Origin of the sequence: Arthrobacter gallicola (assembly GCF_014836775.1) — a bacterium.
GTDB lineage: Bacteria > Actinomycetota > Actinomycetes > Actinomycetales > Micrococcaceae > Arthrobacter_B > Arthrobacter_B gallicola.
The window spans coordinates 57,672-170,678 of record NZ_JACSQD010000008.1; the positions used below are offsets into that span (position 1 = coordinate 57,672).

The following is a 113,007-nucleotide window of genomic DNA, read 5'->3' on the forward strand; positions in this document are numbered from 1 at the left end:
ATTATCGATGCGGTCCGTGAGGGACGGCTCACAGAAGACCAGGTCGACGACGCCGTGAAACGGGTCGTTGCCCTTACCTCCCTGGCCCGGGAAGCGACCGGTGACCTGCCGGTAGACCGGCATCACACGCTGGCCCGCACTGCAGCGGCAGAATCTATCGTGCTGCTCAAAAACGGCGGAGCACTGCCGCTGCGCAACGGGCAGCACATCGCAGTCATCGGCCCCTTTGCGGTATCTCCCCGGTTCCAGGGCGGCGGCAGTTCCCACATCAACGCCACCAGGACTGAATCGGCCCTGGAAGACCTTACGGCTCTCGCCGGCGAACGCAACGCCACCGTTGACTACGCACCCGGGTTTTCCCTTGAGGAACCGGACACTGGCCGGTTAAAGAACGAGGCGGAAGCCATGGCCCGGAGCGCAGACGTCGCCGTCGTCTTTGCGGGGCTCAGTGACCGGGAAGAATCTGAAGGTTTCGACCGGGAGGGGCTCGAGCTGCCTTCCAACCAGATCGACCTGATCCGTGCCGTTGCCGCAGCAGCGCCGAAAACAGTGGTCGTCCTGTCGAACGGCGGTGTCGTCTCCCTCGAAGGATGGCACGATGACGTCCACGCCGTCGTTGAGGGCTGGCTGCTGGGCCAGGCCAGCGGCGGGGCTATCGCCGACGTCCTTTTCGGCGTCGTCAACCCCTCCGGCCGTCTTGCCGAGACCATTCCACTGCGGCTGGAAGACAACCCGAGCTGGCTGAACTTCCCCGGAGAGCAGGGACACGTCCGTTACGGCGAAGGTGTGCTCGTCGGCTACCGCTACTACACCACGGCTGGTGTGCAGGTCCGTTACCCGTTCGGACATGGTCTCTCCTACACCACCTTCGAGACCTCGGATCTGGAGCTCGAGACGCTCTCCGAGGACACGGTGACCGTGCACGTGACCGTCACCAACACCGGAGACCGCGCAGGCAAACACGTGGTCCAGGTATATGTCGCCACCACAGCAGGTCCTGTCCGCCGGCCGGCCCGGGAGCTGCGGGCCTTCACCAAGGTCAGTCTTGAGGCCGGCGAAAGTAAGAGGGTGGCACTGAAACTGGACCGGCGGGCATTCGCCTACTGGGATATCCAGCTGAACCGTTGGGTGGTGCCGGCCGGGAACTACGCGGTGCAGGTCTGCTCCGATGCGTTCACCGTCCTGGCCGAGCAGGAAATAGCCCTTGCCGGGGACAGCATCATCCGTGAGCTGACCATGGACTCCACCGTCGGCGACTGGTTCGCGCACCCCGTCGTTGGCCCTCAGCTCGAGGCAGGGCTCGCCGCTTCTCTGACCGAAGAACAGGCACAGCAGGCCCAATCCAACTCCGACCACCTCAAGATGGTCGAGTCCATGCCCATGCAGCAATTCCTTGCATTCACCAACGGTGCTTTTCCGGCCGAAGTGCTGGAATCGCTGATGGAACTCAGCAAGAAGGAAGCGTAGCTGCCCCGTGACTCCGGGGGTCTAGGCCACCCACCGGGAACCAGCCCTCGACACTAGCCCCCGAGCGTCAGTTCCTCGCGCAAAATCCACAGGCCCTGGGGATCGTGTTCATACACACCGATCCGCTCGACCCGGAAACCTGCCTCGTAGCCGCTAAGCGAGGTCAGGGCCTCATCCATGCCGGCCTCACTGACGTCGTGGGCCACCGTGACGTGCGGATGATAGGGATAGGGGGTCTGGTGCTCAAGAGGACCGCGCTGGAGATCCCGGTGCAGGCGTGAGCACTCCTCGAATCCGTCCGTCACGTTCAAATACACAACGGGAGTCACCGGACGGAACGTGGACGTTCCGCGCAGCGTCACAGTGAAGGGACGGTGCGCTGCGGTCACCTGCCGGACATGGCGCAGCGCCGAGAGCCAGTCCGTCGCCGGGGTGGTTGTGACCAAAGTTATGTGCGCCGGGATCACGGAGGCCATGGGGTCCCCGAAGGACGCCCGTGCCCGCTTGAGGAAGGACGCCATGGGCTCCGGAACGGGTATAACGATCCCGACCTGACAGGGTGTTTCAGGCGTCCGGCCGTTCCCGGTGCGGGTGGCACCGGTTGAAATCTGCACCGTCGAGTTCGAGTAGCCCATGAAGTTTAGCGGGAGGTGGAACCCAGTGGGAGGAAACCGATCTTCTCGTACACATCGGCCAGTGTAGCCGACGCGGTTTCCCGCGCTTTCAGAGCGCCATGCGCAAGCAGCCGGTCCAGTTCCGCCGGATCGTCCAGCAGCTGCTGGGCGCGTTCCCGGATGGGGCGGATGTGCTCGGTGACAGCCTCGGCAAGGTCGACCTTCAGATGTCCGTACATCTTGCCTTCGTATTCCTTCACCAGCGTGTCGATGCTTCGTCCGGTGATGAGGGAATAGATGGAGAGCAGGTTGGACACTCCCGGCTTAGCCTCACGGTCAAACCGGATTTCGCTGCCGTCATCGGTGACAGCGGACTTGATCCGTTTGGCGATCACCTTGTCCGGGTCCAGCAGGTTGATCAGGCCCGCCGGCGAAGCCGCCGACTTGGACATCTTCGCAGCCGGATTCTGCAGATCGTAGATCTTGGCCGAGTCCTTCTGGATAAAGACTTCCGGAACCGCGAAGGTCTCCCCATAGCGGCTGTTGAACCGCTTGGCCAGGTCCCGGCTCAGCTCAATATGCTGACGCTGGTCTTCGCCGACCGGCACACCGTGGGGCTGGTAAAGCAGGATGTCAGCGACCTGAAGGATCGGATAGGTGAACAGGCCCACGGACGCGGCATCGGCGCCGAAGCGCTGCTGCTTGTCCTTGAACTGGGTCATCCGGGAGGCTTCGCCGAAACCGGTCAGGCAGTTCAGCACCCACGCCAGCTGCGCGTGTTCGGGCACCTGGGACTGGACGAACAGGGTTGCGCGGTCCGGGTCCACTCCCCCGGCAATGTACTGCGCTGCGGTGACCCGGGTTCGTTTGCGCAGATCCTCGGGGTCCTGCGGGACCGTAATGGCGTGCAGATCGGGAATAAAGAAGTAGGCGTCGTACTGCTCCTGCAGCCGGACCCAGTTCACCAGGGCGCCGAGGTAGTTGCCCAGGTGGAGGGAGTCTGCTGAGGGCTGCATGCCGGAGAGAATGCGCTGGCGGGCTGCCGGCGTGGAGGGTGTTTCAGTCATTTGTTCTCAAACCTTAGAACTGGTAGTCGACCACAACGGGGGCGTGGTCAGAGAAACGGGCATCGTAGGTGGCGGCGCGGTCGACGACGGCGTGAACGGCACGCTCAGCCAGGCCGGGAGTGGCCATGTGGTAATCAATGCGCCAACCGGCGTCGTTGTCGAAGGCCTGGCCTCGCCAGGACCACCAGGTGTACGGCCCGGCGACCTCGCCGGCAAGCTTCCGGGCGACGTCGACGTAGCCGATCTCCTCGCCGAGGAAACGGTCGAAGTAGGCGCGTTCCTCCGGCAGGAAGCCGGCGCGCTTGACGTTGCCCTTCCAGTTCTTGATGTCCAGGGTGGTGTGACCCACGTTCAGGTCGCCGACGATCAGCGCGTAATCGCTGGTGGCGGCCAGTACGGGAAGCCGCGCCGCCATCACATCCAGGAAGCGGTACTTATCCTCCTGTTTGGGGGTTCCGGCTTCGCCCGAGTGCACGTAGGCGCTGACCACCGTCAGCAGTTTCTCCTCGCCGTCCACCGGCACCTTGAAGTCTGCTTCCACCCAGCGTCCGGACGTCGCGAAGTACTCTTCGCCGATGTGTTCGCGCACGGCAACCGGCTCCTGCCGGGATGCGATGGCTACACCGGCGCGTCCCTTCGCTTCGGCTTCGGCATGCAGGATGTGCCAGTCGTCTCCGAGCAGCTCCCGGACGATCTTGTCCGGCGCACGCACCTCCTGCAGGCAGAGAATGTCGATGTCCCGTCCGGCCAGCCATTCGGCCATGCCGCGCTTGTAGGCGGCGCGGATGCCGTTGACGTTAACCGTCGCGATTCTCAGTGTTCCCAGTGCCGATGCGGGGCTGGGCTCCCCTGCAGATGCCATGCTCACGCCAATAACCATACCCCTCGGTAGCTTTCGGGTTCATCTCGGCGGGCATGCCCGCCAAGGGGCATGCTGCCTGCGCGGGTGATCCGCGGATCAGTCGACGAGCGTGCCCTCGACCGGCCCGCCGTCGTCCTTCTTCATCATTCCGCGGGCATTGTGCGCGGTGATTTCGATCGTCTCGATCGCCCGTTCCACCTGGCCCTCGTCGCTGCCGAGGTTCTCCCGGATCACCCTGGACTGCACCTGGATGATCTTGAAGCTGTGGTCCAGCTTCTGGTCGCGCATGGTGGTTGCCTCATCCATCACCTGGACGGACGGAGCCCCGCCCGCAGCCCGGTTGAGCGAGTCCTGGGCCTCGGCCAGCTTCACGCCGGCCTTCCGGGCAGCGCCACGGATACTGAAGACCACAAAGGCGAACAGGAGCAGCCATCCGAGGGAGATAATCACCACCAGCCAGCCAACGACGTCGTTCTCATTGGCGGCGAAGATCACGGCCACGATGAACACAAACACCATCAGAGTGGTGCCGATAGTGGCCATCTTGCGGCTGATTCCCCTGCCGGGGCTGGATACTGGCGGCGTTTTGCCGTGAGGGATGGACTGCATGAAACCATTCTCTCAAAAATTCGTGGAGATCGATTCCGCTTACCCCCACGGCGAAACCCGGAACCGGAAGGTGGCTTTGAGCCGACTGCCCCGGCTGGTGTTTGCCGCGAACGGGACACTGCTGGGAGGCTGGTGCGATGGAGATCAGGATAGTGACCGGCGACATCACCCGGCGGCCGGTGGACGCCATCGTCAACGCCGCCAATTCCTCCCTGCTCGGGGGCGGCGGGGTCGACGGCGCTATCCACCGGGCTGCCGGGCCTCAACTTCTGCAGGCCTGCCGTGCCCTGCGCGAAGGCAGCTACCGGGACGGGCTGGGTGTGGGCCAGGCCGTTGCCACCGAGGGTTTTGCCCTGCCGGCGCGCTGGGTCATCCATACCGTAGGGCCGAATGCGCACGCGGGCCAGACTGATCCCGGCCTGCTGGAAGCGGCGTTTCGCAACAGCCTGGACGTGGCCGTGTCCCTTGGAGCGGCCACGGTAGCGTTCCCGGCCATCAGCGCCGGTGTCTACGGGTGGGATGCCGGGACTGTGGCGGAGATTGCGGTGCGGACCGTCCGGAGTCATCCGGGCACCGGAGTCGACTCGGTCGAGTTCGTCCTGTTTAACAACGCCATGACCCGGATCTTCCGCTCCGCCGTGGACGCCGCGGGCTGATCTGCCGGGCCCGTTGGGTCCGCGGGCGTCAGCCGAACGGGTTCCAGGCGGCACCGGGGAAGAGTCCGGCCAGTCCGGCCCGCAGGATCAGGAAGCCGACAATTCCCACCACCCACAGCACGGCCTCCCCTGAGACCTTCGACAGCCAGGCACCGACCCGTTCCAGCGGCGAATCCAGCAGCCGGCCCAGCAGCAGCCTGCCACCGAGCAGGAGTCCGGCCGGCAGCAGCATCACCAGGCAGTACAGGCCCAAGGCTCCAGCCGACGCCTGCAGTTCAATGCCGGCACCGGTCAGCAGACCTACCGCCGCCAGATAGGGCAGCATGGTTGGCAGCTCAAGCAGTCCGGCGAGCAGGGCCAGGCCGAGCAGCCCGCCGCGGCTGTCCAGTGCCCTGCCGATCCGGTGCTGCCACCGCCGCTCGGTGACGGCGGAGCGCTCCGCTGCCGCCGCTTTTGCTCCCCGCGCCCCGGAATGTCCACCGCTGGTGGTGGTGGTTGAGCTTCCGGCAGCTGCATTGCTGCCCGCGGAACGCAGCGAGGCCTCTTTGGTCATGCCGAGTGAATCCTTGAATGACCAGATCAGCATGCCCGCTCCGGCCGCCACCATCACGGCCTGCACCGCCGGCAGCTCCAGCACGGAGCCGATGCTGCCGCTGCCCAGCGCATCGGCGATCCCCATGGCTCCGGAGAGCAGAACCAGCCCCACCAGGAAATAGAACACCCCGACTGCCCCCAGGTAGACAGCCACCTTCCCGGCGCTCCTGCGGGCACCGGGGCGCAGGAGCAGCCACACCGGAATAACAAGCGTCCCGATGCTGGTGCTGTCAATGAGCGCGAGAATGCCCAACTGGGCCATCAGTTCCAAGGTCATCTCCATACTCTTCTCCGGGGCGCGTCACCCGGCATCCGGCATCGGGAGGAGTGGGGCCTCATCCTTTCGTCTCAGGTTGGTGCGGCTTGCTTGGCCAGTGTGGGCCGGGCCTTCAGGATGGAGCTATGAACTCTTCTTCGGGCCGGATCCGACGCGAGGACGTGGTGCTGGCCCTGGGCTACGCGGCGCTGGCCTGGCTGCTTCAGTCGGTCAATATCACCGCGACCAGTGAACCGATGCTGCCCTGGCTTACTCCGTGGTGGCCGCTGCTTACTGTGGCCGGAGCCGGTGCGGTTGTTCTGCGCCGCAGCCGAACGGTACTGATGGTGCCGCTCAGTGCCGCTGCGGCCCTGGCCCTGGCGCTGGCCGGGAGCGCCGGCGGGTACTTCTTTGCCTTCGAAGCCGTCTTTTCCCTGGTGCTTTTTGGATCGGCCAAAGCGGCTAGGGCTGCCGAAATCACGGTGCTGGTCCTGAGCGCCGCCTCCGGAATCGCGGCGTGGGCCGTGGCGCGGAACCTTAGCGACGGCGTCGTCGCTGTCCTGTTCACTGCCATGATCCTGCTGCTTCCCGCGGAATGGGCAGGCAACCTGCGCAAGGCTGGCCAGCTGGCAGAAAGCGAAAGCGCCCGCGCGGTGGCAATCCGGCAGGCGGCCCGCGACCAGGCCAGCCTGGCTTCCCGGGAGCACGATCTGGCGCTGGCTGCCGAACGCCAGGACATGGCCCGTGAACTTCACGATGTCCTGTCCTCGCGCCTTTCAGCGATTGCGCTGCAGTCCGGTGCGGCACTGCAAAGTCCTGACAAGTTACTGGCGCGGGAAGTGCTATCCCACGTGCGGCGGGAAAGCGTGGAAGGATTGGCCGAGCTCAACGGCATGATCCGCATGCTCAGCACCGGCGAACCCCGCCCGCTTGCCGGGAACGCCGGCGATCTGAACGCGGTGGTGGAAGGGCACCGGGCGGCCGGGACAGCGATCGAATGGATCAACCGCCTGCCCGGCGGCGGTACCGGGCTGCCCGGCCCGGTGCAGGCCGCCCTCTTCCGGATCGTCACGGAAGCGCTGGTTAACGCCGGCCGCCATGCCCCGGGAGCGGCCGTCCGGATGACACTGGATCCCGTGCCCGGCGGCGTCCGGCTGGAAATTGACGACGACGGCGGTCCCGGAGTCCGCGCCGCTGCTTCCGAAACCAGCGGCGGCGTTTCCGCAGCTGAGAGTGACATTGGCACCGGAACCGGCGTCGCCAGCATGTTGGCCAGGGCCGAACAGCTGGGCGGACACGCATGGGCAGGGCCGCGCGGCAGCGGCTGGACGGTGGAGGCGGTCCTGCCGGATACTCTGCTGCCCAGTGCCGCGCCCGGCGAGCCAGCCCCGGGTAACCCGGCAGACAGCCGGCAGCTGTCCTTCCCGGCCGGCTCCGGGTCCGCAGTCTCCGGGGGTACCGGGGCATGAGCGCAGCTCTCAGGGTCCTGCTGGCGGACGATCACGCTGCGATCCGGCTGGGAATGCGGATGGTCATTGAGGTGGACCCGGGATTCGAAGTGGTCGGTGAGGCCGGCGACGGCGCCACGGCGGTCTCCATGGCCCGGGCGCTACAGCCCGACGTCGTCCTCATGGACCTGCGGATGCCGGTGATGGACGGGGTGGAAGCAACCGCTGCCATTACCGCGGGCGGGTTGGTGAAGGTGGTTGCCCTGACCACGTTCGACCATGACTCCTACCTCTTTGGTGTTCTGGCCGCCGGAGCTGCGGGGTTCCTGTTGAAGACCGCCGAGCCGGCAGAAATCACGACGGCGCTGCGCCGGGTCCACGAGGGCGGAACGGTGATTGCGCCCGAGGTTGCCGGCCGGCTGGTCGCGGCGGCTGTCAGCCGCGCAGCCGCCGGTGCAGCCGGTGCCGCCGGTGCTGCCGTGGCTCCGTATTCTGTGGAACTTACCGGCCGGGAGAGCGAAGTTCTGGACTGCCTGGGCGAGGGGCTGAGCAACGTCCGGATTGCCAGCCGCCTGGGGATTTCTGAGACGACGGTCAAAACGCATGTGTCCCATGTCCTGGCCAAGCTCGGCGTCGAGTCCAGGCTGCAGGCCGCGCTGGCGGCCCGGACCCGGGCACTCTAGCGGCCGGTGCGGTCTATTTCTGGAACAGGGCTTCCAGCCGCCGGGTGGTGACCACCAGCCCAAAGGCGATCATCACCACGAAGTACAGCAGGTGTCCGGCGGTATCAAGCCCCAAAGCCCCGGCGTTGATCTGCCGCAGCATCTCCACACCGTGCCACAGCGGCAGTGCCTGGATCAGCGTCGCGATACCCTGCGGGTAGACGCTCAGCGGATAGAACGTGGCGGAGAACAGGAACATCGGCAGCATAACGAAGCTGACCCAGTCCAGCTGCTGGAAGGTCTTCATGTAGCTGGTGATGGCCATGCCAATCGAGGCGAAGCCGAAGGCGATCACCACCGCCGCCGGAATCATCAGCAGCGACGCCGGAGACGTCACCAGTCCCATGGCGGCCATGACCGCTGTGAAGCCGGTGGCATACATCCCGCCGCGCAGCAGGGCCAGGAGGATCTCGCCCAGGGCCACGTCCACCGGGCCAAGGGATGTGGCGAGCATGCCTTCGTACAAACGGGCGAAGTTGAGCTTGAAGAACACGTTCATGGTGGAGTCGTAAATGGCTCCGTTCATGGCCGAGACGGCGAGCAATGCCGGTGCGATGTACGCCGCGTAGCTGATCTGCTCTCCACCGGGTCCCGCCACCGTTCCGATGAGGGATCCCAGGCCGATGCCCATGGCCAGCAGGTACAGCACGGGTTCAACGAACCCGCTGATCATGATGGACCAGTTGGTGCCCCACGTGGCTTTGAGCCCGCGGGCGAAGACGGCCCGGATGTTCCGGCCGTACAGGGAACCCAGGAAACGCTGCCTTGGCTGCGGCATGGCCGCTGTGCTCTGGCGCGCGGCCTCCCTTTTCTGCTCGGCCACGGTGTCCTCCGGGCTCCCGGTGTGGCGTGCGGCGTTCATTTTCCCAGCGGCGCTCATTTTCCCAGCCTCCGGGTGAAGTTGCGCCGGGTCAGCAGCCAGCCGCCGACGGCCAGGAGCAGCAGGTACGCCACATGGACAACGGTCAGGATTGCAGGTTCTGCCAGTCCGTAGCTGACCATTCGGCCCAGCTCGGAGGCATGCCACAGCGGCGAAACCCAGCCGATCCAGCGGATCACCAGCGGCAGGGTGTCCAGGGGGAAGAAGGTTCCGGAGAACAGGAACAGCGGCATCACAATGAAGCGCTGCACCATGGCGAATTGGCCCCGGTCTTCGGTGATCGAGGCGCTGTAGGCCATCAGCGGCAATCCGAAGGCCAGCCCGCCCACAATCGCTGTCAGCACCATCAGCCAGGCCGTCGCGGGGTTTCCCACCGCTCCGAAGAGCAGCAGGAAGCCGAAGTAGGCGCCGCAGGTAATGAGCAGCCGGACCCCCAGGCCCGGGACGTGCCCGTCCACCAGCTGTGCACTGCTGAGCGGAGACGCGTTGGGGCCGTAGTAGGTCCGCTGCCACTTGAATCCGGACATCACCGTGTAGGTGTTCTCTTCGCTGGACACCATGATCGCCGCCGTGGCGAGCAGGGCCGGACCCACGAACAGCAGGTAGGACACCGAGCTGCCGTTGCCGGCGTCGAACGCTGCATTGGTCCCGGTATCAACCAGGGAGGCCAGCCCCACTCCCATGCCGAAGAGGTAGACCAGCGGAGTCCCGACCGCGGTGACGAGCACGGTCCAGCCATAACCGCGCATCCGGCGCAGCCAGTGTTCGGCGTAGTAGACGGCGCCGTACCTCCGGGCACGGCGCGCTGTTTCTTCGGGTGTCAGGGGTGAGCGCAGCCCCAGCACCGCGTGGGTCTGCTGCTCAGTCAACGAGGCTCCTGCCCGTCAGCCGAAGGAAGACGTCCTCCAGGGAGGAGCGGCGGACCAGCGAGGTGAGGGGATGCAGCCCGCGCGCGCCGACTGCCTCCAGCGCATGCTCGCCGTTCTCCGCGTAGATCAGGACGCGGTCCGGCAGTGTCTCGATCCGCTCGCCGATTCCGTTCAGTTCCGCTGCGACGGTGGTGTTGCGCTCGGAGCCGAACCGCAGTTCCACCACTTCCCGGGAGGAATACTCCCGGATCAGTGCCGCCGGGGACCCTTCGGCCATGATGGCGCCCTTGTCCACCACGATCAGGCGGTCGCACAGCTGCTCGGCTTCATCCATGTAATGGGTGGTGAGGATCAGGGTGACGCCGGCTTCCTTGAGTCGGAACAGGCGGTCCCACAGAATATGCCGGGCCTGTGGATCCAGCCCGGTGGTTGGCTCATCCAGCAGCAGGATCTTGGGATCGTTGATCAGGGAGCGGGCGATGGTGAGGCGGCGTTTCATTCCGCCGGAGAGGTCGTCAACGCGGGCCTTGGCTTTGTCGGTCAGCTGGGCGAATTCCAGCAGTTCGTCCGCCTTGGGCTGCAGGTAGCTTTTGGGCAGGCCGAAATAGCGGCCGTAGGCCAGGAGGTTGTCCCGCACCCTCAGCTCTTCGTCCAGGTTGTCCTGCTGGGGCACCACGCCCAGGTGCGCCCGCACTTCCGGGCCGTTGCGGTCCGGGTCCAGCCCCATGATCCGCAGTTCCCCCGAGGTGCGTTTGGAGACACCGCCGATCATCTTCATGGTGGTGGATTTGCCCGCACCGTTCGGCCCGAGCAGCCCGAAGGACTCCCCCGCGGGAACGTCGAAGCTGATGCCGTTGACGGCGGTGAAATCCCCGTAGGATTTCGCCAGGTTCGCGGCGGTGATGACGGGTCCCTGGAAGGCCTTTTGGGCGGACGGGGCGGAGACTGTGATCTGCGGCACCCGGCAATCATAGTGCAGGCACCTCAAGGACCGGTGCAGGCCGGCCGGAGAACGGCGAAGGCCCGCCCGCCTGATGGCGGACGGGCCTGGGCACGGGTGCCGGCGGCTTATTCCGCCAGGATTCCGGCCTGGCGTTCAGCGGCTTCCACCACGTTGGCCAGGAGCATGGCCCGGGTCATCGGACCAACCCCGCCCGGGTTCGGTGAGATCCAGGACGCAACGGAGGCAGCGTCCTTTTCCACGTCGCCCATCAGCGTTGTTTTACCGGTTTCCGGGTCGGTGACGCGGGTGACGCCCACATCCAGGACAATCGCCCCGGGCTTCAGCTCGGCGGCCTTGATCATGCCGGGGAACCCTGCCGCGGCCACAACGACATCGGCTTCCCGCAGCAGTTCGGGGAGGTTCACCGTGCCCGTGTGGGCGAGCGTGACCGTCGCATTGATCGGACGGCGGGTCAGCAGCAGTCCCAGCGGGCGGCCAACCGTGACGCCGCGGCCCACAACCAGCACGTTCTTGCCGTTGAGGCTGATGCCGTTCCGGACCAGCAGCTGCACAATGCCGTGCGGTGTGCAGGGCAGCGGCGAGGTCATCGCATCAGAGACGTTGAGCACCAGGCGTCCGAGGTTCACCGGATGCAGGCCGTCTGCGTCCTTTTCGGGCGCGATCCGCTCGAGGATCCGGTTGGTGTCAATGTGCTTGGGCAGGGGCAGCTGCACAATGTAGCCGGTGGTCGCCGGATCGGCATTCAGCTCGTCGATGACCTTTTCCAGGTCTTCCTGGCTGATGTCCTCCGGCAGGTCCCGCCGGATGGAGTTGATGCCCACCTGGGCGCAGTCCTTGTGCTTGCCGCCCACGTAGGAGTGGCTGGCCGGATCGTCTCCCACCAGCACGGTTCCGAGTCCGGGTGTGATGCCGTGCTCGTCCACCAGGACCTGGATCCGTTTGGCCAGTTCCTCCTTGATTTCCCGGGCTGCCTTCAGGCCGTCGAGGCGCTGTGCGGTTTCCGGCATCTCTTCGGGTGCCTCAACGTTGCCTACCATGTTCGTTCCCTGTTCCATGCTCACCATTCTTCCTGTCCGGAGTACAGCGGGAAGTTCTCGGCCAGGACCGAGACGCGGCGGCGCAGGTCCTCAGCGTCGGGGGACGGCTTCAGCGCTGCGGCGATGATCTCCGCGACCTCGGTGAACTCCTTCGCGCCGAAACCGCGGGTGGCCAGGGCAGGGGTTCCGATGCGGAGGCCGGAGGTGACCATGGGCGGGCGGGGATCAAACGGAATGGAGTTACGGTTCACGGTGATACCGACCGAGTGCAGCAGGTCTTCGGCCTGCTTGCCGTCCAGCACCGAGTTGCGCAGGTCCACCAGAATCAGGTGCACGTCGGTGCCGCCGGTCAGGACGGAAACGCCGTGTTCGGCCACATCCGGAGCGGTCAGCCGGTCTGCGATGATCCGGGCGCCTTCCAGGACGCGTTCCTGGCGTTCGCGGAACTCCTCGGAGCCGGCCACCTTGAAGGCGACGGCCTTGGCCGCAATAACGTGCATCAGCGGTCCGCCCTGCTGGCCCGGGAACACGCTGGAGTTGAGCTTCTTGCCGAATTCCTCCTTGGCCAGAATCATGCCGGAGCGCGGACCTGCCAGGGTCTTGTGGACAGTGGAGGTGACGACGTCGGAGTACGGAACCGGGCTCGGGTGCAGGCCCGCGGCCACCAGACCGGCGAAGTGAGCCATGTCCGTCCACAGGTAAGCTCCGACCTCATCCGCGATGGAGCGGAACGCAGCGAAGTCCAGCTGACGCGGGTACGCTGACCAGCCGGCGATGATGACCTGCGGACGTTCCGCCAGGGCCTGCTCGCGGACCTTGTCCATGTCCACGCGGTACGTGTTCTCATCCACCCCGTAGGCTGCAACTTCGTAGAGCTTCCCGGAGAAGTTCAGCTTCATGCCGTGGGTCAGGTGACCGCCGTGGGCCAGGTTCAGGCCCATAATCTTGTCCCCCGGCTTGATCAGCGCGGCGAGGGCAGCGGCGTTGGCCTGGGCTCCCGAGTGCGGCTGAACGTTGGCGAACTCAGCACCGAAGAGTGCCTTGACCCGTTCGATAGCCAGGTTCTCGGCGACGTCGACCTGTTCGCAGCCGCCGTAGTAGCGGCGGCCCGGGTAGCCCTCAGCGTATTTGTTGGTCAGAACCGATCCCTGCGCTTCGAGGACGGCGCGCGGCGCGAAGTTCTCTGACGCGATCATTTCCAGCGTGTTCCGCTGGCGGGAGAGTTCACCCTCGAGGACGGCGGCGATCTCGGGATCTACCTCCGAGAGGGGTGCGTTGGTGACGGGCTGGGTGGAAAGTTTCACGTGGATCTCCTGGGAAAGATGGCTATAGGTCAGGCTACCTGCCGGGCGCTCCCGATTTCCGGGCATGACAGACAGATGACTACGTGACCCCGGCCCAGGCGTGCGATCCGTGGTTTGGCCTTGCTTGTGCCGCTTCCTGGTGGTTACCCACCCAACGCCAGTCGCGACGAAACCATATTACCGCGCAGCTGGCCCCTCACCGGGCGCCCGGGCCGGTCCGGGGGCCGGCGAGGTGAGGTCTTCCCAGCGGAAATCGGTGACGCCGCCGGATTCCCAGTCCGTCCGCAGGCGCCCGTAGGTGACAGATGCAATCCGCCGCCCGTCATCCAGCGGCCAGTCTTCGCGGAGGTGGGACTCCTTAACGAATCCGGAGCGCAGCAGCGTTTTGCGCATGGCAATGTTGTCCTCCCGGGTTTTCCCCGCGAGGCGGCGCAGATGGGGGTAGTCCGTAAAGACTCTTCCGGTGAGCGCCTGCAGCACCGGAACTCCCTTGCCTTCGCCCCGGTGCTGCTCGACCAGCCGCAGGTCAAAAACAGCACAGTCGCTTTCGAGGTCCTCCAGGATCACCAGGCCCAGGCGCTGGTTTTCGCCAAAGACCCAGAAAGTGCGCACGCCGTCGGAATCGAACCGGCCTTCAAGCAGCAACCGGCGGACCAGGTCTTCGGACGGCTCGGTGATGAGATGGTAAGGAAAGCGGTTGGTGGTCAGGAACCGGACCAGCTCTTCCTCATCCTTGTCCGACAGCGGGGCGAAAGTAACGTCCATTCACCCAGCGTAGGCCAGGCCCTCCCGGGCGGTAACCTAGTCAGGGTGACCGTAAATGCTTCCGCCGGACTGCCGGCAACCGACTCAGCCGCCAATTCCCGACCTGCTTCCTACACGCTGACGCTGTCCTGTCCGGACCGTCCGGGAATCGTGCATGCCGTTTCCGGGGCCCTGGCGGCCGCAGCGGGAAACATTACCGAATCACAGCAGTACGGCAGTCCGGACACCGGATCCTTCTTTATGCGGGTGGATTTCACCGCACCGGGCTCCTACGAGGAAACACGCGCTCCCCTGGAACCGGTAGCGGAAGCCTTTGGCATGGAGTGGGAGCTGCACCGTGCGGGGGTTCCGGTCCGGACCCTGATCATGGCGTCCAAGGACGGGCACTGCCTCAATGACCTGTTGTTCCAGCAGCGGGCCGGCAACCTGCCGATCGAGATTCCGGCAATCGTCTCGAATCACAAGGACCTGGCTGGCCTGGCGGAGTTCTACGGTGTGCCGTTCCACCACATCCCGGTCACCGCGGACACCAAAGCGGCCGCCGAAGACCAGCTCCGCTCCCTGATGCAGGACCTGGACATTGAACTGGTTGTCCTGGCCCGCTACATGCAGATCCTCAGCAATGAGCTGTGCAGCGACCTGTCCGGGCGTGCCATCAACATCCACCATTCCTTCCTGCCCTCCTTCAAGGGTGCGCGTCCCTATCACCAGGCCCACACCCGCGGTGTGAAGCTGATCGGCGCGACGGCGCACTATGTCACCGCGGACCTTGACGAAGGGCCGATCATTGAGCAGGAAGTCATCCGGGTGGATCACTCCCGCACCGCTGCCCGCCTTGCTGCGCTGGGCGCGGGAGTCGAGGGACGGACCCTGGTCAAAGCCGTCCAGTGGCATGCCGAGCACCGGGTCCTGCTCGACGGCGGACGCACTATCGTCTTCAACTAGGGTTCAGCCGGCCCGCCGGCGGCCCGTTACAGTTGTCGCATGGCTCACATAGTTACCCTCCGCGGAAAAACACCCGTCACTGATTCCAGCGTGTTCCTGGCTCCAACGGCGTCGCTGATTGGCGACGTCGAACTCGGCGCGGGTGCCAGCGCCTTCTACGGCGTGTGTGTCCGGGGCGACTCCAACTCGATCCGGGTCGGGGCGGGAACGAATCTGCAGGACAACGTGGTGCTGCATGCCGATCCGGGTTTTCCCACGACTGTCGGTGAGCGGGTCAGCGTTGGACACAACGCCGTCGTCCACGGCTGCACCGTCGAAGATGACTGTCTGATTGGCATGAGTGCCACCATCATGAACGGAGCCGTGATCGGCGCCGGTTCGCTGGTGGCTGCCGGGGCAGTGGTCCTCGAGGGCACCCAGGTTCCGCCGCGCTCCCTCGTGGCCGGTGTGCCTGCCAAGGTCCGGCGTGCGCTCACCGATGAGGAGTTCGCCTCGGTTCAGCGCAATGCCGAACATTATCTGGAGACGGCTGCCGCCCACCGGGAAGCCGTGCAGACACTCTAAACCTCGCCCATCGGCGAAATTGTTTCCTAAAGGACCCTTGCTAAAGACTTCTTTATCAAGAATGCTTTAGCAATGTCACCGGAACAATCTGGCTCCTCAGCCCCACTGCCGCCCGAAGGTGTCACTTATCGTGGCCCATCCAGCGAGCAGGTCATTAGTGATCCCATTCGGATTCGTGCACTTGCCCACCCCGTCCGCTTGGAACTCCTCGACTATCTGGACGACGCAGGGCAAGCCACCGCGACGGAATGCGCAGCGGCGACCGGTGAGTCCGTCGCGAGCTGCTCCTACCATCTGCGCATGCTGGCTAAACATGGATACATCGAGCAGGCTGACCAGCAAGGGCGGGAAAAACCGTGGAAGGTCGTTTCACACGGCCGATCTTCCGTCATCGACCGGAATGCGCCGGGGTCCGTGCACGCTGTGTCTGCGATGGCGAGTATGTTCGTCCATCGTCAGCTGGACCGCGTTCAGTCGTGGCTGCAGCGTGCTTCTGAACTGCCGGTGGAAGACATCGATGTCTCCACCATTACGAGCTCACGGTTCTATGCGACCCATGAGGAGATCCGCCAGTTCCGGGAAGAGGTCTGGGAACTAGCCCGTCGTTTCGACGGACGGCGGAACCATCCGGAGCTGTGGCCGGAAGGGTCGGTGCCCGTACAGCTCTTCGCCGTGGTCAATATTGACCCGGACCAGCCGGTGCACGAAGCCAATCGGGAAGCGGGCTGAGGTGGCAGCCGGAAGTACGGGCTCAGAGCACCCGGTACCCGCTCCTAGCCCGACGGCGGCCAAGGCACTGGGACCGGAAGCAAACGGCATCGGCACAAACCGCGACGCGTTGAGGGTCCCAGCCTTCCGCGGTCTCACCCTGGCCTGGGTATTCACCAACTTCGGCAACTCGGCTCTCTTCCTGACGGCGGCCATCTGGGTCAAGCAGCTCACCGGAAGCGATGCGGCAGCTGGACTTGTGTTCGTGGCACTCGGCCTCCCGGCGCTCCTGGCGCCCCTGATAGGTCAGCTTGCAGACCGGTTCCGGCGAAAACCACTGCTGGTAATCAACAACTTCTGCTCGGCAACCGTTGTACTGGTTCTTCTTTTCGTCCAGACATCCGCCCACCTCTGGCTGGTCTACGTCGTCATTTTCACCTACGCGACATCGAACTACGTGACTACTGCAGCCCAATCCGGCCTGCTGCGCGATATGCTTACTGACCGTCTTCTCGCACCAGCCAATGGGCTCCTGAGCAGCGTCAATCAGGGATTGCGGATTATTTCTCCGCTCATCGGTGCAGGCATGCTCAGCCTCTGGGGTATGCAGGCGGTAGTACTGCTGACCAGCCTCTGCTTTGTCGTGACGGCTCTGATCCTCATAACGCTAAAAGTTCAGGAATCCGACCCCGGTGCGGAAGCCGAAGATAATTTCTGGCAGAGCACAACGGCCGGCCTGCGTTTCCTGGCCCACCATCAGCTCCTGGCACCAGCCATGCTCTGCCTCAGCATCGCCATCGGCGCCACCGGCATCCTGAACGTCACTATTTTCGCTACCGTAGAGCAAGGCCTTGGCATGCCACCCGAATTCCTTAGCGTGCTGGTCAGCGTCCAAGGCGCCATGGCTATCGCCGGAGGGTTCACCGCCAGCATCCTCATCCGAAAATTCGGTATCCGCACCGTCATCATCCTCGGAGTGGCACTGCTCGCCGCCGCTGTCCTGGCATCTGCCATACCGTCCGTGCCTGTCGTCTTGACGGGTTCCGTCCTGACGGGACTCGGCGTCACATGGACAGTCATTGCTTTCATCACCCTGCGCCAAACCGAAAGTCCCGCCCGCCTGCAAGGGCGAACCTCAGCCGCAACCAGCATGCTCATAAACGTTCCCCAAGTCGGAGCCAACATGATCGCAGCGGCGCTGATCAGCTCGATCGATTACCGGGCCCTCATCATCACCACGAGCGTTGTCTGCCTGGCAGGAGCTCTTCCGCTCCTGCTGCGCCGCTCATCCGTGCAGACGCGGGGGGCCGGCGGCCCAGGCGGCGGACCCGGCCGGCATTGAGTAATCCGCAGGGACTGGGCAGCAGGTCCCGCGGACCATAAGGTAGTTCTATTGCCGAGACACTAGCTGGCCAAGCCACTGATTAAGCCACTGATTGAGAGCCGAGGACTATGAGCGCCCCGCAGTACATTCACACACCGCCGTGTGTCCTTCAAGGGGCGCCCAGCCCGGTCCAGGCCACCGGCCGCATCCTGAGATGGGGTGTCGTAGCCACCGGGCACATCGCCGGCCGGGTCACCGAGGACATCGCCCGCCTCGAGGATGCTGTCCTGCAGGCCGTCAGTTCGCGCTCTGAGGGAACGGCGGTGGACTTCGCAGACCGCTTCGGGTTCGCGGCCAGTTACTTCGACGACCCGGTCCGGGGGAAAGGCTACCGCCAGCTTTTCGATGATCCGGACGTCGACGTCGTCTACATTGCCTCTCCGCATGCCCAGCACTACGAGCTGACCCGGGAAGCGCTCGAAGCCGGCAAACACGTGCTCTGCGAAAAGTCGATCACGATCAACGCCGCCGAGCTGGCCGACCTGCTGGAGGTCGCCGCCCACAACGGGGTGTTCCTTATGGAAGCGGTCTGGACCCGGTTCCTCCCCTGCATCAACCGGCTGTGGGAAATTCTGTCCAGCGGCGAACTGGGCACCATCCACTGGGTGCAGGCCGATCTTGGTTTCCCGGCACCCTACGATCCGGCAAGCCGGTTGTGGGATCCGGCAGCCGGCGGAGGGGCACTCCTGGATCTCGCGGTCTATCCCCTGACGCTCGCCGTCGGGGCGCTGGGCTTCCCGCAGAGTGTGCGGGCCACTGGGTCCGTGAACCAGGACGGTGTAGACACCCAGAACGCCCTGACCCTGAATTACGCTTCCGGTGCCCACGCCCAGCTGACCTCATCCCTGCTGTCCTCCGGCCCCCGCACGGCGACGATCTCCGGGAGTGAGGGCTGGGTCCGCACCGGGGCGCCGCTGCACAACCCCGTGGAACTGCATATCCAGCAGCATCTGGGCGAGGCACGGATGGAACGTTTCCAGCAGGTGGGTAACGGCTACACCTACGAGCTCCGGGAAGTCACCCGCTGCATTCAGGAAGGGCTGCATGAGAGCCCCACCATGCCGTGGGCGGATTCGCTCAAGACCATGCAGCTCTTTGACGAGGTGCGGGCACAGCTGGGCGTTCATTACCCCAACGACGACGCCCTCCCGCCTGCGCTGCATACCCTGAGCAAGCTCCCCGGCTCCGCTTAGGTTCGGCTCCGGTCAGTCTCGACTCCGGTCAGTTTTCCCGCTGTAGTTTACTTCCCGCTGCGGTTTACGGGGGCTGGTTTCTTTGTGGGTGGGTGTTACCCGCCCAGTCCGCCAAGACCGCCGGAGAACTTACCGATCAGATCCTGCGGGTTGATTCCAAATTTGCTCAGGAGGCCCGAGTCCTTGTCCGTGTCCACCTGGTCCGGCAATTCGGACTCAGCCTGGCTGGCCTGTTCATTGCTGCCCTTGCTTTTCAGGAAGTCGATGATCTGCTGCTTTCCGATCTGCATCTTTGGCTCCTTACAGTGACGTGGCGGGAGGCCTCAAGAGGCCTCCCCTCTGCTCCCCTTCCACGAGGGTAGGCACACGAACCTGCCCCAGAACAGTCCCCGGACAAATCAAGCCAGACCCAGGCCCCGGCAGGCTATACAACATCCCGCAGCCGTGGTTTCCTTCATCCATGGGCGCAGAAGTCTCCTCCAAGTCCTTCAGCCGCGAACAGCGGACCCGCTACCGTGCCCGGCTGCTGGAAAACCTGGATACGTTTGCCGGCTTCCTCGGCACTGCTGACTTCGCTGATTCGGCAACCATCGGCGTCGAGCTTGAACTTAACCTGACCAATGACGACTTCACTCCCGCCCTGCGCAATGCCTCTGTCCTGGAACAGATTGCCGATCCGGCGTTCCAGACCGAGATGGGTGCCTTCAACATCGAGATGAACCATCCCGCGCTTTCCATCCGGGGCGCGGGGCTGAGAGACCTGGAGGAGAGCCTTCGGCGCCAGCTGAACCGGGCCGACGAGCTGGCAGCGAAGGCCGAAGCAAACATCCTGATGGTGGGCATCCTCCCCACCCTGACTCCCTCCGTGCTCGACGGAGATGCCTGGATCAGCTCCGGGGTGCGGTACGCGGCCTTGAACACCTCGGTCCTGCAGGCCAGGGGCGAGGACGTTCATCTGTCCCTCGCCGGAGTGGAAACGCTGTCCCTCTATGCCGCGAACATCGCTCCAGAGGCTGCCTGTACGTCGCTGCAGCTGCATCTGGAAGTCAGCCCTGCTGACTTCGCTCCCGCCTGGAATGCGGCTCAGCTCATTGCCGGTCCGCAGGTAGCCCTGGCCGCAAACTCCCCCGTTTTTATGGAGCGGGTTCTGTGGCAGGAAACGCGTATTGAACTGTTCAAGCAAGCCATCGATACCCGGCCGCCGGAAATGCGGAATCAAGGTGTCCGGCCGAGGGTCTGGTTCGGTGAACGCTGGATCACCTCCATGTTCGATCTTTTTGAGGAGAACGTCCGCTATTTCCCGGCCCTGCTGCCAGAGGTTTCCAGTTCGGGTTCCGGATCCACCTCATCAGGTGCCCCGCTGCTGCCGGAACTTCGTCTGCACAACGGCACTGTCTACCGCTGGAACCGGCCCATCTACGATCCCGGCACCCACACCCCGAACCTGCGGCTGGAAAACCGCGCCCTGCCTGCCGGGCCCACGGTCCTGGATGTCACCGCCAACGCCGCGTTCTTCTACGGCCTGCTTCACACCCTGCGCACGGCTGACCGTCCATTGTGGACCCGGATGGCATTCAAAACGGCCACGGATAATTTTCTGGCATGTTCCCGCCTGGGTCTGGATGCATCGGTCTACTGGCCGGGTATCGGTGATATTCCGGTGGCGGAGCTCGTGGTCCGGCATCTGGTCCCCCTGGCAGCGGAGGGATTGCAGGAACTTGGTGTGGATGAAGCCTGCATCGCCCGGTACCTCGGCGTCATCGGGGAACGGGCGCGCAGTGAACAGAACGGTGCCTCCTGGCAGATCGCACTGCTGGGAAAACTGGAGGCCGCGGGTTTCAGCAGGCCCGCAGCGCTCTCCGAGATGACCAGACAGTACTGGCACCATATGCACAGCAATGAGCCGGTGCATCTGTGGCCGCTCGACTAGGCAGAGAAACGGTGCATCTGTGGCCGCTGACCAGGGCAGGGATGCAACCTGGGTTCTGCCACGGAGGGCATGCACCTGGACGGAACGAAAGTTGGAAAAACCGGAGCAGTTTTCGACGTGATGGCTGGCACTCTCCAAGTGAGAGTGCTAATCTAATTTCATCTTGAGCGAGGTTGGCTCAAGTTTGAACCCTTCATTTTTTCATTCTGGTTTTTCATTTCTGTCAGTGACGCACACAACCGCCCGCACCGGCGGGACGGTGAAAAGGAGTTGATGAGAATGGCGATGAAATTCGATCCCTTCCGCGAACTGGACCGTGTGGCAGGAGCCCTGCTGGACCCGCGGCAGAGGCTGCGCCTGATGCCGATTGACCTCTACCGCGAGGGCGACCACTACATCATGAACGCAGACCTGCCGGGCATCGATCCGGGATCTGTTGATGTGGACGTTGACGGCCAGCTCCTGACCATCCGTGCCGAACGCACCATCCAGGCCCCCGAAGGCGCCACGTGGCTGACCCGGGAGCGCGAGTCCGGCAGCTTCCTGCGGCAGCTGAACCTCGGCCAGGGCATTGATATCGACGGAATTTCCGCCAAGTACGAGAACGGCGTGCTGAGCGTCTTCATCCCCGTCAGTGAACGGGCTAAGCCGCGGAAGATCGAAGTCTCCGCCCCTTCTACGGGCGGCGGAAACATCATCCAGGGCGAGTCGACTTCCGCGCCGGCCAGTTCCTCAGCGGGCACCGGTTCCGGGTCGGGCACTTCCGGCTCTTCCGGCACTTCCCAGGGATTTTCCGAGGGCGCCGGCATCTAGCTGACAGCGCTTAAACAAAAAGGCAGCCCCGGTCCAACCGGACCGGGGCTGCCTTTTTGTTTAGTACGTAATACCGGGTTCTAGCCCAGGCGCACCTTGAGGTTCTCATCCAGGGCGGCGAGGAACTCTTCGGTGGTCAGGTAGGACTGCTCGGGACCAACCAGCATTGCCAGGTCCTTGGTCATCTTGCCGGATTCGACCGTCTTGATGACAACGTCTTCAAGGGTTTCGGCGAAGTTGATGACCTCGGGGGTGTTGTCCAGCTTGCCGCGGTGCATCAGGCCACGGGTCCACGCGAAGATCGAAGCGATCGGGTTGGTGGAGGTGGGCTTGCCCTGCTGGTGCTGGCGGTAGTGACGGGTCACGGTGCCGTGTGCAGCTTCGGCCTCGACGGTCTTGCCGTCAGGGGTCATCAGCACGGAGGTCATGAGGCCCAGCGAGCCGAAGCCCTGCGCCACGGTGTCGGACTGGACGTCGCCGTCGTAATTCTTGCAGGCCCAGACGTAGCCGCCTTCCCACTTCATCGCGGAGGCAACCATGTCATCGATCAGGCGGTGCTCGTAGGTGAGGCCGGCTGCTTCGAACTGGTCCTTGAACTCGGCGTCGAAGACTTCCTGGAACAGGTCCTTGAACTGGCCGTCGTAGGCCTTCAGGATCGTGTTCTTGGTGGAGAGGTACACCGGGTAGTTGCGCTGCAGGCCGTAGGCGAAGGATGCACGGGCGAAGTCCTTGATGGACTCGTTGAAGTTGTACATGCCCATGGCCACACCGCCCTCTTCGGGGTAGGTGACAACCTGGGTCTTGATCTCTTCGCCGCCGTCAGCCGGGGTGAAGGTCAGGGTCAGGGTGCCGGCACCGGGAACCTTGAAGTTGGTGGCCTTGTACTGGTCGCCGTGGGCGTGGCGGCCAATGATGATCGGCTTGTTCCAGCCCGGGACCAGGCGCGGGATGTTGGAAATGATGATCGGCTCGCGGAAAACGACGCCGCCGAGGATGTTGCGGATGGTTCCGTTGGGGGAAACCCACATCTTCTTCAGGCCGAATTCTTCAACGCGTGCCTCATCCGGAGTGATGGTGGCGCACTTGACGCCCACACCGTGTTCCTTGATGGCGTTGGCGGCGTCGATGGTGACCTGGTCGTCCGTGGCGTCACGGTTCTGGATCGACAGATCGTAGTACTTGAGGTCCACGTCGAGGTACGGGTTGATCAGGCGGTCCTTGATGAACTGCCAGATGATCCGTGTCATCTCGTCGCCGTCGAGCTCTACGACAGAGCCCACAACCTTGATTTTGTCAGCCACACGGTCTCCTTGTGGAATGGGGGTCCGGACATGGCTTTTGACATGCGGGGACCCGGCTTTTTGGGTCTGGTTTCTGTGTCCAACTATGCCACAGCGCCGTTTGGGCCCATAAACAGCGGGGGCGCGCGCGGTAACACGCACCCCCGCTGTCCGGCACAGCCGGAAGGGTTTAGTGGAAGAAGTGGCGCGAGCCGGTGAAGTACATGGTCACACCGGCAGCGTTCGCAGCGGCGATGACCTCTTCATCACGGACGGAACCGCCCGGCTGGACGACGGCGCGGACACCGGCGTTCAGCAGGATTTCCAGCCCGTCCGCGAACGGGAAGAATGCGTCGGAGGCTGCCACGGCTCCGCGGGCGCGCTCGTCGTCCGCACCGGCCAGCGTGTTGGCGCGCTCAACGGCCAGCTTGCAGGAGTCCACCCGGTTGACCTGGCCCATGCCGACGCCGACGGAAGCGCCGTCGCGGGCCAGCAGGATCGCGTTGGACTTGGCGGCACGGACTGCGGTCCAGGCGAAAACCAGGTCCGCCAGCGTCTTTTCGTCCGCAGCTTCACCGGCGGCCAGCGTCCAGTTGGCGGGGTTGTCGCCTTCGGCTTCCACGGTGTCGGGCTGCTGCATCAGCACACCGCCGGAGACCTGGCGGAACTCCACCGGGTTGCGGCCGTAGCCGTCGGGCAGCGTCAGCAGGCGGATGTTCTTTTTGCGGGTCAGGATTTCCACGGCTTCGGGCTCGAAGTCCGGGGCGATGACCACCTCGGTGAAGATGTCCTTCACGGTCTCGGCCATTCCGGCGGTGACGGTGCGGTTGGCGGCGATCACTCCACCGTAGGCGGAGACCGGATCGCAGGCATGCGCCTTCAGGTGGGCGTTGGCGATCGGGTCCGCGGCGCCGGGCGAAGCCACTGCCACACCGCAGGGGTTGGCATGCTTGACGACGGCGACGGCCGGCTCATCGAAGTCGAACGCGGCGCGCAGGGCGGCATCGGCGTCGACGTAGTTGTTGTAGGACATCGCCTTGCCGTGCAGCTGATCTGCCTGGGCAACGCCGGGCATCGAGTCCTGGTCGGCGTAAAGGGCGGCCGCCTGGTGAGGGTTTTCGCCGTAGCGCAGGACCTCCGAACGCTCCAGTGCCATGCCGGTGTACGCCGGCCAGGTGGCTCCTTCTTCGGAACCGTCGCCGAACTGCGCGGAAGTCCACTTGGCTACTGCCGTGTCATACGCGGCGGTGTGGGCGAACGCCTCAGCGGCCAGCCGGCGTCGTTCATTCAGGTCAAAACCGCCTTCAGCGGCGGCCGTGGTGACGGCTGCGTACTTGGCCGGGTCGACGACGACGGCGACCGAGGGGTGGTTCTTCGCCGCGGCACGGACCATGGAGGGTCCGCCGATGTCGATCTGCTCCACAACATCATCCTGGGCTGCGCCGGACTTGACCGTTTCCACGAACGGGTACAGGTTGACCACGACGAGGTCGAAGGCTTCGATGCCGAGTTCCTCGAGCTGGTCACGGTGGTCCTGGCGGCGGCGGTCGGCGAGGATACCGGCGTGCACGCGCGGGTGCAGGGTCTTGACCCGGCCGTCCAGGCATTCGGCAAAGCCGGTGACCTCTGCGACCTCGGTGACAGGTACGCCGGCTGCAGCGATCTGCTTGGCGGTGGAGCCGGTGGAGACGATGCTGACGCCGGCAGCGGAGAGGCCCTGGGCCAGTTCCGTCAGTCCGGTCTTGTCATAAACCGAGATCAAAGCCCGGCGGATGGGGACACGGTCGAGGGGGGTGTGTTTCACGGAAGGCACTCCAGGTGACGTGGTTTCGGCAGATCGAGCCGCGACCGCCGCGTTTGCGGCCGGGCGGGCACGGGACCAGTTTATGCTCCGTGCGGCGGCGGCCGCCGATCCCGGGTAACAGTCTCCCGGTCTGCGGACTCATTCGAACCGATATCCTTCCTGTGGTGCCATCGCAGATGTCCGGGAGCCTGCCTTCCGGACCGCGGCACGGCAGCAGAAACCACTATCCATGGGCAGGAATCAGGGGCTTAGATGAAGCGGCGCATCAGGATCTTCTCGGTGCTGTCGTGGCTCGTTGCAATGCTGCTCCTTGGCGTGCTTCTCCTGCCCGCCCCCTACGCTGCCTTCTCCACCGCCGCTGCAGCCGTGGGCTGGCAGACAACTCCCCTGGCTCCGCAGCCGCGGCCGTGGGAATCCGGAACCAACGATCCCGTGGTGGATGCGGAGACCTCAGACGGCAGTTACCGATGGTCAGGATCAGACAGTGCACAGCTGAAACTCCCGGACAGTCTTTTGGCCCAGGCCGGCAACGGGGAACCGCTGCCGGCTCTGGTGACAGGAACCTCCGAGGGCCTTCTGCGGCTGGTTCGCCTGCTGGAGGCCTCTTCCGGCGCCACGTACCCCAGCACGATCCTCACCGCAGAGGAGCCGGAGGACGGCCAGACGGCGGGAGCCAGTCCGGAGCCTGCCTTCGTCCTGCTGAACGTCAAGGACAACCGGTTCTACGTCGAGGCCTCCGGCAAATGGACGGTGGAAGTGGAAGTCCCGCGGCTGCAGAATGCGGCCGGCGGAAGCGCGCAGGGCAACGGGTCCGGGATCTTCCGCTACGACGGCGCTGCCGCTTCCGGGCGGTTCGACACCGCCGGCCGCAGCGACCCGCTGCTGTATGTCCTGGCGCACTCCGCTGCCGGGATCGATTTCCTGGGTGTCCCTGACGCGGAGGGGCGGCTGGCCTGGGATGCGGAAGGACCCATCTGGTTTCAGGTCTACGCGACCGGCCCCTGGACTTTCCAGGCCGACCCGACTTTCCCCGCCAACCCGGCTGTCCCGGCCAATCCGACGGACTCCTGATCCGACGGCTCGATTCAACGCCGGGCCCTCCGGGCCCCGGGCTAAAGTAGTGGTGTAGGGGGACAGATGACATTTAGTGAGAATTTTGAGCAGGCCCTGAAGGCCCGTGTTCCTGTGATTTATGTGCAGACGCACGAGGAACACCGGCTGCAGGCGGAAATCATGCGCATCGCCGAAACGCAGCGCACTCCGCGCACAGTCTGGACCTGGAACGCCTCGGCCGGGCTCACCCGCCCGGATGGCAGCAGCCGCGGCGGAACATCGGCACCCGGCCGCGCCCTGGAGGAGGCCCTTGGCACCCAGGAAGCCGCCATTTATCTCTTCTGTGACCTGCATGCTTTTTTCGGCACCGACCAGCGCCCGGCCGACGCCGAGGTGGTCCGGCGGGTCCGCGATGTCGCCGCCGGTTTCCGCACCGGTGAACACCCCCGTGTGCTGGTTGTCACCGGGCCGGTGCTGCGGATCCCGCCCGAGCTGGAGAAGACGCTCACCATCGTCGATTTCCCGCTGCCGGGACGCGCCGAGCTCGCGGCCATGCTGGACGCCATGATCGCGCAGAACGGCGGTCCCATTACGGTTGACCTCAGCCCCGCGGACCATGAAGGCATTGTCCAGGCCGCTCTGGGACTGACCATGGCCGAGGCCGAAAATGCGTTCGCGCGGGCCATGGTCAATGACGGCAGGCTCTGTGCCGGGGACATCCAGACTGTGCTGGAGGAAAAGCGGCAGGCGGTGCGCAAGTCCGGTGTGCTGGACTACGTTGACGCCGGCATCGACCTGGATAAGGTCGGCGGGCTTAACAATCTCAAGAGCTGGCTCTCCCGGCGCCGTGGTTCCTGGCTGGAAGAGGCAGCGGCCTTCGGTTTGCCTGCGCCGCGCGGTGCCCTCATCACGGGGGTCCCCGGATGTGGCAAGTCCCTGACAGCGAAGGCGACGGCGGCTTCCTGGGGGCTGCCGCTGCTGCGCTTCGACATTGGCCGGGTCTTCGCCGGGCTGGTGGGCTCCAGCGAGCAGAACATGCGCAGCGCCCTGGCCACCGCCGAGGCAATCTCCCCCTGTGTGCTGTGGATTGACGAGATCGAGAAAGGTTTCGCCGGCACCTCCTCCGACGGTGACTCCGGAACTGCCGCACGCGTCTTCGCGGCCTTCCTCACCTGGATGCAGGAGAAAAGACATCCGGTGTTCGTGGTGGCCACGGCCAACAACATCGACCGGCTACCGCCAGAGTTCCTGCGCAAGGGCCGGTTCGATGAGATCTTCTTTGTGGACCTTCCCACCGAAGCTGAACGCGAGGCCATCTGGCGGCTGCAGCTTCAAGCCCGGGCCACACGCGCCAACGGGCTGGACGCCGTCGCAGCTGCCCCTCTCGCCCTGGCGCCCCTGATCACCGCCAGCCAGGGCTACTCCGGTGCCGAAATCGAGCAGGCCGTGGTCGCCGCCCTCTACGACGCGTTCGCCGAACACCGCCCGGTCACGGTCCCGGACCTGGAGCGGGCCGTGCTGAACATGATTCCGCTTTCAGTCACCCAGGCGGAGGAGATCAGCCACATCCGCTCCTGGGCACGGCTGCGCGCCGTGGGCGCCACGGCCAGCACCGACCTCGACGACGCGGCGGCACACGGCGTGTCCCTTCCGGTTTCCCCAACTCCTCAGGGACAACCGGTGCCGGACCGCGGCGGACGAACCGTCGATTTCTAAGACCTTTTTTGCTGGTAGCCTGCCTGAAATTCAGGGCAGCTTTCCCCTTTCGCCGGACTTTGCAAGGAGCCAACCGTGGACAACAAGCAGTTGATCGTCAGCGTCCGGCCAGATGGCAGCGTTTTTGCTGATACCCGCAACATTTACGGCGATGAGTGCCTGGACTACATCACTCTCCTCGAGGACCTTCTGGACGCCACAACCGAGTCCAGCAGCTACACCGAGGACCACACCCGCACACCGGTCGACACCGCTGTAGAGGCGCGCAATGAGCATTCGGCTTCCTGACCCGGGGCTTGGGCCCGGGAACGCTTTGTGCGTTGATATCCCGCTTGGTGCAGGCGCGCCGCACAACTCCTCCGCTCCCCCGGCCGTTCCCGCCGGCGTCCTGCGTTATGCCCGTTTCCTCCCCGCCACAGAAGCAGAGGGACCGGGCAAACGGGCTGCACTGTGGTTGCAGGGCTGCTCCATCCGCTGCCCCGGCTGCTTTAATCCCCACCTGTGGAGCAGCCGCGGAGGCAAAGAAGCGGAGACCGCGCGCCAGGCCCAGCTGTTTGTGGAACAGGCGCTTCAGGCCGGGGCGGAGGGCGTGACCCTGCTGGGCGGTGAGCCGTTCGAGCAGGCGGCCGCCGCCGTCGTCGCCTCAGCATTCCAGCAGGCGGGCCTGGGCGTGATGACTTTTACCGGGTACACCTATCCTGACCTGCAGCGCTGGGCACAGGACCGGCCCGATATCTCGGCGCTCCTGGAGGCCACCGATCTGCTTGCGGATGGACCGTACCTTGCCGACCGGCCGGAACGGATCCGCCCCTGGATCGGCTCCACGAACCAGGGCCTGCGGGCCCTCACCGGACGGTACCGGGGCCGGATTCCCGGTGCGGACCACAACCCGGCTGCTTCGCAGGCCCTCCCCGGGGACGGCGTCGACCGGCTGGAAATCCGGGTTGCCCCGGACGGGACGGTCGCCGTCAACGGCTGGGCCGAAACGGCAGCATTGGAGCACCTTCTCGACGGATTGAACCGTCCGGTTCCCGCCCGCAAACCATCCCCAACCGTGCCTTCGGGCGCTGCTGTGAAAGAGGCACCATGAGCGTATCCCTGTTGCTGATTCCTGCGGCTATGGCCGCCCTGCCGGCGGCGTTGTCAGCTGCGGCTGCAGCCGTGGAGAAGGTTGTAAACCCCGCCGATGACACAGCGCATTTCCGGGTGCAGACCCGGATGAAGGACCTTGGCCTGCTGCAGCTGGCCATCAACGATACCGGCGGAACCGTCCGGATGGCCGGTCCTGATCGCATTTCGGCGGCGTGGCAGGAGGACGAGGCCGTTTTCACCCGGGGCGGCGACGGCGTCTGGGCTGTTCACTTCGACGGTCCCGAAGCGAGCCTGGAGCAGGCTGGAACGGTCCTCCGGGAGCTCGATGCTGCGTACGCCCGGCGGGTGCAGGCGGCGGTGGTCCAGCGCCTGAAGGAACGGGCCGGCGGCGCGAATCTCCAGCTGCAGTCCGAGACAGTGGAGGAAGACAGCAGTGTCACCCTGGTTCTGAACGTCCGCGCCTGACATGTCTGCACCGGTTATGTCTGCCGCACCGGCGGATTCGGTCCCCGGCTACCCGGGCTACGGCTGGATGCTGCGGCGCAGTCTCTGGATCCTGGCGCCGATCCTCTCCATGGGCCTGCTCACGGGACCGGTGCTGCTGCTGCTCGGCTGGCGGGCCAAGGCCTCGAACTTGCTCTGGCCCGGTGCCGTCTACACCGGAGCCGCTGCGGTTTCCTTCCTGATGAATGAGGACGCTGGGCCTATCCTGCGGACACTCATCTGGATCCTTGGGACCATGCACTGCCTGATCATGACGCCGGCCTGGCTGCGTGAGAGCTGGTGGGCGGCCCCAGTGCCTGCACCCCGGAAAACCCGGACCGAGTCCGCGCGTGTGTCCGATCAGGGGGCCGGGACACCTCCGGCATCTGGACTCGCGGGGCCACCCGGGAGCCCGGCGGATCTCCTGCTGTCCGACCCCGGAATCCAGGCAGCGGCGTATTACGCCGGGGCTTCGCGTGACGGTGGTTCTGGAGGTGCCGGATCTGGTGCTGGATCTGCCGGAGCGCCGCACCCGGGTGCCGCCGTCGGCGCTCTGCTGCTGAATGTTAACGCCGCATCGGAACGGGATTTACGGCAGTTGCCGGGGATCGGGCGTCAGCGCGCCGCCCAGACGGTCCGCCTGCGTATGCAGGAGGGGCCCTTCCTATCGCTTGAGGATTATGGACAGCGGCTTAATCTTGGACCTCAGGTAACCGACCGGCTGCGCGGCCGGGTACGCTTCGGCGACGGACCCGGCCGGTCCTCGGCCAGCGGATTCGGGCGAAAGGTCGACTACTGATGAGCGCTGCCAGTGCCCGCGAATCCGAGCAGCCCACCCCCGCGTGGAAGATCCGAAACAGCCTTTGGGTGTTTATGTGCGTGGGTACCTTCGGGCTGGCGGCACCGTGGATCATCCTTTATGTAGCTGTTGCTTCCCGGCGCCCGGCATGGATGGCCTTCGGCGCAGGGCTGGCTGCTGCCTCCATTACCTCCATGGTGTGGCTGAGCGGTGCTGCCATCTGGCAGCGGGAAGCTTCCGACTGGCTGCTTATGGCCGTCTGGCTGGGCGGGAGCGCCTTCGCGGCAGGAGCCAACCGGGAATACCTGCGGATCAAATGGGCCGCCCGCAAGGATGTGAATGCTGCCTTCCCCGCTTCCGCGTCGGCTCCGGCCCGGCGTACCAGGGGTGGATCCGCTAAGACCTCCCGCACCGGCACCCCGGCGGGCCGGCAACGGGGTAAGACCCAGGGCTTCGGCAGAGTGAGCACCGAAGCAGCCGCGCACCAGAGTGGACCGGGTCCAGACGGCGCAAGCACGCCGCCTAGGAGCCGCCAGCATGCGCCACAGCCTCAGGCAGGTACCCCTGCGGCGGCCAAACGCGGCGCGTGGCAGGGGGCAAGCAGCGTCCAGGACTCTGTCCCTGGCCCCGGTCCCGGCCCGGCACACAGCCAGACACCACGTGCCCCGGGCGGCCTTGGACCCGTAGCTGCACCTAACGCCGCCCCCGGCTCCGCGCTCAATCGGGAACTGCTGGCGGCCGGGGCAGGTCCTGAACTGGAGCCGGTGGAAGTCAACGGTGCCTCTGCGGAGGCGTTCGCCGCGCTGCCTGGTTTCGACGCCGAGCTGGCGGCCCGTGCGGTGAGTCTGCGGCAGGGCCGACCCTATGTGTCTGTCGAGCAATTTGCCGAAAGACTGGCGCTCCAGCCCCATGTTTTCCTGCGCATCCGGAACCGTCTGTCCTGCCGGGTTGCTTCCGTCCAGCCAGGACTAGGGCGCCGGGTCGATTACTGAGGCGGCCGCCCGAGCCACCCTCCCGGGCCGCATCCCACCTCCCCCAAAAACTCCACCAGGACTCTGCCCGACCGTGCGCCTGGCCCTTCGTCGACCCCTGCACCAGACCTGAGGCGAGCCGAAAAAAGTCATGCTATTTCCGGCGACGGGAGCGAACCTGGGAAATCCGTTGTATGGTTTTACGAGTTTCGACGAATTTGACTATAACTCCTTCCGGAAGGCCACCCATGACCACAACCCATACCCTCCCGGCGGGTGACGAGGTAGTCCAAAACCTGCCCTGGCGCTGGCGGGTCCAGGGCCGGATCTTCATCATCGGGGGCCTGGGGTTTATGTTCGATGCCTGGGACGTGACGCTGAACGGCGTCCTGATCCCCCTGCTCTCCAAGGAATGGGACCTGGTTCCCGCGCAGGCAGCCTGGATCGGAACCGCCAACCTGCTGGGCATGGCGATCGGCGCGTTCCTCTGGGGCTCTATCGCCGATGCGATCGGACGTAAGCGGGCGTTTACCGCCACACTTTTGATCTTCTCGATCTTCACGGTCCTGGGTGCGTTCGCACCCGATATTGCCTGGTTCTGCGTGTTCCGCTTCTTCGCCGGCATCGGCCTCGGCGGCTGTGTACCGGTGGACTATGCGCTGGTCGGCGAGTTCACCCCCAGGAAGCAGCGCGGCCGGGTACTAACCGCAATGGACGGGTGGTGGCCGGTGGGCGCTGCACTTTGCGGTGTCACCTCTGCGGTGATCATGGCAACCGTCGCGGACTGGCGCTGGACCATGCTGATCATGGTTGCGCCCGCACTGCTGGTCTTCTGGGTTCGCCGCTCAGTGCCGGAATCACCCCTCTTCCTCGTCCGCAAGGGGCGCACGGAAGAGGCCAAGGCAGTCATCAATGACCTTATCGAGCGCACCGGCGGCACCCAGACCGAATGGCGGCTTCCCAACCCCGAACCTGCACCAAAGTTCTCACTGAAGACCACGGGCAGCCAGCTGGTGGAACTCTGGCGCACCAATCCGAAGTCAACCGTGACGGCGTGGTCCCTGTTTGTGACCGTCCTGCTGGTCTACTACCTGGCCCTGCAGTGGATGCCGAAAATCCTGGTTGATGCCGGGTTCGCCGAATACAAGGCATTCCTGACGACGTCGGGCATGGCCGCCGTCGGCCTGCTGGGAGTGCTGGCAGCTGCCCTGCTGGTGGAACGGGTGGGCCGCAAGTGGCTGCTCGCAGTCACCGGCCCCGCCGCCGCGGCTTCCCTTGTGGTGGTCGCCCTGGTGGTGGACGTCCCGGCTGCCGCAACAACATGGCTGCTGATCTACGGGTTTGTTGTGCAGGTAGCCATACCGGTGCTGTACACCTACGTTTCCGAGCTGTACCCGACCCGGCTGCGGGCCAGCGGTTTCGGGTGGGCTTCAACGGCATCCCGGGTGGGTGCCGGGTTTGGTCCGCTGCTTTTTGTCTCGGTGCTGTGGCCGTATCTGGGCCTGCCGCTGTCCTTCGCCTTTGCCGGCGTGCTCGTCCTGGCCTCGGTCCTGTGGATGGCCCGCTTCTCGCCCGAGACCCGGGGAACGGCACTGGATTAGCGCTGGTTCCGGCCGGGGATATGTGTCCCCGGCCGGGCTCGCCGCTGGTCAGAAGGCGGTGGTCAGCGCTGAGGAATCGAAGGAATGCCCGCGGTGCTCAGCTGCCGCAGGGTTTCGATCAGGAGCCGGCGCTCCTGGACCTTGATCCGCTCGTGCAGCGACTCTTCAGTGTCGCCGTCGAGCACCTCTACCGCCGCCTGCGCGAGGATCGGGCCGGTGTCCACGCCGGCGTCGGCAATATGCACCGTGCAGCCGGAGACCTTCACACCGTAGGCCAGGGCGTCGCGGACCCCGTGTGCACCTGGGAAAGACGGCAGCAGCGCCGGGTGGGTGTTGATGTAGCGCCCGGCGAAGGTGTTGATGAAGTGCTCGTCCACAATCCGCATAAAGCCGGAGGACAGCACGACGTCGGGCGAATAGGACGCGACCTTCTCCGTCAGGGCGCGGTTCCAGTCGGCGCGGACGGTGTAGTCACGGAAGTTCACCACGAAGGTTTCATAACCTGCCGCGGCGGCGCGCTCGACGCCGTAGGTGTCCGGGCGGTCCGCCCCCACAGCGGCAATGTCAATGTCCAGGTCCCCCGCATCAATGGCGTCAAGGACGGATTGGAGGTTTGAGCCGGTGCCGGAGACCAGTACAACAATTCGCATGTGTCAACCTTAAGTCCAACCGTCGCCTAGGCTTAATCCATGAACAACGACGGCCCTCCACTTAACGCGCGACCGCCGTTTCCTCCGGCTACCCGCAAGCCCGAGCCGACCGAAGCGCAGATCAGGCAAGCCCGTTCCTTCCTGTGGGTGTTTATCGCTTTGCTCGCCGGCATGCTGATCAGTTCCGAGTTGCCGCTGCCGTGGAAGCTGCTTCCACTGGCGCTGGGCCTTGCCGCCCTGGTGGTTGGCATCATGGCGCTGGTCAAGATCATTCGCTGCGGAATGCATCGGATGCTCCGCGTGATTGTTTCCATGGGCCTGGCTGCCACCGCATTTATGACCCTGGGGCTGACCGCCATGGTGGCACTGTGGCCGATGACAGCCAAGTACGAAACCTGCATGCAGTCTGCCCTGACCGTTCAGGCCACGGAGGCCTGCGTGCAGGACTATATGACCTTCGGTGGAATGATCCCCGAACCCTGACCAGCGGGGCGCCGGCCTGACGCTCACCGCGGGCCGGTTACCGGTGCGGGTGCCGACGTCGGGCGGGTGCTTTCGTCTTGCAGGTGCGCTGCATTGCAGAGAAGGACTCGGGAAGGGTGTTTAGACGCGGTCGAGAATGTCGTCGGATGCAGCCGGACGGGGACGCTTTTCGTGTTCCAGCCAGGGACCGGCGGCATAGCCAATGACAGCGCCGACGGCGACTTCCGCAGCCACCCAGATTCCGGTCCAGAGCGGCTCCGGGCCGATCTCCGTGAAGCGCCCAATCCCAAGCGATCCACTGGATATCCACGCAGCCGCCATCGCAAAGAGTCCAGCGACGATTCCGATGATCCCGCCCAGCGCGATGGTCGAGACCGGGGCCGTAAACCAGCGGGCATGGATCTTGATGGCAAGCCACTCATCGAAATGGTTCTCGCCTTCCCGCAGGAACCACCAGCCCGCGAGGACTCCCGCGGCAACCGGGATCAGCAGCGCAGCGTAGGCGAATTCCATCTGCCCGCCGGGGAGCGCCGCCAGCACGGGAAGGGCCGGAAGAGGTCCAACGGTTGTTTCCAGAGGGCTGATTGTGCTGCCGGTGCCTAGGACGAATCCTGCACCGGAGGCCCAGGACAGGGTCCAGCCCACAAAGTTGGGGATCAGGCCCAGCTGGGCCACAGTGAGCACCACTCCGCCGATGATTCCGGCGTCGAGCCGTTCGTAGATGGCAACCATCTGCGCCCAGTTCAGTACGACCGCGGCGACGAGAAGGAGCGCTGATAGCCCCAGCGCCGCACTGATGCCTACAACTCCGGCACGCACTGCCGCCCAGAGATAGGAGCCTGCCCACCGGGAATGCTGGCTGGTCCGGGCGATCCAGTCGGTGAGGTCCACGCCTATCAGCCGTACCCAGGAACCGGCTTCCCGCCGTGCGCCGATGATCAGCCCCAGGCCGGCCGGTATGAGCGGCACCAGGCCACCGGCAACCAGCGAGATGCTCACGTCCTCATTCCCGGAGAAATAAGCTGCAGCCGTTCCAACCAACGCGTACGTTCCAAGTGCGCCCAGCAGTGCCTGCCATAACTGATCGGTGTAGGACGCACGGGCCAGACGGCGTCCCGCGCGCCAGGCGAGGAAGAACGGGATCAGCGTCAGACCAAGCGGGATGAGGGAGAGGAGTCCGCCCGTCTCTTCCGGTCCAACGGTGCCTGCCGGGAACGTCAGGGACAGCGGCACGCCGTGAAGAAGCAGCCAGGCCTGGCCACTCAGGCGGGCGAGGGACGCGTAGTCGCGGTCTGAGAACCCGTTGGCGGCCCAGACTCCTGTCAGCGGCAGGATGACCACCAGGGTAGACAGCACTGCGGCCTGCCCCAGCTCGAACATTCCCTGCAGCCACAGTGGCATGGGTACCACACCCGGCTTCTTCGGGCGTTTAAAGAGTTTCATCGCCTTCTATCGTGCCATTGGGGACCATGCCCGCCCTTCAGGTACGGGGTGTGAGTCGGCGCATAGTGCCCAGCTCAGTAGTGCCGAGGGCAGCTGCCACTGACATTCGAAGGCGGCATCCGGTCTCCGGTCGGTTATGCGTAAAGGTCGAACAATCCCTTGGCCATGGCCGCTGCGGCCCCAATGAAGGCGATAACAATGACACCAAACCGGACATGTTCGTCGCTGATGTGTTTCTGGAGCTGTTCACCCGCATAGATACCGGCCACAATCAGGACGCCGATCAGGATCCACGCCAGGGTGCTGAACGGAGGCATCTGCCCCGGGGCCACTATGAGCTTGACGCCGAGGGTGACGATTCCCATGGTCACGAAAAACGGCTGCAGCGTCGCGGCGAAGGGGCGCTGCGGCCACCGGGCAAGTACCGCGTAAGCGCTGACTGCCGGACCGCCCACACCGGCCACGGCATTCGTAACGCCGGAGGCGAATCCAGCAATCGCCTTGGCCCTGTTACCGGTCACCACCACGGAGTTCCGTGCCAAAACCAATGAAGCCCCAAGTGCAACCAGCACAATTCCGCCCACAATGACGGCCATCGGTGCCGCCGGCAGGTAAACGGCTGCAATTGAGGCAGGAATCGTGCCGATAATCGCCGCCACCGAAAGCCAGCGGTACATACTCCAGTCCACCTCTTTCCAGACCCGGAACATGATCAGAAGGGACGAAATCAATCCGCAGACGTTCACCATCAGGACGCCGCCATGGGCTCCAAGGATGATGACCAGGAAAGGGGAAATGAGCAATGCGAAGCCGAGACCGGCGATTCGCTGGGCCACCGCGCCGATAAAGATCGAGGTCAGCACCACAATGAGGAGTCCGGTAGTCACGCCAAACACACTACGCTGGGCCTATGGTTTCTCCTGCTTCGGCACTCCGGACGGCTGACTGGCGCAGACGCATGTTCGACATATATGACCAGGTTCGACGCGCAGCTGCGGACGATTCGCCGTCGGCGGCCCATGCTTTATGGCGTCACGAACGGGACATAATGTTCGGCACCCACGCCGCCTCGCCCCTGGACGAGGCGGCGAAGGCTCGTTTCACTGGGCTCGCCGTCGCACCCTATGATCCTGCGTTGCGTTTTGAGACGGTGATTGACGACGACGGCGCCGGCCAGCGCCTGGAGGCCGCCACCGGTACGGATGGGACGGTATATTTCGAGCGGCTGGGCACCGTCAGGGTTCCCGGCGTCGGCCGCCTGGCCCTGTGGCGGCTGGCCACGTACGGCGGCGGGCTCTTCCTGCCGGTCCGCGATGCCCTCGCCGGCAAGGACGGCGGGACCTACGGCGGAGGCCGGTATCTGCTCGACACCATTAAGGGCGCGCACCTCGGGTCCGGAGCCGGTGATTCGCTCATCCTGGACTTCAACTTCCTCTATAACCCCTCGTGCGCGTATGACGAGCGCTGGGCGTGTCCCCTGCCCGGACCGGATAACCGGGTGGATGTCCCGCTGATGGCGGGTGAGCTGTATGCCGAGTACTGACCAGGTGGCGTTTGCCGTTGGGCCGGCGAGGGACATCGACACCGCCGCACTGGCTTCGCTGGCTGCCCTGACCTTTCCGCTGGCCTGCCCTCCCGCCGTGACGGAGGAAGAAGCAGCCGAGTTCGCCGGGCGGACCCTGTCCGAGGACGCGTTCGCAGGTTTTGTCGCCGATCCTGCCCGCCGGGTCTTGGTGGCACGGTCTGATCCCGGCCTGGTCGGCTACGCTCTGCTGGTCCTGGAGCCTCCGGCCGATCCGCTGATCGGCGCAGCCTTGGAGGATCTCCCCCAGCCGACGGCGGAAGTCTCCAAGTTCTACACCCATCCGGCGGCCCACGGGCGGGGTGTGGCGTCCGGGTTGATGACTGCTGCACTCGATACCGCGGCGGAAGCTGGAGCGCGCACGGTGTGGCTCGGTGTGAACGGTATGAACCTGCGGGCGCAGGCCTTCTACCGGAAGTCAGGGTTCTGCGTCGTGGGCCGCAAACAGTTCCCGCTGGGACGGCACCTTTTCGACGATCTGGTGTTCGCCCGTTCCCTCACTTTGGAGGGTTGATGTATGCAGACCTTCCTTCCCTATGAGGACTTTGCACGCAGCGCCCGGGTCCTGGATTCGCCGCGGCTGGGCAAGCAGCGCGTTGAGACCCTGCAGATCCTGCGGGCCCTTGTGGTCCCCGACTACGGGTGGCAGAGCCATCCTGCAACACGCATGTGGATGGGATTTGTCCCGGCGCTGACTGCCTACGGACTGGCCATGACCAACGAGTGGGTGGCCCGCGGATTTGCCGACACTGTCCGGGAGCAGCTGCTGGAGTTCGCACCGGAGGCAGCGTCCGGCGTCGTCCCCCGTCCACCGTGGCTTGGCAGCGAGGCTTTTCACGAGGGGCACCGCTCAAATCTACTGGTGAAGGATCCGGAGTTCTACGCGGAGCTGTTTCCCGGGACGCCTGCCGGGCTGCCGTACGTCTGGCCGGAGCCGAAGGTTCCGACCGCTCCCGCCGACCCGGCTGATCCGTGGTTGTGGATTGCCCGTCCGGTCCGGGACCCTGACGGACCGGTCATCGAGCTGCCCATGCTCTCGGCCCGCGGAACTCCGATCACCGGAAAGAAGGGCCGCCAGTTGGAGCGGTTCCTGGATGTGATGAACGACGGCGATGCCGTTGCGCTGCTGGGGCCGGACCGTTCCCGGCTGGAACTGGGCGAGGTTGGCCCGGTTACTTTGACGAATGACACTGCCCGGCGGAACGTCCGATTGACCGGCGCGGCCCTGGAACGATCGGCGTTCGCCTATCCGGCGCTCCTGCAGGACCCGCGGGTGCTGTTCACGGTGCCGGTTCCGGAGGTCGGCGAGAACTAGGGCTACCACCCGACAGCCTCGGCGGTGTCTACGAACCATCCATCGCCCGTATAGGTCCCTTCAATGATGAGACGGAAGGCGTTCAGGTCCCCGGCGGTGACCCCGGTGGACTGGCCGGCACTATCCCGGTGGATGATCACGCGTTGACGGGCTGTCACGATGGCTTGGCGTCGGTTTTCCGGTGTCAGGACGAATGCTGACTCCGTGTTTTCCACGTCGACATATCCACCCTCCAACCAGCCGCCCTCCGCATAGTTACTGGGAATGTCCTCATAGAAGTTCACGCAGACCTTGCAGTTGGGACCGCTAATGGCCCTGATCGGTTCCACGTCACCGGTTTCGTACCCGTAGTTGATCAAATCGAACCAGTACTCAACGAACGACAGGAAACCTTCTACGGTTTCCTGTTTAGCCACCTCGGGAAGTACCGGGAGCACCACGTTGGCAGCCGGACCATCTCCCGATGCCTGACTGTAGGACGGTGTGGGCGCCGGGAGCGCAGCCGGCGAGTCGGACTCTTGGGACGCTTCGGTGGAGCCGCTCGCCGCGGGACGCGAAGCGGACGTGTCCCCGCTTTGGCCAGCTGTGCCGGCCGCAGCCGAGCAGCCGCCTATGAAGATCAGCATCAACGCAAGCACCAAGCTTTGTCCCGCTCGTTGGCCCACCCGTGCTGACTCTTTTTCTTCGCCCACCGTCGTCCCCTTTTATCCGCATCCAGCGATCCGCGATCTGTGTTCCGCTGATGCTACGGGCCATGAGGGAGTGGTTCGACGTTATCCACATGCGTAGTTCCGGTCGATCGGTGAGGGATCAGAGCTGACCATCTGGCAGGTTCAGTGCGACGCGGCCGCCGCCAGGACCCCGTCCGGGGCACGCGTTCTCCGGCGAGTTCAGCAGCCGACACCCGCCGGATTAACCAGGCAGTCATCAGCAACGTTCCGGGACTCCGAACGCCACACGCTAAGCAGCTGAGCCGGCGATGTGACCTGGGCCCGGCCATCGATCGGAACCATCGGGCCGCCGTTGACCGAGTATTCGCCGGAGAAGAACGTCGTCACTGTTACCGGAAAGTCTCCGGTGGACTGGTACGCGTGGCTTGTTGCTGTCTGTTCACCCCAGCGGGATTCCGGCAGCGGACCTCCGGGAACCCTGGCCGGACCGTAAGCCGTTCCGTCCCCGTAGTCGAACGTGTACTCCGTGGGACTGGCGACAATGCGGATCGACTGGCCCAGCAGGCTCATTTCGAAAACCTGCTCCCCCGCTTCGACATACACGTTCGTGTGCGCGCCGATGAGGGTGTGTGGACTGGGCTGCACTGACAGTTGTCCTGGGGCGATCGGACTCTCCTGGAAAGCGGAGAGGACGGCTGCGCGGAGCCGTTCTTCGAAGGCTGAGGGGTCCTCGGAATATATGCAGGACGGCCCCCCTACTTTTTCCCATACAGGTTGAGGATCACCACGGAGCGCTCTTTCCCATTGAACCGCAAACCCATCCGGAGCAGCCTTGCAATCTGGAATAGAGGATAGGCAGGCCGTATCTCCGTTATTTTCATCAAAACAAAGACGCATATAAGCATATACGTACAGACCACCGGCTGAGGGGATTGGAACGCTCGTCCACATATCTGTTGTCGGATCTTGATAGTACTCCGATTGTCCTATAACGGAATCGTCGTTGAATTCAATGACTGTTTCCGGAGGAGCTGCCACAGCGGCAGTTTGACAAAATAAGAGCGACTGAAGTCCGATGATTAGGGCTGCGGAACGTATCAGTTTCCGATCGAGCGGTGTCATTGCCGCATCGTTTCCCCAAAATCGATCCGCCAACCCTCATCCACATAGGTCGCCTCAAGTATCTGTGGAAATGCCTGTCTCCCAGCGTCACCAGTATAATATATTTCACCTGCACTATTTCGGTAATTAGTTTCCTGCTGTCGAATGGAAGTTATAAGTTGACGTCGATCCTCGGCTGTCTTTACGAACTCTGATGTTATCGACAGGACCTCCAGGGATCCTCCCTCTAGCCAACCACCGTCAGAGTAGGCCTCCTCTACGCCTAAGAAAAAATGGTTGCAAATCTTGCAATCTGGACCACTGATCTCTCTGACGTACTCGGTTTGACCGGTTTCAAACCCATAATTCACGAGGTCATACCAATGCCTGGCGAAAGCGATCAGGCCTTCTTTGGACTCGATCTTCGCTTCCTCCGGCATGACCGGGAGCGGGACATTCTCCGCGGGACCCTCAGCTGACGCCGGCTTATATACGGCAGACGGAGACGGAGATGGACTCTGCGATTCCGACGGGGTCGCAGAGGGGCTCGCACTCGGAGTCTCAGCAGCATCCGCATCCGCCTCCCCCGACCCGGAACACCCAGACAGCAACAACGCACCCGCCACGGCAGCAGCAAGCCATCCGCCAGCAGATCGGCGGAACCGGGCACCCGCATCGGCATCAGCACCCGCAACACGACGGCGACGCTCAACGAGACTAAACATGTAAGACCCCCAGGTAAGCCATCAGGACCAGTGCGGTAGATGCTACTCAAACTGCCGCAAAGCATACTGACTTATCCACAGGGCGCCACCGAAATCACCCGCCCAAAAGCAGAAAGTCCGCCTGGCCGCCGGCGTCGTGCACCCGCAGGGACACCCCACCGGCGGAGTCATTTGCCAGGGCCGCAACTTCCTCCACGGACCAGTCGGTGCGGTATCGAAACTGCAGGTCAGCAGCCGCAACGGTATGGGTTGTCCAGTCTGGAGGTGCATTCTCCGGAGCGGCGTCCGGCGCCTGGGACACCGCGCAGGACGGCAGGCAAAGGCTGCCCATTATTCCCGCCGCAATCAGGGTGTTACGGTAGCTCACATCGGCTCCCGGAGGTTTCCGCGTGTTCAGCAACCATGCTACGCAGCCCCGGCAGTGCCACCCATAGCATTCCGCAGTTCTACGCACCCGTTCGGCCTCAACCGGCCCGGTGCATCTGCGGTTGCCCAGTACGCGTGCAGCGTCGCACACACCCACATTTACCTGCCTTGTGCCTGACCCTTTTTGGAGGCTCCCATTACCGATATCTCCGCCGAACACGACGTGTACTTTGGCACTCCTGAAGACGGGAGTGAGCCCGAAGACCTGCAGACCGCATCCCTGGCCGTCATCGAACGGGTGGAGCACCGCCCCAATGTCCAGAAGATCAAGGGCCGCCTGACCCTGATGGACACCGGACTCACCCCGCACCAGGCGATGGTGGAGGACCTGCTGTTCGTCCGCCGTGTGCTGGACGGCGCGGGGATCGACTACCTGCTGGTCCGCGGAAACGACCAGCGCCCGGTCATTGCGATCGACCTCCGGCTCCGCGAAGAGCTCCGCCGCGCACTCGTGGACGCCTGCCGGGATGAACCGTTCTACTCCCGCAGCGTGGACACCGAGAAGTCGCGCACCCTGCTGATCGCAGACGGAGAGCTCTCACCGCACCACAAAAACCGCATCATCAGATTGTTCCGCCCGCGCGGGACCAGCGGCACCAACCTGGTCTTCGGCCCGTCCGCCGGCGTGCAGGTGGAACTCTGGGAGCTCGGCGACACGGAAATCACGCTCCCGGTGGAGAACTCCCTGACCCGGCGCACCCTGCCCGCCTCCGAGGTAATCCGCGGCAGCGTGGACAAGCACGGTCTGACCTGGCCGACCATCGAGAACATGTTTGCCGACCATGCCACGGACATCCGCTTCGACGTGGACCTCGTTTTCTCCTGGGTGGACGGCAGCTCACCGGAATACCTGGCCCGCCGCGCCGCCCTGATGCAGGACGCCGTCGTCGGCGAGGGGGATGACCATGAAGCCCGCTACCGGCAGATCAATGAACTGAAATACGCGCTGCGCTCCGTGTACATGTTCGCGCCCTGGATCCGGCGCATTTTCATCGCCTCGGATTCCCCGCGTCCCGACTGGCTGGCCGACCACCCCTCGGTGACCTTCGTGCCGGCCGCAGAGCATTTCCGCGACCCGTCCGTGCTGCCGACCTTCAACTCACAGGCCGTGGAATCCCAGCTCCAGCACATCCCCGGGCTGTCCGAGCACTTCCTCTACTCCAATGACGACATGTTCTTCGGCCGTCCGGTGGGACCGGACCTGTTCTTCTCTCCGGGCGGCATCACCAAGTTCATCGAAGCGAACACCCGCATCGGGCTGGGCGCCAACGATCCCGAACGCAGCGGCTTCGAGAACGCAGCCCGGGTCAACCGGCACCTGCTCTGGGAGCGGTTCGGCCGCATCACCACCCGGCATCTGGAACACACGGCTGCACCGCTGCGCAAGAGCGTGCTGGTGGAGATGGAAGCCGTCTTCCCCGAAGAATTCGCGGCAACGGCGGCCAGCAGGTTCCGTGCGAAGGACAACATCTCCGTCACGAACTCGCTTTACCACTACTACGCACTGCTGACCGGTCGCGCTGTCACGCAGGAAACCGCCAAGGTGAAGTACGTGGACACCACCTCCTACCGTGGGCTCAAATCCATGGACCGGCTGCTGGAGAAACGCAACAAGGACCTCTTCTGCCTGAACGACGGATCCTTCCCCGAAGTATCCACCGAGGAACGCACCGCCCGGGTGACGGAATTCCTGGAGAAGTACTTCCCCATCAAGGCACCCTGGGAGAACTAGGACACACAGTACGACGGCGGCGGCTGGGCAGGTTCCCGGCCGCCGTTCCTGTGGGCAGGAAGCTCCGCCAGCCGGGCATGATGCAGGGTGTGCAGGATCGGTGGGCAGCGCGGATCAGCATCCCCGGCAAGCTAGGTCAGCATCCCGGGAAAAACTAGGTCAGGAAGCCGCGGAGCAGGCGGGCAGTTCCCTCCAGATGAACGGCAGCGGCGGCTTCAGCCGCATCGGCATCGCCCTTCAGGATGGCTCCGGCAAGTTCGCGGTGCTGGGCCTGCGAATGGTCCAGGTTCCTTTGCAGCAGCGGGATCCGGTCCAGCAGGTCGCTGGTCTGTGCCCGCACGTCGGCGACGGCAGCCACCAGGCGCGGCGAACCGGACAGCTCCGCGACCGCAATATGAAACCGGGCGTCCTTGGGGCGGAAAGTATCCGTGTTCGCCTCATCCACTTCGGCGAGCGCAGCCAGCAGATGGGATCTGGCTGCCGGTGTCAGGGTGGCCTGCGCCGCCAGCCTGGCCGCCGCCGGTTCAACGATGCTCCGGAACAGCAGCACGTCCTCGACATCCTCTGTCCCGCTGCCGAGCGTCTGCACGGCAGGTTCCGGGAGGACCGGAGCCGCGAACGTTCCGCCGTACCGGCCGCGCCGGGACTGCAGGTAGCCCGCTGCCTGGAGTTCCGCGAGCGCGTCTCGGAGGGTCGCCCTGGACACCCCCAGCTGCGCGGCCAGTTCCCGCTCAGGCGGCAAGCGGGTTCCGGCGGCGTAGATACCCAGCTTGAGCCCCTGGAGCAGCCGTTGGATGGTCTCTTCGAAGGCGTTGCCGCGCCGGACGGGCGGCGGCGCCAGCACCCCGGACTCGAACTGCAGCTGTTCCATCCCGCGAGTGTAGCCTCGCCGCCCTGCAATTGACTGGAAACGGGCCAATAAAAAGATTTCAACGGGCTATTGACGAGCACCCTGCCCGGACGTCAGACTAAGCCCCACCTTTCCATGGACTGAAATTAGTCCATTGCGCCGCGGCTGCCGCGGTGATGCTCTTTCCCTGCACGGCACCCGGCCCTCGAAGGAAAAACGGCATGGCTAAATCCCGGGTCGACTACACCAAGGTCGACGCAAGCTACATGAGCCACCGCCAGCTCAAGCGCGGTGCAGCAGGCTGGATCCTGCTCGCCGGCCTGGGCGTGGCCTACGTTATCTCCGGGGACTTCTCCGGCTGGAACCTCGGACTGGCCCAGGGCGGCTGGGGCGGGCTGCTGATCGCCTTTGTGCTGATGGGCATCATGTACACCTGCATGGTGTTCGGCCTGGCAGAACTCTCCTCCACCCTCCCGACGGCGGGAGCCGGCTACGGGTTTGCCCGCAGGGCACTCGGCCCCCTGGGCGGCTTTGCCACGGGAATGGCGGTACTGATCGAGTACGCTGTGGCCCCCGCAGCGATCGCCACCTTCATCGGCGGATACATCGAAGCTCTGGGCCTCTTTGGGCTGACCAACTCCTGGCCCGTTTACCTGGTCACCTATGCCATCTTCATCGGCATCCACATCCGCGGCGTGGGCGAAGCCCTGAAGCTGATGTTCGCCATCACCGCCATCGCGGTCCTGGCACTGGTTGCCACCGTCGTCGGACTGGTCCCCAAATTCGATGCCGCCAACCTCTTCGACATCGTCCCCTCCGACGCGGCCGGGGCCAGCTCCTTCCTGCCCATGGGCATCGCCGGAGCGCTGGCTGCGCTGGTCTACGGCATCTGGTTCTTCCTTGCCATCGAAGGCGTACCACTGGCGGCCGAGGAAACAGCGAACCCCAAGAAGGACATGCCCCGCGGCATCATCGCGGCGATGGCCATGCTTCTGGTCTTCGGCGCCCTGATGCTGGTCCTGGTCCCCGGGGCTGCCGGTGCCGAAGCCATGAGCACCTCCGACAACCCGCTGCCCGAAGCGCTGCGCATCGCCTACGGCGGGAACACGCTGCTGGCGGATTTCGTGAACTATGCCGGACTCGCCGGACTGGTGGCCAGCTTCTTCTCAATCGTCTATGCCTACTCCCGCCAGCTCTTCGCCCTGTCCCGGGCCGGTTATCTTCCCCGCTGGATGTCATTGACCACCCGCTGGCGCACCCCCTACGTGGCGCTGATCGTCCCGGGCACCATCGGCTTCCTGCTCGCGGCCCTGACCCGCGACGGCGGACTGCTGATCAACATCGCGGTCTTCGGCGCCACGGTCTCCTACGTGCTGCTGAACCTTTCGCACATCGTCCTGCGGCGCCGCGAGCCCAACCTGCCGCGTGGATACCGTACGCCGGGCGGGGCCGTGACCACCGGCGTCGCGCTGGTCCTGGCGGTGGTGGCGGTGATCGCCACCTTTGTGGTGGATGTCCTGGCTGCCTCCATCACCGCTGGCATTTTCGTCGCAGCCCTGGCCTACTTCTGGTTCTACAGCCGGCACCACCTGGTGGCCAGCGCACCGGAAGAAGAGTTCGCCCAGATCAGCGAAGCAGAAAAGGAAATCCGCTAGCACCGGCACTACAACCTCGGAGCGTGGACAGCATGGAGCAGCAATATCCCAACGGCCTGGGCCTCGACGAGCTGCGCGAACGCACGGCAGCCGGCAGCATCGACACGGTGATCGTCGCCATTACCGATCACCTCGGCCGGCTGCAAGGTAAACGCTGCGGCGCCAGGTCCTTCCTGGAGGACGTGTACCCGCACGGCGCAGAAGGCTGCAACTACCTGCTGGCCGTCGACGTGGACATGAACACCATCGAGGGGTATGCGTCCTCGTCCTGGGAGAACGGCTACGGGGACCTGGTGATGCGTCCGGACATGGATACGCTGCGCCTGGTGCCCTGGCTGCCCGGAACGGCGATTGTGCAGTGCGATGTCCTGCGGACCGACGGGTCAGCGCTGGCCCCCTCGCCCCGGCAGATCCTCCGCCGCCAGCTGGACCGGCTGCAGGAGCTGGGGTACCGCGCCTACATGGGCACCGAGCTGGAGTTCATCCTCTTCGACGACAGCTATTCGAGTGCCTGGGACACCGGGTACAGCGGTATGCAGGCCTCCAGCCGCTACAACGTTGACTACTCGCTGCTGGCCACTTCCCGGCTGGAACCGGTGCTGCGGGCGATCCGCACCGGGATGGAAGGCGCCGGCATGATCGTTGAATCGTCCAAGGGCGAGTGCAACTACGGCCAGCAGGAAGTCACCTTCCGGTTCGATGAGGCCCTGCGCACCTGCGACAACCACTCCTTCTACAAGACCGGTGCCAAGGAGATCGCGGATCAGCAGGGCAAAAGCCTCACGTTTATGTCGAAGTTTAATGAGCGCGAGGGCAATTCCTGCCATATCCACTTCAGCCTGCGGGACCTCGACGGCAACCCGGTGCTCCCTGGCGATGGAGAACACGGCTTCAGCCCGGTGATGGAACACTTCATCGCCGGACAGCTCGCTGCCCTGAAGGAACTCACCTACTTCCTGGCCCCGAACGTCAACTCCTACAAACGTTTTGTGGAGGGCAGCTTCGCTCCCACCGCCATCGCCTGGGGACTGGATAACCGCAGCTGCGCCCTCCGCGTCGTCGGGCACGGCAGCGGTCTCCGCACCGAAAACCGGGTGGGCGGCGGCGATCTGAACCCCTACCTCGCTGCCGCGGCGCTGATCGCCGCAGCCATCCACGGGCTGGAAAACCGGCTGCCGCTCGAACCGGTCACCGCCGGCAACGCCTACACCACCGGAGCCGACCGCCTCCCCACCACGCTCCGGGCCTCACGGGACCTGCTGGCCAGCAGCGAAATCGCCCGCAAGGCCTTCGGCGACGAGGTCCTCACCCACTACGTGCATGCGGCCGACGTCGAGCTGGCGGCTTTCGACGCGGCCGTCACCGATTGGGAGCGCAAGCGTGGTTTCGAGCGGCTCTGACCTCCCCGGCGGCGGGCGTACCCGCGCGGGCCGGCCGGATGCGGGCCGGCCGCTGATCGGGATCACAACCTACTATCAGCCGGCAGCCTGGGGTGTCTGGGAGGGCACCGCCGCCCTGATCCCCGGAACGTACGTTGAGGCCGTGACCGCGGCCGGCGGCAGCCCGGTCCTCCTGCCGCCGGTCGGCACCGAGACCTCCGTCCTCGATGCCCTGGACGGACTCGTGACGGCCGGGGGCCCCGATGTGGATCCAGCCCTCTACGGTCATAACGCCCATCCGCTCACGCTCAGCCAACCGCTGCGGGATGTCCATGATCTGGCGCTGACCAAGGCTGCGCTGGCCAAGGAGCTGCCCCTGCTGGCTGTCTGCCGCGGCGCGCAGATCCTGAACGTGGCACTGGGCGGAACACTGATCCAGCATTTGCCGGATGTCCGGCCCGAAGCGAACTATCAGCCCTCGCCGGGAGTATTCGGCGAGGTTCGTTTCAGCACCGCTCCGGACAGCATCATCGGCTCGCTGCTGGGTCCGGAGGCCAGCGCTCCCTGCTATCACCACCAGGGCATTGCAGAACTCGGACACGGGCTGCGGGTCACGGCACAGGCACCCGTTGGCACGGTGGAGGCGATCGAAGCAGCCGGCGGAGGCTGGGTCCTGGGGGTCCAGTTCCACCCGGAACAGAACCCCGCGGATCTGCGCCTGTTCGAAGGCCTCATCGCCGCGGCGTCCCGGATAGGTACCGGACGCAGCGGACCCGGGGTGCGCACCGAGCGGAATGCCTGCGCCTCACGCAGCGGAGCCGGAATCCACAGCGAGCGCAGTGCGCTCCGCCGGGAAACCGTGCGCCCGGACACCGGCGCCGCTGACCACAAAGGAGCCCGCTGATGAGCACCCCCATCCTCAACCCGGCCACGGGAGAGGCCATCACCGTCGTCGAGCCTTTGGGCCCGGCGGAGGTTGACGCGGCCATCGCTTTGGCAGCGCGCACCTTCGAGACATGGCGGCATACCGGTCCCTCGCAGCGTGCCGCACTGCTGCGCCGGTTCGCCGCCGCCGTCGACGCCGACCTGGAGAACCTTGCGGCGCTGGAAGTGGCCAACGCGGGGCATACCCTCAGCGATGCCCGCTGGGAAGCCGGCAACGTCCGGGATGTCCTCGCCTATTACGCCGGAGCGCCCGAACGGCACACCGGTGCCCAGATCCCGGTGGACGGCGGAGTAGACATCACCTTCCACGAACCGCTCGGCGTCACCGGGATCATTGTGCCCTGGAACTTTCCGATGCCAATCGCCGCCTGGGGGTTCGCGCCGGCACTGGCAGCGGGAAACACCGTGGTGCTCAAACCCGCGGAACTCACCCCGCTGACCGCGCTGCGTCTGGCTGAACTGGCCCTGGAAGCCGGGCTTCCGGAGGGAGTCCTGCAGGTACTGCCGGGCAAGGGACCAGTGATCGGCGAGCGCTTCATCGCCCACCCGGCTGTCCGCAAAGTCGTGTTCACCGGTTCCACGGAGGTGGGCCGGCAGATTATGGCCGGGTGCTCCGCGCAGCTGAAACGGGTCACCCTGGAGCTGGGCGGCAAGAGCGCAAACATCATTTTCGACGACGCCGATCTCGAGGCGGCAGCCGCTGCTGCACCCGGCGGGGCGTTCGACAACGCCGGGCAGGACTGCTGCGCCCGCTCGCGGGTCCTGGTCCAGGCCAACGTCTACGAACGGTTCCTGGAACTGCTCGAACCGCAGGTCACCGGACTTGCCGCCGGTGACCCGCGGCAGGCGGACACCGCCATGGGCCCGCTCATTTCCGCGGCACAGCGCGACCGGGTGGCCGGCTACGTGACCGCGGACGACGTCGTCTTCCAGGGCAGAGCACCGGACGGGCCGGGCTTCTGGTTCCCGCCAACGGTACTGGCCCCGGCCCCGGGAAGTCCGGCCCTGCGGGAGGAGATATTCGGTCCGGTGCTCGCCGTCGTCCCCTTCCGGGACGAAGCGGACGCCATCCGGATCGCCAACGACTCGGCCTACGGACTCTCCGGGTCCATCTGGACCAGTGACCTTGGCCGGGCCCTGCGCACCGCCCGCGGGGTGGAGGCCGGCAACCTGTCCGTCAATTCGCATTCCTCGGTGCGGTACTGGACCCCGTTCGGCGGTTTTAAACACTCGGGCCTGGGGCGGGAACTGGGCCCCGATGCACTGGACGCGTTTACCGAAACCAAGAACGTTTTCATCGCCACGGGCCGGTAGCGGCCCCCAAGGAAGGAACCCCATGCCAGACGTGGTCTCACAATCGCTCTCGCAGCGGCTCGCCGGCCGCACCGCCGTCGTCACCGGCGGGGGCAGCGGAATCGGGCTGGCCAGTGCCCGGCGGCTCGCCGCGGAGGGCGCGCACGTCGTCGTCGCGGACATTGACCCGGTTGCGGGCAAGGCTGCTGCCGACGACGTCGGCGGCCTCTTCGTCCCGGTGGACGTCACGGTCGAGGAGGAGGTCCGGCGGCTCTATGAGATCACCCGGGAAACCTACGGCCGCGTGGACATCGCGTTCAACAACGCCGGCATTTCTCCGCCGGAGGACGCCTCCATCCTGGCAACCGGCATCGACGCCTGGCGCAAGGTACAGGAGGTGAACCTGACATCCGTGTTCCACTGCTGCAAGTTCGCCCTCCCGCACATGCTGGCGCAGGGCAAGGGCTCCATCATCAATACCGCGTCCTTCGTCGCCGTGATGGGAGCGGCAACCTCGCAGATCTCCTACAGCGCCTCCAAGGGCGGGGTGCTGTCCATGAGCCGGGAACTGGGCGTGGAGTTTGCCCGCCAGGGCGTCCGCGTGAACGCCCTGTGCCCGGGACCGGTCAACACTCCCCTGCTGCGCGAGCTGTTCGCCGCGGACCCCGAACGGGCCGCACGCCGGCTGGTGCACGTCCCGCTCGGGCGGTTTGCGGAACCGGAAGAGCTCGCCGGCGCCGTCGCTTTCCTGGCCAGCGACGATTCTTCCTTCATTACGGCGTCCACCTTTATGGTCGACGGCGGCATTTCCGGAGCGTACGTCACCCCCGTCTAGCCCGGCTAAGCCCCAGCCAAATCCGTGCCGGGAGCCCGCCGGTGGCGGCTGTCCGCCACGCTTGGCACACTTGGGGCATGACTAGCGAAGAAAAGCCGCCCGTTGTCGAACTCACGGCTGAAGAATCCTGGAGGTTTGTCGAGAAAACCTTCCATGGCCGGCTCGCGCTGAGCGTGGGCAACCAGCCGGACATTTTCCCGGTGAACTATTTCGCGCACGACGGCGTGCTGCTCTTCCGGACTGCGCCCGGCACAAAACTGGCGGAGCTGACCGTCAACTCACAGGTCGCGTTCGAGGTGGACGGAATCTACAGCGATGAGGCATGGTCCGTTGTTATGCACGGCACCACCAGGGAACTGGAGCTGTCCGCTGAAATCGAGGCTGCCGAGCAGCTCCCCCTGCGCCCGTGGGTCCGGACCGAAAAGCACCATTATGTGGAGCTGACTCCGACGAGCATCTCCGGGCGGTTCTTCAATCTCGGTCCGGAACCCGGCCGGGACTGAGCACCGCTGCGCTCAGGCGTGGCTCATGCTCCGGGCGTCGAGGATGCGGACACCAGCCGCCTCGAGCCGGCGCCGGGTCTCCGTCTCGTCGACCCGCTCCCCCACGGTTTCCTGCTCCTCAAGGGGCACCACCGAGTGGACCACGGAATCCTCATACACGTGGATCATGTTGAACCCCTGCCCGGCGTCCTGTCCCCGGGTTCCCGGCGTCGCAAGATCCTGCGTGTAACAGGTCGCGGAGGCAACGGACACCGGTATGCCCGCGAAGGTGCTGAACGTGGAATAGTGCAGGTGGCCGGCGATGATGGCCCGGACGTCTGTTCCTTCAAGTGCCGCAGCCAGGGCGCGCTGGCCGCGAAGCTCTACGAGAACGCTAAGGTCCTGGACGCTGGGCACGGGCGGGTGGTGCAGCGCCAGAATGGTTCCCTCCGGCGTCGGAGCGGCCAGGACGGAGCGCAGCCAGGCCAGCTGGGTTCCGCTGAGTTCGCCGTGGTGGAACCCGGGGACCGTGGAATCCAGTGTGACGATGCGCAGACCATTGACGTCATACACCCGGTCCATGGGCGCCATGTCAGGTGCCTCGTCCAGCAGCCGCTCCTTGAAGGTGTCCCGGCGGTCGTGGTTGCCCATCACCCAGATCACCCGGGCCCCCATCCGCTCCGCGGCAGGTTCCACGATTGCCCGCAGGGAGTCATACGCAGCCGCCTCACCTTTATCGGTGAGGTCCCCGGTGAAAACTATCGCTTCGGGCCGGCGCTCCGCCGCCTCCAGCCTTTCGAAAAGGGACAGGAGCTTCGCCCGGCTGTCCACAGTCCCGTAGAGCGGGCCGGGACCGGCCAGCAGATGAGTATCACTGAGGTGAAGGATGAAGTGTCGCGGCCGGGGGTGTTCGGCCGGGAGGTAATCCATTGTTGACCTTCTAGTGTCGTCCGGTGGTCTCTAGTGTCGTCGGGGGATTCGTATGCTCGGTACCGGCTTAATCAAAGCAGAAATATAGTGATCGAGGTAACTTTACGGCGGTGTGTTCGCTCCGGCACCCAATGTGCATAGTCCGGCCACCTGTTGTTCAAGCCTGATTCAAGCAGCCCCCGCCCGGAACCCAGCCGGGGCTTCAGGTTTTTGTTCCATCCTCTGGTATCGGCCGGAGCCCGGCCGTAGGCTCGTGCGTGAACCCGCCGATACCGTAAGGAACCACCATGAAACTCAGCCATATTCCGCTGCGGCTCACCACCGGCGCCTACATCCTCAATTCCGGGCTGAACAAGCGCAACCTGGATGCTGATGCCGCAGCCGGGCTGCAGCACCTGGCCGGAAACGCCTTTCCCCAGGTCCTGGACCTGGAACCGGTGCGCTTCGGCAAGCTGCTCAGCGCGGCCGAGATCACGCTTGGGCTCTTCCTGCTGACACCGTTTGTGCCCAGCAGGCTGGCCGGCCTGGCGCTGGGAGTATTTTCCGGCGGAATGGTCACCATGTACCTGAAGACTCCTGATTTCACCGAGGACGACGGATTCCGGCCGAGCAGCGCCGGCGTTCCGTTCGCAAAGGACATCTGGCTGGCGGGCATCGCCGCGGCACTGATCCTGGACACCAAGAACAAGACCAAGGTCAAGGTTGTTAAGGTCCCCACCCCGGTGAAGACGGCTGCCGCAGCCGCCGTGGTGAAGGCCGCTAAGGATGCCAAGGACTCGCGCTCGCACTCCCATTCCAAGGACAAGGGCAAGGGCAAGGGCAAGTAGCTTCCGCCCCCGAGACACAGCGTCCCGGTACAGTGCGTCCCGTCATTAATCCGTCCCGCCATTAACCCGTCCGCCAAACCGCAACGTCCCGGAAACACAGCGGCGAAAACTAAGAAACATGCCGGTGGAAGACTTCCCACATGTTTCTTACGCCGTCAGACACGGAAAAACTCCTGCTGAGCGTTGCCGGACTGGTTGCCCGCGACCGCCGCGACCGCGGGGTGCGGCTCAATTACCCGGAAGCGGTTGCATTGCTCTCCTGCTGGGTGATGGAGCGCGCCCGTGAAGGCGGGCTGGTGGCGGATCTGATGAGCAAAGGGCGCAGCGTGCTGTCCCGCGCGGAAGTGATGGAGGGCGTTCCAGAGATGATTCCGGAGCTGCAGATCGAAGCCACGTTCCCGGACGGACGCAAGCTCGTCACCATCACGGACCCGATCTCATGACCGGGCCCCTGATCCCCGGTGAAATCCGGACTGCGCACGGCTCCCTGGAAATCAACGCGGGCCGCGAATCCCGGACGCTGGTGGTAGTGAACGACGGCGACCGGCCCATCCAGGTGGGCTCGCACTTCCACTTCGCGGACGTCAATTCCGCCCTGTCCTTCGACCGGGAAGCGTCGGCAGGCTACCGGCTGGGAGTTCCGGCCGGAACGGCTGTCCGTTTTGAGCCCGGCGCCTCCCGCGACGTGCTGCTGGTCAAACTCGCCGGCAGCGGGGCCGTCCCCGGGCTCCGGATCCGTCCTTCCGTGGAAGGAGCCTAAACATGCAGGTCAGCCGGCACGAATACGCCCACCTCTACGGACCCACCGTCGGAGACCAGATCCGGCTTGCGGACACCGACCTCTGGATCAGTCCGGAACAGGACTACACGTTCGGCGGGGACGAATCGGTCTTCGGCGGCGGCAAGAACATCCGGGAATCCATGGCCCAGTCCACCCGGTCCTCGGCCGGTGGAGCACCGGACCTGATCATCACCAACGTCGTAATCGTTGACCACTGGGGAATCGTCCGCGCCGACGTGGGGGTGAAGAATGGCCGGATCGCCGGGATCGGGAAGTCCGGCAACCCGGACATCATGGACGGGGTGGACCCTGCCCTGGTGATTGGTCCCGGCACCGAAGTGGTCGCCGGGGAGGGGAAGATCCTCACTGCCGGCGGGATCGATACACATGTGCATCTGCTCGGCAGCGACGCGCTGCGTGAGGCACTGGCCTCCGGCATCACCACGGTGGGCGGCGGCGGCACCGGACCCGCCGAGGGGTCCAAGGCCACCACCGCGACCCCGGGTCCCTGGAACCTGCAGGTGATGCACCGGGCCCTTGACACGCTGCCCCTGAATTTTCTGCTCTACGGCAAGGGCAACACCGTCAGCCAGGCCGCCCTGGCGGAACAGGCACTTGCCGGTGCTGCCGGATACAAGGTGCACGAGGACTGGGGATCCACTCCGGCGGCAATCGATGCCGCCCTCACGGCCGCGGACCGCTGGGGCGTTCAGGTGGCCCTGCACGCCGACTCGCTGAATGAGGCCGGGTACGTCCAGGACACCCTCGCGGCCATCAAGGGCCGCGGCATCCACATCTTCCACGCTGAAGGTGCCGGCGGCGGCCATGCCCCGGACATCATCACCGCAGCGGCGGCCGCCAACGTGCTGCCGGCGTCGACCAATCCCACCCTGCCGTTCACCGTCAACACGGTGGCCGAACATCTGGACATGCTGATGGTCTGCCATCATTTGAACCCGCGGATCCCCGAGGACCTGGCTTTCGCCGAATCCCGGATCCGGGCCAACACCATGATGGCCGAAGACGTGCTCCAGGACCTCGGAGCCATGTCCATCACCTCTTCGGATGCACAGGCCATGGGCCGGATCGGTGAAACCATCACCCGTACCTGGCAGGTGGCCCACGTAATGAAGAACTACATGGGTCCCTCCGACTCGGCGCTGCCGGCAGACAACGAACGCGTCCGGCGCTACATCGCCAAGTACACGATCTGCCCGGCCGTGGCACACGGCATCGACGCGGAAGTCGGTTCCATCGAGGTGGGCAAGCTGGCAGATCTGGTGCTGTGGAACCCGGCCTTCTTCGGCATCCGCCCGTCCATCGTGATCAAGGGCGGAGCAATCGTCGCGGGACAGATGGGGGACCCGAACGCTTCCCTGCCCACCCCGCAGCCGGTCTGGATGCGCGAGGCGCTCGCCGGAACCGCGTCCTCGGCACCGCACCTCTCGACGTCGTTCGTCGCCCCGGCGGCGCTCGAGGACGGCCTGGCAGAGCGGCTGGGACTGACCCGTTCCCTGACCGCGATCGGCTCCACCCGCGGCGTGACCAAGGCATCCCTGCCGAACAACACCGCCCTGCCGGACATCCAGGTGAGTCCGGAGACGTTCCTGGTCAGCATCGACGGCCAGGTCATCCAGCCGGCACCGGTCTCCGAGCTCCCCCTGACCCAGCGCTACACGCTGTTCTAGGCGGTGCATGATGTCTGATGCGGGTTCGGCCCTGGCCGGGTTTCTGCTGGCGGATTCCCGGCTGCCGTCCGGTGCCTACTCACACTCCGCCGGTCTGGAACCCGCCGTCCTCTGCGGTCTGGGGGTCGACGGCGTGTACCCCTATCTGGTCTCGCGGCTGTCCACCGTGGTGCGGATGGAAGCGTGCGCCGCCGTCCTGGCGTTCCGGACGGCACAGGCGCTCCGGCACCGTTTCCCGGCCGGGAGCCGGGGACAGGACGCCAGCACCGGTCCCGGCACCGACGCTTCGAGTGCACCCGGGACGGCAGCTGACATTCCCGGGTTCACCGAGCTGGAAGCGGCCCTCGACGCACGCACTCCATCTGCTGCCCAACGCGATGCTTCGCGCCGGCTCGGCCGCGGGATGCTGCGCCTGGCCGCCACGCTCAAAGCCGGGGATCCCGCCGTCGTGCTCCTGCAGCAGACCGTGCCAAAACCCACCCGGCCGGTGGCACTCGGGGTGACCGCTGCAGCCCTCGGGATGGCAGAGGGGCCGCTGGCCCGGCTCTGCTGCTACGACGACGCCCAGTCCGTGGTCGGCGCGGCACTGAAGCTGCTGCCGATCGATCCCATGACCGCGGCGGGCTGGATCCTCGCCGCCGAGAGCGAAATGGACGCCGTTGCCGAGGCGGCACTGGCCGCCCGCGGACTCGAAGACCTGCCAGCCCTCAGTGCTCCCTGGATGGAGCACTGGGCCGAGGACCACACCACTAGAACAAGGAGGCTGTTCGTTGCCTGAAAACACCACACCCCCGTCCACCCGCTCCCTGCGCCTGGGTGTTGCCGGGCCAGTTGGCACCGGTAAAAGCTCGCTGATCGCCACGGTGTGCCGCGCGATGTCCGGAGAACTGAACATCGGCGTGATCACCAATGACATTTATACGGATGAGGACGCCCGGTTCCTGCGCTCTGCCGGTGTCCTGCCGGCGGAACGGATCCGCGCAGTGGAAACCGGGGCCTGCCCGCACACCGCCATCCGTGACGACGTCACCACCAACCTCCTGGCCGTTGAGGACCTCGAAGCCGACTTCGCACCGCTGGACCTGGTCCTGGTGGAAAGCGGCGGCGACAACCTCACCGCCACCTTCTCCCCCGCGCTGGTGGACGCCCAGGTCTTTGTGCTCGACGTTGCCGGCGGCGGCGACGTGGCACGCAAGGGCGGACCCGGCATCGCCCGCGCGGACCTGTTGGTGATCAATAAGATCGACCTCGCCCCGCACGTTGACGTGGATGTGGACCAGATGGTGGCTGATGCCACCGCGGCACGGGAGGGCGGGCCGGTTCTGGCTCTGTCCCGTAAACGCCAGGAAACAATCGATGAGCTCAGCGCCTGGGTACGTTGGATGGTCGCCCAGCACCGGGCAGGTTCCCACACCCCGCAGGACCCCGGACCCATGGCGCCGCACTTCCACGCCGACGAGGACGGCGGTTTCATCCACAGCCATGATGAGGAGCCGGACGCTGTCCACCGTCACTGACCCTCTCCGCCGTGCCACGGACGGCAGCAGCCCCCGGCCCACCCGGATTGCCGTGGAGCGGGCAGGTTCCAGCGCCCGGTTTTCCGTGCTGGATCAGGGACTCTATCTGGCACCGCGGCCGGTGAGCGTCCCGCTTCGCCGGCCGGGCAACGGGAATCCGCACCTCCGCGTTGCCCTGATCGGGATCCATATGATGCTGCTGGGCGGCGATGACGTCCGGATTGAACTCACGATCGGTCCGGGGGTCACGCTCGAAGTGATCGAACCTGCCGGAATGGTGGCTTACGACGCCGAAGGGGTTGCCTCGCGCTGGTCGCTGGACGCTGTCCTGGGCGAAGGGGCCGCTCTGATCTGGGACAGTGCTCCCTTTGTGGCGGCCGGCGGTTCCAACGTCCTCCGCCAAACCCGCATGCGGCTGGGCACCGGATCCCGGGTGCTGCTGCGGGAGACCCTGGTGCTGGGCCGCTCGGGTGAGGCCGGGGGCGCGCTGCGCAGCGTGACCCGGCTGTCCGGACCGGACGGTGACGTCCTGTACGAGGACCTGGACCTTACGGGCGGCCGGTTGGCGGCCGTCGGTGTGTTGGGCACCTCAAAGGTCCTGGCCAGCGCGACGGCGGCCGGTTGGCGGCCGTTGCCGGAGCCGGGCCCGGGGCGGCAGGTACCGCTGGGGCAGGCGGTGGAGCCGGGGCAGCCGGGGCAGCCGGTGCAGCCGGAGGAACCGGGGCATCCGGGGCAGCCGGTGCCGGTGCCACAACCTGATGCGCGCCCCGACGGCGGTCCGGGTCGCGCCGGCCGGGGCAACGCTGGCCGGGGAACCGCCAGCCGGAGCAACATGAGCCCGTCAGTACACCGGTTTGATCTTGCGTCCAGCGGTGCCGTTTTACGCGCGCTGACTGATTCGGCCCATCAAGCCGACCGGCTGGTGCAGGCGGAGTACAGCCGTTGGAGGGACCTGCTTACGGCGTAGCGCCGCCCCGGGCCTGGGTGGTCTGCGTTCGGCCATCCGCCTCCGGATGCGTTTCTGGCCCGGGAGGCGTGTCGGGCCCCTGGGACGTCTCCGGCCCCGGAGCGGTGTCCATAGTCTCCGCAGCCGCCTCGGCCAGGCCGTCCAGCAGCGTCACCAGCGCGTCCGCGCCGGGAGCCGCCGGGTTTCTGCGTAGGGAAGTCCCGGTGCCAGCTGCGCTGCCGCCAGCCGTCCCTGCCCGTGGGCAGTGGCGTACAGGCCCGTCCTGGCGATGCGTTTGAGGTATCCGAGGACAGGGGCCAGCGCCACAATTGCAAGCAGGCGTCTGGCAGGTTTGTTTCGCCACAACATGGCGGGGAACCTAACTCCCGTGCTCCGGCTTGGCAACAGTGGAGGACCGGCTCCTGGCCGCGCAGTCAGCGGGTCAGCGGGTCAGCGGGTCAGCGGGTCAGCGCGGTTTTCCAATAGACCGCTGCGGCGGCCCAGGCGGTCAGGAAGATCCCGACGACGGCGAACCCGAAGTACTCCAGGTCCAGCCCGCCGATCCAGGCCACGGGACCGGTCTGGAGCCCCAGGAGCTCGGTGAACAGTCCGCCCAGGACTGCAGCGCCAACCAGGAACGCCACGGCCACCGAGACGGCAGTGATCACGAGGTTGTAGAAGACCTTCCGCTCCGGGGCGTCGTAGGCCCACTTATAGACCCTTGCCATCAGCACACCGTCCAGGGAATCGAAAAGCACCATGCCGGAGGTGAAAAGCAGCGGCAGGACCATCACCACATACCAGGGCAGCAGGACCACGGCGCCGCCGGCGACCACAAAGAGGCCGATGGTGGTCGCAGTATCCAGGCCGAGACCGAACAGGAAGCCGAGCGGGTACATTTTCCACGGCCGGTCCACGCGCCGGGCAACGGGCCCCAGCAGCCGGCTGATAAACCCGCGCTGCTCCAGCGCGGCCTCCAGCTCTTCTTCCTGGAAACTCCCCGACCGCAGCCGGCGGAAAACCCGCACGATTCCAGCCAGGGCAACCAGGTTGACCGCCCCGATCAGCAGCAGGAACGTCCCGGAAACCGCAGGACCCCAGATCCCGGAAACCTGCTTTAGCACCGAACCGTCCTCTGACAGCTGCCCGGCCAGCGCATTGACACCCGCGGCCAGCAGCGCCACCGCCCCCACCACGATCGTCGAGTGGCCGAGCGCGAACCAAAACCCGGTGGAGACCGGCCTCGCTGGGCCAACGGCGAGCCGGCGGGTGGTGTTGTCGATGGCGGCTATGTGGTCGGCGTCGAAGGCGTGCCGGACGCCCAGCAGGTAGGCAGTCACCGCCAGCCCGACGCCGAAGACTGCGCCGCCGTCGCCGGTCCGGTAGCTGTGCGGCAGGACCAGCAGCGCGAACCCGCCCCAGGCGAGCAGGTGCAGCATCCCTATGGTCAGGCCCATTCCCCACAGGCTCCTGCGGACAGACGTGGTGGGCAGAGTAAGCGCAGTTGGCATGGGAACCTCAAGGCGTTTGAACCGGCTGGGACAGAACCTGATCGTACGAACCTTGCATTGCGGGCACGTAAACGGGAGATCACCCCGTATTAACACCGCCGGATACAGCGCTGTCCCTGCTGCGCCCGGAAATATCACGGGTGCGGCAGGGACAGCGAACCGATCTGTGCTGAATGCGCGGAGAGTTAGGCAGCGACCGTTGCTTCCGCTGCGTCCTCCGCAGTGATCGGAGTGTTCTTCGGCGCCGAGGCGCGGACAAAACGCGGACCATCGGGACCATACGCATCGGCGGGTTCCGGGAACAGAGTCAGAACCAGCGGATAGAGCAGCGCGGCCAGACCGATCGAGACCGGAATACTGAGGTCCACACCCGCCGCGAAGTTCCCCAGCGGGCCGACGAACTGGCCCGGCAGGTTGACGAACATCAGGCCCGTGACTGCGGCAATTCCCCACACACTCATGGCCCGCCAGTTCCAGCCGTTATTGAACCAGTACCGGCCTCCCACCTGACGGCGGTTGAAGACCTGCAGCGAATCGGAGTCGTACCAGCCGCGGCGGGTCACAAAACCGACCATCATGATGATCATCCACGGGGCGGTGCACGTGACGATCAGCACGGCGAAGGTGGAGATGCTCTGGACGATGTTGAAGGCAAACCGGCCGACGAAAATGAAGATGATCGCCACGGTACCGATAAAGATGGTGGCTTGGACCCGGGAGAACCGGGTGAACACGGAGGAGAAGTCCAGGCCTGTTCCGTAGAGTGCGGTGGTGCCCGTGGACATACCGCCGATCAGTGCGAGCAGGCAGACCGGCAGGAAGTACCAGGCGGGGGCAATTTCCAGCAGGCCGCCGACATAGTCGGAGCCTTCGAGGAAGGCCGGGGCCTGAACGGCGATGATCGTTGCCGTGACCAGGCCGAAGAGGAACGGCACCAGCGTAGCCATCTGGGCCAGGAAGGCAGCTCCCAGGATCCGGATTTTGGGGGTCTCTGCCGGGATATACCGGGACCAGTCCCCCAGGAATGCGCCAAAGGACACCGGGTTGGACATAACGATCAGCGCTGCACCGATAAAGGAAGGCCAGTACAGGGCCGCAGTTTCAGCATCCGCGCCGGGTCCGAAGATCCCGGCGTAGGAGGGATCGAACGCTCCGGCGAACGCCACGATACCCAGCAGGAAAAGCGCGGAAGCGGCGACAACTGCGATTTTGTTGACCCACAGCATAAACCGGTAGCCGTAGATGCAGACGGTAAGGATAAGGATGGCGAAGACCGCGTAGGCAGCGCTCAGCGTGAAGACGTTGTTCGGCAGGCCAACCAACCGGTTGGCGCCGCCCACCAGCGCATCGCCGGAGCTCCAGACGGAGATCGAGAAGAAGGCGAAGGCTGTCAGCAGCGACAGGAAGGAACCGACGATGCGGCCGTGAACACCAAGGTGCGCGGAGGATGAGACCGCGTTGTTGGTTCCGTTGGTCGGACCGAAGACTGCCATCGGCGCCAGGACCAGTGCCCCGGCCACCAGGCCAAGGACCGTGGCGAGCAGAGCATCGCGGAAGGACAGGCCGAAGATAATGGGGAAGGAGCCCAGCACCACCGTGGCGAAGGTGTTGGCCCCGCCAAAGGAGAGACGGAATAGGTCCCGCGGCCGGGAAGTCCGGTCCGGGGCGGGAATCGGTTCAATGCCGTGTTGTTCCACCCGGGCGACCCGCGGAGTTACTGCACTCATTCCGCCTCATTAGCGCTGGCGGCGGGTGCCGGGGAGAGGTGCTCATGGACGGCCAGGACACTGCCGTCTGCTGTGCGGGCGAACACGATGGTTTCGCGTTCCCGGGTCTCTTCAGCGGCGCCGGGTGTGCCGGCTACGGTGTGCACGTCATGCGTGAAGATGGCGGACGGACCGGCGAGCTGGATCCGGACATTCGTGCTGATGCAGGACTCGATAGCCCAGCCTTCCGCGGTCCAGCTCTCCCAGAGCGCACGGTATTCGCCGCGTGATTCCAGCCGGGCCGGTTCTGTGTGAAACACGAACGTGGCGTCTTCGGCAAAGGCATCAAAGTAAGCCTCGGTGTCGGTGGCGGCAAACGCGGCCACCAGGCGCTGGGCGGCGGTTTGGACCTCATCGCGGGTCAGATCCATTCCTGGCCCTCCTTTTTGCTGTGTGCCCGGGACGGCGGGCAGGGTGTGGATCGCATCACTGCGATACGAGTGTGACTACTAAACATCAAAAATTGCATATTAGGCAACTCGGAGGTGTGAAACCAAACGCCGCCTCCGGAGTAAAACGAGCGGCAGCACAGGAGGAGCCTTCCGCAGGCACGGAAGGCTCCTCCTCTCACGCGGGCGAAAACCTACGGGATCAGTACCAGCCGGATCGGATTACCTTCCTTGGCATCCAGGGACTTCACGGCCTGCTCAGCCGCGGCCAGCGGGATCCGTGCACTCACTGACTTGGCGAAGTCCAGGCGCCCAAGCCGGGCCAGGGACACCAGCTGGGGCACGTGATGGGCCTCGGATCCGTAGTGGCCGCGGATCTGCTTGCGGGCGAAGGAAAACTCTGTGCTGTCGTGAATCGTCATCGGCTTGCCGCTGAGTCCCACAAGGACCAGCCGTCCGCGCTGTCCCAGGCAGTCGAGGGCCTGTGTCCTGACCGCATCGACGCCGGCGAAGTCCAGCGCGACGTCCAGTCCGCGCCCACCGGTGGCGGCCGCCATTGACTCGGCAAAGTTCCCTGCCATGGGGTCAAGGGCAAAATCGGCGCCGAAGGCCAGGGCCCGCTCACGGGCCTCCGGGAGGGGATCGACGGCGATAATCGGCGCGGCCCCGATCAGCCGCAGCAGCTGGACACCGTGTGCGCCCAGCCCGCCAATACCCCAGACGCCAACCGACTCGCCGGCGCGCACGTCTGCGGTCGAGGAAATGGCTCCCCACGGAGTGGATACGGCATCCGGGATGATCGATGCCTGATCGAACGGTATGAGATCGCCCAGCGGGACCAGCACGCCGGCAGGGACCACCACATACTCAGCCCAGCCGCCGTCGTAGTCCACACCCATCGTGAGAGTCACACCATTGTGCTCATACCCTGCCTGGACCACCACACGGTCCCCTGCCGCCACGGAGGTCACACCGGGCCCGGCAAGATCCACGGTCCCGGCCACCTCATGGCCGAGGGTAACTTCATCGCCCTGCAGGAACTTGGGGCGAAGCAGCCCCTGGATCAGGTGGACATCCGAGAGGCAGACACCCGCCGCACCCACCTTCACCCGGACGAAACCGGGGCCGGGATCCGGCACCGGTACTTCTTGCAGGGCGAACTTTCCGGTTTCGACATTCAGGCGTCCGGCGATCATCATCCGGGTAGTGCCGTTAGACATTGCAAACCTCTTATAACAGTGGAAACTGCGGCAGCGGCTGCGGCCGCAGAACCCCATTATCTGCCCGCGTAACAATCGCACCAAAAGACCCGGCGGCTGGTGCCAGGCCTGCCGGGTTCGCTGGGTTTGCTGGAGTACCGCCCGGGAGGGCGCGCCTGCTATTCACCCTCGACATACAGCCAGCGGCCTGCTTCACGGAGGAAACTGCTGCGTTCACGCTGGACTCCGGGCACGCCGCCCTCCCGATAGTGCGCCGCGAAGGTGACGATGCCGGTGGAGTCAAGGGGGCCGCCGGCGGAGGTGGAGAGGATGTCCAGACGACGCCAGATCCGGTCCGGATCCAGGTCCAGCCGTGCCGGACGGGTACTGGGATGCCAGGTACGGAGAAGGTAGCTGCTGTCCCCCGTGACAAAGGCGGAATACCGCGAACGCATCAGCGCTTCAGCCGTCGGAGCGGGGACGCTGCCTTGGTGGAACCGGTGGCAGCATTCGCCATAGGTCTCTCCGCTGAGGCAGGGGCAGCGGTCGGAGATGTTGAGCACCGGGAAAGTCATTGATTAAGTATGCGAGACTCCGGGTCCCACGCATAAACCGCCTAGGGCGGACTGATGGGCTGCGGCGGTGTTCCGGTGACCTGTCCGGGATGAAGCGGGGACCGGTTCTGGTCTGCAGCACCCACCCGGCCCGCTGCCAGAACGACGGCGACGGTAAGCACCGTCATGGCCAGGACGGCAAGCAAAGCCCTGCCGGTGATCACCGCTCGGCTGGGGGTCGCATGCAGAGTGCCGGCATATCCCTGGGCAGCACGCCGCGAACCATTGGTCCGCCGCCGCCCGCCGCTCCGCCGCCCGGCGGGCCTGGTGGCCGCCACCAAGCCGATCGAAGGCGGGGTCGGCGGGGCTGCCGGGGTGTGGACATCCGGGTGCCCCGGTCCGCCGCGCTCCGCGGGGTAGGCGGCATCCCGCTCCGCGCCCGGCACAGACGCCGCGGGTTCCGGCAGGTCCGGCGCCGCCGTGGCTGGCTCGGGAACCGCTGCCCCTGGTCCTGCTGGCCTGGTTCCAACTGGCCCAGCTCCGGCTGGTTCGATTTCTGCTGATCCAGGTGTCCAGCGTCCATCTGTGCCGGCTGTTCCGTTTGATCCCGGGACCGCTCCGGACACAATCGAAGCGGCGGCGTCCTGGGCAGGCCCGGGACGCCCCGTTTCGGTTGCCGGGCCCGGCACCGCGGATGCGCCGGCCCACCGAAAATCCAGCAGGGACGCGGAAACCTCCGCTGCCGTAGGCCGGTCAGCCGGGGTGCGTGCCGTCATGGCAGCCAGCAGCGACCGCCATTGCGGCCCCAGGGTTGCAGGAATCTCGGGGTCACGGCTCAAGCGTGCAACTGCAGCCTCAACGGCGCTGCCCCCAAATTCGATCCGTCCCGTAACGCTCTCCAGCAGAACCAGCCCCAGGGAGTAGATATCTGACGAGGCGCAGGCCGAACTTCCGGACGCCTGCTCAGGGCTGAGGTAGTTTGCGGTTCCCAGCGTTGCACCGGTTGCCGTGATCCGGGCGCCGTCCACCATCCGGGCGATGCCGAAGTCGGTGAGCTTAGCCCGGGGTGCCGTACCGGCGATAGCGGGGGGCAACAGAATGTTTGCCGGCTTTACGTCCCGGTGCACTACGCCGCGGGCATGAATATATGCCAGGGCGCCCGCCAGTTCCGCCCCGATATACGCAGCATCCGCGGCGGGGACAGGCTGGTCCCGCAGCCGCTTCCGGAGGTCCGGTCCGTCGATCAGCTCCATGACCAGGAAGGCACGCGGTTCACCGGCCGGTCCGTCGTCGCGGCCGGCGTCATCCTTGCCGGCATCAAACAGCGTGACCAGCCCGGGGTGGGTGAGGGAGGCCAGCAGGTGCATTTCGGTGTCCTGGCGCTCAACGTCGTCGGGATCCACAGCACTGGCCCGGAAGAGCTTCACCGCTATATCGCGGCCGAGGGATTCATCCTGCCCTCGATAGACCGTGGCCATGCCGCCGTGACCTATGGGTTCGGTGAGTCGATAACGGCCCGCAATCAGACGATTCAGGCCACCCGCTGCGCTGATTTCCATGCTGCAACCTTCTCTCGCCACTTAAGAGTAACGGGTGGTTTGCAGCACGTAGATGGGCTCCGGGCAACTATTTTTCAATTGGGTTTTTCCCTCGTGGAAGTCTCCCGAATGCGCTAAACTGCCCTGCCAAATTTGACTCCGGCAGGGCAGTAAGGCGGCATCCTTCCCCCGGTGTTGAACGCTGCCGGGGGAAGGTGGTTTCCTAGCCGCCGAAGACCGGAGCCAGCGCCTTCCAGGCCTGCTGAAGCCCCAGAATGATGAACAGCAGGGCGGTGATGCCAAGGGCAATATTGGTGTGCAGGCGGTTGGCGTACGCCTTGGGAATCCGCTTGCCGTTGAGCAGGCCCAGGAGGGTTACTGCGAGGAACGGCATAAACAGGGACCCAAGCACGCCGTAAGCCAGAATCAGGCCGATCGGCTGCCCCAGGGCGAACAGGATCATCGGCGGGAAGGTCAGCCAGAGGACGTAGAACTTGAAGTACTTGCCGCCGACACGGGTGTCAGGGTGTCCGGATTCCTTGCCGCGCATGTTGCCCCAGAAATCGGCAAACATCAGGGAGACGCCGTTCCACACGCCGATGATCGAGGAGAAGGACGCCGCCCAGAATCCCACGAGGAATCCGGTGCCGACGAAGTCTCCGTACTCCACCTTCAGCACGTCATAAAGATCGAGCAGGCCTTCATCGCCGGCGCTGAGGGAGATCCCGGCGGTGCGGACAACCTCGGCACCGACGATCAGCATGGCAATCACAAAAATGCCGGTCATCACGTAGGCCATCGAGTTATCGATGCGCATGACCTTCATCCATTTGGGCGTGTACCAGCCTTTTTCCCGGAGCCAGTAGCCGTAGGCAGCGAGCGTGATGGTGCCGCCGACGCCGCCGGCAAGCGCCAGGGTGTAGACGACGCCGCCTTCGGGAATCATCGGCACCAGGCCCTTGAACATCTCCGGAATATTGGGCACCGCAATGACTGCCAGGCCAACGACGGTAACAAACATCAGGCCGACCAGGACGGCCGTAATCTTCTCAAACGTGGCGTATTTGCCGAACCACACCATCACGAATCCGGCCAGCCCCATGCAGATGGCCCACGCCCAAAGCGGAAGGACCGGGAACACTGCGGCCAGTGGGAGCGCCGCGGAGGACATCGCCGTCGCACCGTAGACGAAGCCCCAGATCATGATGTACGGGCCGAAGTACCAGGTGGTCCAGCGTCCGAGGGAACGCCAGCCTTCGAAGATGGTCTTTCCGGTGGCCAGCGTGAAACGCCCGGCCCCTTCAACCAGGATGATCTTCAGGATGACGCCGAGGATGACGGCCCACAGCAGCCCGTAGCCATAACGGGACCCGGCCACAAGGGTCGCCACCATGTCGGCCGCGCCGACACCGGTGGCGGCAACCACAAGTCCGGGTCCGACTATCTTCCATTTGGCGGGTGCGCCGCCGTCGTCATCTATTCGCTCGGAGTGCGGAACGGCACCCGAGCGGACGTTGTTTTCAGCCATCGGCCTGGGATTCCTATCGTGCGGGAGGCCGCGGCGGGAGATCAGCCGCGGCAAAAGATGTGCCGGGGCTCACCCGGGACAATGAATTCTCTCACACGCCTTGTGCGGCATCGAATTGTCTGAACGGACTAACCGCAGGTGCCCCATATGCCTCATAGGCCGCGGTTTCATGAGTTACAACCGTCAGCCCGGCCTCGATGGCGGTCGCCGCTATGAGCGACCGGAACGCGGCCCGCGCGTCCGCGTTCCCCGCCGGCGGCGCTGCCGGCAGCGACCGCCACGCCACCGCCACCTGATGGCTGACCGGAAGGATGTTCCCGGAAAACCGGTGCACGAATTCGTCGAGCCATCCGTCAGGGCTCTCCTGGGCATCCAGCTCCGCGAGCGTCAGGGCGGAGACGAAGATGCGCAGGTGGCTGCGGCCGCGCAGGAAGGCGACGACGCCGGGGTCCGGAGAGGGGCCGCGCACCTCCGCCACCACCGGCGTATCAAGGAGCAGCCCCGCCTGTGTGCTCATACGGCTGTGGCTGGGTCGCCGAGAAGGAAGCTGATAAAAGCTTCCCGCCCGCTGACCAGGGCCTCATATTCCTGGAGGCTGACAGCGTGAAGAGACTGGTGTGCGGGGAAAGTCGTATCCATGGGTGCGGCGCCGTGCGCCGGTCCTTTCGGCGTGCTCTTGCCTGGCACCGGTTGCCGCTGGGGGCGAGTGCAGGCCGCTTCTTCATCCGAACCACCCAACGAGCGTGGGGTTGGTATGCGGCCAAGTCGGAGCTTGGCGGCCGCAGTTCTTGAAGCTGTTGGAAGTATAGCCTCCCGGCGCCCCAATGTGTGTTCCGTTACATCCCATGTCATCTTCGCCGGAACCAGGGCGCGGCCGCTAAGGGGAATAGGTCCCGTTGTACTGCCGCGGAACCCATTCCATAAAGATGTTGGCCGTCACCGGGCCGATTCCCTTAAATCCTTCGAGGCGCTCCCTGAGCTCTCCGGCCGAGCCTGCTCCCTTGACCATCTGCTCCAGTGACCCGTACCGCCGGATGATTCCGGCCATCACGGAGTGCAGTTCGTCGTCTTCCTTCCAGCGGTAGTGCACATAACCGCCTTCGGTCAGCAGCTCCATGAGCCGTTCCCGGCTGACCGAGGAGAAGCTCCCGGGGTTCGTCAGCCCGTTATCAATAAGCACGCGCCAGGTTCTGGCGGCGATGTCCTGCTGGATGCGCTTGCCGAACAGCAGACTCGCCAGGAACCAGCGGTACAGCTGATCGGGATCTCCACTGCCAAGGTCGATGCCAAGATCCCCGGGGGACAATTTGGGTTCGTTTGCCGCCATACAAGCCAACGTACGCCCGCCGAAAGCGCTTCGGAAGGTACCCAGGCCTGCAGAAGAAAACTGCCGGCAGAGAGGAAACTGCCGGCAGGGGGCGCAGGCTCACCAGCCATCGGACCGGACAGCCGTACACGCACAGACAACTGGTTAAACCACAGGTGCAGGACGGTAAGCCGTCCTGCACCTGTGTCCAGCTGGCCCGTGAATGGGGCCGGAAGCCTTGGTTAGACAGGCTGGATGTTTACCGCCTGGGGGCCCTTGGGTCCCTGTTCGGTATCGAAGCTAACCTTCTGGTTCTCTTCGAGGGAGCGGTAGCCGCTCGCGTTGATAGCGGAGTAGTGGGCGAAAACATCGGCGCTGCCGTCGTCGGGCTCGATGAAGCCAAAGCCCTTTTCAGCGTTAAACCATTTCACGGTGCCAGTTGCCATTTTTAATCATCCTTCTGAGGCGAAACAACCCCGACCGTCGGGGAGCTTCCAGTTGCTGTGCCGTTTACGGCCTTCTACAAAAAAAGCGGCGTTGCCCTGGATCTGGGTTTCGGCCGCTTGGATACAAAATGCTCAACACAACAACTGCGGCTAGTATACACAGCGGCCGGGGAAGCGTCACGGGTCTTTTGACTCCCCTAGGCTGGAAAGATGGACTCCCCGATCGAGCACTATCTGCAGCGCATCCACGCCGAGATTTCCGACCTAAAGGACGGGAAACCCTACAGCTCCATCCCGGCCATGGCGAACGTTGACCCCAACCGCTTTGGCATTGTCCTCGCCACCGCTGACGGCTACGTCTACGAGGTGGGTGACACCCGGGAGGAATTCAGCATCCAGTCAATTTCCAAACCGTTCACCTACGGACTGGCGCTGGCTGACCGCGGGATGGACGACGTCGATGCGAAGGTCGACGTCGAGCCCTCCGGCGATTCCTTCAATGAAATCTCCCTCGCCGAAGGAACCGGCCGGCCGGCCAACGCGATGATCAACGCGGGAGCCCTCACTGCCACCTCGCTGGTCCGCGGTTCCGGCGGCAACTCCCGTTTCAAACGGATCCTCAACACCTACTCGGCGTTCGCGGGCCGCCAGCTTTCCGTCAGCGAACGCATTTACCAGTCCGAGCTGAAGTACGGCCACCGCAACCATGCCCTGGCCTACCTGCTGCGCAGCTTCGACATCATCGAATCCGACCCGACGCCGGTGATCGAGGACTACTTCCGGCAGTGCTCCGTGATGGTGACGGCCCTGGACCTGGCCATGATGGCCGCCACGCTGGCCAACAGCGGCCGGAATCCCCTGAGCAACGAACAGGTGCTGGATATCGCCCCGGTGGAACGGGTCCTCTCCGTCATGGCGACCTGCGGCATGTATGACGACGCCGGCGCCTGGATGAGCAGTGTCGGGATGCCCGCCAAGTCCGGTGTAGGCGGGGGAACCATCGCCGTGCTGCCCGGACAGATTGGGCTGGCCGTCTACTCTCCGCCGCTGGATGCCCACGGCAGCAGCGTCCGCGGAGTCGCAGTCAGCCAGCGGCTCTCCCATGACCTCGAACTGCACTTTGTCCGCGCCGGGCGGACCGGACGTTCGGCACTCCGGGCCGCGTATGACATTGGGACCACGCCGTCGGGCATCCGCCGGAGCGAGGACGCCGCAGCGCTGCTGCGGGCCAACGCCCACCGCGCCCGTGTCCTGGAGCTCAACGGTGATCTGCTCTTTGCCGGAGCAGAAGCCATGGTGCGGGAACTTTCTTCCCTCCAGGACGACGTTGAGCTGGTGGTCCTGGATCTGCGCAGCGTGGACGAGGTCTCCGGCGTGGCGCTGCGGATGTTCGCCGAGGCGGCACAGATGCTGACCGATTCCGGCAGGGCGCTGGCCATGGTGGATACGGTCGGTGACGTGGCGGCCGACCTCACCCGGAACGGGCACCCGGTCCTCGCCTTTGGAACGCGGTCCGCCGCAGTGGAATGGTGCGAGGATGAGCTGCTGAGACGATACGGCGCGGACCTAATCCAGCCGGAGCGGATTCTCCCGGCGGACTCCCCCGCCCTGGCCCCGCTGGGCCAGGAGGCCGCCGAGGACCTGGCCGGCCGGATGGAGGAACTCTCCTACGCCGACGGCGACGTCATCCGCCGCATCGGCCAGCGGTTCAGCGGCGTGTACTTTATCAGCTCCGGATACGTGCAGACCCTGATGCCGGGGCCTGACGGGCAACGCGTGAAACTGAACCGGCTGGGTGCCGGCATGACATTCGGCGAGATGGCGCTCGGCGACGACAAGCGCCAGGAAACCACGGTCAAGGCCGACGGCGAGGTCCAGGTATGGCGGCTTCCGGCTGAGGAGATCGCCCGGATGGAAGCCGACGAACCGAGGCTGGCCATGGCGTTCTGGCGTGCCCTGACCCAGGATGCCTACACCCGGGTGGAGCAGTATCTGCGCGAAACGGCTGTACGGGTCCAGGACTAGCTCCGGCTCCCTCTTCCTCCCCCTCATCGGGGAGGAAGAGGGAGCCGGGAGAGCTTAAACAAGAAGAGCAGGACGGTTGCCCGTCCTGCTCTTCTTTTTAGATACCTGCCTTTACGGCGGTGTCTAGGCTTCTGAAATTAGAGGCCCTGAATGTTCGTGGCCTGCGGACCCTTGGGGCCTTGCTCGGTGTCGAAGGAGACCTTCTGGTTCTCTTCGAGGGACTTGTAGCCGCTGGAGTTGATAGCGGAGTAGTGAGCGAAGACGTCGGCGCTGCCGTCGTCCGGCTCAATGAAGCCGAAGCCCTTTTCGGAGTTGAACCACTTCACGGTACCTGTAGCCATTTTTAATACTTCTTTCTGCTCGAAACCGTTCCCGACTTTCGGGGGGTTTCAGTCGCGGTGTCCGTTTTTACCGCTTCTACAGAAAAAGCGGCTAGCCCGTCTGGGTTTCGCCGCTTGAAATACAAAACGCGCAACACAACAACTGAAAAAGACTATACACGACTCCCGCCGGGTGTGCTAATCCCGGTTTCCCTACCCGCCCTGCCCGCGTCCATGTGGGCGTCCCGGTGCTACTCCGGCTGCAGCAGTTCAGCCGGGATCTTCGCCCGGTCACGGACCCGTCGCAGGAGGACCCTGTCGATCGGAAGCCCCCGGCGGAGCACACTGACATCCCCGGTTGGTTCCAGGATGACGAGAGCGACTTCGGAGAAGTTCCTGATCCCGGCCTGCCGGAGCTTGAAGTACAGCTCGTCTTCCTGGATCCGTGCCTGCCGCAGTCCGCGGGCCAGGATCTGGTCCCCGGCCATCAGCAGGATCGGCCGGCTGCTTAGATACGATCCGCGCTTGGTCCGCCGCAGGTAGGCCTCCAGCCGCAGCATTCCGAACATGGTTGCCAGCCCGATGATGCCTGCCGTCAGCGTGGGCGTGTACCCGAGCACCACCCGCCCCAGGACCGCTCCCAGGGCAATGACTATCGCCTTGTCCATTGTCGACCAGCTGGCCAGCGCACGCTGCCCGAAGCCCCGGACCAACAGGAAAAAGGCGAGATAGATACCCAAGGCCGACAGAACGACCCAGAGCGCTTCAAGAGGCGAAATTCCAAGGCTGTGCCACACGGCGGATCTCCTATCGGGTGCACCTGTCCCCCGTCAGCTCAGGTTAGCCCCATGCCCCGGCCCGGGGCACCGCCTTTCCTTCCGGGATCCCCGCCCGGTTGCCCGCTTAAGCGAAAACCGAGTCCCCGGCCCAGGGACGGACCAGCTCGCGCTGTTCCTCGCTGACCCGCAGCAGGCGTCCGGAGACACCGTCCACGAAGGCCAGCGTTGTTTCCGCCTTGACACACGGCACACCCGTTACGGGATCGGACACCAGGTAGGAGATACCCAGGCTCGCACCCTTAATGGAGCTGATCCAGATGTCCACATCGGCAGGGATGTTGCGGTACTCCAGCGGGGCCAGGTACTTCACCCGGTGCTCAGAAACGAGGGACTGCGCGTTGGCCGGGACAGCGTTGAACAGTGCGATCGGCGGCTCTGCGCCCGGCGCACCGGTCCCGCCGGGCGGACCGAAGGCCAGAATGCGGGCTTCTTCCAGCATGCGCAGGACTTCCACGTTATTGATGTGCCCGTAGGCGTCCATGTCCGACCACCGCATGGGCACGTGCACACGGATGGCCTGGGAAGAGTTCGTCATGAATCTGATTTTGGCACAGGGCCCGCGGCCAGTCCGACGGCGTTGCGGGCCCCGCCGGGGTGGGCACCCCGGCGGGGCGGGCACCTGGGCGGGCGCCGGTTACGCCCGCCCGGGCGCCGCGGGCACCCAGGGCGCTGCCTACGCCTGGGCGGGCTGCATGATGTCCGCCAGGAGCGTGAAGGAACGCAGCCGCTGCTCCAGGGGAGCGTGCGTCGCGACGATCAGCTCGTCAGCCTGGGCATGCTCGCCGAACCAGTCCAGGTAGTCCCGGACCTGGGCTGTGGTTCCGACGCCGGAATAGTGGCCCATCATCTTGATGTGCTGGCCGGCGGGCGATTCGAGCACGAGGTCCGCTTCTTCGTCCGTGTACGTCCGGTCCTTGCCCAGCAGCTGCGTGACCCGGCGGCGCTGGGACTGCGCAAAGATGGCCTCAGCTTCTTCGGTGGTATCCGCAGCGAGCACGTTAACGCCCGCGATGACGTACGGCTCTGCCAGCTGTGCCGAGGGCTGGAATTCGCGCCGGTACAGGGCGACAGCATCCTGCAGTGCCTGCGGCGCGAAGTGTGAGGCAAAGGAGTACGGCAGGCCCAGTGCGGCGGCCAGGCGCGCACCAAACAGGGAAGAACCCAGAATGTAGAGCGGCACGTTGGTCCCCTTGCCGGGGATCGCGTCGATGCCCGGAATCAGGCTGTTCCCGGTGAGGTAGCCCTGAAGCTCCTGGACATCGCGCGGGAAGCTGTCAGCGGACATCGGATCCCGCCGCAGGGCGCGCATGGTCTTCTGGTCGCTGCCCGGCGCCCGGCCCAGACCGAGGTCGATGCGTCCGGGATACAGGGATTCCAGGGTGCCGAACTGCTCCGCGATGGTCAGCGGGGCGTGGTTGGGCAGCATGATGCCGCCGGCGCCGAGCCGAATGGAGGAGGTGTTGGCCCCGATGTAGGAGATGAGCACGCTGGTGGCCGAGGACGCGATGGTCGGCATGTTGTGGTGCTCGGCGTACCAAATCCGGCGGTAGCCCAGCTTTTCCGCGTGCTGGGCGAGGGCAAGGCTGTCCCGGAAGGATTCCGAAGCGGTCCCGCCCTCTTCAATGGAAGCGAAGTCGAGGATGGAGAGCGGATACGGCATGGAATGCTGGCCTTTCGTTGTGCGGTTGATTCTGCCCGTCCCCGCGGGAGGTTGAGTCCTGCGGCCGGTCCGCTGGAACAGCGTTAGGTGTCCGAACGGGCTTAGGGTTCAACCGCGGGAGGCCCCCGCTTATTTCAACCGCAGTGTGAATCCGGGCACCAGGTCATTTCTGACGCCCCAGAAAGTTCGAGAGCCGGTGGAAGGACTGGCTCCAACCTGCCTCGTGGCCGTCCCGGTCCTCAGTTCCACGGAACGGGCCCTGCCGAAAGGTCATCTGCGTTCCGCCGTTGTGCGGTTCCAGGTCCACCGTAATCAGCGTGAGGTTGCTGGCTGGAGTTCCGTCAGGTTCTTCCCACTGCTGCGTCATCGAAAGATGGTCCGGCGGGTCGAGCCTCTCGAGCGTGCCGCCCCACCAGCGTTCGTCCCCCGTGATGGTGTTGACCATGCAGGCCTTGTATTTACCGCCCTCCCGGTCATCCACACTGACCCGGTCGGCAGGAACGATATACCCCTCCGGCCCCCACCAGCCGGTGGCATGCGCCAGGTCCGTCCAGGCGTTGTAGACCGCTGCGGGTTTGGCCTGAAAGCTCCGCACCATCTCCAGATAGATTGCCCGGCCGGAACCGGATGCTGCTGGCTGTGCCATGGCGTGCCCTTCCTCGAGGAACAGCAGTGGTCCCTTTAAGTGTGCGTCCGCACGCAGCGGCAGGCACGGCGCTCCCCCGGTTTTCCCGCCCGCAGGCGTACCTTGGCTCGAGTGAGCAGACTTCGCATTGGAACCTCCGGCTGGTCCTATCCCCATTGGCGGGACCAGTTCTATCCGCCCGGCGTTCCGGCTGCCAACTGGCTGGAGTACTACTCGAACCGTTTCGACACCGTGGAGTTCAACGGCAGCTTCTACCGCTGGCCACGGGAAGAGGCGTTCGCGCGGTACCGGGACCGGCTGCCTGCCGGTTTCGAGTTCTCCGTCAAGGCGCCCCGCGGTCTGACACATGCACGGAAACTGCGTGATCCGGGCGTCTGGATCGAACGGATCACCCGCTGCTGGCAGGAGCTGGGAAGCCGGGCGGGCGTGCTGCTCCTGCAGCTTCCGCCGGATCTGGGGCGCGACGACGGCAGGCTCACCGCGGTGCTTTCCGCGCTGCCCCCGGGCATCCGGGTCTCCGTCGAGTTCCGGCATGCCAGCTGGAACGTCCCGGAGGTCTTTGAGCTGCTGGCGGATCACAATGCTGCCTACTGCGTGATGAGCGGAGCGCAGCTGCCCTGCCTTCTCGAAGCCACCGCGGACTTCGTTTACGTCCGCCTACACGGTCCGGATCACAACGTCCTGTACGCCGGTTCGTATTCCGAGGCGGACCTGCGCTGGTGGGCGGACCGCATCCGGGAATGGCAGGATTCCGGACGGGATGTCTATGCGTACTTCAATAACGACGGCGGAGGCGCCGCGGTGCACAACGCGCGGCGCCTCCGGGAACTGCTGTGGTGACCGCAGGGTGTCTGCGGATCAGCGGGCAGCAAGCATTTTCGCCCGCCGGTGTGAGAGGACCTGGCCGCCAATGACCACCAGCAGCGCGAGGATGAACATTGCCGAGCCAATCACGTTGGCCTGTGCCGGGATCCCGCGGGTAGCTGCCACGTAGATGAACTTCGGGAACGTGTCCACGTTGCCCGAGTTGAAGTTCGTGATGATGAAATCGTCAAAACTCATCGCGAAGGCGAGCAGTGCAGCCGCGACGATGCCGGGCAGCAGCAGCGGGAAGGTGACCCGCCAGAATGCCTGCGCCGGCGAGGCGTACAGGTCTCCGGCAGCTTCCTCGAGTTTCGGATCCAGACTGGCGACCCGGGCCTTGACCGTTACCACGACAAAGGAAATGCAGAACATCGTGTGGGCAATGATCACCGTGCCCATTCCCAGCTCGGCTCCAACGTTCAGGAACTGGGCCAGCAGGGACGCGCCCAGCACCACCTCAGGGGTGGCCAGCGGCAGGAAGATCAGCATGTTCGCCGTCGCGTTGAACCTGAAGCGGTACCGGACCAGTCCAATGGCGATCGCCGTACCGAGGGTGGTGGCCAGGACCGTGGCGGTGAACCCGATCTGCAGGCTGTTGCCCAGAGCCTGGCAGACGTCCGGCGCCCCGCAGGGGTTTTTCCAGTTCTCCAGCGTGAAGCCGCGCCAGGTGAGGTTGGTGCGGCCGGCGTCGTTAAAGGAGAAGGCGAACACGTAGGCAATGGGAACCAGGAGGAAAAGGAAGGCCAGCCCTCCGAATACCGGCACCAGCCAGCGGCCTATTGTCTGTTTCATCGGCTAGCCTGTTTCGTCATCATGAATCCCTTACATCAGTTCTTTGGTGCCGAAACGCCGGACGTACAGGATCACCAGGAACAGGATCGCCAGCATCAGCAGGAAGGACAGCGCGGAGGCACCGGGATAGTCCACAACCCGGAAGAACCGGGAATCGATCACCTGGCCGATCATGGTGGTGTTTTGGTTGTTGCCCAGCAGTGCAGCATTGACGTAGTCGCCGGTGGCCGGGATGAAGGTCAGCAGAGTTCCGGCCATAACCCCGGGCAGGGAGAGCGGGAAGGTGATCTTGCGGAAGGTGGTGAATCCGTTCGCATACAGGTCGCCGCCGGCCTCGATCAGCCGGGTGTCCAGCCGCTCCAGATTGGCGTAGATCGGCAGGGTCATAAACGGCAGGAAGTTGTACGTCAGCCCGCAGATCACGGCAAACGCGGTGGCGGTCAGGCGTCCGTCCGGCGGCAGGAGGGCCAGTGACCGGAGCACTGAGACCACGGGTCCTTCATCGGCCAGGATCTGCTTCCAGGCCTGGGTGCGCAGGATGAAGCTGGTGAAGAACGGGGCGATGATCAGCACCAGCAGGATGCCTTTGAGCAGCTTCCGGTGGCGCAGCCGGACAGCTACCAGGTACGCCATCGGGTAGCCGATGATCAGGGCGGCGACCGTCGCAATCAGGGCGAACCCGAAGGAGCGCAGGATCGCCGGCCAGTAGTCCTGCAGGACCACCAGATAGTTGCCGAATTCCAGCGCCGGAACAAACTGGCCGACGTCGGCCCCTTCCGGCTTAATGTAGAGGGATGTTGCCAGCAGGGAGACAACCGGCAGCGCGAAGAACAGAAGCAGGAAAATGAAGCCGGGAAGGATCAGCAGGTAGCCAACCCGGCCGCGCCGTTTGCTGGCCTCTTCTTCGGCGCTGCTGAGACCGGTGCTGGGACCGGGACCGGTGGCTTCTCCGGTGGCCAGCAGCGCCATCAGAGACCGTCCTCTCCGGCCCCGGCCTGCCGGTCTTCGCTTCCGCTGAGGCCGAAGGCGTGCGCGGGGTCCCAGGCCAGGCGGACCCGGTCCCCGTCGGCAAACAGGGCACCGCCGTGGTTCTGCGTGAACACGCCCACTGTGCCGACTCCTTCGGCGTCGACCAGGTACTCCGTACTGGCTCCGGTGAACGATGCATCCAGCACCACACCACGGATGGAATCCTGCGCGGCCGAGGCCAGATCCGGTTCCATCCGCAGTTTCTCCGGCCGGATCCCCACCAGGATCCGGCCGGTGTGGTCCGTGGCCCGGTCCTTCTGCAGCGTCAGCGCGTTGCCCGCCACCTCCAGCTGCAGGGTATCCCCCGCCACTGCGGTCACCGTGGCCGGCATCAGGTTGGACTTGCCCAGGAAGTTCGCGACGAATGCCGTGCGCGGAAGGTCATACAGTTCCTGCGGCGGGCCCATCTGCTCTACGCGGCCATGGTTCATCACGGCCACGGTGTCGGCCATGGTCAGGGCTTCCTCCTGGTCATGGGTGACGTGCACAAAAGTCAGCCCCACCTCGGTCTGGATCTTCTTCAGCTCCACCTGCATCTGGCGGCGCAGTTTCATGTCCAGGGCTCCCAGCGGTTCATCCAGGAGCAGGACAGCCGGCTGGTTCACCACGGCGCGGGCCAGGGCCACACGCTGCTGCTGCCCGCCGGAGAGCTGGGCCGGGCGGCGCGCAGCCAGATGACTGAGCTCCACCAGGTCCAGGGCGGCTTTGGCCTGGGCCTCGGCGTCCCGGACCTTGCGGCGCTTGAGCCCAAAGGCCACGTTGTCCAGCACGCTCATGTGCGGGAAGAGGGCGTAGTTCTGGAAGACCGTGTTCACCGGACGCTGGTAGGAACTGGCGCCGGTAATGTCCTTGCCGCCGAGGCTGATGCTGCCGGCAGTTGGCTGTTCCAGCCCGGCGATCATCCGCAGCGTCGTCGTTTTGCCGCAGCCGGAGGGACCCAGCAGTGCGAAGAAGGAGCCGGAAGGAATCACCAGGTCGAGGTTGTCGACGGCGGTGAAATCGCTGAAGCGTTTCGTGATCCCGGACAGGACCAGATCCGCCCCGGTGCCGCCCGCAGCCGCTCCGGGGTCCCGGGAAAGTTCCGTGGTGCTCATGGTGCTAGTTTCCGATCGCGGTCTGGAAGCGGCCGCTGTAGTCAGTCTCTTCATCAGGGGTCAGCGTGCGCAGGACGTGGGTGTTGGCAAGGAAGTCGTCCGTGGGGAAGATCAGCGGATTCTCAACCAGTTCCGGGTTGATGTCCTGCATGGCTTCCCGGGCACCTTCCACCGGGCAGATGAAGTTGACGTACGCCGCCACCGTGGCGGCATTAACCGGGTCAAAGTAGTAGTCCATCAGCTTCTCAGCGTTGGCCTTGTGGGTCGCGCCGATCGGCACCAGCAGGTTGTCGGACCACAGTGTTCCGCCGGCCTCGGGGATGGCGAACTCCCATTTATCGCCTTCTTCGAAGTTCAGCTGGGTGATGTCGCCGGACCAGCCGATCACGGCCAGGGCATCCCCGGAGATGAGGTCTTCCTTGTAGGAGTTGCCTTTTACCTGGCGGATCTGCCCGTCTGAGATCTGCTTGGACAGGACGTCCAGGGCATTATCGAATTCCTGGTCTCCCCAGTCACCGGTGATGTCCACACCGTTGTCCATCATCAGCAGGCCCATGGTGTCCCGCATCTCGTCCAGGACTTCCACCCGCCCCTTGAGCTCCGGATTCCACAGGTCGGAAACGCTCTTCAGCCCCTGCGGGAAGGCCTCCTTGTTCCAGGCGATTCCGGCGAAACCGGACTGCCAGGTCAGGGAGTGCCTGCGTCCCGGATCGAAGTCCACGTCCTGGAGGGTGGGGAGCAGGTTCTTGGAGTTGGGGATGTTCGCGAGGTCGAGTTCCTGGGTATACCCGAGACGGATCAGCCGCGCAGCCATCCAATCTGTCAGGGTCACAATGTCCTGGCCGATGTCCTGGCCGGCTGCCAGCTGTCCCTGGACCTTGCCGAAGTACGTGTCATTACCGTCCACGTCCTCGGAGTAGTTTGCCTTGATTCCGGTTGCTGCGGAAAAAGCTTCCAGCGAAGGATATTTCTGGGTGGAGTCGTCATAGTCAAGGTACAGAGTCCAGTTGGCCCAGCTCACGGTCTTGTCGGAATCGGAAACATCCGCCGCAGGACTGGGTTTCGAGGACGAGCCCCCGGTCCCTCCCCCGGTTCCACAGGCGGCAAGCATGCCCGCAACTGACAGGCCGCCCGCACCCAGCAGCAGCTTGCGGCGGGAAAGCTGGGAGTTGATGATGCTCCTGAGCATCGGATCGGTCACCGGGCGCTTCGACATGGGAACTCCTTGCTGGCACAACTGCACTGCGGACGGGTGTTGATGATCGATAGTGCCAGACCGATTTCCGCACATACAAGGTTTTCGTTGTAAAAGTTGTGTTACGCCGCGGTTTCCAAATTAAAGGTGCTCACAAATGATGCTTTCAGTTTTGAAAAGCCTTGATTTCGAACGAAATAAAAGATTCAATTGCTATCACTCGCACGCCGCGGGCCCCTGAATCCGCACCTGGAGGTGAAGCAGGCCATGGAATCCGCAGCCGGAAACCACTCCGTCGACGACATCTCCAAAGCGATCATCGAGCAGCTGCAGGAGGACGGACGGCGGTCCTACGCCGCCATCGGCAAAGCCGTCGGCCTGTCCGAAGCCGCTGTAAGGCAGCGGGTCCAAAAGCTGACGGACAGCGGCGTGATGCAGATTGTGGCCGTGACGGATCCGCTTCAACTGGGATTCGCCCGGCAGGCGATGCTGGGCATCAAGGTCCACGAAGACGTCCTGGCGGTGGCCAGCCGGATTACCGCCATCGACCAGGTGGACTACTGCGTCGTCACGGCGGGCTCATTCGACCTGCTGGCCGAAGTGGTGTGCGAAAACGATCAGGACCTGCTGCTGCTGGTCAACCGGTTCCGCAGCATTCCAGGCGTTTCCAGCACCGAAACCTTTATGTATCTTTCCCTGCGCAAGCAGGCCTACAACTGGGGCACCAGATGACCGAAACAACTGTTCAGCCTTCCACCTCGTCAACCACTCCGCTGGGAACAGACCGCCAGCAGGCAGCCCGCGACCACCTGTGGATGCACATGGCCCGCCATTCGGGCCCGGTATCCGGCGGCAACGTTCCCATCATCACGCGCGGCAAGGGACATCTGATCTACGATGACCGCGGCCACGAACTCATTGACGGCCTGGCCGGACTGTTCACCGTCCAGGTGGGCCACGGCCGGGAAGAGCTGGCCGAGGCGGCGGCCCGGCAGTCCCGCGAACTGAGCTTTATGCCGCTGTGGTCCTACGCCCACCCGCCGGCGATCGACCTCGCCGAGCGGCTGGCCGCCGGGGCTCCCGGCGACCTGAACCGGGTCTTCTTCACCACCGGCGGAGGTGACGCCGTCGAGTCCGCCTGGAAGCTGGCCAAACAGTTCTTCAAGCTCACCGGAAAACCCACAAAACACAAGGTGATCTCCCGCGCGGTCGCCTACCACGGCACGCCGCAGGGCGCCCTCTCCATCACCGGCATCCCGGACATGAAAGCCCCCTTCGAACCGCTGGTCCCCGGGGCGTTCCGCGTACCGAACACCAACCAGTACCGCGCGCCCGCCGGACTGGAGGATCCGGAGGCCTTCGGCCGCTGGGCCGCGGACCGCATTGGCGAAGCCATTGAATTCGAAGGACCGGACACCGTTGCCGCCGTCTTCCTGGAGCCGGTGCAGAACTCCGGCGGCTGCTTCCCCCCGCCCCCGGGCTACTTTCAGCGGGTCCGTGAAATCTGCGACCAGTACGACGTCCTGCTGGTCTCGGACGAGACCATCTGCGCGTTCGGCCGGATCGGTTCCATGTTCGCCTCCACCGACTTCGACTACGTCCCGGACATCATTACCTGCGCCAAGGGCATCACCAGCGGCTATGCCCCGCTCGGTGCGATGATCGCCTCGGACCGCCTGTTCGAGCCGTTCGCCAAGGGAGACACCACCTTCTATCACGGCTACACCTTCGGCGGGCACCCGGTGTCCGCCGCCGTCGCGATGGCCAACCTGGACCTCTTCGACACCGAGGACCTAAACAACCGGGTGAAAACCAATGCCCCGGCCTTCCGCGCCACCCTGGAGAAACTGAAGGACCTGCCGATCGTCGGCGACGTGCGCGGCGAGGGTTACTTCTACGGGATCGAGCTGGTGAAGGACAAAGCGACCAAGGAGACCTTCTCCGACGAGGAATCCGAGCGGCTGCTGCGCGGCTACATTTCAACCGCCCTGTACGACGCCGGCCTCTACTGCCGTGCCGACGACCGCGGGGATCCGGTGATTCAGCTCGCGCCGCCGCTGACCATCGGCCAGCCGGAGTTCGACCAGATCGAATCGATCCTGCGTTCAGTCCTCACAGAAGGCCTGAACCACCTCTGATATGGCGCTCTCCACAGCTCCCGCGAACGGCAACGTCTCCTTCTGGTTTGCCGAAACCGGCCTTCCCGATCCCCGTCCCGGCCTGGACGGGGATCTGGAGGCGGATGTCGCCGTCGTCGGCGCCGGTTACACGGGACTGTGGAGCGCCTATTACCTGAAACAGGCTCGCCCGGACCTGGCCGTGGTGGTTCTGGAGTCCCGGTTCGCGGGGTTTGGCGCCTCCGGCCGCAACGGCGGCTGGCTGACCAACTCCATCACCGGCGGGCGCGGACAGTACGTCAAAACCCATGGCCGCGCCGTCGTCGGGCGGTTTCAGGAGCTGCTGAACGACACGGTGGACGAGGTCATCCGGGTGGCAGCGGCTGAGGGAATCGACGCCGGAATCGCCAAGGGCGGGGAACTCAACGTAGCCCGCAACCGGGCCCAGCTCGGCCGGCTGCAGGCCTTAGCCGAGGCGGAAGCCCAGTGGCCCGAGGCAGGCACGCGTCTGCTCGACGCCGGTGAAACCGCCGAGCGGCTGAGGGTTTCCGGCGCTCTGGGCAGCATCTACCATCCGCACTGCGCGCGCATTCATCCGGCGCGCCTGGTCCGGGGCCTGGCCGGCGCCGTCGAAGCCCTGGGCGTGCCGGTCTTCGAAGACACCCCCGTCAGCGAAATCCTTCCCGGTAGAGCCGTGACCCCGCGGGGAACCGTCCGCGCGAAGTACATTCTGCGCGCCACTGAGGGTTTCACTGCCAACCTGCGCGGCCACCACCGGGAATGGCTGCCGATGAATTCCTCCATGATCGCCACCGAGCCACTGCCGGACAGTGTCTGGGATGAGATCGGGTGGACGTCCATGGACACTGTGGGCGACATGGCGCATGCGTACATGTACGCCCAGCGCACCGCCGATGGCCGGATCGCCTTGGGCGGACGCGGTGTGCCCTACCGATACGGTTCGCGCACCGATACCGACGGCGCAACCCAGCCGGAGACCATTGCCAAGCTCACGGCCCTGCTGCGGGACATGTTCCCGGCGGCCGCCGACGCCCGGATCGACCATGCCTGGGCCGGTGTGCTCGGTGTCCCCCGCGACTGGAAAGCCACCGTGGGACTGGACCCGGAGACCGGGCTGGGCTGGGCCGGCGGCTATGTCGGCACCGGCGTCGCGGCCACCAATCTCGCAGCCCGCACCCTGCGGGACCTGATCCTGGAACCGGAGAGCGAGCTGACCCGGATGCCGTGGGTCAACCGGAAGGTCCGGCGGTGGGAACCGGAGCCGCTGCGCTGGCTCGGGGTGAAGTCCATGTACGCGGCGTATTACGCGGCCGACCGTGCCGAAAACCGCGGCCGGGCGACGACGTCGCCCATCGCCAAGGCCGCGGACCTGATCTCCGGACGGTAGCTGACTACCCCGCGGCTGGAAGCGACTGCAGCTGGCGGAGCAGCACGGCCACGTGCAGCGAAGTCCGGGATTCCGGATCGTTCAGGGATACCCCCAACTTCGCTTCCAGCTTTTCCAGCCGGGCGTAGAGCGTAGGGCGGCTGAGGTAGCCGCTGCGGGCCAGCTCCGTTTTGTTGCCGCCGCACTCGAGGAACCGCTGCAGCAGCGCCAGGTCCTCCTCCGCACCTTCGCCCAGGATTCCGCCGAGCTCCGCAGCAGCGAAGGACACCGCACGGGCGTCCTCGCGAAGCAGAGCCAGCAGGCCGCGCAGCCGGACATCGGTGGAGCGGAAGTACCGTTTCCCGCTGCCGGGCATGGTGCCGGCGGTCTGCGCCACGTGGGCCGCTTCATCCAATCCGGCAGCCGCATCAGCGAGCGCGGACCGGGCGCGGCCTACTCCCGCCGTCCACCGCAGCGGTTCGACGGCGGCAGCAGAGCGCTCAGCCAGCTCGCCGCAGAAGCGTTCCAGCACACTGCCCTCCAGCATCCGGGCAGGCAGCGCCAGCAGTACCGCCACCTGTCCGGTCTGCAGGGCTGCTGCCAGGGCGGCATTCCGGGTGGAGGCCAGCACACCGTCGAGCAGTTCCAGCATTGCCCGTTCCTTGCGCTGCATCGACATCGGATCCTTGCCGGTGCCGGCATCCAGGTGCAGGACCAGCGGCAGATAGGCCGGTGAAGGAGGAAGCCCCAGCGCAGCCGCACGGGTCATCACTTCATCCTCCTCCAGCCCCCGGGGCGAGCGCAGTTCATGGATCAGCCCCGCTTTGGCCTGCTGGGCCAGGCCGGCCTGGTCGCGCTCGGCGAGCCGGTTGATGGACAGTGCCTGGCCTGCGCGTTCGAGCACCATGGAGGCCTCGGCCGCGGCTTCCGGGGAGTCCGAGGCCTGGGGAACCACCAGCCTTCCCCAGTGCTGGCTGCCCAGGCCCACCGGGGTCTGCAGCCAGTCCCCGGCCCCCGTCCGGGCCGTTTCACCGCTGCGGTGCACGGCGCGGGAGCGGCCCTGCCAGTCCTGCAGGAGTTCCTGCGGCGGAACATCTCCGGGGGCGAACGCGACCACCAGGTGGGAGCTGTCCTCCAGCACCACCGGGGACCCGAGCAGTTGCCCGGCGCGGTCAACGATCTCCTGCACTCCGGCGCTTTGCAGGCTGAGCATCGTAAACACCTCGTGGACTTCCCGGGCCTTCTCCACCTGTTCCAGCTGCCGCGCGACGATGCGCCGGTGCACCACTTCGGTGACTTCCACGAACCGGATCCTGCGGTGAAGCCGGACCACGGGGAGGTCCGTATCCGCCGCGGCTGCAGTCAGTGCTGCCGCGTCCGCGGGGCGGCCGGCCAGGATTTCCACGATCACCCCCGCCGCTCCTGCTGCCCGCAGCCCGGCCAGATAGTCATGCGCTTCCGCCGCCGAACTTCCAAACGCCAGCCCAGTGGTCAGAACCAGTTCTCCACCCTCGAGCAGGTCCGCCAGGCTCGGCAGCTCGGCAACGTGCACCCAGCGCACGGGGGTACCTAGGAAGTCTCCTCCAGACAGCACCTCCGGAGCTCCGGCACGCACGACGTCGAGCTCCAGCACGTCCTCCAAAGTCAGGCTCATGCCGCGAGTCTAGGCGCCCTTCCCCTACCCATCCTTACAAATCGTAAAGATTCGCCAATATTTCGTGACAGATCGGCAATATGCCTTGGGTCACACCCTTGGGCAGGATGGAGCCAGACCCGCGAAACCCCACACCTTAGGAGCCCCCGTGCAGACCACGAAGCACTGGATCAACGGCGCTTTCACCGCCCCGTCCGATACCCGCCTTGCCGACGTCACCAACCCGGCAACCGGCAAGGTCACCTCACAGGTGGCGCTGGCCTCCGAGGAGACGGTCAATGACGCCGTCGCCGCAGCCACCGCGGCCTTCCCCGGCTGGCGTGACACCTCCCTGGCCCGCCGCGTGCAGATCCTCTTTGCCTTCCGTGAACTGCTGAACGCCCGCAAGCCGGAACTGGCCGCCATCATCACCGCTGAACACGGCAAGGTGCTCGACGACGCGCTCGGCGAAATCAGCCGCGGCCAGGAAGTCGTGGAGTTCGCCTGCGGCATCCCGCACCTGCTCAAGGGCGGCTACACCGAGAACGCCTCCACCAAGGTGGACGTGCACTCCCTCCGCCAGCCCGTGGGCCCGGCCGCCATCATCAGCCCGTTCAACTTCCCCGCCATGGTGCCCATGTGGTTCTTCCCGGTCGCCATTGCCGCCGGCAACACCGTCGTCATCAAACCGAGCGAAAAAGACCCCACGGCGGTCAACTGGATTGCCGAACTCTGGAAAGAGGCCGGCCTGCCCGACGGCGTCTTCAACGTGGTCCACGGCGACAAGGTGGCAGTGGACACCCTGCTGCAGCACCCGGACATCAAGTCCGTATCCTTTGTGGGTTCCACGCCGATCGCGCAGTACGTCTACCGTGAAGGCACGGCCGCCGGCAAGCGCGTCCAGGCGCTCGGCGGCGCCAAGAACCACATGATCGTCCTGCCCGACGCCGATCTGGATCTGGCCGCCGATGCCGCCGTCAACGCCGGCTTCGGTTCCGCCGGCGAGCGCTGCATGGCCATCTCCGCCCTGGTCGCCGTCGAGCCCATCGCCGATGAACTGGTGGCTAAGATCGCCGAACGCACCCGCACCCTGCGCATCGGTGACGGCCTGCGCGGCACCGACATGGGCCCGCTGGTCACCGCAGCCCACCGCGACAAGGTCGCAGGCTACATCGAGGCCGGCGAAGCAGCGGGTGCCACCGTGGTCCTGGATGGGCGGCAGGTGGAGGCCGATGCCGAGGGTGAAGGCTTCTTCCTCGGCCCTACCCTCTTCGACAACGTCACTCCGGAAATGTCCATCTACACCGATGAGATCTTCGGCCCCGTCCTCTCCGTGGTCCGCGCCGAAAGCTATGACGAGGCCCTGGGCCTGATCAACGCGAACCAGTACGGCAACGGCACCGCGATCTTCACGAACGACGGCGGCGCCGCCCGCCGCTTCGAGAACGAGGTGGAGGTCGGCATGGTCGGGATCAACGTACCGATCCCCGTCCCGATGGCCTACTACTCCTTCGGCGGCTGGAAGAACTCGCTCTTCGGCGACTCGCACGCCCACGGCACGGAAGGCGTCCACTTCTTCACCCGTGGCAAAGTGGTCACCAGCCGCTGGCTCGACCCGAGCCACGGCGGCCTGAACCTCGGCTTCCCGCAGAACGCCTAGGACACGAAGGAGTATCCCCACATGAGCACCGCTACCGAATCGGCTGTTACGGAAGACGAACTGGCCGCCGGGCGCCGGGCCTACGACCTGGACCGCAGGCACGTTTTCCACTCCTGGTCAGCACAGAAGCAGATCAAACCCATGACGGTCACCAAGGCCGAGGGATCCTACGTCTGGGACGGAGACGGCAACCGGCTGCTGGACTTCTCCTCCCAGCTGGTCAACACGAACATCGGCCACCAGCATCCCAAGGTGGTTGCGGCGATCCAGGAGCAGGCCGGAAAGCTGTGCACCATTGCTCCGCAGTATGTGAATGACGCCCGTTCGGAGGCGGCCCGGCTGGTCTCCGAGCTGACGCCTGGGAACCTGGACACCGTCTTCTTCACCAACGGCGGCGCCGACGCAATTGAGCACGCCATCCGGATGGCACGCCTGCACACCGGACGGTACAAGGTCCTCTCGGCCTACCGTTCCTACCACGGCGGCACTGCCCTGGCCATTAACGTCACCGGGGATCCCCGCCGCCTGGCCAATGATTACGGCAACGCCGGCACCGTGCACTTCCACGCGCCGTTCCTGTACCGCACCCAGTTCCACTCCACCACGGAGGACGAGGAGTGCCAGCGGGCGCTGGAGCACCTCGAGCAGCTGATCCTGCTTGACGGCCCCGCCGCGTTTGCCGCCGTCGTGCTGGAATCCATTCCCGGTACCGCCGGGATCATGGTTCCGCCTCCCGGCTACCTGGCCGGCGTCCGGGAGCTGACCCGTAAATACGGCATCATGTTCATCGCCGACGAGGTCATGGCCGGTTTCGGGCGGTCCGGCAAGTGGTTCGCGATCGAGCACGCCGAGGGGGTTGAACCCGATCTGATCACCTTCGCCAAGGGCGTCAACTCGGGCTATGTGCCGCTGGGCGGAGTCGCGATCTCGGACGAGATCGCTGCAACCTTTGCCGACACCGCCTACCCCGGCGGCCTGACCTACTCCGGGCATCCGCTGGCCTGCGCCGCTGCGGTGGCAACCATCGGCGCCATGCGTGATGAGGGCATGGTGGAAAACGCTGCCCGTCTGGGGTCAGACGTTTTTGGCCCGGGACTTGCCGAACTGGCGGAGCGGCACCCGAGCGTCGGCGAGATCCGCGGGACCGGTGCGTTCTGGGCCATCGAGCTGGTAAAGAACCGGGACACACGGGAACCGCTGGCACCCTACGGCGGTTCCAGCCCGGCCATGAATGAGCTGATTGCGGCCTGCAAGGAACGCGGCCTGCTGCCGTTCGCGAATTTCAACCGCATCCACGTCGTCCCGCCGCTGAACGTCAGCGAAGAGGAAGCGCGGACCGGGCTTGGCATCCTGGACGAGGTCCTGGACATCGCCGACAGCCACACCGCGGAGTAGCCCAAGGGCCGGACGAAGCCTTGAATGCAGCCGCCGTGTCCCGGGAACCACCCCGGGACACGGCTCAACCGGTACAAACCAGAGGAAAGGTGCCCATGCCACACGCCGAATGGGTCTTCCACTCCGGGGCCGTCTTCGACGGCCGTCGGCTGGTCCGCGGGGCCAGCGCCGTGGCGGTCTCTGACGGGCGGGTCTTGGCGGTCGGGAGCGATGCCGACCTCAGGGCCCTTGCCGGTCCCTCCACCCAGACCTTCGACCTGGCCGGCCGGCTCATCTCCCCCGGCTTTACCGATGCCCACGTCCACGCGGCCTACGCCGGTGTGGAGCGCCTGGGCTGCGACTTGGCGGAAGTCAGCGGGGCCCAGGCCTGCCTGGACCGGATTGCCGAATACGCGGCACTCCCGGCGCCTGCACACGACGACGCCGGGTGGCTCACCGGAGGCGGCTGGTACAAAGGCGACTTCCCCGGCGGTTACCCCAGCCGCGCCGTCCTGGACGCCGTCGTCCCGCACCGCCCCGCCTACCTGCTCAACCGCGACCATCACAGCGCCTGGGTCAACTCGCGTGCCCTCGAACTGGCCGGAATCAACGCCTCCACACCTGATCCGGCAGACGGCCGCATTGAACGTGATGCCGACTGCCAACCCAGCGGGATCCTGCACGAAGGGGCCATGGACCTCATTGCCCGTCTGCTGCCCCCGGTCACGGACGGGCTGCTTGAAACCGGCATCCTGCTGGCCCAGGAACACCTGTTTTCCGTCGGGGTCATCGGCTGGCAGGAGGCCATCCTCGGCAGCTACGGTGGTTACCCGGACGTTTCCGCCGCCTACCGTTCCCTGAGCAGCTCCGGAAAACTGAAGGCCCGGGCAACCGGAGCGCTGTGGGTTCCCCGGGATACCACGGTTGACTCGGTTCCGGCCCTGGTCGAATCCTTCCGGACCCGCCGGGCGGAGAACGCTGCCGCCGGCTTCAGTACGCGCAGCGCCAAAATCATGGTCGACGGCGTGCCGGAGAACCTGACCGCAGCCATGCTGGATCCCTACCTGAAACCATGTGCCTGCGCCGGGCCCGATTCTGCCGGCGGACGCGGGCTGCTCTACCTCTCCCCCGAGGTGCTGCACACCGCTGCAACGGCACTGGACGCCGCCGGATTCGACCTGCATCTGCATGTGATCGGCGACCGGGCTGTCCGCACCGGCCTCGACGCCATCGCCGCGGCACGGGCAGCCAACCGGGGATCCACCGGCGGGCATCCTGCGGATCCACGCCACCATATGGCGCACCTGCAGATCATCCATCCCGCCGACGTCGGCCGCTTCGCAGCCCTGAACGTCACCGTGAACGCGCAGGCGCTCTGGGCCTGCAATGATGACCAGATGCGGGACCTGACCGTGCCGCTGCTCGGTGCCGAACGGGCGGCCTGGCAGTACCCGTTCGCTGATCTGGAAGCGTCCGGGGCAACCCTGGCCATGGGTTCGGACTGGCCGGTATCCAGCCCCGATCCCTGGCAGGCCATCCATGTGGCGGTCAACCGGACTCATCCGGACCATCCCGGTGCGGCGGCGCTGCAGCCGGAACAGGCGCTGACCCTGCAAAGTGCCCTGGCCGCCTACACCGGCGGCTCGGCCTGGCTGAACCGCGCACCAGGGGGCACCTTGGTCTCCGGCGCGCCGGCGGATCTGGCCGTGCATTCGGCCAACCCGTTCGAAGTTCCCCCTCCGGAGTTGTCCGCTGTCGGCGTGGACCTGGCCATGGTGGCCGGGGAACCCGTTTATGTCCGGGACGCCGCTGCCGGCGGGACTGCCTCCCGGCGGCAAAGGACCAGTGCATGATGCCGGTGTTGGTGCCGGTGCCGCGCCAAACCCCGCCCGACCCTCAACCCGAACGGATCCAGTTTCACATGGTTAACGCCGTCCCTGCCCCCACACCTTCTGCTCCACCGCTGATGCCCGCGGGCGCCGGGCTGCCCGCCGGAGTCCCGCTCCAGCCGGACGGCCTCGTGCTGGAGCACGAGCCGGTGACCGGCTCCGCCGTCGCTTCGGGGACACCGGCCACCGGGCTCTGTGAACTCGGCCGATTCGGCGGTCTGGAACTCGGCGTATGGGAGATGACCGAGGGCGGGATGTATGACACCGAAGCCGAAGAGGTCTTCCTGGTGCTCTCCGGCTCCGCCACCGTGGAGTTCCTCGACGAAGACGGGACCGTTACCTCCGTCCATGACCTCGTTCCGCACACCCTGATGCGGTTCGCCGCCGGAACCCCAACCCGCTGGACAGTAACCAGCCCTCTGCGGAAGGTCTATCTGGCCCTGCCGGCCTAGGACCGTTTCCGCCCGCCCGCCAAACCCAACAATCCACGGAGCAGCACATCATGCAGCAGTTCACCGAAGGCCATCAGTTCATCAACGGCCGCTACCGGCAAGGCCGCGGCGAAGAGGCTCAACGCGTCAACCCGGCCACCGGCTCGGCCGCGGAGACCCTGCGGTACGCAGACGGCTCGGACGTCAACGACGCCGTTGACGCCGCCAAACGCGCGTACGCCGGCTGGTCCAAGCGCACTCCGGGCGAACGTGCCGAGGCGCTGCTGGCCCTCGCCGCTGAACTTGATGCCCGGGCCGGCCTGCTGGCTGACCTGGAAACCGCCCAGACCGGCAAGTCCATCCGGATGTCCACGGAATTCGACGTGCCCGGAACCGTGGACAACGTCTCCTTCTTCGCCGGAGCCGCCCGCCAGCTGCACGGCCTGGCTGCCGGTGAATACGGGGCGGGCGGAACCTCCATGGTCCGGCGGGAACCGATCGGCGTCATCGGCTCGATTTCCCCGTGGAACTATCCGCTGCAGATGGCGGGCTGGAAGATCCTCCCCGCCATTGCCGCCGGCAACACGATTGTGCTCAAACCCAGCGAACTCACCCCCGGGACCTCCCTGATCTTCGCCGAAGCCGCCGCCGCGGCCGGCATTCCTGACGGCGTGATCAACATTGTCACCGGTTCCGGCCCCGTGGCCGGTGAGGCCCTGGTGACCCACCGGGATGTGGCCATGACCTCCTTCACCGGTTCCACCGCCGTCGGCCGCCACATTATGGCCATGGCAGCCCGCACGGCGAAGCGGGTGCATCTGGAACTGGGCGGCAAAGCCCCGTTTGTGGTTTTCGACGACGCCGACCTTGAGGCCGCCGCGCACGGCGCCGTCGCCGGGTCCATCATTAACGGCGGGCAGGACTGCACCGCTGCGACCCGGGCGTACATCCAGGCACCGCTGTTCGAGCAGTTCACTGCGCGCGTCGCGGAACTGATGGACGCCGTCGTCGTCGGTGACCCAACCGATCCGGACACTGATCTTGGCTCCCTGATCAGCCATGGGCACCGGGACAAAGTTGCCGGCTTCGTGGACCGGGCCCGGGACGCCGGTGCGAAGGTCCTGGCCGGCGGCGCGGCACCCGGCGGTGCGCTGGCAGCCGGTGCGTTCTACCGGCCCACACTGGTGACGGGCGCCGCCCAGGACTCCGAAATTGTGCAGGACGAGATCTTCGGTCCGGTACTCACCGCGCTGCCCTTCGACTCGGACGGCGAAGGCATCGCCCTGGCCAATGACACCCCCTACGGACTGGCTGCCTCCGCCTGGACCCGGGATCTCTCCCGTTCCCTGCGCGCCAGCGAGGAAATTGCCGCCGGCTGCGTCTGGGTGAACGATCACATTCCGATCGTGTCCGAAATGCCTCACGGCGGGTACAAGGCCTCCGGCTTCGGCAAGGACATGTCCATGTACTCGTTCGAGGAGTACACCAATGTCAAGCACGTCATGATGAGCCGCGACCCCGCCGTCCATAAGGAATGGCAGGACACCGTGTTCCGGGCCCGCTAAGCCGGTTCAGCACCGGGGGCAGCCGGACCCCGGAAACCGATCAGCCGATACCGAGGTTCTGCATGGTGTTGCGCAGCGTTTCGGCGGAGTTCTGCAGAGCCTGCTGCTCGCCGTCGTCGAGCGGCATTTCCAGCATCTTGTAGACGCCGCCGGAGCCAACGATGCTGGGCAGTGAGAGCGCCACCCCGGAGATGCCGTGCTCGCCCCGCAGAAGCGCTGACACGGGAAGGACAGCGTTCTGGGCTTGGAACACGGCCTCCACAATGCGTACTCCGGCGAGCCCGATTGCATAGTTCGTGGCACCCTTGCCTGCGATCACCTTGTAAGCCGCGTTGACGACGTCGTCGGTGATCGCGGCCAGCAATTCATCGGTGAAGACCTGCCGCCCGCTGATCTGCCACTCGCGGATGGGTACCGGTCCGATGGTTGCACTGGACCAGACCGGAAATTCGCTGTCCCCGTGTTCACCGATGATTGTTGCGTGCACGCTGGACATCAGGACGTGTGCGGATTGGGCCACCAGCAGCCTCAGGCGGGAGGTGTCCAGTACGGTTCCGGAGGAGAAGATCCGGTTTGAGGGTAATCCGGTGATTTTCTGGGCGGCCACTGTCAGAACATCGCAGGGGTTTGTTACCAGGATGTAGACAGCTTCGGGCGCCTGTTCCATGAGGGCAGGCATCAGCGATTCCAGGATCCGGACGTTGGCCGCTGCCAGGTCCAGCCGCGTTTGGCCGGGTTTCTGGCGTGCTCCGGCAGTGATGACGATGACGTCCGCCCCGGCCAGCGCGTCGATGTTGCCGCCGCCGGTGACGGTATTGGCGCCCGTGAACTGGGTGCCGTGTGAAAGGTCCAGCACTTCGGCTTCCGCCCGGGCGCTGTCGATGTCGTAAATGGCAACTTGCCGTGCCGCATCCCGGATCAGAGCTGCGTATGCCAGGGCTGTTCCCACACTTCCGGCTCCGACGATTCCGAGTTTGGTGACTGGTCTGGTGGTGATGTTGGCCATGACTTTGAGCCTCACTCATCTTTGGAGGGTTCCCCTAAAGGCACTATAGGGCGGGCCCGGCGGCGAGGGAACGGGTCAGGGGCGGCTGTCAGCTTCAGGGTGACCATCCCGCTGACCCCAAGCGCAGGTTCCCTCCCCACCGCCGGCGAGCCTCAGCTACATTGAGCCACCATGCCGACGGAGGGAAGCAACCATGCGACGCCTCAATGCAGTGCCCACGGAGCGACTTCATCTTTGGCTGATGCTGGCGTCGACCTTCTCCACCGGGGTGATCGATGCCCTGGGATATCTGGGGCTCGATCAGGTGTTTACCGGAAACATGACCGGCAATGTGCTGCTCCTAGGGATGGCCTTTGCCGGCGGCGCAGACCTTCCGACCCTCCGGCCTGCCCTGGCCCTGGTGTGCTTTATGCTCGGCGCAGCGGTGGCCGGACGGGTGCTGCGGCGGGGGCCCGGTGGTTGGTCCCGGGAGGTTTCCGTCTGCCTGGCAGTGGTTGCAGGCTGGATTGCCCTGCTGGCCGTGTTTACGGCGGTGGTTGATGTGCAGGCTGACGAGGTTCTTGGCAGTGTCACGACGTCGTCCATGGCTGCCGCGATGGGGATCCAGGCCGCGGCGGCACGGCACCTCAAGGTCGCCGAGATTTCCACCGTGGTCGTAACCTCCACGATCACCGGGCTGGCCTCAGACTCCCGTTTGGCCGGTGGAGACAGTCATTTTTGGGCCCGGCGGGTTTTGGCTGTCTCGCTCATTCTGGTTGGTGCCGTAGCCGGGGCTGCTCTTCTGAATGTGGGGTTGTGGCTGGGTTTTTCGGTTTCTGCGCTGATCTCCACGATGGTGGCAGTTGTGGGGTCGGTTCGGCATCATCGGGAACGCCGTTCCTGATCAGTCACCGGTGCACTGCGGCCCCTGGCCCAGGCACCGAAAAGACGAGTATCGCTGGCTGAGAGACCAGTAATTGAACGGGCCAAAAAGCGCCGTTTTGGGCCTTGGAATGTCGGTGGCAGCTGAAAGTGTTGGGGTATGAACAGCTCGTCAAGCACACCGTTTTCCCAGCCTGCGGGGGCGGCAAACGATCGTGTCCCAGGGGCTCCGGACAGTTCCGGGGATGCCGCAGTCTTTTGTGCCGATCCGCAGGCAGCTTTCGCCGTGGCGGGGGTTCCGGAGGGGTTCGCCGGACGGCTGTCGCTGCGATCGGTGGAGCTGCTGGGGTTCACAGAAACAGTTGATGCCCTGGAGCGGTTCGGGGTGTTGATTTGTTGGGCACAGGCTCAGCAGGCCCGGGTGGCAGCCCGGTTGGAGGAACTCTTCGCCCGCGACATCGCCCGGGCTGCCGGCAGGGAAGATCCCTCTTTGGCACTCTCTCTCGCGGCGGCGGAGGCCGGCGCCGTGTTGAATCTTCCGCATATGACTGCAATGCGTCTGGTCAGCGAGTCGTCCCGGTTGAACCGGGAGCACCCCCAAACTTTGGCCCGCTTGGCTGAGGGCCGGATCGGGTACCAGCACGCGCGAATCATCCTGGACGAGACCCAGCATCTGCCCGACATCCCAGCTCAGGATCCTGGTTTGGAAACAGATCCGGGCCCGGGCCCGGGCCCGGGCACAGGCACCGACGCTGGCGGCGGCGCTGGCGCTGGTGGCGACCATGCTCCAAGCGATACCGGCTTTCCCACCGATACCGGCTCAGGTACCGAGGGGAATAATCAGGCCTCCTTGCTGGACCGCAACCTGCAGTGCCCGGACCCAGGAGAGTCCGGCGGGCGGACAGAGGCGAACCCAGTGGTCTCGGAACCTGAGCGGCTGGGTCTCCGGCAGCGTTTTGAGGCAGACCTGCTCAGCTCTGCGGAAGGCCGCACCGCGGCAGGTTTCGGGAAGAAAGCCCGCAGGTTGAGGGAGTCCCGGTTCCCTCAGACCATTCCGGCTAGGCACCGGGATGCAGTGGACAGGAGACGGGTCTGCTTCGAGGCTCTGCCGGACGGAATGTCCTGTTTGACCGCGTTCCTGGCCGCGGAGAAGGGCCAGGCCATTTATACAGCGCTGTCCGGGGCCGCCCGGGCCGGCAAATCTGCTGGGGATCCGCGGAGCGTTGACCAGTTGCGTGCCGACACTTTGGCCGCGGTATTGCTCGAGGGCGAGTCAAGAGCCGGTGCAGCGTCACCGCCCCACCGCAGTAAAACTGGTGCTCCGGCCACTGTTGTGCCCACCCCAGATACCCCGGCAGCAGAGGAGAATCCGGGTACCGAAAATCAACCGGATGACAGCGCACAACGGGGCGGGCGTTTAACTTCGCCCGGCAGCCTGGCGCCCGGGCAGCCGTTCCGAGCGGGACCGGGTGGCAAATCGGCTGATCGCCGACGGTCACATCCGCGGCCCCCATCCCGGACACGGGTAAGGACGGAGGTGATGGTGCTGATCAACGCTGACACTCTCGCCGGTCTGGACCAGACCCCGGCCGAGTTGAACGGGTACGGTCCCATCAGCGCCGAAGCCGCCCGGACCATGATCCTTGCGGCACTGAACTGGACACCGCTTCTGCAGGATGCTGCCTCCGGGGAAATCCTGGCTGTCGGACGGCGGCGGCGAATCCCAGCCGGGCTCAAACGCTGGCTGCAAGCCCGGGACGGGACCTGCCGATTCCCTGGCTGCGCCGTAAACGTCACCCGTTCAGAGATCGACCACACCACTCCCTGGGCGCGCGGCGGTCCTACCGAACACTCGAACCTGGAACATCTCTGCCCTAAACATCACCGTTTCAAAACCCTGGGCTATTGGAAAGCCCGCCAGCCCGCACCCGGTGCCCTCGGCTGGACCTCACCGACCGGACGAACCTACACCACCCAACCCGCACTGGAGTTCGGTGGTGGTGCGGCCGGTCCCGGACTCCCACCGACGCCGGCCGGGCCCTTACCCGATCCCTCTCCGCAGCAGACCAACGCTCTCTGGGCCGATTGGCATTCCAGAACAGAGACGTCCCCGGACCCTCCTCCCTTCTGAACCCGTCCCCCGTTCTGAACTTGTGCCCGTCTGAGCTAGGGCCAGGTCTCGAAGAACAAACGAACGGATCCATCGGCCGGCCCAAACTTCGTTCTCCGGCTAATCCCAAACACCGTTCTCCTAGTAATTAGGACCACCAAGGCGCTGATAATCAGGACACGGATAAACAGGACATGGATAGAGTGGTCGCATGCTGGAGCAGAATGCCAGAGACTGGTCACCCGTCAGCACGGAACGTCTGCTGCTGCGCCGGCCGCAGGCCAGCGACGAAAGCGCAGCAATTGACCTCCACACCGATCCGCGGACCAACATTCACCACCCCGCGCCGTCGACCATCACCCGGGCTTCCTCCGCACGAACCTTCCACGAGATCCGTCAGCACTGGTACCGCCACGGCTTCGGGGTCTGGGCCGTCGTCGATCCGGGCGCTCCCCACACCCTCATCGGTTTCACGGGAGTCTCCCACCGGATCATCCGCGGCAGGCCCGCCCTGAACCTGTACTACCGCTATTCCCCCGAGTACTGGGGCCAAGGGCTCGCCACAGAAGGCGCACTGGAAGCCGTACGCCTCTCCGAAGAGCTTCTCCCCGGGCTACCCGTCGTCGCCTACACTTCGGTGGACAACATTGGCTCCCAGCGGACCGCGCTGGCAGCAGGGCTGGAGCGCCGGACCGACCTCGACGTCGACCGCGGCACCTACATGGACATCTACCTGGCCAAAGGCTGGTAAGCCCGCCGGGCCGGAAGCCGCAGGCAGGCTCAACCCGCCCGGCAGCGCACGGACCACCCCAGCCGCCCCGGCAGCTGCCTCACCCAGGACTCAAAATTCCGGCCCTCCCCCACCCGCAAATTCCGCGCAGGGATCCACCACGCGGTCCGGCTGGGCCTACCCTGTAAATACTGCAAGGAACTCTTTTCCCACCCATTCCCATGGCCTGGCACCGTTCCGCCGAAACCGGTCATCCGTTGACCTCGGCGCCGCCGGCAGCTGGACCCGGCATGGAGGGTCATATGGAAAGCTTCACCCCAACAACAGACCCGGTCGGCGGGAGCATAGCCCTCTCCGCACTTCTCGCCCTCGTTCCGCTGCTGGTCTTCTTCCTGCTGCTGGCCTTCGCGAAAACCAAGGCTTACATAGCCGGAGCGTGTGCGTTGGCGGCAGCACTCGTCATCGCGGTCCTCGGCTTTGGCATGCCTGTCGGGCTGGCATTCCTTTCAGCGACCCAGGGTGCGGCCTTTGGCCTGTTCCCGGTCGTCTGGATTATTGTGATGGCCGTCTGGCTGTACCAGGTCACCGTGCGCAGCGGACGCTTCGAGGATCTTCGCCGCGTCTTCGATACGGTCGGCGGCGGCGACATCCGCGTCCAGGCTCTGCTGGTGGCCTTCTGCTTCGGCGGACTGCTCGAAGCCCTCGCCGGATTCGGTGCTCCGGTCGCGATCACAGTCACCATGCTCCTGGCCATTGGCATCGCACCCATCCGGGCAGCGACTGCCGTGCTGATCGCCAACACCGCGCCGGTAGCATTCGGTGCCCTGGCCATCCCCATTACGACGGCGGCAAATCTCACCAGCTACACGGGCGACGAGATAGGCGCCGTCGTCGGGCGGCAGACCCCGCTGCTGGCCTTCCTGGTCCCGCTGATCCTGCTCTTCATCCTCGACGGCAGGCGCGGGCTGCGGGAATGCTGGCCGGTGGCGCTGTTCACCGGCGTCGTCTTCTCGATCTTCCAATTCCTGTGCTCAAACTACTTCTCCTACGAACTCACCGACATTGTTGCCTCCCTCGTGGCGATGGCAGCTGCCGTGGCATTCCTGCGGTTCTGGCAGCCGCGCGGCGGTCAACAGGCCTCCGACCGGATGCACGGCGAGCTGGAAACAGCCCGGGCCGGTGGCTGGACGCCGGCCGGTACCAAGGGAAGTGGTGCGTCAGGGCACGACGGCGGCACGGCAGCGCGCGGCGGTTCCGGGCACACCGGCGATTCCGGACAGTCCGGCGCTTCAGGACCATCCGGTGATTCAGGACAGACCGGCAGGTCCGGCAGGTCCGCGGGGCCGCCTGAGTACGTCGGGGGTCAGCGCGGGGCGCACGCTCCCGGATACGCTGCTGACCACGGCGCCGGGAAAAACGCCGGTACCGACGGACGGGACGGCCAATCCGCGGACCGGCTCACGGCGTCGCGCGGGTGGATGGCACTGTTCCCGTATGTCCTGGTGATTGTAATCTTTGGTATCGCCAATCTCTGGACCCTCGGCGTGGATATCCCGGCGGCCCTCGCCAGGACCACCATCGAGATCCCCTGGCCGTGGCTCCATGAGGCACTTCTGGATCCGAACGGCCAGACGCAGTCCTCCACCGTCTACAGCTTCGACTGGCTGGCCAGCCCCGGAACCCTGCTCCTGATCAGCGGGCTGATCGTGGCGCTGGTGTACTCCCGCTTTGATGACCGTGGCCGGTATCCCCTGACCATGGGCGGTGCCATGCAGGAAATGTGGCTCACTGCCAAGCGGATGAAGTCCGCCGCGCTGACGATCCTGGGGGTCCTGGCACTGGCCTACGTGATGAATTTTTCCGGACAGACCATCTCGATCGGAACGTGGCTGGCGGCAACGGGCGCGTTCTTCGCGTTCCTCTCCCCGGTGCTCGGCTGGATCGGGACGGCGGTGACGGGATCCGACACCTCTGCCAACGCTCTGTTCGCAAAACTGCAGGAGACCGCCGGCCAGGCCGCCGGCCTGGATCCCAAGCTGATGGTTGCCGCGAACACCGGCGGCGGCGTGATGGGCAAGCTGATCTCGCCGCAGAACCTGGCAATCGCCGCCGCCGCCGTGAATATGAGCGGGCAGGAGTCGGTCCTGTTCCGGAAGGTCTTTGGCTGGAGCGTAGCCCTGCTGCTGGCCCTGTGTGTGATTGTCTTCCTGCAGTCCACACCAGTACTGAGCTGGATGATCCCGTAGCCGGGGACAGGATCAGCCAGCATCCGGTTCATCAGTAGCTGGCGCGTTCGTCCTCGGCATCAGTGGTCTGCGGCAGGTACCTGGCAGCGAGCGCCTCGGACGCACGTGCCAGCAGGGCGACGTCGGCCCCCACCAGGATGAAATCCACCCCGGCATCAAGGTAACGCCGGGCGGTGGCCTCGGCGAACGCGTTGACCCCCACGGGAACACCAAGCTCCTTGGCGGTGCGGATGCACTGCTCAACGGCAGCCACCACCTCGGGGTGTTCCTGCTGCCCGAGATAACCCATCGACGCCGCCAGGTCCGACGGACCCACAAAGATCCCGTCCACACCGTCCGTTGCGGCGATCTCCGCCACGTTGGCCACCGCCTGTGCGGTCTCCACCTGGACCAGCAGGGTCACTGTTTCATCGGCCCGGCCCAGATAGTTCTCGATCCGGTTCCACCGTGAGGCACGCGCCAGCGCACTGCCCACGCCGCGGACGCCATGCGGCGGGTAACGGACGGCGGCGACGGCGGCGGCCGCCTGTTCCGCCGTATCCACCATGGGCACCAGCAGGTTCTGCACGCCGAGGTCCAGGTACTGCTTGATCAGCACCGTGTCGTTGATCGGCAGCCGCACCACCGGCTGAATCGGATACCCAGCCGCAACCTGCAGCTGCACGCTGATGGACTCCAAGCTGTTGATGCTGTGTTCGCCGTCGATCAGCAGCCAGTCCAGACCGGATCCGGCGCAGATCTCGGTCACCAGCGGATTGCCGGTGCACGCCCACATGCCCACCCGGGCACGTCCGCCGGGCACCAGATCGGCTTTGAACGAAGTTGCGGGGTCTACTCGAAACGGCATGTCACTGATCCCAGCTGTCCGTAGTCTGCATGGACGGTGTCTCCCTTGTGCACCCACATGGGACGGGTGAAGGATCCCGCGAGGATGATCTCTCCGGCGCCCAGCGTGGTTCCGTGGGCGGCAAGCTTGTTGGCCAGCCAGTACACCCCGGCGGCCGGATGGTTCAGGACACCGGCAGCCACACCGGTTTCTTCGATGGTCTGGTTTTTGTACAGCAGGGCAGCGACCCAGCGCAGGTCGACGTCGGACACCTTGACCGGCCGTCCGCCCACCACCATGGCGCCCATCGCCGCGTTGTCGGAGATGGTGTCCACGATGGTGCGGCCTTCCATCTCGATGCGGGAGTCCAGGATTTCCAGCGCGGGAACGACGTAGTCGGTGGCGTCCAGGACGTCGAAGATGCTGCAGTTCGGACCGGAGAGCGGCTTGCCCAGCACAAAGGCCAGCTCCACTTCAATCCGCGGATGGGTATAGGCGTCCCACTGGACGGTGCAGCCGTTCTCCAGCACCATGTTGTCGAAAATGACGCCGTAGTCCGGTTCGGTGATTCCGGTGGCGGCCTGCATGGCCTTGGACGTCAGGCCGATCTTGCGGCCGACCAGCTTCCGCCCGCTCTCCTGCATCCGCTGGCTCCAGAGATTCTGCACGGCGTAGGAGTCCTCCACCGTCATCTCCGGATACCGGGACGTCAGGCGCTGAACCGGAATGCGGTTGGCGCCGGCGGCCACCAGCTCATCGGCGATCTTCTCAATGGTTTGCTGCTCGAGCACGTACCTGCACCACTTTCCGGGGGAATGCTGTCCGCTCCATTACGGCTGAACAGGATTGTATATGATTCAGGACACATTTCGTCGGCGACGGAGGGCTTCGGATTCGTGGACACCTCCGGCGTGGCTGGCTAGGGTGGCAGGCATGAGTCCACGCGCGCCCTCAGAAGGCAGTCTGCTGTCCGGTTTCTCCCTGGAAATGACCGGCAAGGACGTCGAGGCCCTGCGCAGCGCGCAGGATGTGCTGCCGGCCGGCACCAGAGTGAACGTGACCTTCCTGGGCAACGAAGACCTGCCGATGCGCCTGGCGGCCGCGGCAGCCGTGAAATCCGCCGGGCTGGTCCCGGTGCCGCATATTTCCGCCCGCAGGCTCGAATCCTCCGCCGAACTGGAAAAGTTCCTCGGCGCCCTGGCCGATGCCGATGCGGTGGAGAACCTGTTCGTGGTGGGAGGCGACCCTGCGGAACCGATGGGGCCGTACGAAGACTCGCTCGCCGTCGTCCGTTCCGGGCTGCCCGCAGCGTACGGTGCCCGGCACATCAGCATCGCAGGTTACCCGGAGGGGCATCCGGATATCAGCGGGGAAGCCTTGTGGACTGCCCTGCTGGCCAAGGCCGATGCCCTCCGGGAGCAGGGTCTGGAAGCCTCCATCATTACCCAGTTCGGATTCGATACGGCCCCGGTCCTGGCCTGGCTGGAAGAGCTGCGCGGCCGCGGCGTCAGCATCCCGGTCCGGATCGGCGTTCCGGGCCCCGCAGGCATCAAACGGCTGCTCGGCTACGCACGGCGGTTCGGCGTGGGGACCTCGGCCGGGATCGCACAGAAATACGGGTTCTCGCTGACCAACCTGCTGGGCACCGCCGGCCCGGACCGCTTCCTCCGCGACCTGGCCGCAGCCCACGATCCCGCCCGGCACGGCACCGTCCAGCTGCACTTCTACACCTTCGGCGGCCTGCGGGCCACGGCAGAATGGGTCCGGGACTTCCAGGAGCACTAGTCACCCGAAAATCCCGGACCCACCCCGGCTTTACTCTGCTCTGCAAACCCGCTGCGAACCACCTGCAAACCTCGCCTGCGGGTCCGCACGAACCCGGCTAGTAGGACGGAAGCAGCGTCTCCATGTCCGGAATCTCCTCGACCAGTCCGCGGTCCAGTGAGATGCGGGCAACCTCCTCGATGGAGGCGCTGTTCACCTCGGTGCTGTACCGGGGCAGGGTCAGCTGCTCGATCACCTCAGGCTTGAGCGAGGTGTAGCTGGGCAGGATCGCACGGACCTTGTCCGGGTTCGCCTCTGCAAACTCCTGTGAAGCCTTGAGTGCACGGACAAACTTCTCCACGGTTTCCGGATTTTCCTGGATGTACTCGTCTGAAGCGAAATAGACGGCCACCGTCAGGTCATCCACCGGCTCGGCGTAATTGGAGAACACCGGAACGGCGCCGTCGGCCTTGGCAATGGTCACAAAGGGTTCGACGGCGGCGATCGCGTCCACGGTTCCGGCAGCAAGCTGCCCGGACAGTTCGGGGAACGGTATCTCCACGAACTCGATGCTCTCGTAATCCCCTCCCGCCTGCTTCACGGCCTCAGAGATGGTGGAGTCGGAAATATTGTTCAGCGTGTTCACGCCGACCTTTTTGCCTTCAAGATCCTTGGTGGTCTCAATACCGCTGTCCGGCTTGGTCATCACGGCGGCAAAGTCCGCATCAGGGTCGCCGGTGGAGCTGCCCCCGGGAGCCACCATCTGCACCGGCAAGCCCTTCGAACGTCCCACGATCATGGAGGTGATGTTGGAGAAGCCAAAATCCATCTGCCCCGAAGTCACCGCCGGAACGATGGCCGCTCCGCCCTGAGCCAGGGTGAGGGTGACGTCCAGGCCTTCCGCCTCAAAGAGGCCTTCCTGAACCCCGAGATAAATAGGCGCCACGTCCACGATAGGAATAACCCCCACCTCAATGGCCGTGAGCCCTTCGGCTGCGGGAGACCCGCTGCTGGTTTCGTCAGTGGAGGACAGCGACCCCGATCCGCACGCCGTCAGGCCAAGCAGCGCCACCGTTGCCGCTGCTGCAACCAGTTTCCTCATGGATGTCTCCTCGTTTGTCGCGGACCGAGCCGCGGGGCAGTTTGTGATACAAGCCACACTATCTACCAGGATAGATATTGACTAGGTCCCCTAAACCGGGAGCCCCCGGCCCTCGACTTACCTATCTGCATAGATATATGGTCGGCGCACCGGCGTTATCCGGCTCCCCGTCCGACAGAAACAGAGGTTCACCGTGGCACCTAAGAATCTGCAGGAAGTCCTTGATGCATCCAACGGAACGGTTGATCTGCTCCGTAATTCGCAGATCGGCGCGTACATCTATCCCGTCGTCGCACCGGAATTCACCAACTGGCGCAGCGAACAGCGGGCCTGGCGGGAGACCGCCGTCCTCTTCGACCAGTCGCACCACATGGACAACGTCTTCATCAAGGGTCCCGACGCCTTGAAGCTCATCTCAGACACCGCAGTGAACAGTGTGGCGAACTTCCCGGTGAACAAGGCCAAACAGTACGTTCCGGTGACGCCGTCCGGCCACGTGATCGGCGACGGCATCCTCTTCCACCAGGAACAGGACGAATACGTGTACGTCGGCCGCGCGCCCGCAGCCAACTGGCTGCTGTTCAACGCCGAGACCGGCGGTTACGACCTGGAGATCGAGGTGGACCGCCGGTCGCCGTCGCGCCCCATGGGCCAGCCCGTCAGCCGGCGGTACTGGCGGTTCCAGATCCAGGGCCCCAACGCCTGGCAGATCATCGAAAGCCTCAACGGCGGCCCGCTGGAGCAGCTGAAGTTCTTCAACATGGACACAATGACCATCGCGGGCGAACCCGTGCGCACCCTGCGCCACGGGATGGCCGGAGCGCCCGGCCTGGAGATCTGGGGAGACTACGGCTCCTACGACAAGGTGCGGGACGCGATCATGGCAGCCGGCACCGAGTTCGGCATGGCCGCCGTCGGCGCACGCGCCTACCCCTCCAACACCCTGGAATCAGGCTGGATCCCCTCTCCCCTGCCCGCTGTCTACACGGATGAGCGGCTGCGCCCGTACCGCGAGTGGCTGGGGGCGGACAGCTATGAGGCAACCAACGCCGTCGCCGGCAGCTTCGTCTCCGCGGACATCGAGGACTACTACCTGACGCCGTGGGAGCTGGGCTACGGCTCCTTCGTGAAGTTCGACCACGACTTCATCGGCCGCGAAGCCCTGGAAGCCATGGACCCCGCAGCCCAGCGCCGCAAGGTCACGCTGGCCTGGAACGAGGAAGACCTGGGCCGCATCCTCACCTCGCAGCTGGACACCACCGGAACTCCCTACAAGTACTTCGACCTGCCGCTGGCCAACTACGGCTCCTCGAACTACGACGCCGTGATCGACGCCGACGGCAACACCGTGGGCGTGTCCATGTTCACCGGCTACTCCGCCAATGAGCGGCGCGGCCTGTCCCTGGCCACGGTCAATCCGGACGTCCCCGAAGGAACCGAACTGCGCGTGGTCTGGGGTGAACCCGGGGGCGGCACCGCCAAAACCACCGTTGAGCCGCATCAGCAGCTCGAAGTCCGGGCCGTGGTCAGCCCGATCCCCTATTCGGAGACGGTGCGCAAGGACTACAAGGGCGGCTGGCGCACCGGCTACACCGGGAGCTAAGCCCCGGGTGGTTCACCCGCGGCCAGCTCCGGCCAGCTCCGGCTAGCTCCGGCTAGCTCCGGCTAGCTCCGGCTAGCTCCGGACGATAATCACGTCCAGCGTGCGCGGACCGTGCACACCCTCGACGCGCTCGAGTTCGATGTCGCTGGTGGCACTCGGACCGCTGATCCAGGTCAGCGGCCGGGTGCCGTCCAGCCGGCGGAGGGCCTCCGGCAGGATGGTGGTGATGTCCGCGGCACGGACCACGCAGATGTGATGGTCGGGGACCAGGGAGATCGCCCGGCGGCCCTGGTTGGAACTGCCGTCCAGCATGATCGTGCCGGTTTCGGCGACCGAGACGGCACTGCCGGTGACGACGGCGGCTGTTGCGTCGAGTTCGGCAACGCTGAGCGGCGCACCGGTCGAGTCGGTCCGGCGGCGGCCGGGTGCAGCGGCGTCGGCGGCTTTCAGCCAGGCGTCGTCGATCCCTTCGGGCACCACGTAGCTGGCCGCGCCGTCGAGCAGTTCCGCGATGCGGGGCGCGATGCCGTCATCGTCCAGGACCGTGACGCCGGCCTTGTAGTCTTCCAGCCGGTCCACCAGCATGGCGATCCGCTCAGCTTCAGGGACCTCCGTGGTGCTGCGGTATTCCCGCGGAACCTCCGGGACCGCCGGTGAGTCGCGCAGCGCGTCCCGCAGCCTGCCGAGGATCTCTTCGCGTGCGCTCATGCCTTCGTCTCCCCCTGCTTTGCCGCGTCGCCCGGCTGTTCCGGTGCTGTGTGTTCCTTGGCCCACCAGTCCCGGAAGGACTGCGCGGGAGGGGCCGGGATGTCCCGGCTCTGGGTCCAGCCCGCGGCAATGCCGGGCAGCTTGGTAATTTTCTTCTTCCGTCCGGCGGCAAGCCGGCCGAGCGGAAGACCCTTCTCCAGCAGGCCCAGGTTCCGGCCGCGGGAGAACGCCCAGGAGGCGCCCTTCATGATCAAATCCATCTGGGTGGGCAGCTTTTTGGTGCCGCGCTTGGAATCCACGTCCTCGGCGCGCAGGTGCACCAGGATCTCCGGGATGTTGATCTTCACCGGGCAGGCGTCGTAGCAGGCACCGCACAGCGAGGAGGCGTACGGGAGCGAACTGTTTTCCTCCGACTTGATGCCGGTCATCATCGGCGAGAGGATCGCGCCGATCGGTCCCGGGTAGGTGGAGCCGTAGGCATGGCCGCCGGTCCGCTCGTAGACCGGGCACACGTTCATGCAGGCGCTGCAGCGGATGCAGTGCAGGGCCGAGCGCCCCATCTCATCCGCCAGTGCGGCGCTGCGGCCGTTGTCCACCAGCACGAGGTGCACCTTCTGGGGTCCGTCGCCTTCGGTGACACCGGTCCACAGCGAGGTGTAGGGGTTCATCCGCTCGCCGGTGGAGGAACGCGGGAGCAGCTGCATAAAGACTTCAAGGTCCTGCCAGGTCGGCAGCAGCTTCTCCACACCCATCACGGTGATCAGTGTTTCCGGCAGGGTCAGGCACATACGGCCGTTGCCTTCGGATTCGACGACGGCGAGGGTGCCGGCGTCGGCGATCGCGAAGTTTGCGCCGGAGACGGCCACCTTCGCGGAAAGGAATTTGCGGCGCAGGTGTGCGCGGGCAGCCTCGGCCAGCTTGGCCGGGTCGTCGGTGAGCTCCGGGTCCACGCCCGGCATTTCGCGCAGGAAGATGTCCCGGACCTGGGTGCGGTTCTTGTGGATGGCCGGCACCAGGATGTGGCTGGGTTTGTCATGGTCCAGCTGCACGATCAGCTCGGCGAGGTCGGTCTCGAAAGCGGCGATGCCCTGCTCTTCGAGGTATTCGTTCAGACCGATCTCCTGGGTGGCCATGGACTTGACCTTGACCACCTCGTCCACGCCTTCAGCACGGATCAGGTCACGGACGATTTCATTGGCTTCGTCTGCGTCGCGGGCCCAGTGGATGATCCCGCCGCGGGCGGTGAAGTTGGCTTCGAACTGCTCCAGCAGTTCGGGCAGCCGGGCCATCACGGATTCCTTGATTGCGCTGCCGGCGTTGCGCAGCTCCTCCCAGTCCGGGAGTTCGCCCACTACCTTGAGCCGCTTGTCGCGGATGGTGTGGGTGGCGTGCCCCAGGTTGGCCCGGAGCTGGGCGTTGCCCAGCTCCCGGTGTGCCGCGGCTGGGAAGGATTCGACGGCGTTGAGGTTTCCGCGTCCGTAGACCGGAAGGGTGGGCATTCCCAGGTAGGTGCTCATCGTCCGGCCTTTCCGCTGACGAGGATCTCTCCAGTGACAGAGACCGGGTTTTCCTTGGTGCTGGCCAGGATCTCAGCGAAGTGCAGGGTGGTGGCGCTGGCGCCTTCGCGGGAGAGCCCGCCGCCGATGTGCATCAGGCAGGAGGCGTCTCCGCCGGAGCAGAGTGAGGCACCGGTGGAGGTGACGTTGGCGGTTTTGTCCGCCAGCATGGCGGAGGAAACATCCGCGTTCTTCATGGAGAAGGTTCCGCCAAAGCCGCAGCACTGGTCGGCTTCCGGCAGGTCAGCCATTTCGATCCCGCCCACGGAGGAAAGCAGGTTCAGCTGGCGGTCACCGAGGCGCAGCAGGCGCATGCCGTGACAGCTGGGATGGTAGGTGACCTTGTGCGGGAACCAGGAACCCAGCTGCTCGGCGGCGTTGGTGATGCCCAGGACATCGGTTAGAAGTTCGGACAGTTCGTAGGTCTTGGCGCCGACGGCTTCCGCCGCGGCCTCCAGCTGGGTGTCGCCGCAGGACCGGGCGATCATCGGGTGCTGGTGCTTGACCGAGCCGACGCAGGAACCCGAGGGCGCGACGGCGACGTCGTAGCCCGCGGGGTCGAACGCCTCAACGTGGTTGCGGACCACGGGGACGGCCTCGGGGAAGTACCCCGAGTTCACGTGCATCTGGCCGCAGCAGGTCTGGCCGGACGGGAACACGACCTCGTGTCCCAGCCGTTCCAGGATCGCTACCGTGGCACGGGCTGTCCGTGGATACATCGCATCCACGATGCAGGTGGCAAATAGTGCAATTCTCATGGCTGCCTCTCAGCGGGATGTCCCCGGGGCCGGTGTGGTCTGACCATACTAGGCACGTTATGAGCAACACACCAAGGGGGCCCGCGGCTGGTGGCCATGATCACACGCTTGTCAACGGTGCGCTAGACTTCCATGGCCTGACCATTGTGGTCTGACCAACTCCCCCCGCCAGTTCTTCTCTTTTCCGGAGGTCCCCCGTGGATCACTTCACCGCCAGCACCGATCCGGTGTCCGGCAGCGTTGCCGCGTCAGCCATAGTGGCTCTCGTTCCCCTGCTCACGTTCTTTATCCTCTTGGCGTTCGTGAAGGTGAAGGCCCACGTTGCCGGCGCACTTTCCCTGGTAGTTGCCATCGCCGTCGCCATCTTTGCGTTCAAGATGCCGGCCGGCCTGGCCCTGCTCTCCGCTTCCCAGGGTGCCGTTTTCGGCGCGTTCCCGGTTGTCTGGATTGTGATCATGGCCATCTGGCTGTACCAGATCACGGTGGTCAGCGGCCGGTTCGAGGACCTTCGCCGCGTCTTCGATGTCATTGGCGGCGGGGACGTCCGCATCCAGGCGATCCTCGTGGCGTTCTGCTTCGGCGGTCTGCTCGAAGCCCTCGCCGGGTTCGGCGCCCCCGTGGCCATCACCGCCACCATGCTCGTTGCCCTGGGCTTGAAGCCCCTGAAGGCAGCAGCAGCCGTACTGGTGGCAAACACCGCGCCGGTCGCCTTCGGCGCCATGGCCATCCCGATCACCACGGCTGCCAACCTTACCGGCCTCGACGCCGATCACATCGGTGCGGTCGTGGGGCGACAGGCACCCGTGCTGGCCATCATTGTGCCGCTGATCCTGGTCTTCATCCTCGACGGGTTCCGTGGCGTCAAGGACACCTGGCCTGCAGCTTTGGTTACCGGTGCCGCGTTCTCCATTGCCCAGGTGCTGTGCTCCACGTTCTTCTCCTACGAGCTCACGGACATTGTTGCCGCGCTGGCCGGCCTGGGTGCAGCCGTCGTCTTCCTGCGCTTCTGGCAGCCCCGCGGCCTCGACGCCGCGCGCGAACGGATGGGCCTCACCGCCCTTGTTGCCGCCGGCGCTAGCCGCCCGGGCACCGGCAGCGGTTCGACCGCCACCGCGGTCCGCGACGAGGACTCCCTGACCCCCTCACGCACCTGGCTGGCCCTGTTCCCGTACTTCCTGGTCATTGCGATCTTCGGCATCGCCAAGCTTTGGAAGCTCGGGGTGGACATCCCCGCCTTCCTGGCGTCGACCGACATCCAGGTTCCGTGGCCGATTCTGCACGAGGCCCTGGTGGACGGGGCCGGAAACCCGGTGTCCTCCACCATCTACACGTTCAACTGGCTCTCCACCCCGGGCACGCTGCTGCTGATCACGGGCCTGATCGTTTCCGTTGTCTACTCCCGGTTCGACGACGGCGGCCGTTACCGGATGAGCGTCGGCAACGGTGTGGCGGAGATCGGCCGCACGGTCTGGAACATGCGCTGGGCCGCCCTGACCATCCTCTCGGTCCTGTCCCTGGCCTACGTTATGAACTTCTCCGGCCAGACCGTATCCATCGGCACCTGGCTGGCGGGAGCCGGCGGCTTCTTCGCCTTCCTGTCCCCCGTCCTCGGCTGGATCGGCACCGCCGTGACCGGCTCTGACACCTCCGCCAACGCCCTGTTCGCCCGCCTGCAGCAAACCGCGGGGCTTGAAGCCGGCATCGACCCGAACCTCCTGGTGGCCGCCAACACCACCGGCGGCGTCGTTGGCAAGCTCATCAGCCCGCAGAACCTGGCCATTGCGGTGACCGCCGTGAAGCTGGACGGGCAGGAATCCGTACTGCTGCGCAAGGTGGTTGGCTGGAGCGCTGGCCTGCTGCTGGTCCTCTGCACACTGGTCTACCTGCAGTCGACTCCGATCCTGGGCTGGATGCTTCCGTAGTAACCGGCCCCGCTTCCCCCGGCGCTGCGGCGCTGGCCGGAGTGGCGGAGCGTGTATTCCTTGGGGGGAATACACGCTCTGCCACTCCTTTTTTTGCATGGCCCCTGTGGTGGAGCGGGGGCTGTGTTGAGCCGTGGTTTGAACCATGATTGAACCGTGGAACGGGTCTGGTTCCGGTTGTGACGGTGTTCAGAACCCTTTGTTGCGGACGCCGGGGAATCCCGGGCCTGCCGTGTAAGGATGTTGCAGTGACTCATACGGATTCCGCTCCCCTTCCGCCGCGCCGCAGCTATGACCTGCTGCTGGAGAACATCGAAGCGGGCCTGCGGAACGGCGAGATCAAGCTGGGCGACCAGCTCCCCGGCGAACGCACCCTGGCGGAAACCTACGGCATCTCCCGCGCCTCCGTCCGGGAAGGCATCCGGATCCTGGATGCCTTGGGAGTTCTGCGTTCGTCCTCCGGTTCCGGCCCGAAGTCCGGCGCCATTATCGTCTCCGAGCCATCCGCCGGGCTGTCCTCGGCGCTGCGCCTGCACATGGCCAGCAACCGGCTCCCGGTGGCGGACATCGTGCAGACCCGTGTGCTGCTGGAAACCTGGGCGGCCGAAGCGGCGGCGAACGCGCCGCGCACCGAAGAAACCGCTGCGGCCTTGGAGCGGGCCCGCGGCCTGTTGGAAGCCATGGACCGCCCTGACCTGGAGCGGGATGCTTTTCACACCCTTGATGCCCAGTTCCATGTGGAGCTCAGCTCGCTGGCCGGCAATGCCGTGATCGAGACCATGATGGCCTCGCTCAGCGGTGCCATCCGCGGCTACGTCAAGGAGGCCATGGACAACTTCGAAGACTGGCCTGGCATCCTGGCTGTGCTGCGGGAGCAGCATCACGGGATTTACGACGCCGTCGCCGCTGCGGATGGTTCCCTGGCCGCCCGGCTGCTCCGCGGCCACATCGAATGGTTTTATGCCCAGATCCCGGCGCACCGGCCTGCGCAGTCCCCGGCCGCGCCCTCCCAGCCCTAAGGCCTGCCGGTGCTGCCAGCACTCCCAGCGCTCCCAGTGCTGCCCACCGGAGGGGTGACGCTGCGCTCCCCCGGCAACCACGGGGGAAAACCCCATGGTCACCGGGGCTGTGCACGGAGAAAGATGTAATCATGACACCCACCCGCGCCTCCGATCCCGACACCACACCCGGCCTGGTCGAGGCAGACTCCACCCCGGCACAGCACAGCCGGCACCCCCGGCACGTTCCGCATTCTGAACGCAGCCCCCATTCTGAACGCACCCCGCACCTGCAAAGCACCCGTGTTTCCCGCCCCGGCACAGGGCGCCCGGCGTTCTTCCGCAGCAGCACCTGGCGGGCCTTCGGCTACCACTGGGTGACGCTGCTGCTGGCTCCGTTTGGCCTGGCCTATGCCGTGACCACCGTGTCCCTCGGCGCTTCGCTGCTGGTGACCTTCGTGGGACTGATCGTTATGGCGGCCCTGGTCGCCGGGGCACGGTCCTGGGGTACCCTCCACCGTTCCCTGGCCGCCGGACTGCTGGACCGGGAGATTCCGGCGCCGGTCCGCTTTGCTCCCCGGCCGGGGTTCTTCGGCTTCCTCCGCTCCGGACTGGCCGACGGCGCCGGCTGGCGCGCCCTGAGCCACATGGCCGTCAGCTTTGTGACGTCAGTACTGTCAGCGTGCCTGAGCATCACCTTCCTGGCGGCCGGCCTGGGCTGCATGACGCACTGGTACTGGTACCAGTGGCTTCCGCCCCAGGAAGCCGGTGACGGCACCTGGCACCGCGGCAGCATGATTGCCCCGGATGTCTACGTCGAGGGGTTCTGGTGGCAGGCCGCCTACGTTGGAGTCGGCCTCCTCCTGACGTTCCTTATCTGGCCGTCCCTCAACAACGGCCTGGCACGGCTGCAGGCCAGCCTCGCTGCGGGGCTGCTGGGACCCACCGCCGCCCAGGACCGGGTCCGCGAGCTGGAGGCGAGCCGAAGCAGCTCCGTCGCCGGTGCCGATGCCCGGCTGGCGCAGATCGAGCGTGACCTGCACGACGGAACCCAAGCCCAGCTCGTGGCCATCGCCATGAAACTCGGGGATGCCAAGGACCGGATCGCAGGCACCGAGGCACCCGCTGAACTGCAGCATCTTCTGGACACCGCGCACGGCACGGCGAAGGATGCCCTGGAAGACCTGCGCGGCATAGCCCGCGGCATCCGTCCGGCGGTCCTGAACGACGGACTGGACACCGCCCTGGAATCGCTCGCCGCTACCGCACCCCTGCCGGTGTACCTGTCCTACCGGCTGCCGGTCCGCCCCTCCCCCGCAGTGGAAGCCATCGCCTACTACTGCGCTGCGGAGCTGGTGACCAACGCGGTCAAGCACTCCGGCGGTTCGCGGATCAGTGTCCTGGTTCTTCAGGAGGACTCCGGCCTGACGCTGAGCGTCAAGGACGAGGGCGCAGGCGGCGCAGGCTCCGGCACAGAGAGCGCCGGGACCGGGCTGGCCGGGCTTGCCGAACGGGTCCGGACCGTGGACGGAACGCTCCGGATCTCCTCCCCGGACGGAGGCCCGACGGTTGTCACCGTCCGCCTCCCGCTGTCCTGACCAGTTCCCCCAGCACGCCCGCTTCCTCAGCTGACGGGTTCCCCCACCACTCGGGTTTCCCCCGAAACGCGCCGGTAGGGCAAGCTGCTGGCATGAGGATTGTCATCGCAGAAGACTCCGCCCTGCTCCGGGCCGGGCTGGTGGAACTGCTGAACGGCCGGGGACACCAGGTGCTCGCGGCCGTTGGCGACGCGGAGGAACTGTTCGCCGCGCTGGAAACCTCGCTTCCCGACGTCGTGATCCTGGATAACCGCATGCCGCCCAGCCACACCCATGAAGGGATCCGCGCCGCCCTGCAGCTGCGGGAAACCCGCCCGGAGATCGGCGTAATGCTGCTCTCGCAGTATGTGGAGACGCGTTACGCCGCGCAGCTTTTCGCCGGGCAGCCCAGTGGAACCGGCTACCTGCTCAAAGACCGGGTGGCCGACGTCGCCGATTTCCTTCACGCCCTGGAACGCATCCGCGCTGGCGGGACGGTGCTCGACCCCGAGGTTGTCCGGCAGCTGATGGGCGCCGGACGCCACACGGGCCTGGAATCCTTGACCCCGCGGGAGCGGGAGGTTCTGGAGCTTATGGCCCAGGGACGGACAAACGCCGGTATTTGTGCTGAACTGTTCCTCTCCGCCGGAGCAGTGGAGAAAAACATCACCTCAATATTCGGCAAGCTGAACCTCCATCCAGCGGCCGGGGACCACCGGCGGGTCCTCGCCGTACTGCAGTATCTGCAGGCCGCCCGCCCTGTGTGGCCTGACCATTTCGCGGAGGGCGGGTCCCGGGCCTAGATTTGTACCGGGACCAAAGCCCCGTCGATGTCTCGGATCAGGATCGTATGTCAGTCACAGCAGAGTCTTCCGCCCCAGCAATCAGTGCCCTCCGCAGTTCGGGAATCAGCACCCGGGAAATCGACCGCCGCAAAATGGCGCACGATGCTTCCCACTACCTGCTGCTCCCCCAGGCCGTGGCGACACCCGCCAACACTGCAGAGGTGGCTGACCTGCTGCGCCGCAGCCGGGAGCTCGGCATCCCCGCGACCTTCCGATCCGGCGGGACATCCCTCTCCGGCCAGGCCCTGAGTGACAGTCTGCTCATCGACACCCGGCACCATTTCCGGGACATCGAGGTGCTCGACGGCGGTGCCCGGGTGCGCGTGGCACCCGGCGCCACGGTGCGCTCGGTCAATTCCCGGCTCGCCGCCTTCGGCCGTAAACTCGGGCCCGATCCGGCGAGCGAGATCGCCTGCACGATTGGCGGCGTGGTCGCCAACAATTCCTCCGGGATGGCGTGCGGCACCGAGTTCAACACCTACCGGACGCTGGAGTCCATGGTGCTGGTCCTGGCCGGCGGAACCGTGCTGGACACCGCGGCACCGGACGCCGAGCAGCAGCTGCGCACCCTGGAACCGGAACTGTTCGAAGGGCTGCTGCGCCTGCGCGGGAGGATCGTTGCCAACCCGCACTCCGTCGCCACGATCACCCGGCTGTTCTCCATGAAAAACACCATGGGCTACGGGCTGAACTCGTTCCTGGACTTCGAGAGCCCGGTGGACATCCTGGCCCACCTGATGATCGGCAGCGAGGGCACCCTGGGGTTCGTGGCCGAAGCGACGTTCCGGACCATTCCGGCGCTGCCGAAGGTCGCGACCGGCCTGATGTTCTTCGACACGCTCGACGCCGCGGCCACCGCACTGCCCGAGCTGACCGCCACCGGGCTGGCCACCATCGAGCTGATGGACGCCACCTCCCTGCGGGTAGCGCAGCTTGCCGCCGATGCACCCCTGGAACTGCGGAACCTGGACGTCCAGGCCCACGCCGCCCTGCTCGTGGAACACCAGGCCGCCACGGCCGAGGAGCTGACGGCCAAGCGCGAAGAATCCCGTCCGCTGTTCGATTCCCTGCAGCTTGCCGCTCCGTTTGCCATGACGTCCAAGTCCGCGGACCGGGCTGCAATGTGGCACCTGCGCAAGGGCCTCTACACCACGGTCGCCGGCGCCCGCCCCTCAGGCACCAACGCCCTGCTGGAAGACATCGTGGTGCCCGTCCCGTCATTGGCCCGCACCTGCGGCGAACTGGCGAAGCTCTTCACGCAGCACCATTACCGGGACTCGGTCATCTTTGGGCATGCCAAGGACGGCAACGTCCACTTCATGCTCAACGAGAACTTCTCCGACCCGGCCGAGCTGGCCCGCTATGAGGCGTTCACCGAGGAGATGGTGGACCTGGTCCTGGCCGAAGGCGGCTCCCTCAAGGCCGAGCACGGCACCGGACGCATCATGGCCCCCTATGTCCGCCGCCAGTACGGCGATGAACTGTACGCGGTCATGTGCGAGGTCAAGGCACTGATCGACCCGCAAAACCTGCTCAATCCCGGCGTCCTCATCAACGACGATCCCCGGTCCTACATCGAGAATCTGAAGGTCGCACCCACCGTCGAGGAGGAAGTGGACCGCTGCGTCGAATGTGGATACTGCGAGCCGGTCTGCCCCAGCAAGGACCTGACCACCACACCGCGCCAGCGGATTGTGCTCCGCCGGGAAATCGCGGATGCCGAGGCCCGCGGGGACACTGCCCTGGCTGCGGAGCTGCGCAAGGACTATGACTACGACGGCGTGCAGACCTGCGCCGCGGACGGCATGTGCGTGACTGCCTGCCCGGTTTTGATCAACACCGGGGACCTGGTCCGCCGGCTCCGTGCCGAAAACGCCAACCCCGTGGCCGGCACCGGCTGGAAAACCGCCGCCGGACACTGGGGAACCGTAACCACCCTGGGCGGGAAGGCTTTGAGCGTCGCCAAAGCAGTGCCCGCGCCGCTGCCCAAGCTGGCTACCGCCGTCGGGCGTGCCGTGCTGGGAGCGGACAACGTTCAGTCCTATGACACCGTGCTCCCGGCCGGCGGCACCCGCCGGACCCCGCATGAGGACGCCGATCCCGTGGCGGTGTTCTTCCCGGCCTGCATCGGCACCATGTTCGGTCCCGCGGAGGGCGGGGAAGGTGCCAGCGCCGCGTTCCTGGAACTTTGCGGGCGTGCCGGCGTCGGCGTGCGGGTGCCCAGCGGAATTGGGGACCTGTGCTGCGGAACACCGTGGAAGTCCAAGGGCTTCACCTCCGGGTACCAGGCCATGAGCGAGAAGGTGCTGGCCAATTTGTGGGCAGCCACCAACGGCGGGGAGCTTCCCGTGGTGTGTGACGCGGCGTCCTGCACCGAAGGCCTCGAGACCATGAAGCGGCTGGCCGGGGAAAGCACGGTCTACCCCGGACTCCGGTTCGTGGATTCGGTGGACTTCGTCAGTGAAACGGTGCTCCCCCGGCTGGAGATCACCGCGCAGCTCGGTTCGCTGGCTCTGCACCCCACGTGCTCCTCCACTCAGCTCGGTGCGAACGACGCCCTGCACAGGATCGCTGCGGCTGTCAGCACCGAGGTCTTCGTGCCGCCGAGCTGGGGCTGCTGCGCGTTCGCTGGAGACCGCGGCCTGCTGCACCCTGAACTCACCGCTTCGGCCACGGACCGGCAGGCGGCAGAGATCAATGCCCGCTCGTTCGACGGCTACGCTTCCGTGAACCGCACCTGCGAGATCGGCATGAGCAAAGCCACCGGCCAGTCTTACCGGCACATCCTGGAGTACCTGGCCGAGGCCACGCGTCAGCCGTAACCTCCCGTGCTGATCCGGCCCCGGGGGTGGTCTGGCGCTACCGTTGAATAGCGGCTGACCAGTGTCTGACCGGGCGTCTGACCGGGCGCGGGATGGGCAGCGGGAGAGGA

General features: G+C 65.4%; 109 protein-coding genes, 1 pseudogene and 2 riboswitches (1 of these 112 cut by a window edge). Of the genes and pseudogenes, 59 read left to right on the forward strand and 51 right to left on the reverse strand.

What is annotated here, in order from left to right:
* Positions 1-1,467, forward strand: partial view of a beta-glucosidase family protein gene (locus H9639_RS15575; protein ID WP_191808994.1) — the 3' portion only. It extends 771 nt beyond the left edge of the window; 1,467 of the gene's 2,238 nt are visible here — the last part of the coding sequence; its start codon lies beyond the left edge, outside the window; it ends in the stop codon at positions 1,465-1,467.
* 53 nt (positions 1,468-1,520) lie between these two features.
* Here H9639_RS15575 and H9639_RS15580 read toward each other — a convergent pair whose 3' ends face one another.
* From H9639_RS15580 to H9639_RS15595, 4 genes are all read right to left on the reverse strand, one after another.
* The gene (locus H9639_RS15580; protein ID WP_191808995.1) at positions 1,521-2,102 is read right to left on the reverse strand and encodes a 2'-5' RNA ligase family protein; all 582 of its coding nucleotides are present in this window, start codon (positions 2,100-2,102) and stop codon (positions 1,521-1,523) included.
* A 5-nt stretch (positions 2,103-2,107) separates the two neighbouring features.
* Entirely contained in the window at positions 2,108-3,148 is a 1,041-nt protein-coding gene (trpS, locus tag H9639_RS15585) for a tryptophan--tRNA ligase (RefSeq protein WP_191808996.1), read from the reverse strand.
* A gap of 13 nt (positions 3,149-3,161) precedes the next feature.
* A complete protein-coding gene (locus H9639_RS15590) occupies positions 3,162-4,010 on the reverse strand; it encodes an exodeoxyribonuclease III (RefSeq protein WP_191809127.1) in 849 nt (282 codons plus the stop codon).
* 96 nt (positions 4,011-4,106) lie between these two features.
* On the reverse strand, positions 4,107-4,619 hold the full coding sequence (locus tag H9639_RS15595) for a hypothetical protein (RefSeq protein WP_191808997.1): 513 nt from the start codon (positions 4,617-4,619) through the stop codon (positions 4,107-4,109).
* A 137-nt stretch (positions 4,620-4,756) separates the two neighbouring features.
* Here H9639_RS15595 and H9639_RS15600 point away from each other — a divergent pair, with 137 nt between their 5' ends.
* On the forward strand, positions 4,757-5,275 hold the full coding sequence (locus H9639_RS15600) for an O-acetyl-ADP-ribose deacetylase (RefSeq protein WP_191808998.1): 519 nt from the start codon (positions 4,757-4,759) through the stop codon (positions 5,273-5,275).
* A gap of 28 nt (positions 5,276-5,303) precedes the next feature.
* Here the strand turns inward: H9639_RS15600 and H9639_RS15605 are convergent, their stop codons facing one another.
* Positions 5,304-6,146, reverse strand: a complete 843-nt coding sequence (locus H9639_RS15605) for a GAP family protein (RefSeq protein ID WP_191808999.1) — start codon at positions 6,144-6,146, stop codon at positions 5,304-5,306.
* Positions 6,147-6,271: 125 nt separating this feature from the next.
* Here H9639_RS15605 and H9639_RS15610 point away from each other — a divergent pair, with 125 nt between their 5' ends.
* Positions 6,272-7,594, forward strand: coding sequence for a sensor histidine kinase (locus tag H9639_RS15610; protein ID WP_191809000.1), 1,323 nt, complete (start codon positions 6,272-6,274; stop codon positions 7,592-7,594).
* Positions 7,591-8,256: a response regulator gene (locus H9639_RS15615; RefSeq protein WP_191809001.1), complete on the forward strand. Its 666-nt coding sequence runs from the start codon at positions 7,591-7,593 to the stop codon at positions 8,254-8,256. Before H9639_RS15610 ends, H9639_RS15615 begins: the two co-directional genes overlap by 4 nt.
* Positions 8,257-8,269: 13 nt before the next feature.
* Here the strand turns inward: H9639_RS15615 and H9639_RS15620 are convergent, their stop codons facing one another.
* The 6 genes from H9639_RS15620 to H9639_RS15645 all read right to left on the reverse strand — a co-directional run bounded on the left by H9639_RS15620 (position 8,270) and on the right by H9639_RS15645 (position 14,114).
* Positions 8,270-9,073: an ABC transporter permease gene (locus tag H9639_RS15620; protein WP_191809128.1), complete on the reverse strand. Its 804-nt coding sequence runs from the start codon at positions 9,071-9,073 to the stop codon at positions 8,270-8,272.
* A 98-nt stretch (positions 9,074-9,171) separates the two neighbouring features.
* Positions 9,172-10,044, reverse strand: coding sequence for an ABC transporter permease (locus tag H9639_RS15625; RefSeq protein ID WP_225219690.1), 873 nt, complete (start codon positions 10,042-10,044; stop codon positions 9,172-9,174).
* The gene (locus tag H9639_RS15630) at positions 10,037-10,996 is read right to left on the reverse strand and encodes an ABC transporter ATP-binding protein (protein ID WP_404799772.1); all 960 of its coding nucleotides are present in this window, start codon (positions 10,994-10,996) and stop codon (positions 10,037-10,039) included. Before H9639_RS15630 ends, H9639_RS15625 begins: the two co-directional genes overlap by 8 nt.
* Positions 10,997-11,112: 116 nt before the next feature.
* Positions 11,113-12,015 carry a bifunctional methylenetetrahydrofolate dehydrogenase/methenyltetrahydrofolate cyclohydrolase gene (locus H9639_RS15635; protein WP_191809130.1) on the reverse strand — a complete coding sequence of 301 codons (903 nt, stop codon included), beginning with the start codon at positions 12,013-12,015 and terminating at the stop codon, positions 11,113-11,115.
* Positions 12,016-12,065: 50 nt separating this feature from the next.
* Positions 12,066-13,382 carry a serine hydroxymethyltransferase gene (gene glyA / locus H9639_RS15640; RefSeq protein ID WP_404799773.1) on the reverse strand — a complete coding sequence of 439 codons (1,317 nt, stop codon included), beginning with the start codon at positions 13,380-13,382 and terminating at the stop codon, positions 12,066-12,068.
* Between the two features lie 52 nt (positions 13,383-13,434).
* Positions 13,435-13,524: riboswitch (ZMP/ZTP riboswitch) on the reverse strand.
* A 2-nt stretch (positions 13,525-13,526) separates the two neighbouring features.
* Complete coding sequence (locus H9639_RS15645; RefSeq protein ID WP_191809004.1) at positions 13,527-14,114, reverse strand: GNAT family N-acetyltransferase; 588 nt, start codon at positions 14,112-14,114, stop codon at positions 13,527-13,529.
* Between the two features lie 69 nt (positions 14,115-14,183).
* Here H9639_RS15645 and purU point away from each other — a divergent pair, with 69 nt between their 5' ends.
* From purU to H9639_RS15670, 5 genes are all read left to right on the forward strand, one after another.
* Positions 14,184-15,059, forward strand: coding sequence for a formyltetrahydrofolate deformylase (gene purU, locus H9639_RS15650; protein ID WP_225219713.1), 876 nt, complete (start codon positions 14,184-14,186; stop codon positions 15,057-15,059).
* 39 nt (positions 15,060-15,098) lie between these two features.
* Complete coding sequence (locus tag H9639_RS15655; protein WP_191809006.1) at positions 15,099-15,623, forward strand: gamma carbonic anhydrase family protein; 525 nt, start codon at positions 15,099-15,101, stop codon at positions 15,621-15,623.
* A 72-nt stretch (positions 15,624-15,695) separates the two neighbouring features.
* Positions 15,696-16,352 carry a winged helix-turn-helix domain-containing protein gene (locus tag H9639_RS15660; protein WP_225219691.1) on the forward strand — a complete coding sequence of 219 codons (657 nt, stop codon included), beginning with the start codon at positions 15,696-15,698 and terminating at the stop codon, positions 16,350-16,352.
* Position 16,353: 1 nt separating this feature from the next.
* Positions 16,354-17,673, forward strand: coding sequence for an MFS transporter (locus H9639_RS15665; RefSeq protein ID WP_191809008.1), 1,320 nt, complete (start codon positions 16,354-16,356; stop codon positions 17,671-17,673).
* 110 nt (positions 17,674-17,783) lie between these two features.
* Positions 17,784-18,908 (forward strand): Gfo/Idh/MocA family protein, encoded by a 1,125-nt coding sequence (locus H9639_RS15670; RefSeq protein WP_191809009.1) that lies wholly within the window; start codon positions 17,784-17,786, stop codon positions 18,906-18,908.
* A gap of 95 nt (positions 18,909-19,003) precedes the next feature.
* On the opposite strand, the gene H9639_RS15675 is transcribed toward H9639_RS15670, so the two are convergent.
* On the reverse strand, positions 19,004-19,198 hold the full coding sequence (locus H9639_RS15675; RefSeq protein WP_191809010.1) for a hypothetical protein: 195 nt from the start codon (positions 19,196-19,198) through the stop codon (positions 19,004-19,006).
* 170 nt (positions 19,199-19,368) lie between these two features.
* Here H9639_RS15675 and H9639_RS15680 point away from each other — a divergent pair, with 170 nt between their 5' ends.
* The gene (locus H9639_RS15680) at positions 19,369-20,838 is read left to right on the forward strand and encodes a glutamate--cysteine ligase (protein WP_191809011.1); all 1,470 of its coding nucleotides are present in this window, start codon (positions 19,369-19,371) and stop codon (positions 20,836-20,838) included.
* 279 nt (positions 20,839-21,117) lie between these two features.
* Entirely contained in the window at positions 21,118-21,651 is a 534-nt protein-coding gene (locus tag H9639_RS15685) for an Hsp20/alpha crystallin family protein (RefSeq protein WP_191809012.1), read from the forward strand.
* Positions 21,652-21,731: 80 nt separating this feature from the next.
* On the opposite strand, the gene H9639_RS15690 is transcribed toward H9639_RS15685, so the two are convergent.
* Together H9639_RS15690 and purH are read right to left on the reverse strand one after the other, a co-directional pair.
* Positions 21,732-22,952 (reverse strand): NADP-dependent isocitrate dehydrogenase, encoded by a 1,221-nt coding sequence (locus H9639_RS15690; RefSeq protein WP_191746131.1) that lies wholly within the window; start codon positions 22,950-22,952, stop codon positions 21,732-21,734.
* A 169-nt stretch (positions 22,953-23,121) separates the two neighbouring features.
* Positions 23,122-24,735, reverse strand: a complete 1,614-nt coding sequence (gene purH, locus H9639_RS15695; protein ID WP_191809013.1) for a bifunctional phosphoribosylaminoimidazolecarboxamide formyltransferase/IMP cyclohydrolase — start codon at positions 24,733-24,735, stop codon at positions 23,122-23,124.
* 252 nt (positions 24,736-24,987) lie between these two features.
* On the opposite strand from purH, the gene H9639_RS15700 reads away from it, so the two are divergent.
* From H9639_RS15700 to H9639_RS15735, 8 genes are all read left to right on the forward strand, one after another.
* Entirely contained in the window at positions 24,988-25,806 is an 819-nt protein-coding gene (locus tag H9639_RS15700; RefSeq protein ID WP_191809014.1) for a hypothetical protein, read from the forward strand.
* A gap of 66 nt (positions 25,807-25,872) precedes the next feature.
* The gene (locus H9639_RS15705) at positions 25,873-27,504 is read left to right on the forward strand and encodes an AAA family ATPase (RefSeq protein ID WP_191809015.1); all 1,632 of its coding nucleotides are present in this window, start codon (positions 25,873-25,875) and stop codon (positions 27,502-27,504) included.
* A 75-nt stretch (positions 27,505-27,579) separates the two neighbouring features.
* Positions 27,580-27,792, forward strand: coding sequence for a DUF2997 domain-containing protein (locus tag H9639_RS15710; protein ID WP_191809016.1), 213 nt, complete (start codon positions 27,580-27,582; stop codon positions 27,790-27,792).
* Positions 27,773-28,594 (forward strand): 4Fe-4S single cluster domain-containing protein, encoded by an 822-nt coding sequence (locus H9639_RS15715; RefSeq protein ID WP_191809017.1) that lies wholly within the window; start codon positions 27,773-27,775, stop codon positions 28,592-28,594. Before H9639_RS15710 ends, H9639_RS15715 begins: the two co-directional genes overlap by 20 nt.
* Complete coding sequence (locus H9639_RS15720) at positions 28,591-29,061, forward strand: hypothetical protein (RefSeq protein WP_191809018.1); 471 nt, start codon at positions 28,591-28,593, stop codon at positions 29,059-29,061. The genes H9639_RS15715 and H9639_RS15720 overlap by 4 nt, the downstream gene beginning before the upstream one ends.
* 16 nt (positions 29,062-29,077) lie before the next feature.
* On the forward strand, positions 29,078-29,878 hold the full coding sequence (locus tag H9639_RS15725; RefSeq protein WP_191809019.1) for a ComEA family DNA-binding protein: 801 nt from the start codon (positions 29,078-29,080) through the stop codon (positions 29,876-29,878).
* Positions 29,878-30,870 (forward strand): ComEA family DNA-binding protein, encoded by a 993-nt coding sequence (locus tag H9639_RS15730; RefSeq protein ID WP_191809020.1) that lies wholly within the window; start codon positions 29,878-29,880, stop codon positions 30,868-30,870. Before H9639_RS15725 ends, H9639_RS15730 begins: the two co-directional genes overlap by 1 nt.
* Positions 30,871-31,097: 227 nt before the next feature.
* Positions 31,098-32,450 carry an MFS transporter gene (locus tag H9639_RS15735; protein ID WP_191809021.1) on the forward strand — a complete coding sequence of 451 codons (1,353 nt, stop codon included), beginning with the start codon at positions 31,098-31,100 and terminating at the stop codon, positions 32,448-32,450.
* A gap of 62 nt (positions 32,451-32,512) precedes the next feature.
* Here the strand turns inward: H9639_RS15735 and purN are convergent, their stop codons facing one another.
* Positions 32,513-33,100, reverse strand: a complete 588-nt coding sequence (gene purN, locus H9639_RS15740; protein WP_191809022.1) for a phosphoribosylglycinamide formyltransferase — start codon at positions 33,098-33,100, stop codon at positions 32,513-32,515.
* A gap of 39 nt (positions 33,101-33,139) precedes the next feature.
* On the opposite strand from purN, the gene H9639_RS15745 reads away from it, so the two are divergent.
* Positions 33,140-33,583 (forward strand): hypothetical protein, encoded by a 444-nt coding sequence (locus H9639_RS15745; RefSeq protein WP_191809023.1) that lies wholly within the window; start codon positions 33,140-33,142, stop codon positions 33,581-33,583.
* Between the two features lie 120 nt (positions 33,584-33,703).
* Here the strand turns inward: H9639_RS15745 and H9639_RS15750 are convergent, their stop codons facing one another.
* Both H9639_RS15750 and H9639_RS15755 read right to left on the reverse strand, forming a co-directional pair.
* Complete coding sequence (locus H9639_RS15750) at positions 33,704-35,026, reverse strand: cell division protein PerM (RefSeq protein ID WP_191809024.1); 1,323 nt, start codon at positions 35,024-35,026, stop codon at positions 33,704-33,706.
* Positions 35,027-35,160: 134 nt separating this feature from the next.
* Positions 35,161-35,913: a TSUP family transporter gene (locus tag H9639_RS15755; RefSeq protein WP_191809025.1), complete on the reverse strand. Its 753-nt coding sequence runs from the start codon at positions 35,911-35,913 to the stop codon at positions 35,161-35,163.
* 23 nt (positions 35,914-35,936) lie between these two features.
* Here H9639_RS15755 and H9639_RS15760 point away from each other — a divergent pair, with 23 nt between their 5' ends.
* The 3 genes from H9639_RS15760 to H9639_RS15770 are packed head-to-tail and all read left to right on the forward strand — an operon-like array spanning position 35,937 to position 37,923.
* Positions 35,937-36,569, forward strand: a complete 633-nt coding sequence (locus H9639_RS15760; RefSeq protein ID WP_191809026.1) for a DUF1684 domain-containing protein — start codon at positions 35,937-35,939, stop codon at positions 36,567-36,569.
* On the forward strand, positions 36,556-37,122 hold the full coding sequence (locus H9639_RS15765; protein WP_191809027.1) for a GNAT family N-acetyltransferase: 567 nt from the start codon (positions 36,556-36,558) through the stop codon (positions 37,120-37,122). The genes H9639_RS15760 and H9639_RS15765 overlap by 14 nt, the downstream gene beginning before the upstream one ends.
* Positions 37,123-37,125: 3 nt before the next feature.
* Positions 37,126-37,923, forward strand: a complete 798-nt coding sequence (locus tag H9639_RS15770) for an MSMEG_6728 family protein (RefSeq protein WP_191809028.1) — start codon at positions 37,126-37,128, stop codon at positions 37,921-37,923.
* Between the two features lie 2 nt (positions 37,924-37,925).
* Here the strand turns inward: H9639_RS15770 and H9639_RS15775 are convergent, their stop codons facing one another.
* From H9639_RS15775 to H9639_RS15785, 4 genes are all read right to left on the reverse strand, one after another.
* Positions 37,926-38,549 carry a DUF6318 family protein gene (locus tag H9639_RS15775; protein WP_191809029.1) on the reverse strand — a complete coding sequence of 208 codons (624 nt, stop codon included), beginning with the start codon at positions 38,547-38,549 and terminating at the stop codon, positions 37,926-37,928.
* 264 nt (positions 38,550-38,813) lie between these two features.
* Entirely contained in the window at positions 38,814-39,239 is a 426-nt protein-coding gene (locus tag H9639_RS15780) for a hypothetical protein (RefSeq protein WP_191809030.1), read from the reverse strand.
* Positions 39,240-39,712: 473 nt separating this feature from the next.
* Positions 39,713-40,420, reverse strand: coding sequence for a DUF6318 family protein (locus H9639_RS17310; protein ID WP_225219692.1), 708 nt, complete (start codon positions 40,418-40,420; stop codon positions 39,713-39,715).
* Between the two features lie 94 nt (positions 40,421-40,514).
* The gene (locus tag H9639_RS15785; protein WP_191809031.1) at positions 40,515-40,787 is read right to left on the reverse strand and encodes a hypothetical protein; all 273 of its coding nucleotides are present in this window, start codon (positions 40,785-40,787) and stop codon (positions 40,515-40,517) included.
* Positions 40,788-41,132: 345 nt separating this feature from the next.
* Between H9639_RS15785 and H9639_RS15790 the strand changes: the two genes are divergently transcribed.
* Entirely contained in the window at positions 41,133-42,578 is a 1,446-nt protein-coding gene (locus tag H9639_RS15790; protein WP_191809131.1) for a stealth family protein, read from the forward strand.
* A 154-nt stretch (positions 42,579-42,732) separates the two neighbouring features.
* Here the strand turns inward: H9639_RS15790 and H9639_RS15795 are convergent, their stop codons facing one another.
* A complete protein-coding gene (locus tag H9639_RS15795; RefSeq protein ID WP_191809032.1) occupies positions 42,733-43,449 on the reverse strand; it encodes a FadR/GntR family transcriptional regulator in 717 nt (238 codons plus the stop codon).
* A gap of 200 nt (positions 43,450-43,649) precedes the next feature.
* On the opposite strand from H9639_RS15795, the gene eat reads away from it, so the two are divergent.
* The 6 genes from eat (at position 43,650) to H9639_RS15825 (ending at position 50,038) form a co-directional block, all read left to right on the forward strand.
* Entirely contained in the window at positions 43,650-45,083 is a 1,434-nt protein-coding gene (gene eat / locus H9639_RS15800) for an ethanolamine permease (RefSeq protein ID WP_191809033.1), read from the forward strand.
* Positions 45,084-45,115: 32 nt separating this feature from the next.
* Positions 45,116-46,483 (forward strand): glutamine synthetase family protein, encoded by a 1,368-nt coding sequence (locus H9639_RS15805; RefSeq protein WP_191809034.1) that lies wholly within the window; start codon positions 45,116-45,118, stop codon positions 46,481-46,483.
* The gene (locus H9639_RS15810; RefSeq protein WP_318242125.1) at positions 46,464-47,366 is read left to right on the forward strand and encodes a gamma-glutamyl-gamma-aminobutyrate hydrolase family protein; all 903 of its coding nucleotides are present in this window, start codon (positions 46,464-46,466) and stop codon (positions 47,364-47,366) included. Before H9639_RS15805 ends, H9639_RS15810 begins: the two co-directional genes overlap by 20 nt.
* Positions 47,366-48,721, forward strand: a complete 1,356-nt coding sequence (locus H9639_RS15815; RefSeq protein ID WP_191809036.1) for an aldehyde dehydrogenase family protein — start codon at positions 47,366-47,368, stop codon at positions 48,719-48,721. Before H9639_RS15810 ends, H9639_RS15815 begins: the two co-directional genes overlap by 1 nt.
* 22 nt (positions 48,722-48,743) lie before the next feature.
* Positions 48,744-49,535: a 3-oxoacyl-ACP reductase gene (locus H9639_RS15820; RefSeq protein ID WP_191809037.1), complete on the forward strand. Its 792-nt coding sequence runs from the start codon at positions 48,744-48,746 to the stop codon at positions 49,533-49,535.
* A 77-nt stretch (positions 49,536-49,612) separates the two neighbouring features.
* The gene (locus H9639_RS15825; RefSeq protein WP_191809038.1) at positions 49,613-50,038 is read left to right on the forward strand and encodes a pyridoxamine 5'-phosphate oxidase family protein; all 426 of its coding nucleotides are present in this window, start codon (positions 49,613-49,615) and stop codon (positions 50,036-50,038) included.
* 12 nt (positions 50,039-50,050) lie between these two features.
* Here the strand turns inward: H9639_RS15825 and H9639_RS15830 are convergent, their stop codons facing one another.
* The gene (locus H9639_RS15830; protein ID WP_191809039.1) at positions 50,051-50,947 is read right to left on the reverse strand and encodes a phosphodiesterase; all 897 of its coding nucleotides are present in this window, start codon (positions 50,945-50,947) and stop codon (positions 50,051-50,053) included.
* Positions 50,948-51,234: 287 nt separating this feature from the next.
* Between H9639_RS15830 and H9639_RS15835 the strand changes: the two genes are divergently transcribed.
* From H9639_RS15835 to H9639_RS15865, 7 genes are all read left to right on the forward strand, one after another.
* Complete coding sequence (locus tag H9639_RS15835; RefSeq protein ID WP_318242126.1) at positions 51,235-51,774, forward strand: hypothetical protein; 540 nt, start codon at positions 51,235-51,237, stop codon at positions 51,772-51,774.
* A gap of 140 nt (positions 51,775-51,914) precedes the next feature.
* The gene (locus tag H9639_RS15840; protein ID WP_191809040.1) at positions 51,915-52,217 is read left to right on the forward strand and encodes an urease subunit gamma; all 303 of its coding nucleotides are present in this window, start codon (positions 51,915-51,917) and stop codon (positions 52,215-52,217) included.
* Positions 52,214-52,534 carry an urease subunit beta gene (locus H9639_RS15845; RefSeq protein WP_318242127.1) on the forward strand — a complete coding sequence of 107 codons (321 nt, stop codon included), beginning with the start codon at positions 52,214-52,216 and terminating at the stop codon, positions 52,532-52,534. Before H9639_RS15840 ends, H9639_RS15845 begins: the two co-directional genes overlap by 4 nt.
* A gap of 2 nt (positions 52,535-52,536) precedes the next feature.
* A complete protein-coding gene (locus H9639_RS15850; protein WP_191809041.1) occupies positions 52,537-54,243 on the forward strand; it encodes an urease subunit alpha in 1,707 nt (568 codons plus the stop codon).
* Between the two features lie 7 nt (positions 54,244-54,250).
* The gene (locus H9639_RS15855; RefSeq protein WP_225219693.1) at positions 54,251-55,021 is read left to right on the forward strand and encodes an urease accessory protein UreF; all 771 of its coding nucleotides are present in this window, start codon (positions 54,251-54,253) and stop codon (positions 55,019-55,021) included.
* Positions 55,014-55,760 (forward strand): urease accessory protein UreG, encoded by a 747-nt coding sequence (ureG, locus tag H9639_RS15860; RefSeq protein ID WP_191809042.1) that lies wholly within the window; start codon positions 55,014-55,016, stop codon positions 55,758-55,760. The genes H9639_RS15855 and ureG overlap by 8 nt, the downstream gene beginning before the upstream one ends.
* Positions 55,726-56,727, forward strand: coding sequence for an urease accessory protein UreD (locus tag H9639_RS15865; protein WP_191809043.1), 1,002 nt, complete (start codon positions 55,726-55,728; stop codon positions 56,725-56,727). Before ureG ends, H9639_RS15865 begins: the two co-directional genes overlap by 35 nt.
* A gap of 150 nt (positions 56,728-56,877) precedes the next feature.
* Here the strand turns inward: H9639_RS15865 and H9639_RS15870 are convergent, their stop codons facing one another.
* The 11 genes from H9639_RS15870 to H9639_RS15920 all read right to left on the reverse strand — a co-directional run bounded on the left by H9639_RS15870 (position 56,878) and on the right by H9639_RS15920 (position 66,943).
* Positions 56,878-57,075, reverse strand: coding sequence for a hypothetical protein (locus H9639_RS15870; RefSeq protein WP_191809044.1), 198 nt, complete (start codon positions 57,073-57,075; stop codon positions 56,878-56,880).
* Between the two features lie 89 nt (positions 57,076-57,164).
* Positions 57,165-58,163, reverse strand: a complete 999-nt coding sequence (locus H9639_RS15875; RefSeq protein ID WP_225219694.1) for a HoxN/HupN/NixA family nickel/cobalt transporter — start codon at positions 58,161-58,163, stop codon at positions 57,165-57,167.
* 239 nt (positions 58,164-58,402) lie between these two features.
* Entirely contained in the window at positions 58,403-59,944 is a 1,542-nt protein-coding gene (locus H9639_RS15880) for a purine-cytosine permease family protein (protein WP_191809046.1), read from the reverse strand.
* Positions 59,941-60,354, reverse strand: coding sequence for a YybH family protein (locus H9639_RS15885; RefSeq protein WP_191809047.1), 414 nt, complete (start codon positions 60,352-60,354; stop codon positions 59,941-59,943). Before H9639_RS15885 ends, H9639_RS15880 begins: the two co-directional genes overlap by 4 nt.
* Positions 60,355-60,566: 212 nt before the next feature.
* The gene (locus H9639_RS15890) at positions 60,567-61,592 is read right to left on the reverse strand and encodes a zinc-binding dehydrogenase (RefSeq protein WP_225219695.1); all 1,026 of its coding nucleotides are present in this window, start codon (positions 61,590-61,592) and stop codon (positions 60,567-60,569) included.
* A 158-nt stretch (positions 61,593-61,750) separates the two neighbouring features.
* Entirely contained in the window at positions 61,751-62,146 is a 396-nt protein-coding gene (locus tag H9639_RS15895) for a YchJ family protein (protein WP_191809048.1), read from the reverse strand.
* A gap of 41 nt (positions 62,147-62,187) precedes the next feature.
* A complete protein-coding gene (locus H9639_RS15900) occupies positions 62,188-63,684 on the reverse strand; it encodes a serine/threonine-protein kinase (protein WP_225219696.1) in 1,497 nt (498 codons plus the stop codon).
* Positions 63,685-63,886: 202 nt separating this feature from the next.
* Positions 63,887-65,191, reverse strand: a complete 1,305-nt coding sequence (locus H9639_RS15905) for an Nramp family divalent metal transporter (RefSeq protein WP_191809049.1) — start codon at positions 65,189-65,191, stop codon at positions 63,887-63,889.
* Between the two features lie 91 nt (positions 65,192-65,282).
* Positions 65,283-65,708 (reverse strand): PIN domain-containing protein, encoded by a 426-nt coding sequence (locus H9639_RS15910; protein WP_191809050.1) that lies wholly within the window; start codon positions 65,706-65,708, stop codon positions 65,283-65,285.
* A gap of 150 nt (positions 65,709-65,858) precedes the next feature.
* A riboswitch (SAM riboswitch) is annotated at positions 65,859-65,985 on the reverse strand.
* An 83-nt stretch (positions 65,986-66,068) separates the two neighbouring features.
* Complete coding sequence (locus H9639_RS15915) at positions 66,069-66,518, reverse strand: HhH-GDP family DNA glycosylase (protein WP_191809051.1); 450 nt, start codon at positions 66,516-66,518, stop codon at positions 66,069-66,071.
* Between the two features lie 221 nt (positions 66,519-66,739).
* The gene (locus tag H9639_RS15920) at positions 66,740-66,943 is read right to left on the reverse strand and encodes a cold-shock protein (RefSeq protein WP_191809052.1); all 204 of its coding nucleotides are present in this window, start codon (positions 66,941-66,943) and stop codon (positions 66,740-66,742) included.
* 210 nt (positions 66,944-67,153) lie between these two features.
* Here H9639_RS15920 and glsA point away from each other — a divergent pair, with 210 nt between their 5' ends.
* Complete coding sequence (glsA, locus tag H9639_RS15925; RefSeq protein ID WP_191809053.1) at positions 67,154-68,968, forward strand: glutaminase A; 1,815 nt, start codon at positions 67,154-67,156, stop codon at positions 68,966-68,968.
* Between the two features lie 137 nt (positions 68,969-69,105).
* Here glsA and H9639_RS15930 read toward each other — a convergent pair whose 3' ends face one another.
* From H9639_RS15930 to H9639_RS15950, 5 genes are all read right to left on the reverse strand, one after another.
* Positions 69,106-69,309 (reverse strand): cold-shock protein, encoded by a 204-nt coding sequence (locus H9639_RS15930; protein WP_055240158.1) that lies wholly within the window; start codon positions 69,307-69,309, stop codon positions 69,106-69,108.
* A 230-nt stretch (positions 69,310-69,539) separates the two neighbouring features.
* Entirely contained in the window at positions 69,540-70,085 is a 546-nt protein-coding gene (locus tag H9639_RS15935) for a DUF421 domain-containing protein (protein WP_191809054.1), read from the reverse strand.
* Positions 70,086-70,191: 106 nt separating this feature from the next.
* A complete protein-coding gene (locus tag H9639_RS15940) occupies positions 70,192-70,662 on the reverse strand; it encodes an acyl-CoA thioesterase (protein ID WP_225219697.1) in 471 nt (156 codons plus the stop codon).
* 138 nt (positions 70,663-70,800) lie between these two features.
* The gene (locus H9639_RS15945; RefSeq protein ID WP_191809055.1) at positions 70,801-71,787 is read right to left on the reverse strand and encodes an LLM class flavin-dependent oxidoreductase; all 987 of its coding nucleotides are present in this window, start codon (positions 71,785-71,787) and stop codon (positions 70,801-70,803) included.
* Positions 71,788-71,950: 163 nt separating this feature from the next.
* Positions 71,951-72,433, reverse strand: a complete 483-nt coding sequence (locus H9639_RS15950) for an SRPBCC family protein (protein ID WP_191809056.1) — start codon at positions 72,431-72,433, stop codon at positions 71,951-71,953.
* A gap of 111 nt (positions 72,434-72,544) precedes the next feature.
* On the opposite strand from H9639_RS15950, the gene H9639_RS15955 reads away from it, so the two are divergent.
* A complete protein-coding gene (locus tag H9639_RS15955) occupies positions 72,545-73,273 on the forward strand; it encodes a DUF72 domain-containing protein (RefSeq protein WP_191809057.1) in 729 nt (242 codons plus the stop codon).
* 18 nt (positions 73,274-73,291) lie between these two features.
* Here H9639_RS15955 and H9639_RS15960 read toward each other — a convergent pair whose 3' ends face one another.
* From H9639_RS15960 to H9639_RS15975, 4 genes are read right to left on the reverse strand one after another with little or no spacing between them, the layout of a single operon-like run.
* Positions 73,292-74,089 (reverse strand): ABC transporter permease, encoded by a 798-nt coding sequence (locus H9639_RS15960; RefSeq protein WP_191809058.1) that lies wholly within the window; start codon positions 74,087-74,089, stop codon positions 73,292-73,294.
* Positions 74,090-74,119: 30 nt separating this feature from the next.
* Positions 74,120-75,058 carry an ABC transporter permease gene (locus H9639_RS15965; RefSeq protein WP_191809059.1) on the reverse strand — a complete coding sequence of 313 codons (939 nt, stop codon included), beginning with the start codon at positions 75,056-75,058 and terminating at the stop codon, positions 74,120-74,122.
* On the reverse strand, positions 75,058-76,212 hold the full coding sequence (locus H9639_RS15970; protein ID WP_191809060.1) for an ABC transporter ATP-binding protein: 1,155 nt from the start codon (positions 76,210-76,212) through the stop codon (positions 75,058-75,060). The genes H9639_RS15965 and H9639_RS15970 overlap by 1 nt, the downstream gene beginning before the upstream one ends.
* Positions 76,213-76,216: 4 nt before the next feature.
* Positions 76,217-77,428: an ABC transporter substrate-binding protein gene (locus H9639_RS15975; RefSeq protein WP_191809061.1), complete on the reverse strand. Its 1,212-nt coding sequence runs from the start codon at positions 77,426-77,428 to the stop codon at positions 76,217-76,219.
* Positions 77,429-77,674: 246 nt separating this feature from the next.
* Here H9639_RS15975 and H9639_RS15980 point away from each other — a divergent pair, with 246 nt between their 5' ends.
* The 3 genes from H9639_RS15980 to H9639_RS15990 are packed head-to-tail and all read left to right on the forward strand — an operon-like array spanning position 77,675 to position 80,932.
* A complete protein-coding gene (locus tag H9639_RS15980; RefSeq protein ID WP_191809137.1) occupies positions 77,675-78,139 on the forward strand; it encodes an Lrp/AsnC family transcriptional regulator in 465 nt (154 codons plus the stop codon).
* Entirely contained in the window at positions 78,136-79,545 is a 1,410-nt protein-coding gene (locus H9639_RS15985) for an aspartate aminotransferase family protein (protein WP_191809062.1), read from the forward strand. Before H9639_RS15980 ends, H9639_RS15985 begins: the two co-directional genes overlap by 4 nt.
* Position 79,546: 1 nt before the next feature.
* Complete coding sequence (locus H9639_RS15990; RefSeq protein ID WP_191809063.1) at positions 79,547-80,932, forward strand: NAD(P)/FAD-dependent oxidoreductase; 1,386 nt, start codon at positions 79,547-79,549, stop codon at positions 80,930-80,932.
* Between the two features lie 4 nt (positions 80,933-80,936).
* On the opposite strand, the gene H9639_RS15995 is transcribed toward H9639_RS15990, so the two are convergent.
* The gene (locus H9639_RS15995) at positions 80,937-82,565 is read right to left on the reverse strand and encodes a PucR family transcriptional regulator (RefSeq protein WP_191809064.1); all 1,629 of its coding nucleotides are present in this window, start codon (positions 82,563-82,565) and stop codon (positions 80,937-80,939) included.
* A 148-nt stretch (positions 82,566-82,713) separates the two neighbouring features.
* Here H9639_RS15995 and H9639_RS16000 point away from each other — a divergent pair, with 148 nt between their 5' ends.
* From H9639_RS16000 to H9639_RS16020, 5 genes are all read left to right on the forward strand, one after another.
* Positions 82,714-84,204, forward strand: coding sequence for a CoA-acylating methylmalonate-semialdehyde dehydrogenase (locus tag H9639_RS16000; protein WP_191809065.1), 1,491 nt, complete (start codon positions 82,714-82,716; stop codon positions 84,202-84,204).
* A 21-nt stretch (positions 84,205-84,225) separates the two neighbouring features.
* On the forward strand, positions 84,226-85,599 hold the full coding sequence (locus H9639_RS16005) for an aspartate aminotransferase family protein (RefSeq protein ID WP_191809066.1): 1,374 nt from the start codon (positions 84,226-84,228) through the stop codon (positions 85,597-85,599).
* A 95-nt stretch (positions 85,600-85,694) separates the two neighbouring features.
* Positions 85,695-87,431 (forward strand): amidohydrolase, encoded by a 1,737-nt coding sequence (locus H9639_RS16010; protein ID WP_191809067.1) that lies wholly within the window; start codon positions 85,695-85,697, stop codon positions 87,429-87,431.
* Positions 87,432-87,499: 68 nt separating this feature from the next.
* Entirely contained in the window at positions 87,500-87,919 is a 420-nt protein-coding gene (locus tag H9639_RS16015) for a cupin domain-containing protein (RefSeq protein ID WP_225219698.1), read from the forward strand.
* 50 nt (positions 87,920-87,969) lie between these two features.
* Positions 87,970-89,463: an aminobutyraldehyde dehydrogenase gene (locus tag H9639_RS16020; RefSeq protein ID WP_191809068.1), complete on the forward strand. Its 1,494-nt coding sequence runs from the start codon at positions 87,970-87,972 to the stop codon at positions 89,461-89,463.
* 40 nt (positions 89,464-89,503) lie between these two features.
* Here H9639_RS16020 and H9639_RS16025 read toward each other — a convergent pair whose 3' ends face one another.
* The gene (locus H9639_RS16025; RefSeq protein ID WP_191809069.1) at positions 89,504-90,469 is read right to left on the reverse strand and encodes an L-lactate dehydrogenase; all 966 of its coding nucleotides are present in this window, start codon (positions 90,467-90,469) and stop codon (positions 89,504-89,506) included.
* Positions 90,470-90,662: 193 nt separating this feature from the next.
* On the opposite strand from H9639_RS16025, the gene H9639_RS16030 reads away from it, so the two are divergent.
* From H9639_RS16030 to H9639_RS16985, 5 genes and pseudogenes are all read left to right on the forward strand, one after another.
* Entirely contained in the window at positions 90,663-91,352 is a 690-nt protein-coding gene (locus tag H9639_RS16030) for a YoaK family protein (protein WP_191809070.1), read from the forward strand.
* 531 nt (positions 91,353-91,883) lie between these two features.
* A pseudogene (locus H9639_RS17315) lies at positions 91,884-92,660 on the forward strand (DUF222 domain-containing protein); the annotation flags it as partial.
* Positions 92,661-92,870: 210 nt separating this feature from the next.
* Positions 92,871-93,461, forward strand: coding sequence for an HNH endonuclease (locus H9639_RS16980; protein ID WP_225219722.1), 591 nt, complete (start codon positions 92,871-92,873; stop codon positions 93,459-93,461).
* Between the two features lie 190 nt (positions 93,462-93,651).
* Positions 93,652-94,191 (forward strand): GNAT family N-acetyltransferase, encoded by a 540-nt coding sequence (locus H9639_RS16040; protein ID WP_191809072.1) that lies wholly within the window; start codon positions 93,652-93,654, stop codon positions 94,189-94,191.
* A 281-nt stretch (positions 94,192-94,472) separates the two neighbouring features.
* A complete protein-coding gene (locus H9639_RS16985) occupies positions 94,473-96,416 on the forward strand; it encodes an L-lactate permease (RefSeq protein WP_225219699.1) in 1,944 nt (647 codons plus the stop codon).
* A gap of 31 nt (positions 96,417-96,447) precedes the next feature.
* Here H9639_RS16985 and H9639_RS16055 read toward each other — a convergent pair whose 3' ends face one another.
* A complete protein-coding gene (locus H9639_RS16055) occupies positions 96,448-97,263 on the reverse strand; it encodes an aldolase/citrate lyase family protein (RefSeq protein ID WP_191809073.1) in 816 nt (271 codons plus the stop codon).
* Complete coding sequence (hpaH, locus tag H9639_RS16060) at positions 97,248-98,033, reverse strand: 2-oxo-hept-4-ene-1,7-dioate hydratase (RefSeq protein WP_191809074.1); 786 nt, start codon at positions 98,031-98,033, stop codon at positions 97,248-97,250. Before hpaH ends, H9639_RS16055 begins: the two co-directional genes overlap by 16 nt.
* 142 nt (positions 98,034-98,175) lie before the next feature.
* Between hpaH and H9639_RS16065 the strand changes: the two genes are divergently transcribed.
* Entirely contained in the window at positions 98,176-99,027 is an 852-nt protein-coding gene (locus tag H9639_RS16065; protein ID WP_191809075.1) for a methylenetetrahydrofolate reductase, read from the forward strand.
* Positions 99,028-99,124: 97 nt separating this feature from the next.
* On the opposite strand, the gene H9639_RS16070 is transcribed toward H9639_RS16065, so the two are convergent.
* Positions 99,125-100,108 (reverse strand): ABC transporter substrate-binding protein, encoded by a 984-nt coding sequence (locus H9639_RS16070; protein ID WP_191809076.1) that lies wholly within the window; start codon positions 100,106-100,108, stop codon positions 99,125-99,127.
* 193 nt (positions 100,109-100,301) lie between these two features.
* Here H9639_RS16070 and ligM point away from each other — a divergent pair, with 193 nt between their 5' ends.
* Positions 100,302-101,711, forward strand: coding sequence for a vanillate/3-O-methylgallate O-demethylase (gene ligM / locus H9639_RS16075; protein ID WP_191809077.1), 1,410 nt, complete (start codon positions 100,302-100,304; stop codon positions 101,709-101,711).
* Between the two features lie 72 nt (positions 101,712-101,783).
* On the opposite strand, the gene H9639_RS16080 is transcribed toward ligM, so the two are convergent.
* From H9639_RS16080 to H9639_RS16090, 3 genes are read right to left on the reverse strand one after another with little or no spacing between them, the layout of a single operon-like run.
* A complete protein-coding gene (locus tag H9639_RS16080; protein WP_191809078.1) occupies positions 101,784-102,419 on the reverse strand; it encodes a LutC/YkgG family protein in 636 nt (211 codons plus the stop codon).
* Positions 102,416-103,936, reverse strand: coding sequence for a LutB/LldF family L-lactate oxidation iron-sulfur protein (locus H9639_RS16085; protein ID WP_191809079.1), 1,521 nt, complete (start codon positions 103,934-103,936; stop codon positions 102,416-102,418). The genes H9639_RS16080 and H9639_RS16085 overlap by 4 nt, the downstream gene beginning before the upstream one ends.
* Positions 103,933-104,733 carry a (Fe-S)-binding protein gene (locus tag H9639_RS16090; protein WP_191809080.1) on the reverse strand — a complete coding sequence of 267 codons (801 nt, stop codon included), beginning with the start codon at positions 104,731-104,733 and terminating at the stop codon, positions 103,933-103,935. The genes H9639_RS16085 and H9639_RS16090 overlap by 4 nt, the downstream gene beginning before the upstream one ends.
* Positions 104,734-104,930: 197 nt before the next feature.
* Between H9639_RS16090 and H9639_RS16095 the strand changes: the two genes are divergently transcribed.
* The 5 genes from H9639_RS16095 to H9639_RS16115 all read left to right on the forward strand — a co-directional run bounded on the left by H9639_RS16095 (position 104,931) and on the right by H9639_RS16115 (position 112,897).
* A complete protein-coding gene (locus H9639_RS16095; RefSeq protein WP_191809081.1) occupies positions 104,931-106,655 on the forward strand; it encodes an L-lactate permease in 1,725 nt (574 codons plus the stop codon).
* A gap of 248 nt (positions 106,656-106,903) precedes the next feature.
* Complete coding sequence (locus H9639_RS16100; protein WP_191809082.1) at positions 106,904-107,674, forward strand: FadR/GntR family transcriptional regulator; 771 nt, start codon at positions 106,904-106,906, stop codon at positions 107,672-107,674.
* Positions 107,675-107,805: 131 nt separating this feature from the next.
* Positions 107,806-109,251 (forward strand): sensor histidine kinase, encoded by a 1,446-nt coding sequence (locus H9639_RS16105; protein ID WP_191809083.1) that lies wholly within the window; start codon positions 107,806-107,808, stop codon positions 109,249-109,251.
* 92 nt (positions 109,252-109,343) lie between these two features.
* Entirely contained in the window at positions 109,344-110,033 is a 690-nt protein-coding gene (locus H9639_RS16110; RefSeq protein ID WP_191809084.1) for a response regulator transcription factor, read from the forward strand.
* Between the two features lie 47 nt (positions 110,034-110,080).
* Positions 110,081-112,897: an FAD-binding and (Fe-S)-binding domain-containing protein gene (locus H9639_RS16115; protein WP_191809085.1), complete on the forward strand. Its 2,817-nt coding sequence runs from the start codon at positions 110,081-110,083 to the stop codon at positions 112,895-112,897.
* Positions 112,898-113,007 lie beyond the last annotated feature (110 nt).

Bases quoted from the DNA above. Each gene is read 5' to 3' on its own strand.
- H9639_RS15750 (WP_191809024.1), bottom strand. From the start codon at position 35,026: ATGAAACTCTTTAAACGCCCGAAGAAGCCGGGTGTGGTACCCATGCCA.
- glsA (WP_191809053.1), top strand. From the start codon at position 67,154: ATGGACTCCCCGATCGAGCACTATCTGCAGCGCATCCACGCCGAGATT.
- H9639_RS15850 (WP_191809041.1), top strand. From the start codon at position 52,537: ATGCAGGTCAGCCGGCACGAATACGCCCACCTCTACGGACCCACCGTC.
- eat (WP_191809033.1), top strand. From the start codon at position 43,650: ATGGCTAAATCCCGGGTCGACTACACCAAGGTCGACGCAAGCTACATG.
- H9639_RS16070 (WP_191809076.1), bottom strand. From the start codon at position 100,108: ATGAGGAAACTGGTTGCAGCAGCGGCAACGGTGGCGCTGCTTGGCCTG.
- H9639_RS15875 (WP_225219694.1), bottom strand. From the start codon at position 58,163: ATGGGCCTGACCATAGGGATGCTGCACCTGCTCGCCTGGGGCGGGTTC.
- H9639_RS15930 (WP_055240158.1), bottom strand. From the start codon at position 69,309: ATGGCTACAGGTACCGTGAAGTGGTTCAACTCCGAAAAGGGCTTCGGC.
- H9639_RS15980 (WP_191809137.1), top strand. From the start codon at position 77,675: ATGGAATCCGCAGCCGGAAACCACTCCGTCGACGACATCTCCAAAGCG.
- H9639_RS16005 (WP_191809066.1), top strand. From the start codon at position 84,226: ATGAGCACCGCTACCGAATCGGCTGTTACGGAAGACGAACTGGCCGCC.
- H9639_RS15845 (WP_318242127.1), top strand. From the start codon at position 52,214: ATGACCGGGCCCCTGATCCCCGGTGAAATCCGGACTGCGCACGGCTCC.
- H9639_RS15580 (WP_191808995.1), bottom strand. From the start codon at position 2,102: ATGGGCTACTCGAACTCGACGGTGCAGATTTCAACCGGTGCCACCCGC.
- H9639_RS15915 (WP_191809051.1), bottom strand. From the start codon at position 66,518: ATGGCGGCAAACGAACCCAAATTGTCCCCCGGGGATCTTGGCATCGAC.
- H9639_RS15770 (WP_191809028.1), top strand. From the start codon at position 37,126: ATGCAGACCTTCCTTCCCTATGAGGACTTTGCACGCAGCGCCCGGGTC.
- H9639_RS15975 (WP_191809061.1), bottom strand. From the start codon at position 77,428: ATGTCGAAGCGCCCGGTGACCGATCCGATGCTCAGGAGCATCATCAAC.
- H9639_RS15815 (WP_191809036.1), top strand. From the start codon at position 47,366: ATGAGCACCCCCATCCTCAACCCGGCCACGGGAGAGGCCATCACCGTC.
- H9639_RS16090 (WP_191809080.1), bottom strand. From the start codon at position 104,733: ATGAGAATTGCACTATTTGCCACCTGCATCGTGGATGCGATGTATCCA.
- H9639_RS16055 (WP_191809073.1), bottom strand. From the start codon at position 97,263: ATGCCGTTTCGAGTAGACCCCGCAACTTCGTTCAAAGCCGATCTGGTG.
- H9639_RS15910 (WP_191809050.1), bottom strand. From the start codon at position 65,708: ATGAGCACACAGGCGGGGCTGCTCCTTGATACGCCGGTGGTGGCGGAG.
- H9639_RS15825 (WP_191809038.1), top strand. From the start codon at position 49,613: ATGACTAGCGAAGAAAAGCCGCCCGTTGTCGAACTCACGGCTGAAGAA.
- H9639_RS15950 (WP_191809056.1), bottom strand. From the start codon at position 72,433: ATGGCACAGCCAGCAGCATCCGGTTCCGGCCGGGCAATCTATCTGGAG.
- H9639_RS16020 (WP_191809068.1), top strand. From the start codon at position 87,970: ATGCAGCAGTTCACCGAAGGCCATCAGTTCATCAACGGCCGCTACCGG.
- H9639_RS15590 (WP_191809127.1), bottom strand. From the start codon at position 4,010: ATGGCATCTGCAGGGGAGCCCAGCCCCGCATCGGCACTGGGAACACTG.
- H9639_RS16985 (WP_225219699.1), top strand. From the start codon at position 94,473: ATGGAAAGCTTCACCCCAACAACAGACCCGGTCGGCGGGAGCATAGCC.
- H9639_RS15735 (WP_191809021.1), top strand. From the start codon at position 31,098: ATGACCACAACCCATACCCTCCCGGCGGGTGACGAGGTAGTCCAAAAC.
- H9639_RS15730 (WP_191809020.1), top strand. From the start codon at position 29,878: ATGAGCGCTGCCAGTGCCCGCGAATCCGAGCAGCCCACCCCCGCGTGG.
- H9639_RS15670 (WP_191809009.1), top strand. From the start codon at position 17,784: ATGAGCGCCCCGCAGTACATTCACACACCGCCGTGTGTCCTTCAAGGG.
- H9639_RS16110 (WP_191809084.1), top strand. From the start codon at position 109,344: ATGAGGATTGTCATCGCAGAAGACTCCGCCCTGCTCCGGGCCGGGCTG.
- H9639_RS16010 (WP_191809067.1), top strand. From the start codon at position 85,695: ATGCCACACGCCGAATGGGTCTTCCACTCCGGGGCCGTCTTCGACGGC.
- H9639_RS15715 (WP_191809017.1), top strand. From the start codon at position 27,773: ATGAGCATTCGGCTTCCTGACCCGGGGCTTGGGCCCGGGAACGCTTTG.
- H9639_RS15940 (WP_225219697.1), bottom strand. From the start codon at position 70,662: ATGACGAACTCTTCCCAGGCCATCCGTGTGCACGTGCCCATGCGGTGG.
- H9639_RS16015 (WP_225219698.1), top strand. From the start codon at position 87,500: ATGGTTAACGCCGTCCCTGCCCCCACACCTTCTGCTCCACCGCTGATG.
- H9639_RS15970 (WP_191809060.1), bottom strand. From the start codon at position 76,212: ATGAGCACCACGGAACTTTCCCGGGACCCCGGAGCGGCTGCGGGCGGC.
- H9639_RS15795 (WP_191809032.1), bottom strand. From the start codon at position 43,449: ATGGAACAGCTGCAGTTCGAGTCCGGGGTGCTGGCGCCGCCGCCCGTC.
- H9639_RS15990 (WP_191809063.1), top strand. From the start codon at position 79,547: ATGGCGCTCTCCACAGCTCCCGCGAACGGCAACGTCTCCTTCTGGTTT.
- trpS (WP_191808996.1), bottom strand. From the start codon at position 3,148: ATGACTGAAACACCCTCCACGCCGGCAGCCCGCCAGCGCATTCTCTCC.
- H9639_RS15900 (WP_225219696.1), bottom strand. From the start codon at position 63,684: ATGGAAATCAGCGCAGCGGGTGGCCTGAATCGTCTGATTGCGGGCCGT.
- H9639_RS15905 (WP_191809049.1), bottom strand. From the start codon at position 65,191: ATGGCTGAAAACAACGTCCGCTCGGGTGCCGTTCCGCACTCCGAGCGA.
- H9639_RS15655 (WP_191809006.1), top strand. From the start codon at position 15,099: ATGGCTCACATAGTTACCCTCCGCGGAAAAACACCCGTCACTGATTCC.
- H9639_RS17310 (WP_225219692.1), bottom strand. From the start codon at position 40,420: ATGTTTAGTCTCGTTGAGCGTCGCCGTCGTGTTGCGGGTGCTGATGCC.
- H9639_RS15995 (WP_191809064.1), bottom strand. From the start codon at position 82,565: ATGAGCCTGACTTTGGAGGACGTGCTGGAGCTCGACGTCGTGCGTGCC.
- H9639_RS15885 (WP_191809047.1), bottom strand. From the start codon at position 60,354: ATGGATCTGACCCGCGATGAGGTCCAAACCGCCGCCCAGCGCCTGGTG.
- H9639_RS15805 (WP_191809034.1), top strand. From the start codon at position 45,116: ATGGAGCAGCAATATCCCAACGGCCTGGGCCTCGACGAGCTGCGCGAA.
- H9639_RS15605 (WP_191808999.1), bottom strand. From the start codon at position 6,146: ATGACCTTGGAACTGATGGCCCAGTTGGGCATTCTCGCGCTCATTGAC.
- H9639_RS15720 (WP_191809018.1), top strand. From the start codon at position 28,591: ATGAGCGTATCCCTGTTGCTGATTCCTGCGGCTATGGCCGCCCTGCCG.
- H9639_RS15835 (WP_318242126.1), top strand. From the start codon at position 51,235: ATGAAACTCAGCCATATTCCGCTGCGGCTCACCACCGGCGCCTACATC.
- H9639_RS16030 (WP_191809070.1), top strand. From the start codon at position 90,663: ATGCGACGCCTCAATGCAGTGCCCACGGAGCGACTTCATCTTTGGCTG.
- H9639_RS15830 (WP_191809039.1), bottom strand. From the start codon at position 50,947: ATGGATTACCTCCCGGCCGAACACCCCCGGCCGCGACACTTCATCCTT.
- H9639_RS15620 (WP_191809128.1), bottom strand. From the start codon at position 9,073: ATGCCGCAGCCAAGGCAGCGTTTCCTGGGTTCCCTGTACGGCCGGAAC.
- H9639_RS15615 (WP_191809001.1), top strand. From the start codon at position 7,591: ATGAGCGCAGCTCTCAGGGTCCTGCTGGCGGACGATCACGCTGCGATC.
- H9639_RS15920 (WP_191809052.1), bottom strand. From the start codon at position 66,943: ATGGCAACTGGCACCGTGAAATGGTTTAACGCTGAAAAGGGCTTTGGC.
- H9639_RS15700 (WP_191809014.1), top strand. From the start codon at position 24,988: ATGAAGCGGCGCATCAGGATCTTCTCGGTGCTGTCGTGGCTCGTTGCA.
- H9639_RS15600 (WP_191808998.1), top strand. From the start codon at position 4,757: ATGGAGATCAGGATAGTGACCGGCGACATCACCCGGCGGCCGGTGGAC.
- H9639_RS16115 (WP_191809085.1), top strand. From the start codon at position 110,081: ATGTCAGTCACAGCAGAGTCTTCCGCCCCAGCAATCAGTGCCCTCCGC.
- H9639_RS15840 (WP_191809040.1), top strand. From the start codon at position 51,915: ATGTTTCTTACGCCGTCAGACACGGAAAAACTCCTGCTGAGCGTTGCC.
- H9639_RS15820 (WP_191809037.1), top strand. From the start codon at position 48,744: ATGCCAGACGTGGTCTCACAATCGCTCTCGCAGCGGCTCGCCGGCCGC.
- H9639_RS15675 (WP_191809010.1), bottom strand. From the start codon at position 19,198: ATGCAGATCGGAAAGCAGCAGATCATCGACTTCCTGAAAAGCAAGGGC.
- H9639_RS15635 (WP_191809130.1), bottom strand. From the start codon at position 12,015: ATGCCGGAAACCGCACAGCGCCTCGACGGCCTGAAGGCAGCCCGGGAA.
- H9639_RS16085 (WP_191809079.1), bottom strand. From the start codon at position 103,936: ATGAGCACCTACCTGGGAATGCCCACCCTTCCGGTCTACGGACGCGGA.
- H9639_RS15870 (WP_191809044.1), bottom strand. From the start codon at position 57,075: ATGTTGTGGCGAAACAAACCTGCCAGACGCCTGCTTGCAATTGTGGCG.
- H9639_RS16040 (WP_191809072.1), top strand. From the start codon at position 93,652: ATGCTGGAGCAGAATGCCAGAGACTGGTCACCCGTCAGCACGGAACGT.
- H9639_RS15890 (WP_225219695.1), bottom strand. From the start codon at position 61,592: ATGTCTAACGGCACTACCCGGATGATGATCGCCGGACGCCTGAATGTC.
- H9639_RS16080 (WP_191809078.1), bottom strand. From the start codon at position 102,419: ATGAGCGCACGCGAAGAGATCCTCGGCAGGCTGCGGGACGCGCTGCGC.
- H9639_RS16025 (WP_191809069.1), bottom strand. From the start codon at position 90,469: ATGGCCAACATCACCACCAGACCAGTCACCAAACTCGGAATCGTCGGA.
- H9639_RS15760 (WP_191809026.1), top strand. From the start codon at position 35,937: ATGGTTTCTCCTGCTTCGGCACTCCGGACGGCTGACTGGCGCAGACGC.
- H9639_RS15705 (WP_191809015.1), top strand. From the start codon at position 25,873: ATGACATTTAGTGAGAATTTTGAGCAGGCCCTGAAGGCCCGTGTTCCT.
- H9639_RS15595 (WP_191808997.1), bottom strand. From the start codon at position 4,619: ATGCAGTCCATCCCTCACGGCAAAACGCCGCCAGTATCCAGCCCCGGC.
- H9639_RS16105 (WP_191809083.1), top strand. From the start codon at position 107,806: ATGACACCCACCCGCGCCTCCGATCCCGACACCACACCCGGCCTGGTC.
- H9639_RS15880 (WP_191809046.1), bottom strand. From the start codon at position 59,944: ATGAGTGCAGTAACTCCGCGGGTCGCCCGGGTGGAACAACACGGCATT.
- H9639_RS15725 (WP_191809019.1), top strand. From the start codon at position 29,078: ATGTCTGCCGCACCGGCGGATTCGGTCCCCGGCTACCCGGGCTACGGC.
- H9639_RS15960 (WP_191809058.1), bottom strand. From the start codon at position 74,089: ATGAAACAGACAATAGGCCGCTGGCTGGTGCCGGTATTCGGAGGGCTG.
- H9639_RS16980 (WP_225219722.1), top strand. From the start codon at position 92,871: ATGGTGCTGATCAACGCTGACACTCTCGCCGGTCTGGACCAGACCCCG.
- H9639_RS15685 (WP_191809012.1), top strand. From the start codon at position 21,118: ATGGCGATGAAATTCGATCCCTTCCGCGAACTGGACCGTGTGGCAGGA.
- H9639_RS15775 (WP_191809029.1), bottom strand. From the start codon at position 38,549: ATGCTGATCTTCATAGGCGGCTGCTCGGCTGCGGCCGGCACAGCTGGC.
- H9639_RS16065 (WP_191809075.1), top strand. From the start codon at position 98,176: ATGAGTCCACGCGCGCCCTCAGAAGGCAGTCTGCTGTCCGGTTTCTCC.
- H9639_RS15945 (WP_191809055.1), bottom strand. From the start codon at position 71,787: ATGCCGTATCCGCTCTCCATCCTCGACTTCGCTTCCATTGAAGAGGGC.
- H9639_RS15790 (WP_191809131.1), top strand. From the start codon at position 41,133: ATGGACACCGGACTCACCCCGCACCAGGCGATGGTGGAGGACCTGCTG.
- H9639_RS15965 (WP_191809059.1), bottom strand. From the start codon at position 75,058: ATGGCGCTGCTGGCCACCGGAGAAGCCACCGGTCCCGGTCCCAGCACC.
- H9639_RS15985 (WP_191809062.1), top strand. From the start codon at position 78,136: ATGACCGAAACAACTGTTCAGCCTTCCACCTCGTCAACCACTCCGCTG.
- H9639_RS15610 (WP_191809000.1), top strand. From the start codon at position 6,272: ATGAACTCTTCTTCGGGCCGGATCCGACGCGAGGACGTGGTGCTGGCC.
- H9639_RS15645 (WP_191809004.1), bottom strand. From the start codon at position 14,114: ATGGACGTTACTTTCGCCCCGCTGTCGGACAAGGATGAGGAAGAGCTG.
- H9639_RS15895 (WP_191809048.1), bottom strand. From the start codon at position 62,146: ATGACTTTCCCGGTGCTCAACATCTCCGACCGCTGCCCCTGCCTCAGC.
- H9639_RS15745 (WP_191809023.1), top strand. From the start codon at position 33,140: ATGAACAACGACGGCCCTCCACTTAACGCGCGACCGCCGTTTCCTCCG.
- H9639_RS15680 (WP_191809011.1), top strand. From the start codon at position 19,369: ATGGGCGCAGAAGTCTCCTCCAAGTCCTTCAGCCGCGAACAGCGGACC.
- H9639_RS15865 (WP_191809043.1), top strand. From the start codon at position 55,726: ATGATGAGGAGCCGGACGCTGTCCACCGTCACTGACCCTCTCCGCCGT.
- purN (WP_191809022.1), bottom strand. From the start codon at position 33,100: ATGCGAATTGTTGTACTGGTCTCCGGCACCGGCTCAAACCTCCAATCC.
- H9639_RS15855 (WP_225219693.1), top strand. From the start codon at position 54,251: ATGATGTCTGATGCGGGTTCGGCCCTGGCCGGGTTTCTGCTGGCGGAT.
- H9639_RS15765 (WP_191809027.1), top strand. From the start codon at position 36,556: ATGCCGAGTACTGACCAGGTGGCGTTTGCCGTTGGGCCGGCGAGGGAC.
- H9639_RS15660 (WP_225219691.1), top strand. From the start codon at position 15,696: ATGTCACCGGAACAATCTGGCTCCTCAGCCCCACTGCCGCCCGAAGGT.